This is a genomic window from Actinopolyspora mzabensis (genome assembly GCF_900101095.1).
In the GTDB taxonomy this organism is placed as follows: Bacteria; Actinomycetota; Actinomycetes; order Mycobacteriales; family Pseudonocardiaceae; genus Actinopolyspora; species Actinopolyspora mzabensis.
On record NZ_FNFM01000001.1, the window covers coordinates 1 to 115,343 of the forward strand.

The following is a 115,343-nucleotide window of genomic DNA, read 5'->3' on the forward strand; positions in this document are numbered from 1 at the left end:
GGCTTCCTCGATGAGGGTTTCCACGATCTGGTTCTCCGGCACGGTCTTGATCACCTCGCCCTTGACGAAGATCTGCCCCTTGCCGTTGCCCGAGGCCACCCCGAGGTCGGCCTCGCGGGCCTCACCGGGACCGTTGACCACGCAGCCCATCACGGCCACGCGGAGGGGAACCTCCATGCCCTCCAAACCGGCGGTGACCTCGTCGGCGAGTTTGTAGACGTCGACCTGCGCCCGGCCGCAGGACGGGCAGGAGACGATCTCCAGCTTGCGCGGCCGCAGGTTCAGCGACTCCAGAATCTGGGTGCCGACCTTGACCTCCTCGACCGGCGGGGCGGACAGCGACACGCGGATCGTGTCGCCGATGCCCTGCCGCAGCAGCGAACCGAAGGCCACGGCCGACTTGACCGTGCCCTGCATCGCCGGACCGGCCTCGGTCACACCGAGGTGCAGCGGGTAGTCGCACTGCTCGGCCAGCAGTTCGTAGGCCCGCACCATCACCACGGGATCGTTGTGCTTGACCGAGATCTTGACGTCGTGGAAGTCGTGCTCGGCGAACAGCGAGGCCTCCCACAACGCCGACTCGACGAGCGCCTCCGGTGTGGCCTTGCCGTACTTCTCCAGCAGACGCTTGTCCAGCGAGCCCGCGTTGACGCCGATGCGGATCGGCGTGCCGTGGTCCTTGGCCGCCTTGGAGATCTCCTTGACCTGATCGTCGAACTTGCGGATGTTGCCCGGATTGACCCGCACGGCGGCGCAGCCCGCCTCGATGGCCGCGAAGACGTACTTCGGCTGGAAGTGGATGTCGGCGATCACCGGGATCTTCGACTTCTGGGCGATCGCGGGCAGCGCCGCCGCGTCGTCGGCGGTCGGGCACGCCACACGCACGATGTCACAGCCCGAGGCGGTCAACTCGGCGATCTGCTGCAGCGTGCCGTTGATGTCGGTGGTGTTCGTCGTGGTCATCGACTGCACCGAGACCGGGTGATCACTACCGACACCGACGGGTCCCAGCCGCAGCTGGCGGGTTTCGCGACGTTCGGACAGCACTGGCGGGGGAGTGGTCGGCATGCCGAGCGCCACCTGTGTCAATGGGAGGTTCCTTCCAGGCGAGTCTGGTTCCGATTTCCGAGTTCGTCGTGCAGCGCTCGGGCGTGTTCGGCGATGGCATCGGCGTTGAGGCCGTTGTCGGCCAGAATCCCGCCGCGGTCGCCCTGATCCACGAAAGAACGCGGCAGCCCGAGGTTGTGCACCGGGGTGGCCACGTGCTCCTCGGTGCAGGACTGTGCGAGTGCCGCACCTACGCCCCCGTTCCGCACGCCGTCCTCGACGGTGAGAACCAGCCGGTGCCGGGAGCTGAGGTGGACCAGCGTGGGGGAGACCGGCAACAGCCAGCGCGGATCCACGACCGTCACGCCGATGCCCTGTTCCGAGAGAGCGTTCGCAGCCTCGACCACGGGTCCCGCCAGCGTTCCGGTGCTCACGAGCAGCACATCCAGCGGTTGGGACCTGCTGCGGAACAGGATGTCCAGCCCGTCCATGCGGTTGAGGGCGGGAACGTCGGCACCCACGCTCCCCTTCGGGAAGCGCAGCGCGGTCGGCCCGTCCTGGGTCGAGACCGCCTCGCGCAGCAGCTCGCGCAGCCGAGTGGCGTCCCGGGGTGCGGCCACCCGGACCTCCGGGACGGTGCCCAGCAGCGCCAGGTCCCACATGCCGTGGTGACTGGGGCCGTCCGGCCCGGTGATTCCGGCGCGGTCCAGCACGAAGGTGACCGGCAGTCGATGCAGCGCCACGTCCATCATGATCTGATCGACCGCGCGGTTGAGGAACGTGGCGTACAACGAGACCACTGGGTGCAGCCCACCCATGGCGAGCCCGGCCGCGCTGGTGACGGCGTGCTGTTCGGCGATGCCCACGTCGAACACCCGCTCCGGGAACCGCTCGGCGAACTCGAGCAGCCCCACCGGGCGCAGCATCGCCGCCGTCACCGCCACGAGCTCGGGGCGCTCCTCGGCGAGCTTCGTCAGCTCCGCGCCGTACGTCTTGGTCCAGTTCGGCGCCGAGGCGGCGAGTGGGGTGCCCGCCTCGGGATCGATGGGTCCGATGCCGTGCATGCGGTCGGCGACGTCGTTCTCCGCGTGGGAGTAACCCCGCCCCTTCTCGGTGACGCAGTGCACCACCGTGGGGCTGTGCAGCTCCGCCGCGTGTCGCAGCGCCCGTTCGGTCGCGGCGATGTCGTGCCCGTCCACCGGTCCGCTGTAGGCGAAGCCGAGGTCCTCGAACAGGTTCGGTCCGTGATGCGTGCCCGCGCGCAGCTCGGCCAGATGTTCGGCGAGCCCGCCCACCGTGGGGCCGTACGAACGGCAGTTGTCGTTGAGCACGACCACCACCCGTCCGGTATCGCTGCCCAGGTTGTTCATCGCCTCCCAGGCCAAGCCGCCGGTCAACGCGCCGTCGCCGATCACCGCGACCACGGTTTCGTCGGTTTCTCCCAGCACACGGCGGGCCTTGTCCAGACCGTCCGCGTAGGACAGCGCGGTGGAGGCGTGTGAGTTCTCCACGTGATCGTGCTCGGACTCCGCGCGGAGCGGATAACCGGAGAGCCCGCTCGCCTTGCGCAGCGAGCCGAACTCCTCCTGCCTGCCCGTGAAGAGTTTGTGGACGTATGCCTGGTGACCGATGTCGAACACGATCCGGTTCTCGGGCGAGTCGAAGATCCGGTGCAGCGCTATGGTCAACTCGACGACGCCCAGGTTCGGGCCGAGGTGCCCACCGAGGCGGGCGACCCTGTCGACGAGGAATTCCCTGATCTCGGTGGCCAGGCCGTCCAGTTGTTCCGGTTCCAGTTCCTTGAGTCGTTGCGGACTGGTGATACTGCTCAGTAAGCCGGCTGTCATATCGTGCTGCCCGTTCCTCCTGCGTGAAGAGTGTTCGATCCCTGCGGCGGGCGGGGTTTCGCCCGGTGTCGCCTCCCCCACGTCGAGTTCCGGCGGAGGTTCCGCGACCGACCACCCCGCCCGATCGGGAAGGCCCGATCAGCTGCCGTCGTTACCGGCGGGCCGTTCCGCCGCGCCTTCCCCGGTGCCGCGCAGCACCGACGGGAGCTCGAAGTGCATCGTCTCGTGGGTGAACTCGCGTTCCGCCACAGTCGCGGGTCCGAAACCGCGCAGTGCCTCGACGACCTCGTCGACCAGCTTCGGCGGTGCCGACGCACCCGCTGTTACGCCGATGGTTCGCACCCCGTCGAGCCACTCGGCGGTGATGTCCTCCGCGCCGTCGATGAGTTCCGCGGGCGTTCCCTGCCGTCGGGATATCTCGACCAGCCGTACCGAGTTGGACGAGTTCGTCGAGCCGACCACCAGGACCAGGTCGGACTCCGCGATGACCTCGTTGAGCGCGTGCTGCCGGTTGGTGGTGGCGTAGCAGATGTCCTCCGAGGCCGGTTCGCTCACGTTCGGATACTTCTCGCGCAGTTCCCGCACGAAATCGTTGGTCTCGTCCACGGCGAGCGTGGTCTGGGTCAGGTAGGAGACCCGATCCGGGTCGGGCACGGACAGGTCGGCCACCTCGTCCGCGCTCTCGACGAGCACTGTGGACTCGGGTGCCTCGCCGTAGGTGCCCTCGATCTCCTCGTGTCCGGAGTGCCCGAAGAGAACCACGGTGTCGCCGCGGGCGGCGAAGCGGCGCGCTTTCGCGTGGACCTTGCTGACCAGTGGACACGTGCCGTCGATGACGTCCAGGTTCTTGCGGTCGGCCTCCTCCCGCACGGCGGGGGAGACCCCGTGCGCGGAGAAGACCAGGGTCGCTCCGTCGGGCACCTCGTCGAGCTCCTCGACGAAAATCGCGCCCTTGCTCGCGAGGTCGTCGACGACGTAGGAATTGTGCACGATCTCTTTACGGACGTAGATCGGGGGCGTGTATGACTGCAGAGCTCGTTCGACGATCTCGATGGCTCGTTCCACTCCGGCGCAAAAGGACCTTGGACTGGCGAGCAGGATCCGACGAGTGTCGTCGTCCTGGGTGTGCTCGCCCGAACTCTTGGGTGCCATGATTCCGGACGCTAGGTAACGGCGATCGTCTCCTCAACGGCCCGTTCCGTTTTTCAGAACTCCGCTGCTCTTCGCAGTCCTGCCCGGGGACGGTGTGAAGCCGGTTACGGAACGGAGTCGTTACGTGCCAGGATCGGTGAATGCAGGGGACAGTCGTTTCGCACGGTCTTTTTCCGATTCCGTCGGCACGCTAGAAAGCGTGTGGCGGGAAGGGGAGGAAAGCAGTGGAGGTAACGCGTTGAAACTCGCGCACGCTGTCCGGGGCCCGTCCGTCTCACCCGGATTCTCGGGACGATCGAGACCATGCGCAGGGATATGACCGAGAGCCCGGGCGAACCCTTGCGGAAGGCTTTCGTCGTTCTCGAGGAAATATCGGGGTCGTCGAAGCCGCTTACCCTGTCCGAGATTTCCCAGCGAGTTGATTTCCCCAAGTCGACGCTGCATCGACTGATGCGAGTTCTGACGGATATCGGTGCGGTGGTGCGCCTGGAGACCAAGGCGTACGAGCTCGGTGACTATTTTTCCCGCTTGTCCGCGGTCCGGGGCAAATCCAGGGTGGAGGAATTCAGCGAGGCGATCACGCCCCACCTGATAGACCTGTTCCGGCAGGTCCACTGCGTCGTGAGCGTCGGGATGCTCTCCGCTGCGCGGGTGCGCTACGCGGGGACGCTGTACCACCGGGAGGACGCCCGGATCGCCCGCGCGTTTCGGCACCCCGTCCCGGTGCACCGTTCCGCCGTGGGCAGGTTGTTGCTCGCGGGGAGTTCGCGCGACTGGGTGGAGTTCCACGAGGCCGCCTCCGCCGTGTACGCGCCCGGGGCGATGACCAATCCGAGTCGGCTCAAGCGGGAGTTCGAGCTGATCGGGCGTACCGGTGTGGCCTGCCTCAGGAGCGAACACGATCCCGAACTGGTGGAGGTGGCCGCCCCGGTGTTCCTCGGTGATGACACTCCGTCGGCCGCCGTCGCCGTCGCCGGGGCGGTGAGCCGCACGAACCTCAGGACGGTGACGCGTACGCTGCTCGAAACGGTCGGAGTCATAACCGACAACCTCGCCGAAGCCGGATAGTGAAGAGTTCTCCGCTCGTTCTTCGTGGTTACTCGCTTGGCGGAACCTCCCGCACGGCTCTCGCTGCGGGGAGGCCCGACATCGGGTAGCGACCTACACAACGTCGGGCCTTCCTCGCGAGAGCCGCACCGGAGAACCCGCGGCGGTGCCGCCTGCAGGGATGGTCGGAGCTCGGCCCGCGAGGGCGGTCGGAGTGCGGCCCGCGAGGGGGTCGGTGCGCGGCTTGAGCGCTCCGCGGGCGCGGCGATTTCGCGAGAAATTTACGTCACAGTGGGAACTGTATCGGGGCGGCACTGCGCTGCGGTGATTTCGTTCGGGCATCGTCCGATGCGAAACGGGTGTTTGAACGGCATCAGTGCAGGCCGTCATGGTGTGTTCCGGGGAGGGGGTCGGTGCGTGCGGTGGTGATACCGACACCATCTCTACGGAAAGGCGACACCGATGCCCGGGACCGCGACGAGTTCGACGAACCACGTTTCCCACCACGGACGAACCCCGCGGTTACCCACTCGTCTTCTCGTGCTCGGACTGCTGTTCGTCATCACCGCGGTCATCTACGCCGGACGGGGCAGCCTGTCGATCACCGGTGACGACATGGCCGCCGACCTGGGGTTCTCCACGGTTCAACTGGGCTACGTCTTCTCCGCTTTCGGTTGGTCCTACGTGCTCGCGCAGCTGCCCGGCGGCATTCTGCTGGACCGGTTCGGGGCCCGCCGGGTCTACACCGCGAGCATCGTGCTGTGGACGCTCGCCACCGCGGCGATCAGCCTCGTGGGGCTGCTGACCACATCGGTGCTGGTGGCGTTGGCCGCGGTCTTCCTGCTGCGGCTGCTGCTCGGTGCGTTCGAGTCCCCCGCGCTGCCCGCCAACGCACGGGTGGTGACGATGTGGTTCCCCACCGCCGAGCGCGGTTGGGCCACCGCGGTGTTCACCTCCGCGCAGTACCTGGCCACCGCGATGTTCGCACCCCTCATGGGGTGGGTCACCCACGAGTTCGGCTGGCGCTGGGTGTTCGTGCTGCTCGGTGTCTGCGGGGTCGTGTTGGCGGCGAGCTGGACCCGTTGGATGCGGAGCCCCACGCGCCACCCCCGCGTATCCTCCGCCGAACTGGCCCACATGGAATCCGGTGGTGCGCTGACCGGGCTCGACGACCCACTCAGCCGGCTCGACGCCACCGTCGAGCGGTCTCGAACGGCCAATGGCAGCGGCCCGGCAGCGGTGGAATCGGCGGACCGGTCGTCGACCGGCAGCGGTGGAACGGAACCGCGACCGGCGCGGCTGGATCGGGGGACCGTCCGGCGGATCCTGTCGGCTCGTCCGCTGTGGGGTGTCTACGTCACGCAGTACGCGATCAACGCGCTGACCTATTTCTTCATCACCTGGCTGCCCGTCTACCTCGTGCGGGCCCGCGGGTTGTCCCTGCTGGAGACCGGGTTCACCGCCGCGATCCCCGCGTTGTCCGGGCTGCTCGGCGGGCTGCTCGGCGGTTGGCTCTCCGACCGGTTGATTCGCCGGGGTCACTCGCTGACCGCCGCACGCAAGACGCCCTCGGTCATCGGGATGTCGCTGGTGCTGCTGCTGGTGCTCTGCACCCTCACCGACAGCACGGGGCTGATCCTGACCATCCTGGCGATCGCGTTCTTCGGCAAGGGGCTCGGAGCGCTCGGCTGGGCCATCACCACCGACATCGCACCCCCGCGGGCCGCGAGCTTCGTCGGCGGCACGATGAACGCCGTCGGCAACGCGGCGGGCATCGTCACCCCGGTCGTCATCGGCTACACCCTCTCGGTGACCGGTTCCTTCGACGCCGCCCTGTGGTTCGTCGGTGCCCACGGGCTGCTGGCGTTGTGCGGGTTCGGAATCATGGGTGAAATCCACCGGATCCGATTGGAACCTCGCTGAGGATTCTGCCCCGTGGTGGCGGTCGCCATTGTGGTCGCGTTTCCCACGAACCGACGCGGAACTGTCGAACACGTATTCGGGAAGACATCACGCGGTCGAATGATTCGGGTTGGCCCAGGGTGTTTTCGCCGGTTCCGGATCGAAAAGTCCGTTGGGCGTTCCCCTTCGGGCCAGCGTTCACTCTTCCTAGCGACATGGAACGGGGGTCCCCATACAGTCGACGGCATGACGGAGATCGATGTCCCACAGGTTGCCGATCCCGAAATAGCCAGACTGGTCCGTGCCGAGGTCGAGTACCGCTGGCCCGAGGACGCGTCCGATCTCGACGAAGTGGTGCGCTACGGCCTGGTGCCGTTCGGCAAGATGATGGGGCCCTGGCTCCTGATCCGGTCCGGTCTCGCCGTGGGCGGCGAGCTGGCTCCGATGCTCCCCGCCGCGGTAGCGGTGGAATGCGTGCAGGTCGGGGCCATGATGCACGACGACATCGTGGACGAGGACGCCGAACGACGCAGCAAGTCCGCCGCCTACGAGACGTTCGGTCACCCCACCGCGATCGTCGGTGGTGACGGGTTGTTCTTCCAGGGATTCGCCGCGCTGTCGGACTGCGGGCGCGCGGGAGTCCCCGAATCACGCGTCGCGCGGGGACTGGACGTGCTGGCGCGAACCGGACTCCGTATCGGTGACGCCGCCGTCAAGGAAATCAGAATGGGGCGCACCGTCTGTTCCACCGCCACTTATCGGGACATGATCAAGGACAAGAGCGGCGCACTGCTGTGGATGGCTTGCGGTCTCGGCGCGACATTGAGCGGGGCGGACGAGGAATCCCTGGATGCGTTGCACAATTACAGCAATTTTCTGGGAATCGGTTATCAGATTCGGGACGATCTGATGGCCTACGACGGCACCAGAGCGGGAAAACCCAACACCTCGGACATTCGCAACGGCAGGCCCACGCTTCCGGTGTTGCTCGCGCATCGTCGAGCCTCCCGGAACGAGAAGCTACTCATCGAGGAAATCCTCGCCGACACCACTTCACCGGTCGAGCAGCGCTACGAGGCCATGCGGGACCTGGTGCGGGCCCACGGCGCGGTGGACTCGGCCCGCGAGATGTCGCGCAGGTACGCCCGGATGGCGGCACGGGCACTGGAGGCACTGCCTCCCGGCGAACACCGCGACGCCCTGGAGGAACTCACCGCCACGGGTCGTTTGGTGTAGCGCTCCGACACGCAGAGGAGATGGTTCGGGTGAGCACCGTGACCTATTCCCAGTACCTGCAACTGAAGCAGTTGTTGTCCCTACAGCAACCGCTCACTCCCGATGACGACCGCGAGATCCACGACGGCGAACGGCTGTTCATCGTGGTGCACCAGGCGTCCGAGACGCTGCTCAGCCAGGCGTTGACCGATCTGCGGCACATCGAGGCCGGACTCTGCGACAGCGAGTGCTCCGACCACCGGGCCAACCGCGCGGCACGCGTGGTGGAGACGCTGGAAAGTCACCTTGTGCTGCTGCGGAGCTCCCTGAAGCCCGAACACTTCCAGCTGTTCCGGGACAGGTTCGGGACGGCCAGCGGGCTGCAGTCCAAGCAGTTCCACGAGCTGTTCGAGATCACCCACCGGCTCGCCCAGCGGCACGCCGCCGGCGGGGTCGAATCGGGTGGGATCGAGCTCGCGGAGCGCGAACTGGTCCGGCTCCGCGCGGCGACCCGGAGCTGGCGATACACCCACCTCAAGCTCGTGGAGCACATGCTCGGTGATCAGCAAGGCACCGGGGAGACCTCCGGGGTCGAGTACCTGCGGCAGCGGATGGACGAAGCAACTACGGAAATCGCCGGGGGCGGCGACGGCAGCACCACGGAGCCACCCGGGTGTTGAGGAGAAACGGACAGTCGCGCGCACCGGCTCCGACCCGTTCGCTCGGGCACGTCGCGGTACTCGGCGGAAGCGTGGCCGGACTGCTGACCGCCCACGCTCTCGCGGGGCACGCCGAACGGGTCACCGTCCTGGAACGTGATCACTACCCGGACACCCCCGTCGCCCGAGGTGGAGTCCCGCAGTCCCCGCACACCCACGTGCTGCTCACCAGCGGTATCAGAGCGCTGGACGAGCTGCTTCCCGAACTCTCGCCGTCGCTGCGCCGGGAAGGCGCCCCGTCGCTGTCGGTTCCGGCCGACCTCGGGGTGTGGCAGGCCGGGCAGTGGGTGTCCCGGCAGCATCACTCGGAGCCGGTGGTCACCGCCTCACGACCGTTGCTGGAGCACCTGATCCGCCGCTGCGTGCTGCAGCGCCACCCCCGCATCGACGTCAGGACCTCGGCTCGGGTGACCGGCCTGCTCGGCGACTCCGAACACGTCGCGGGAGTCGCTTTCCGCGAGCGCGGGTCCGAACGCGGCGAACAGCGGGAACTCGACGCCGACCTGGTGGTCGATGCCACCGGGCGGACGAGCAGAACTCCCGAGTGGCTGGACGCTCTCGGCGTCACCGTCCCCCAGGAGGAGGTACTGGCGACCGGCCGTGCCTACGCCACGTGCTCCTTCCGCACCGACAGCAGCGAGCCGCTCGACCGCGTGAGCGGCTTCTACCTCGTGCCCGACGCGACGCAGCCGCTGGGAGCCATCATGTTGCCCGCGGAGGGCGACCGCATGATGGTGACGCTGTCCGGCCCCCGCGCGAATCCACCTCCCACCGATCCGGACGGTTTCGTGGAGTTCGCCCGCGCGCTTCCGCACCCGGAGCCCCACCGGTGGCTGCGGCAGGCCGAACCGCTCACCCGCCCGGTCGGGTACCGGCACACCGCGAACAGGCGTCGTCGCTACGACCGCGCTTCCGGACTCCCGAGCGGTTTCCTCGTCGTCGGTGACGCCCTCTGCGCGTTCAACCCCGTCTACGGGCAGGGGATCTCTGTCGCGGCCATGAACGCCGTGGCCCTGTCCCGGCAGCTGGCCGCGAGCGGGAACCGACTCACGACGCGTCGAGCCCAGCGGGCGGTGCTGGCCTCGGCACGTGGCGCCTGGGACGTCGCCACCGGCGCGGACAGTCCCATGCCCGGAGCCGAGGGGAACGCGCTGCGCGACGGCCCCGCCGATCGGGTCCTCGACCGGTACCTCGAACGGGTACGCGAACGGGTGCCCGGCGATCCGGTGGTGTGCCGCGCGTTTCGCGACGTCCTCTTCCTGCTGGCACCGCCCAGCAGTCTGCTGACCTCCCGGCGGGTACTGCGTCGTGCGCTGTTCCGCCCGACGACCCCGACTCCCGATGAGCTACCGACCCGCGATTGACGATCGTCGCAGAGAGTGAGAGCGCAACGCCATGTCACGCGACAGCTCACCGGCCCGACCCGGCGCCGAGGGGTACCGGACGGCCACCGAAGTGGACCAGCCGGCCGCTCCGTTCCGCGCTCGGTGCGGCGGAGGAACATCCCACGCCGACACGGTGGTGGTTCCATGAGTACGACGCACGCGGAACGGTCCCCCGACGCGCTCGACGCGGGCATCGCGCTGGTGCGCCCCGCGCTGCGCGCCGCGGTGCGTGACTACCTGTCCCACGAGACGGAACTGGTCGCCGGCTACCACCACGGATGGTCCGACGAACAGGGCAGGCCCACCGAGGAGTGGAGCGGCAAACTCGTACGCCCGTCCCTGGCCCTGCTGTCAGCGCGGAGCACGGGCGCCGACCCGGCGGACGGGGTGGCCGCTGCGGTGGCGGTGGAGCTGGTGCACAACTTCTCGCTGCTGCACGACGACATCATGGACAACGACTCGGCCCGGCGCGGCAGGGCGACCGCGTGGACGCTGTTCGGGGTGCCGCGGGCGATCCTGGCCGGTGACGCGCTGCTGGCCGCGGCCACCGGGGTGCTGCTCGACAGCGGGAAACCGGGTGCCGGAACCGCGGCCAACTCCCTGGCCACGGCGACGCGGCGCATGATCAGCGGTCAGGCCGCCGACGTCGAGTTCGAGCGGCGGGACGACGTGACACTGGACGAGTGCCTGCGCATGGCGGGCGACAAGACCGGTGCGCTGCTTTCCTGCGCGTGTTCGATCGGCGCTGAACTGCTCGGCGCGGAGGCGGAACTGCTACACCGCCTCGCCCGGTTCGGTGAACACATCGGAGTCGCTTTCCAACTGGTCGACGATCTGCTCGGGATCTGGGGCGAGCCGGAACGCACCGGCAAGCAGGTGCTGGCGGACATCAGGGTGCGCAAGAAGTCACTGCCGCTGGTGTTCGCGCTGAACGAGGGCGGCTCGGACGAGCTCTCGGCGCTGTACCACGGTTCCGAGCCGTTGGACGAGAAGCAGGTGCACCGCGTCGCCGAACTGGTGGAACGCGCCGGTGGTCGCGAGTGGACCCACGAGGAGCTGGCGCGCCGGGTGGCGGGCGCGCGCGAATGCCTGGAACACGACGGCCTGCCGCGGTCCGTGCGCGAGGAACTGCTGGAAATGGCCGCCTTCCTCACCGACCGGAGGTTCTGATCGAGCCCTTTCGGAGCGGGACTCCGCTCTACCCGGGAACTCGCCGGGTCGAGGCCCCGCGCTGACTTCCCCGGGCCCCGAACCCGGTGGAGACGTCCGTTGCTCACCACTTCAGCAAGAGGGAAAGACCCCATGAACGAGCCCAAACCACTACCCATCGCCGCGCGTGCGGAAGGGTGCCCCTTCACCCCAGCCGACGAGCTGTACGAGATGCAGCGGTCGGAGGAACTGCCGCGGATCATGGTGCCCAGCCCGCTGCTGGACGAGTTCGAGGCGGCCACGATCACTCGCTACGAGGACGCCAAGAACGCGCTCAGCGACACCAGGCTGCGGATGGGATTCGTCTTCGACCCCGAGGCGCCGCGGACCATGCTCAACCAGCCGGGCAACCTGCTCAACTACAACGGTGCCGACCACTCCCGGCTGCGACGCATGCTCACGGGAGCCTTCACCGTCAAGCGGGTGCGCTCGTTGCGGCCGATGATCGAGCGGATCGTCTCGGACCGGCTGGACGCGGTGGAGCAGGCAGGTGCCGGTGCCGACCTCGTGCAGCTGTTCAGCACCCCCATCCCCACGCTGGTGATCTGCGAACTGCTGGGAGTGCCCTACGCGGACCGCGCGGACTTCCAGCATCGCGCCCAGGTCGGACTGGACGTCAACACCAGCCGTGAGACCCAGATCCGGAACCTGGCCGAGATGGACGAGTACATGGCCACGCTCATCGCGTCCCACCGCGAGAGCCCCGGCGACAACCTGCTGGGGAGCGTGGTGCGGGAGCACGGCGACGAACTGACCGACGACGAGCTGGTCGGGATCGGCAACATGCTGCTGATAGCCGGGCACGAGACCACGGCCAGCATGCTCTCCGCGAGCACCACGCTGCTGCTGCGCAACCCGGATCAGCTCGCGGTGGTGCGCGACGAGCCCGACGCGGTGGACGGGGCCGTGGAGGAGCTGTTGCGCTACTGCTCCCCGGCCACCGCGATGCCACGACAGGCGGCGGCGGACATGTCCGTGCGCGACCAGGAGATCGGGGAAGGCGAACGCGTCGTGGTCTCGGTGCTGGCCGCCAACCGCGATCTGCCGGAGGCCGAGGAGCGGGACCTGGACGAGCTGGACGTGCGCAATCCCCCGAAGCACCACGTCACCTTCGGTTACGGCGCCCACCAGTGTCTCGGCCAGCAGCTGGCGCGCATGGAGCTGCGCATCGCGCTGCCCGCGCTGTTCAACAGGTTCCCCACGCTGCGGTTCGCCTGCCCGGAGGAGGACATCGAGTACCGGACCAAGGCGCTGGTCTTCGGGGTGCGCAACCTGCCGGTCACCTGGTGAGTGCCGCTTTCCGACGTCGCGGCCCCGCGGCGGAGCCGGCGGGAGGTTCCGCCGGGCGAGCGACCCGACAACCCGACCGGAGAACTTCGATGAGGAGGTCACGAGAGTGAACGTCGACGTGGACCAGCCCCGCTGCGTGGCAGCGGGCCACTGCGTCTCGGCCGCTCCCGAGGTGTTCGACCAGCGTGACGAGGACGGGGTGGTGGTCCTGCTGGACGAGACCCCCGGCGAGCACGAGCACGAGCGGGTCCGCGAGGCCGCGCTGCTGTGCCCCTCGGCCGCCATCACGGTGCGGGAGGGCGAGCGGCCGTCATGAGCGATGCGCCCGCGGTCGGGGCCTCGGCGGCCGGACCGCTCACCACGGCGGGCCGCTTCCCGCGCCACGGGCCCGCCAGTCGTTTCCCCCGAGTCCGATCGTCGCTGGAGTAACCGATGCCCGACCACGAAATCCCGGTACTCGTCGTGGGGGGAGGTGGCTGTGGTCTGTCCACATCGATCTTCCTGTCCGATCTCGGTGTCGAGCACCTTCTCGTGGAACGCCGCGAGTCGCCCTCGGCGTTGCCACGAGCCCACTACCTGAACCAGCGGACGATGGAGATCTTCCGCCAGCACGGCCTCGCGGCGGAGGTCTACCACGGCAGCGCACCGCTGGAGAACATGAGCGAGGTCGTCTGGCGCACCTCGCTGGCCGGTGACGGAGAGCTGGACGCACTGGATCTGCACCGGATGGACGCGTTCGGTGGTGGCTCGACGGCGGGACCCTACCTGGCCGACAGCCCCTGCCCTTCGACCAACTTCCCGCAGCACCGGCTCGAACCGCTGCTGCACCGGCACGCCGTGGAGCGGGCACCAGACGGCGTGCTGTTCGGCCACGTGATGGAGGAGTTCACCAGGGACGAGTCCGGCGTGACCGCCGTGGTGACCGAGAGTTCCACCGGACACCGCTTCACCGTTCGTGCCCGCTATCTCGTCGCGGCCGACGGCGGGCGCGGCATCGGTGACGAGCTCGGTGTGGAAATGACGGGGGAGGGCGGCGCGCTCGACGTGGTGTCCGTCCACTTCAGCGCGGACCTCGCCGAGTGGTGGCCCGGTGACTCGGTGCTGATGACCAACTTCGTCGGCATGGACGGCGGCCCCATCTCCCGATACGGAATGGTCGCCCTCGGGCCGGAGTGGGGACTGAAGTGCCGGGAGTGGGCGCTGCACTTCCATCCGGCCCCCGACAGCGAGTTGGACCTCGGTGAGGAGGCCATGCTCGAGCGGGTTCGGCAGCTGCTCAAGCTGCCCGACCTGGACCTGGAGATACACCGGGTGAGCAACTACCGGCCCGAGGGCGTCGTGGCCGGGACCTTCCGCGTCGGCAACGTTTTCCTCGCCGGCGATGCGGCCCACCGCCAGCCACCCGCCACCGGTCTCGGGCTGAACTCCGCGATCCAGGACGGACACAACCTCGCCTGGAAACTCGGTGCGGTGCTCGACGGCACCGCCGATCGACGACTGCTGGACACCTACGAGGCGGAGCGGCTTCCGGTGGCACGCCGCAACGTGAGCTGGGCGATGTACGCCTTCCGCAACCACGCGGTGGCCCACGCGGGACTCGGCCTGCTGCCGGGTCAGCCGCTGGAATCGGCCCGCGCCACCATTCGCGCGTTGTTCTCCGACACCCCGATGGGGCGGACGCGGCGGGCGAGGGCAGCGGAGGTCTTCGCCACGCAGCGGGTGGAGTACCAGGCGCACGACATCGAGATCGGATTCGCCTACGAGGAAGGTGCGCTGGTTCCCGACGGGACACCCCCGCCGGACAGGGACCCCATGGGGTGTGGGCACCGGCCGATGACCAGGCCGGGACACCGGCTGCCGCACGCCCGCCTCGCGCGGGGCGGGGACGTGTCCACGCACGACCTCGTCGGAGCCCACGGCGGCTTCGTGCTGTTCACCGGTGAACAGGGCGGTTCCTGGACGGCGGCGGCCGAACGCGTGGCCGAGGACTACGGCGTGTCGCTGGCCGTCGTGCCCATCGGGGAGCACGACCCCGGCGAGCAGGACGAGGACGCGACCGGGGCCAACGGGCACGTCGACGTCGACGGCACCTGGCGGGAGACGGCGGGCCTCGGCACCGGAGGCGCGGTGCTGGTGCGCCCCGACAACCACGTCGCCTGGCGCGCCACCGAGGACGGCACCGACAGCGAGGCGCGGCTGCACGACGCGTTCGGCCGAATCCTCGGCCGCACCGTCACGAGCGGGGCGGGGAGCTGATCGTGTCCGCCACAGCACATCGGAGTCTGGTTCGTGAGTTCCTGGGCCGAATGGGGCCCTCCCCGGCCGATGTCCGTTCCGCCGTGGAGAGTTTCCTGACCGAGGACTGCGTCTGGGAGAACCCCGGTTCCCCGGTCTGCCACGGCAAACGGCGGATCCTGGAGATGATGCCCGCCGACTTCGCCCAGCTGAGGGTGCGATTCCGGCACATCGTCACCACCGGCGAGACCGTGCTCGTCGAACGGGTCGAGGACATGCTCCGTGCGGACGGCAGTCCCATCGCGCTGAACCTGAAGGTCATGGCCGCGTTCGAGATCCGGGACGGTCGCATCAGCGCGTGGCGCGACTACTTCGACATCACCAACCTGATATCCGATCCGCCCGACTGGTGACTCCCGGAGGGGGGCATTCCTCGTCGCGATCACGCCACGGAGGGCCCGCGGAGCGGCCCCGAGGTGTGCGGGTAGGGCGCGAATCGACAACGACACACTCCAGGAGGCAGCCGTATGACGAGTCCGACCGAGGACACCAAGGAGCTGCGCGACGAGCTGCTGGAACGGGTCCGATCGATCGGACCGGTACTGGCGGACGGCGTTCCCGACGGGGATCGCGAGCGCAGGCTTCCGGACGCCACCGTTCGGGCGATCGAGGAGTCCCGGGTGGGCAGACTCTGGACGGCCCGCCGCTACGGCGGGCTGGAGACGGGGGTGCGCACCCTGAGCGAGGTGACCAAGGCACTCTCGCACTACTGCCCCTCCACCTCGTGGGTCGTCAACAACATCAACGGATCCAACCTGTTCGCGAGCAGGTTCCCCGTGCGCGCCCAGGACGAGGTGTTCGGTGAGGCCCCCGGGGCGAAGCTCGCCTCGATCTTCGTCGCTGCCGGCGAGCTGGTTCCGGCCGAAGGGGGGTACTCGCTGACCGGCAAGTGGCCCTACGCCTCGGGCATCCTGCACGACGACTGGGCGATACTGAGCGCTAAGGAACTCGACAGCGGCGGCGAGACCGTGCGCCCGGTGTCCGTGCTCGTTCCCGTCGGCGATCTCGGTATCGAGGACACCTGGTTCACCGTCGGCATGCGGGCCACCGGAAGTCACACCGTCGTGGCCGAGGACGTCCACGTCCCCGAGCACCGGGTGATTCCCGCCGAGATACAGCTGGGGCGGCAGCACAGCACCGACCTCGAGCTGAACCCGCTGTTCCGGTCCCCGGCGGTGGCGGCCATGGCGGTCATCTGCGCCTCCGTCGTGCTCGGCATCGGGCAGGCCGCGCTCTCCTGCGTGGTCGAGAAGGCGCCGTCGCGCAAGATCCCGCCGAGCACCTACGCCAGCCAGCCCGAATCCCCGACGTTCGTCTCGGAACTGGGACGCACGGCACTGAACATCGACGCCGCCGAGATGCATGTGCGTCGGTCGGCCGACGCGATCGACGCGGCCGCCGAGCGGGCGGTCTCGGTCCCCGAGAACGAACTGCGCAGGATTCGCGGCGACGCGGCGCACTCGGTGAAGCTGATAACCGGGGCGCTGGACGAGTTGATGTGGGCCTACGGCGCCTCGGCCTTCGCCGAGGCGAGCCCGATGCAGCAGTACTGGCGCGATGCCAACACCGCGGCCAGGCACGCCATGCTCAACGTGCAGGTGGGCCACGAGCTCTACGGTGGTTCGTTCTTCGGGCTGGATTCGATCGTTCCCGGGCTTTAGTGAGGTGTGGGGGCTCGGTTCTCGTGGGGTCGGGCGGGCCGAACCCCCGTGACGGCTGCTCAGGAGGTGTTCGTGGTGCTGTCGGGTTCGTCGTTCGCGCCGTTCGAGAGAGGTACGGAATCGAGTTGAGCTGGTTACCACCGTTCCTGGTCCCGATGTCGGACGTCGCTCCGGTCACGATCGAGGCCGTCGACATCCCGGGGTGGCTCTTCTGGTCGGTCGCGGGGCCGACCGTGGTGGGTTGGCTGCTGACCTACCTGCTGTCCATCCGGCAGACGGCCCTGGACGGCAGGATCGCCATTCCCGCCTACATGGTGGCGGTGAACTTCTCCTGGGAGTTCAGCCTCGGGTTCATCCTGGAGCAGACACCGAGCCAGCGGCAGATCAACACGGTCTGGGCGGTGATCAACGTGTTCCTGCTCTACCAGGCGTTCCGCTACGGCCCGCGGGACTATCCTCACCTGCCCCGGTTCACGTTCCGAGTGCTGCTCGGCGGGCTCGCGGTGTGGTCCTCGCTGGTGGTGATGGCCGGTGCCAACGAGTTCCACGACCGGGACGGCATGTACATCGGCATGATCATCAACGTGTTCCTCAGCGCCGCGTTCATCCTGATGCTGCGTAGACGGAACTCCTCGGTGGGGCAGTCCCTCCACATCGCAGTGGCGAAGTTCCTCGGTACGTTCTCCGCCGGGCTGACCGGCTTCCTGCTCTATCCCTCCCGGATACTCTTCCTGGTGCTGATACCGACGATGGTGGTGCTCGACGTGGTCTACATCGTGCTGCTGTACCGCAGGATGCGGCTGGATGGCAGAGACCCGTGGAGCTTCCACGGGTACCGGAGTCCGGTGCCCGGGTGAAGCGCTGCCGGCTCCTCCGAAGTACTCCGAAGTCGCGACGGCTCCCGCGAAGGCGACCGCATCTCCGGGAACCGTCGTGGTGGTGGGCGTCTCGGGGAGCGTTGCCGGGCACATCGAACGGTTGTCGGAACTGTGCGGCGGGGAGACGTATCGCTCCGCCGTTGATCTCCGGTCAACCGTTGATTCGTCTCGAGCTCCTGACGTGTTCGCCTCCCGGCGTGGGGGTGGCGGAGCGCCGGAGGTCGACTGTCACGCTTCGTGGTCGAAGCGCTTCGCGTCATGTTGCCGGAAAGCACAGTGCAGCGGCTTTTCGAGGTATTGATTAGAATTATGTTCATATTTTGATCGCGTTCCGTTGTTGTTCGCGGTTGCGGGCGTACGTGTCGAGATTTTCCTTTCTCGTCGATTCGGCTTTACCCGCGGGGCGGGACGAGAGGTCGTCATCCGTGTTTCGCGACGCCGTGAGTGTCTCGTATGTCGATATTCCGATGTTTTTATGCGTGTCGCGTCGAAATTTATCACAGATCGTCCGGAGTGAGACTTTCTTAACACCTCGGTGCTGTCGTGCGGAGGGTTCCCGCCATCGCCGCGCCGTGCGTCTGATCGATGCGCAACGAGTATTCGTTACCTCGGGATTGCTGGTTCCCGCCCTGTGGCCTGCGCGTCGGCGAGTTTCGGGGGCGTCGATGCGCTCTGCGCGCCGGTGGAGTTACTCCCGTTTACCTTGACCGGTCACGAAATCGGTGTATACCTTTATGTCGTACCGCAGAACTAGTTGACCCAATCGGTCGAAGCCCGATTGATACGGGCGCGCCCGACGAAACCGCTGCTCGATCGGAGGATCCCGGAACAGGAGTAGAGATTGTGATTCCGTCGGTAAAGATTGATTGTTGTCCGTTTCACACTTTGCTCGTTTTTGCTCGGTTCCGGCGGAGGTTCCGGTTCGAGTCGCTGTCCGCGCCCGTGCTGACGATCCGTGCTGAGCACTGCTGAATTTGCCGTTCACACACTTCATCCCAGACGATTGCTCGCGGTGCTAGGAGGCTCCGGTGAACTCGATTCGAGTGTTCGTGCGGACCGTGGACCCGTTGACCAGCATGGCTGTCAGCCATTACCTGGACAGTCGGCCGAACATCGAGGTGGTGCCCGCCGAGGAGCACACGCCGGTGGACGTGGTCCTCGTGGTGGCCGAGCGGCTGACCGTCGACGTGGCCTCGACGCTGCGCAAGATCAAGGCGACCCTGAACGCACCCGTCATCATGATTCTCTGCGAGATCACGCGCAACGACCTGGTTCCGGCCGTCGAGTGCAACGTGGCCGCGGTGCTGCCTCGGGAGGCCGCTTCCCGGGAGCGAATCGAGGAGGCCGTTCGCACCGCCGCGGCGGGGGGCGGACTGCTGCCCTCGCCGATGCTCGGCGAGCTGTTGCGGCACTTCGAACAGCTGCAGCGCGAGGTTCTCGCGCCGAACGGGCTGCACGCCTCCGGCCTGACTCCCAGGGAAATCGACGTGCTGCGGCTGATGTCGCACGGTTTCGACACTTCCGAGATCGCCGAGGAGTTGAATTTCTCCGAACGGGCGGTCAAGCGAGTGGTTTCCGAGATCACCGGTCGTCTTCAGCTGCGGAACAGACCGCACGCGGTGGCCTACGCGTTACGGATGGGGGTGATCTGAGAGCCGGTGCGACCGACCGGCCGTCTCCGCTCGGCACGGAGTCACGTACGGGGTTCCCCGTGCCGGTCAGGAAGTGGTGCTCAGTAGCGGGCGTGCTCCGTCTCGAATGTTCCCGTCCAGCCGCTCGTGTCGTTCCGTGGTGCCGGTGTACCGAGCCGGCACCACAAGTTTAATTCAAAGTACGAGGCCAGGCGGCTGGTCAACGCCGAAGTTCCTGTTATGTATTCCGTGTGTCTACTGTTGACGTCAATATGTAATTAAACTTAGCCTTGTCGAGTTATCCGGCGTCGACCGATGGGAGTCCGTGGGGTGATCGGTCGGGGGATCACCGCACGGGCCGGTTGGGTCGAGCCGGGGCGCGAAGGGCGGAACCCCGCCATGCCGGAGCGACCCGCTCCCGGGAGGTGGCACGTGTCCGAAATCGACACCACGGTAGTGATCGTCGGAGCCGGCCCGGCGGGCCTGACCACGGCGAACCTGCTGCTGGCGCGCGGAATCGAGACCGTCGTACTCGACCATTGCGACCGTGAGCGGTTGGTCGGCCGCTCGCGCGCCGGACTGCTGGAACGTCGCACGGTCGAACTGCTCGCCGAGAACGGACTCGCGGGCGGACTGCACGCGGCGGGCGCGGTGCACCGGGGCTGTGAGTTCCGCTCCGAGGGCACCGCCTTTTTCACGGACTGCTCCGCGCACTACGACGGAATCCCGCAGTGGGTCTACCCCCAGCAGGAGATCGTCGCTGATCTGCTCGACGCGTACGAGCGGGCCGGTGGGACCGTGCGGTACGCGACGGCGGTCGATTCGGTGCGCGGGTACTCCGAACACGCCACGGTTCGCTGTGCCGACGGCACCGTGATCCGAGCACGTTATCTGGCGGGAGCGGACGGTCAGCACGGTGCCTGCAGGGACGGCGTCCCCGATGACGCGGTGTCCGACCACACCATGCGGCACGAGTTCCGCTGGCTGACCCTGCTCGCCCACGCGCCGCCCTCCGCCGAGCACACGATCTACGCGCAGCACCGGAACGGATTCGCCGGGCACCTGCTGCGTTCGGACACCGTGACCCGATTTCACCTGCAGGTTCCCCTCGGCGCGACACTCGAGGAGTGGCCGGATCGGCGGATCTGGTCGGAGCTGCGTACCCGACTGGCCAAGCCCGGTTGGACGCTGCACGAGGGCGAGATCTTCAGCAAGAACCTCCTGGAGATGCACAGCCGGGTCACCGAACCGATGCGCCACGGGCGTGTCTTCCTGCTCGGCGACGCCGCGCACCTCATCACACCGTCCGGCGGCAAGGGGATGAACCTCGCCATCGCCGACGCGGCCGAATTCACCCACACGGTCACCGAGCACCTGGACACCGGGGACGAGAGCGTGCTGGACCGCTATTCCCAGCGGCGGATACCCGACGTCTGGAAGGCGCAGGAGTTCAGCCACGCACTGCTGCACACGACGCACACCTACTATCCCTCCGAGTCCCCGGACGCCGCCTTCCGCCAGCGGCTCCAGCAGTCGCGGTTGTGGCAGCTGCGGAACTCACCCGCCTACGCGCGGAACTTCGCGGAAAGCTACATCGGGCCACCGCTCGCCGGTCTCCCCGGTGCCGCCGTCGAGGTGTGACCCTTCCGGGGTGGCCCCGGCGGACTCGTTTCGCCGGGGAGACCGGCCGCTCCGGCGAGTTCCCGGAGAGCGTTTCCGCGGTGGCACACTGGCCCGGTGCGCTGCCGCAGGAGGAACCGCAGGTGACCCCGACCGACGAGCCCGCCGACACCAGGACCGACGTCGTCGCCGACCAGATCCGCCAGGGCATCGTGCTCGGCAGTTATCCCCCGGGGACGAGGTTGCGCCTGGCGGGACTGGCCGATGAACTCGACGTCAGCCGGGTCCCGTTGCGCGAGGCGTTCCGGGAACTGGTGGCCGAGGGGCTGGTCGAGGTGTATCCGCACCGGGGAGCGGTGGTCAGTCCGCTGCGCGAGCAGGAGGCCGAGGACTGCTTCCGGCTGCTGGAAACCTTCGAGGTCATGGCGGCCGAACGTGCGGTGCGCTCCGACCACGCCGGTGTCGCCGCCGCGATGCGTGCCGAGCTGGACCGGATGGACGACCTCGATCCCGAGGTGGATCGGGCCGAGATGCTGCGTGCGCACCGCGCCTTCCACTTCGTCACCTTCGACGCGTTGGGGGAAGGAACGATGCGGCGCCACGTGAGAATGCTCTGGCACACCTGCGAGCGCTACATCAACCTCGCCAACACCGGGGCGCGCCACGAGGAGGCCCGGCAGGAGCACCACCAGCTGGTCGCGGCTTTCGCGGCGGGCGACGCCGCCGTGGCAGCGGCCGTCGCCCGTGTCCACGTGCAACACGCCGCGGACGCCGCGCTGCGCCGCCTGTCCACCGAAACCGGTGCCGACCGGTAGTCCCGGTCCGGTAGTCCCAGTCCGGTAGTCCCGGTGCCGAACGGGCCAGGGCCGCGCGGGGTGAGTCGGACTCACCGGTCCATCGTCTCGTCGTGGTGCTCGCCGTTGATCTCCACGTCGTCGAGCCGCAGGTTCGAGACGTGCTCCGGGCGCATCGGCTCCCGCACCTCGTGGAAGCTGGACTCCGAGATCGTCACGTCGCTGATCGGCGAGAACCTGTGCGGCGTGCGCCGGTTCCGGGACGCGTTGGCGCGCGAGATCCGTGACGTGGTCCAACCCAACGTGGTCGGGGTCGGCGGCATAACCCCGCTCCTGCGCATCGCCGAACTCGCCGACACGTACGACGTGCCGGTGGCGGCCCACCGCCGCCCGGCTCCGTAGGAGATTCCGGAAATCACCGGAAACGGGTGGGTTTCACCGGGAAAATTCGGATATGTCCGAAACACGACCGTTGTCTTTCGGATGGTTTTCGTCGTTTCCCGGTTGCTCCTTTTGGGGACGATTTCGTGGATCCGGTTGTTCGTTTTCGGTGGTCCGTGGAATCACGTGGATTGTTCGGGTTGTTTTTGTATGATGTGTTTCATTGCTGGTGAACCGTTTTCGGGGATGGGCGTCCTACGGGATGAAAGTCGATCGGTTCGATCGTTCTGTCACGCCGCAGCAAGGAGAATTCCGCCATGAAGCGTTCGACGATTGCCTCCGGCATCGCCGCCACCTTCCTCGCCGCCGGAACGGTTGTGGGCACTGCTTTCGGCGCCACCCCCGGCACACAGCACGAGCGGTCCGCCTCGGTGGAGACGGCTTCGCAGTCGGCTTCTTCGCAGGTTTCCTCCTGCACCGCCAACGATCTCTCGATCAACATCACCAAGGATCCGCACGGGGGTGCCGGGCAGCAGGCTTTCGCGGTGCACTACACCGCCGCCGACGCCGACACCCACTGCCTGATGCAGGGATTCCCCACCCATCTGAGGTTCTTCCAGCCCGACGGTGAGACCGCGCCGGGTATCTCGGCCCGCGCGGAGCACACCGTGGCCGAGCCGGTCACCATCGATGCCGATCACTCGGGAGTGTCCTACTTCATCCAGCCCACCATCGGGCAGCACAACGAGCTCGGCTCGGTCTCGTTCCAGGCGCCCACCGGTGTGCAGCGCAAGCAGATCGAGGTTGCCTGGCCCGACGAGCCCGTCATCGGTGCCGAGCTGAAGGTCACCCCGGTCCGCCAGGCGTGACACCTTCCGCGGCCACTCGATGACCGCACGGATCGCGTCACCGTCGCAGCGCCCCGAGACCCGGTTTCCGGGTCGCGGGGCGCTCTGCTCTGTTCGTTCCGCCCGCCTCGGCGCGGCGATTTCGCGGGAAATCGCCGCCGCTGGAAATCGCCGCCGCGCCAGGGGGCGGACACTTCGTGCCCGAGCTTTCCGTGAACCTCTCGGTCTCGAGCGGCTCAGTGCGAGTTCACCGATTTCCGGGAATCGCCGGTATCCGCGGTCTCGCGCTCGTTTTGTCGTCCTCTGAAAGGCGCCGCGAGAGTGGGCAGGATGTGGTGGCGATTGGCCACCAGCGCGCCTGTCGCCAGGACCGCGTACACGAGGACGAGCACGTAGCGGGCCGTCTGCCCTGGGAACACGAACTGGGCGGCGAACAGGGTCAGCAGTGTCCAGGCTGCCCAGCGGGGGAAGCGCAGGGCCAGCAGGGCCGCCACTCCCAGCACGGTCTGCGTGGCGGTGAGCAGGAACTCCTCGATCTGTCGTGCGTCCAGCGACAGGGCAGTGGAGCCACCGCCGATCAGGTAGGCCAGCGGCAGACTGCCGACGAGCAGGGTCCATTGGTTGACCTTGCTGGAGATCAGGGTTCCGATCGCGTCGGCACCCTTGCCACGGGTGGCGAACAGGATCGCGACGATGAATTCCGGCGCCTCGGAGGAGAGCGGTGCCAGCCACTGCACGAGCAGGAACTGGTCGATGCCCAGCCTGGTGCCGGTTTCGATCAGCGCGTCGGCGAAGGGTTCCGCGCTGGCGAGGATGACCGCGGCGGAGAGCACGAACAGCGTTACCACCAGCGCTCGGCGGGAACGCCGCGGCAGTCCTCCGAGTGTGGCCGCGGGGCCGACCAGGTCGGGTTCCCCCGGCTCCGCGCGGGAGACTTTCCACAGGTAGAACACGAAGAACCCGATGAGCGCGAATCCCAGCCACAGTGAGAGCTCCCCCGTCACGGGGATGACGAAGGCCGCCAGCGAGGCGACGGCCAGGAAGCCGAGTTCCACCCGGTAGCCGGAATCCAGCACCAGCTCCCGCACCGTCCGTCCGCTGCGGTGGCGGGCCAGGGCCAGCGTCACCAGCACCACCACCGACCAGCCGAGTCCCAGTAGCAGGCGGTTGGAGCCGGTCATGTTCGCCGCCGCGTACGAGACGTACTCGGGTTCCTCGCCCGCCGTGTAGGCGAGGTAGAGGTCCACTGCGTACTCGGGGAGCACGGCGATCACGGCCAGCACCGCGATGGCCAGCCCGCCCGAGATGTCGACCTGGGCGGCCTCGGCCGCCCAGGCCAGCACGAAGGAGGAGGCGACCACCGCGGCCCCGAACAGCACCAGTCCGACGGGCGGGATCACGGAGTACCCGGTCAGCCGCAGGACGAGCGCCGGGAGGGCCAGCACCGCGCACAGCCCCAGTGGGCGCAGCAACCTCGTAGGCATCTACGTCTCTTCTCCGAACGGTCGGGTGCCCCGGCAGGGCGAGCGCCGCTGGGGTGCTCGGTCGGGACACGGGGGTCGGAGGCTCACTCACCCACCCGCCTCGTGACCGGGGCCCGGCGAGCCGGGCGCGTGGGCGTTTTCCTCCGGAACGTTCGGGAACCGTCACATTTACTTCGTTGTTTTCGCAATCGACGAAACATTTGCGGGGTGGCGAACCGACTCGTTTCGGCATGGGGAAAAATCGGACCGGCCATGGCGAACCAGCACTTTCCTCCCGACGCACACCGGTCCGTGCCCTGCGGCTCGGCGGAACCGACCGAGGCCCAGCTGTCCGAAGCGGCGGGCACCTTCGCCCTGCTGGGCAGTCCGGTCCGGCTGCACCTGGTGTGGTTGATCGCACAAGGATCGGCCGACGTGAGCACGTTGGCGGCAAAGGTGGGTGTAAGCGTCGCCACGGCCAGCCAGCACCTGAGCAAGCTGCGGCTGGCCGGGGTGATCAGCATGCGCCGCGACGGACGCAGACACCTCTACGCCGTCGACGATCCGCACGTTCGCACCCTGATCGAGCAGATCTTCGACCACATCGCCCCGGACGGGAGCCTCGCCCCCGATCCGTCCCCGGAGGGCGACACGAGCTGAGAGGCTGATCAGTGTCCACTGCCCCGGATAGCGGCCCCGAGCCGCTCAGGGGCAGTCCCGGGGTCGTCCCGGATGTTCAGTGGTGCTGCCTGTGCTGCCATGTCGGCATGGCTGGTCTGGGCGAGCGGTTGGCGGAGAGGGGATTCGCGCATCCGCGCGGCCTGTTCGGGAGGCTGGGCGGACGTCTGATGAGCCGTGGCAACGCCGCCACCGAACGAGAGGTGGTGGCTCTGGCCGAGCCGAACGGGCGGGACGAAGTGCTGGTCGTCGGGCCCGGTCCCGGGGTGGGGGTGCAGACCGCCGCGCGGTGCGCTCGACGGGTCGTCGGTGTCGACCCCTCGGACTTGATGCTCGAAGCGTGCCGCCTGCGTTGCGCCGATCAGGTTAAGCGGGGGCGGGTGCGGCTGGTCCGGGCGACTGCCGAGCGCACCGGGCAGCCGGACGGCTCGTTCGACGTGGTGCTCTCCGTCAACAACGTCCAGCTCTGGCCCGACCGGCACGAGGCACTGGTCGAACTCGCCCGCGTGCTGCGCCCAGGCGGCCGCCTGGTGCTCTCGGCGCACGAGCGGTGGCTCGCCGGGGGACTGCGCTCGTTGCACGAGAGCGTCGTGGTGACGGGATTCACCGACGTCAGTACCCGGACCTGGCAACCGCCGAGTCGTGGGACTCCACCGGCCGCGCAGCTGTGCGCGAGGCTCCCCTGAAGGGCGTCCTGGCGGCCCCCAACCTGACGCACGATGCTCCGGGGAAGCCGGCACGACGGTTCAGGCCGGCTCGCCCGTCGCGCTGAGTTCGTTGCCGAGGTCGGTGGCCAGCCGCCGCATCAGCGGCACCACGTCGTTGACGGCGATCCGTTTCATCCGCGCCTCGGGGCCACTGATCGAGATCGCCGAAGCCGCGGGTGCGTCCGGGATGGCCACCGCGTAGCAGCGCACCCCGACCTCCTGCTCCCCGTCGTCGAGGGCGTAGCCGAGCTCGCGGATGCGGGCGAGCTCCTCGCGCATGCCGTTGACGCTGGTGATGGTCCGCTCGGTCTGCGGGTGCATTCCGGTGCGGTTGAGTACCTGGGTGACGCTCTCCTCGGGCATGGTGGCCATCACGGCCTTGCCCACGGCCGTGGCGTGCGCGTCCACGCGTCTGCCGACCTCGGTGAACATCCGCATCGAGTGCTGCGAGGGGACCTGCGAGACGTAGACGATCTGCGCCCCGTCGAGCACCGCCATGTTCGAGGTCTCCCCGGTCGCCTCGGTCAGCTCGGCCAGGTAGGGCCGGGCCCAGGAACCCAGGGTGCGGCTGGCGGTCTCGCCGAGCCGGATCAGGCTCGGGCCCAGCGCGTAACGGCGGGACGGCTGTTGCCGGGCATAGCCCGTGCGGACGAGCGTGCGCATGATGCGGTGAATGGTCGGCAGCGGCAGCGCCGAAGCCTCCGCCAGGTCGCTGAGGGCGACTTCGCCTCCCGCGTCGGCCATCAGCTCCAGCAGCTCGAAGGTGCGTTCGACCGACTGAACGCCGCCCTGCGTGGGTTTGGCGCGATCGGATCCGTTCCCGCCCGCGTCCTGTCCAGCCGCCATCCAGTGTTCCTCTTCCCGTGTGTCGCTCGACCCCGTCAGCGGTCGGTTTCCGTCTCCACCGTACGGCGATGGGCCAGTGTATCCGCCCGATCAGCCGGGAGCTCCCGATGTGGGCGAACTCGTCACTCCCGTGCGGAGCCGGCGAACGGGGCCCGTCACCTCTTCTTCGGGGTGGGCTCCCGCTCGGACGGCCCCGGCCCGAGCGGGGTGGGTGGTCCACTTCATCTTGCCTGTAACGGTATGCGGAAACTAACCTCCACGATGCAAAAAACATAACGGGCGTACCGCGAGCCGGTGACGGGCTCGGTCGAGTCTTTCGGCTTTCGAACCCGTCCTTGTCGTTCCGACCGCCCGGCCGGACGAGCACGGCGGGTGGGTTCCGAAGGGGTGCGAGGGCGCCACCGGCGCGGCAAGCTGTGTCACCAGCCACCGTCTGTAACCCGGCATCAGAAAGAGGTGGACTCATGTCCCGATCGACCCCGGCACAGGGCGTTGAGGTCCTCGGCGCTCCCGTGGAGCGCGGCAACGAGATCCTCACCCCCGAGGCACTGGACTTCGTCGCCCGGCTGCAGCGCTCCTTCGGCGCGCGACGTGACGAGCTGCTCGCCCGCAGGCAGCAGCGCCGTGACGAGGCAGCCAGGACCGGCAAGCTGGACTTCCTGGCGGAGACCCGCCACATCCGCGAGTCCGACTGGCAGGTGGCCGAGGCCCCGCCCGCGCTGCGCGACCGCCGCGTCGAGATCACCGGCCCGACCGACCGCAAGATGGCCATCAACGCGCTCAACTCCGGCGCCAAGGTCTGGCTGGCCGACCTGGAGGACGCCAACACGCCGCACTGGAGCAACGTCGTCTCCGGCCAGGTCAACCTCCACGACGCGATCCGCAAGCAGGTCGAGCTGCACTCCAACGGCAAGCAGTACAAGCTGCGCGACGACGTCGAGCACGCCGTCCCGCTGGTCCGTCCCCGCGGTTGGCACTTCGACGAGCGGCACATCCTCGTCGACGGTCAGCCGGTCGTGGGCGCGCTGGTGGACTTCGGGCTGTACTTCTTCCACAACGCGCAGGAGGGGCTGCGCCGCGGCACCGGGCCGTACTTCTACCTCCCCAAGATGGAGAGCCACCTCGAGGCCAGGCTGTGGAACGACGTCTTCGTGCAGGCCCAGCAGGAGCTCGGCGTGCCGCAGGGTTCGGTGCGCGCCACCGTGCTCATCGAGACGATCCCCGCCGCCTTCGAGATGGAGGAGATCCTCTACGAGCTGCGTGAACACAGCGCCGGCCTCAACGCCGGGCGCTGGGACTACCTGTTCAGCGTGATCAAGACGTTCCGCTCGGCCGGATCGGACTTCGTGCTGCCCGACCGCAACAGCGTGACCATGACCGCTCCCTTCATGCGCGCCTACACCGAACTGCTGGTGCGCACCTGCCACAAGCGCGGTGCCTTCGCGATCGGTGGCATGGCCGCGTTCATCCCGAACCGGCGTGACCCGGAGGTCACCGAGCGCGCGCTGGCCAAGATCCACGACGACAAGCGCCGCGAGGCCAACGACGGGTTCGACGGATCCTGGGTGGCCCACCCGGACACCGTGTCGGTGTGCAAGGAGGAGTTCGACGCGGTGCTGGGCGACAAGCCCAACCAGCTGGACCGCAAGCGCGAGGACGTCTCCGTCGCCGCGGCCGACCTGCTCAACACCGCCGAGACCGCCGGTGACAAGACCCTCGCGGGGCTGCGCTCGGCCGTGGACGTCGGGGTGCGCTACATCGTGTCCTGGCTCGGCGGCAACGGTGCGGCCGGTATCCACAACATGATGGAGGATGCCGCCACCGCCGAGATCTCGCGGTCGCAGATCTGGCAGTGGCTGCACAACGGCATCGTGCTCAACGACGGGCAGCAGGTCACCAAGGACCTGGTCCGCCAGGTGCTCGCCGACACCGAGAAGGAACTCCGCGCCGAGGAGGGCTTCCCGGTCGAGAACCTGGACCGGGCCGTGGAGCTGTTCGAGCGGGTCGCGGTGGCCGACGAGTTCGTCGACTTCCTGACGCTGCCCGCCTACGAGCAGATCGACTGATCGACCGCCACGGTGGCCGTCCGGAAGCGTTCGGGCGGCCACTGCGGGTGCCTGTTCGAGGCCGAACCGCCGCGGGTTCTCTCGTGGTGCTCTCGCGAGGACGGTTCCGACGTTGTGCAGAACCGCTATCCGATGTCGGGGCACCCGCAGCGAGAGCCCGCGAGAGGCTCCGCCAAGCAACCGCCCACGCGAACCGAGTCGCGGACGCTCCTAAAAATTCGGAGGAGGACAAGTGCCCAGTACTTCGTTGAACCGGGCCGATGTGGACGTTCGGCTGGCCCCGCTGGCCGATGTCGACGCGCGGATCGCCGCCAGGTTCCGCAGGACCGCGACCGCGCGCCAGCCGGTGCACACCTGCTACGTCCCGGCGGGCAGGGTGGACGCCGGTACCCTTCGGAACTGGGGAGACGAGGCGCTGGCGGCGCTCGACGAGCACGCCCCGAGCGCGGCGGACCTCGCCGGGGTCATCGACGTTTCCGAGCGCCGCGCCACCGAGGTACTGCCGCGAGTGCGGGCCAAGCTCCAGCGGTCCCCCGTGGAGGACCTCCGCATCGACTTCGAGGACGGCTACGGTGCGCCCGGCGACGAGGTGGAGGACGCCGACGCCGAGCGCACCGCCGGTGTGGTGGCCGAGTGGCTGCGGCAGGGCACGGCTCCCGACAACTTCGGGCTGCGCGTCAAGTCATTCGACGATCCCGAGCTGCGTGCCCGTTCGGTGCGCACGCTGGACGTCTTCCTCACCGAGCTGCTCGCCAGGCACGGTGAGCTGCCCGGAGGCTTCCTGCTGACCTTCCCCAAGGTCGTCGACGTGCGGCAGGTGGAGGCGTTCGTCGAGGTGTTGGAGCTGGTGGAGCGCACCCTGGGACTCGCCTCCGGTTCGCTGCGGTTCGAGATCCAGGTGGAAACCACCCAGTCCATCGTGGACACCGAGGGCAGGTTGGCGCTGCCGAGGTTCATCGGAGCGGGACGTGACCGGATCAGCGGGCTGCACTTCGGAACCTACGACTACACGGCGGGCTGCGGACTCACCGCCGCGCACCAGCACCTGGCGCACCGGGCCTGCGACTTCGCCAGACACGTGATGCAGGTGTCGGCGGCGGGGACCGGGATCTTCCTGTCCGACGGGTCGACCAACGTGCTGCCGGTGGGCGGGGCCGAACAGGTTCGGCACGGCTGGCGGACCCACTACGGGCTGGTGCGGCGTTCGTTGGAGCACGGCTTCTACCAGGGGTGGGACCTGCACCCGGCGCAGTTGGTCACGCGCTACGCGGCCGTGTTCGCCGAGTTCCGGGACTCCGCCGAGTCCGAGGCCGCTCGACTGGCCGCCTACGTCTCCGCCACCGGCGGAGCGGTACTGGACGAGCCCGCCACCGCCAGGGCGCTTGCGGCGTCGTTCGTGCGGGCGCTGGACAACGGCGCCACCGACGCCGAGGAGGTCGCCCGGATGACCGGTGTTCCCGAGCCCGAGCTGCGCGAGCTCGGTCGGGTGTAGTTTTCTCCGGAAACGCCGCATCCGGGCGGGAGCGGCGATTCCGCGAGAAATCGACGGCCCTTCCGGAGTTTTCGTGGTTCTCCGGAAGGGCCGTCATCCTGCTGAGGGACTGCCGTCGAGAACGCCGTGCCGAGGGTTCGATGCTCAGGACCGCCCTTCCAGTAGGAATCGGCTGCGGTTCCGGAGTGCCTCGGTGATCTCGGTGGGCGCCTTGTCCGGGGAACCCGAGCCGTAGGGCGGTAGCGGGTCGTATTCGATGCCGAGCTGAATACGGCGCGCGGTGTCCTCGTCCGCCAGTTCCCCGGCGAGTCCCAGTCCCATGTCGATACCGGCGGAAACCCCGGCAGCGGTGACGTACTTGCCGTCACGGACCACACGCTCGCTGCTCGGGGTCACCCCCAGTGGAGACAGCTGTTCCAGAGCGAGCCAGTGCGAGGTGGCGGTGCGCCCGGCGAGAATCCCTGCCGCGGCGAGAATCAGCGATCCGGTGCACACCGAAGTCGTACGGGTGGTGTTCTCGTCGGCGGTGCGCAACCACTCGTGGACGGGGCCGTCGGACATGTGGTCCGTCTGCCCTGGGCCGCCCGGCACGACCACGATGTCCGGCCGGGACACTTCGTGAAGAGCGGCATCGGCGACCAGGCTGAGACTTCCCACCTCGTTGCGCACCGCTCCGCGGTCTTCGCCGACGAACACGACCTCGGTATCGGGCAGCCTGCTGAGAACTTCGTAGGGACCGACCGCGTCCAGCGCGGTGAACCGGTCGAACAGCAGGATGGCGATCCGCATTCTTCTCCTAGACAAGGCTTGATTCACAGCGCAGGCGGTCGCGGTACTCCGAAGGACTGACACCGAGATCCCGCAGGAAGACGCGCCGCATCGTCTCCGTCGTGCCGAACCCGCAGTGCCGCGCGATCTCAGCGATTTCCGCGCCGGTGTCCCCGAGTGCGCGTCGCGCGGCGTCCAGCCGCACGCGGTCCACGTATCGTCCGGGTGGGATACCCACCTCGCTGCTGAACGAGCGCGCGAACTGGCGCGGCGAGAGGTTGGCCCGCCGTGCGAGTGCCGCTACCGAGAGGTCCGAAGCGGGGTGCTCGACGATCCACTGCTGCAGGTCCCGCAGCGGCTCGCGCCGCGCCGTCTGATTGGCGAGCGGTGCGCTGAACTGTGGTTGATTGCCGGGACGTCGTAGAAAGACCACCAAGTATCGTGCGATCAACAGAGCGGTATCGCGGTTCAGGTCCTCCTCGACCAGTGCCAGCGCGAGGTCGATACCCGTGGTTACTCCCGCCGAGGTGGCTACGCCGCCGTCCCGAACGAAGATCGGCTCCGCCACGACCTCGATATCCGGGAAACGGTTCGCCAGGGATTCGCAGTGGGCCCAGTGCGTGGTGGCTCTGCGTCCGGACAGCACGCCTGCCTCCGCGAGCAGGAAGGCTCCCGTGCAAACCGATACGATCCGTTCGATTCTCGGAGCTGCCCAACGGATCCAATCCACGAGTTCGGGACACGGTGTGCGGGTACCTACGCCGCCCGGAACGAGCAGCAGGTCCGGTGCCGACACCTCGCGAAGATCCCGGTCGGGAGTGAGCAGCAGCCCGCTGGAGGTGCGGACCGGTCGAGCGTCGAGAGCGGCGGTGTGCACGACGTACTCCGGTTCGCCACCACCGGAGGTCTGCCGCTCGTTGGCACCGGCGAACACCTCCAGCGGCCCGGTGACGTCGAGACTCTGTACTCCCTCGAAGAGAACCACGAGCACGTTGCGGGAGCGCATGGGAATCATGTTGGCCGTCGCGCGCGGGCGGCCACAATGTCGATTCTCCCAACTTTTCTGCCACCACCGGACGGGAGCGGCCCGTTTTCACCGGGCGCGGCGTCGATTTCTCGCGAAATCGCGGGGCGGATGGTGCGACGGCGAAGCGGGAAGGCACCGTTCCGGCCGTGGATCGCTCGGCGCGGCCATCGGGACAACCGCCCTCAGAACATCCGTCGTCCGGTGCCCGAAGCCCGAGTATCGCGAGGATCGCCGGAGCGTAGCGCCGTGGCCAGCAGCAGCACTCCGCCGAGTACCCAGTAGGGGTCCCAGAGCAGCACGTAGTACCAGTACCAGTGGCTGACGCCGCCCTCGACCGGTACGACTCCGGCCAGCACCAGGCTGTTGCCCACCACTCCGAACAGGCCGTAGACCGCGCAGACCACCCCGGAGGTCCAGAGCACCAGCGCGAGCAGTCCGCGCACCGCCCGGCTTCGCCACTGCCGGGTGGCCAGCCAGGCGGCGAGGCCGATACCGGCCTTGAGCAGGGCCGCCCCGAGGTTCAGCAGCGTGAACAGCGGCGTCGGATCGTCGGTTTCCAGCGGATGCGCGCCGGTGCGGCCGCCGAACGCCCAGAACACGCTCAGCGCGGCGAACAGCAGCGCCCACACGACGCTCGCGTAGTGCGGCAGGTACCGGCCGTGCCGTTCGGTGCGGGTCACGTCACGCACACTATCGGTGTGCGGCCGAACCGACGACCGTGCCGTACCGGTTGCCCGGTACGGCACGGTCGTGTCGAAGCGTTTCGCACGGCTCGTTGTGGTTTGCAGCCGTGCCGACGATCGAAGCGGTACCTGCTGCGCGGCAGAGCCGAAAAACCCGACCCGAGTAGTCGGCCCCGCGGAAAACCACTTACGCAGCCCGACCACCCGCGGGTTCTCCCGCGTCGCGCTCTCGTGAGGACGGCCCGACGTTGTGTAGGTCGCTACCCGATGTCGGGCCCCCGGAGCGAGAGCCGGCGGGAGGTTCCGCCAAGCGAGCATCCCGGCACTCCGGCCGGAAAATTTCGATCAGAAGCAGTTCGGGGCGTTCCAGTACCTGCCGGAGCGGGTGTCGAGGTGGGTGTGGTCGTTGTGCCCGGCAGCGCCGGGTCCGATGATGCCGTTGAAGCCGGAACTCCTGGCCGCGCGGGCGAGGTCGCACAGCGAGTGAGCACCGGTCAGGTCCGCCGCCAGGCCGTAGGTGTGCTTGCTGTTCGGGGCGCCGCCCACGGCGTCGTTGTGCGAGACGCTGCGGAACCCGGAGCTGACGTAGAGCGGGCTGTCGCCCATCTTGTGCCGCATCGCCTCCAGCTTCCACATGTTGCGCAGCACGTTGCTGCGCACGTTCGAGGTGCTGGTGTTTCCGCCGGAGAAGCCGCTGCCGTCACCGGAGGTGAACTCGGAGTACGCGAAGTGCGCCGGGGTGCAGTCGGCGTCCTGCAGCGAGTAGATCTGGCTGTAGGTCTCCGGCCCGGCGACTCCGTCCACGGTCAGCCCGTAGCCGCTCTGGAACCGCTCCACCGCGTTGGCGGTCTCCGGGCCGTAGACACCGTCGATGTTGACCGGGTCGCCGTAGGCAGCCCAGCCCGCCACGCGAACCTGCAACCTGCGGACATCGCTGCCGCTGTCACCCTGGGACAGCGTCTCTCCCCAGGTGTAGCAGGAGTCCGCGGCGGCGGGCGCCGGGTCGAGCACGCTCGTCCCGCCCAACAGGCCCAGGCTCAGCGTGAACGCGCCGAGAAGACCCAGCATCGAACGACCTGTTCGTTTCATTTCCTACCTCCCTCGTAGGGGTTCGGACGGCGCGCTCTGGTGGTGCGCACCGCCGTAACGGAAAACCGGTGTGCTCGAAGGATCAACCGAGCAGCTCGTCCCAGGTGCGGGCGTCGACCACACCGTCGACACGCAGCCCGCGACCGTCCTGGAAGTTCCGCACCGCCGACTCGGTGACCGGGCCGAAGATGCCGTCCACCGTCGTGCCGAGCCGGTGCTGCACCGCCCGCACCGCCGGGCCGCTGTCACCGTTCTCGCGGTCACGGACCGCCTGGTTCCACGTCTGGGTGCCCGCCAGACCGTCCACGATGGCGCCGGTGGAGCGCTGGAAGTCGCTCACCGCGGTCTCGGTGGCGGGACCGTAGATTCCGTCGATGCTCAGCGTGGCGCCGTGCTCGTTGAGCAGGTGCTGCAGTGTCCGTACCCGCTCGCCCTCGTCACCGGGGCGCAGCAGCGGCCAGCTCACCCCGGTGGGATCCCCGCCGACCGAGGCGGCCACGTCGGCGCGCAGCTGTCCCAACAGGGCGTAGAGCCGGTCGCCAGGGCAGCCGGTGGCGTTGAAGTCACGGTGCCCGTAGATCTCGTAGGACTCGATACCGTAGGAGTCGCACAGCGCCACGCAGAGTTCGACCAGCTTGTCGTACTGGGTACCTGGGAACGCCACGCTGTTGTAGGTGCCCTCGTTCTCGATCCCCACGGCCAACCTGTTCTGCCCGCTGGTGTGCGCGCTGACCACGTGGTTGCCACCGCTGTCGAAGGCGGCGAGGCTGTGGTGCCTGCCTTCGGTGAGGTGGCCGCCCCGGCTGAGGGTGAAGTGCTGGCCGGTGTCGATCCAGCCGTTGTGGTCCATGTGGTAGTCCTGAATGGACCGTGCCAGCTCGAACGCGTGCGCGCGGGAGTAGTCCGTGCTGTTGGGGGTGGCGGTGTGGTGCACGATGATCTTGCGGGCCGGGCGCGCCAGTACCACCGGCTCGCTCCGGGGCGGGCGTGCTCCCCAGGAGTCGGTACCCGCGATGCTCAACGCACGCGTGCTCGGCGGTGAGGTCGTGGCCGCTGCCGTTCCGCCCAGTAACAGGCCCGTGGTTCCCAGCAGGGTGCCGCCGAGCAGCGCTCGCCGGGTGGTCTCGTTCGGTTTCGCGTCCCGCCGTCTGTCGGGCATCTGTTCGCTCCCGCCGTGGGAATCGGTGGTCGATGATTTTCGGTTCGCGAACGGGCGGAGCGAATTTTTCCCACCGATGGGGGAGGTGGCAAGAAGCTGTTCGGAGTTTCGGCCGGATTGCCGCCTTCCGGTCGAGTATCCTGCTCCGGAAGGGTGAGAGCGGTGCGCCGTAACGGCCGCATTCCGGGTTTCGTCCGTTTTTGGCAGGATTTACGCGTCATTCGTGTTTTCCCCCGATTGTCCGCTCGATTGGTTTCCTTTTCGGGGGCTCCGGGAAGCAACGGGCCGCGGCGGAGCGAACGACGAGCTGCCCGGAGTGATTAATCCGGGATTTTCCCGAAACCGGTGGGAAGATGATCACGGGCTCCCGTGCCGGGTGAGGCGGTACGGGAAACGGTGCGAAAAACGGGAACAAGAAGCACAGTGGCTCCGGATCCCCGGGTGAGTCCCGATGAGTGTCGCGGCCGAAACGCGCGAAGCGGGGACCCGGCCGCACGGACCGGGTCCCCGCTTTTCGGGATCCCCGCTTTTCGGGAGACTCGCTCTTCGGGTGTCGCTCGGGTGGGCGGTGTTCCGAAGCGCCACCGATCACCCGGCCGTCGAGGCCACCTGACCGGGCGGTCGCGAACCGCTGTCAGTTGGTGCGTTCGGTGTCCTGCGCGAGGCTGTTCGGTTTGGGAGGGGGAACCGGCCCTGCCTGCGTTCCGCCCGCACCCACCTCCTCGGGCTCGGCGGTGTCGACCGAGAGCGCCGCTGCTGCCGCCCCTTCCGGGGTCTCGTCCACTCCGGAAGCCGGGTGCTCGCCCTGCCCGGAGCCTCGTACCCCGTTGAACAGCAGGTTCAGCGCCAGCGCTGCCAGGCAGCCGGTGCTGATGCCGGAGTCCAGCACGGTACGCAGCGCGGCGGGGAAGTGCTCGTAGAAGTTCGGCGACACGATCGGGATCATGCCGACCCCCACCGCCCCCGCGACCACCAGCGAGTTCAGCGGGTCACCGAGATCCGCCTTGCCCAGCGTGCGCATCCCGCTGGAGGCGACCGAGCCGAACAGCACCAGCGCCGCACCACCCAGCACCGGCTGCGGTACCAGCGAGACCACGGCGCCGACGATCGGGAACAACCCGAGCATGATCAGCACGCCACCCGCGGCCGCCACGACGAACCGGCTCTTGACCCTGGTCAGCGCGACCAGCCCCACGTTCTGCGCGAACGCGCTGCAGGTGAATCCGCCGAACACCGCGCTCAGCGCGCTGCCCGCTCCGTCGGCGCGCAGCCCGGCGGCGATCGTCTGCTCATCGGCGGGGCGATCCACGATCTCGCCCAGCGCGATCATGTCCGCGGTGCTCTCCATCATCGCGACGAGCATCACGATGCAGATGGAGATCGTCGCCGTCAGGCTGAACGCCGGAGTGGCGAGTTCGAACGGCATGGGGACGTCGAAAATCGGGGCCTGCTCGAAGGTGGAGCTGTCCACCGCGCCCAGCGGCCACGCCACGAGGGTTCCGATGACCAGGCCGATCAGCAGGGCGATCCGGTTCCAGAATCCCTTGAGGAATCTGTTGAGCAGCAGTACCAGTACGAACGTTCCCGCACCGAGTCCGATCCGCAGCGGAGAGGCGAAGTCGGCGGCCTCGCTGTCGTTACCGGCTATCCAACCGATCGCGACGGGGAACAGCGACAGTCCGATCAGCGTGATCACGGTGCCGTTGACCAGCGGCGGGAAGAAGCGCACCAACCGGGAGAAGTATGGTGCGGCGATGAAGGCGAGGATCCCGGCGATCAACACCGAGCCGTACACTATGGACAGTGCTTGTTGCTGGTCGTGCTGCGCGACGATGGCCAGGATCGGGGCCACGGAGCCGAAGGTGACGCCGTTGACGAACGGCATGCGCGCACCGACCCGCCAGACACCGACCGCCTGCAGCAGGGTCGCGATTCCCGCCGTCAGCAAGCTCGCGCCGATCAGCAGCGTCATTCGGAGCGGGTCCAGCCCCAATGCCTGGCCGATGATCAGTGGAGGCGCCACCACACCCGCGTACATCGCGGCGATGTGCTGCACACCGTAGGCCAGCAATTTGCCCGGCGGAAGTACCTCGTCCACCGGATGGGAGTCCTGTCTTCCGTTTCTCGTGCCGCGATTGCGCCTACTGATGAACAGGGGCATTGGGTACTCCTGGGCCACGGAGGAAATATGGGTTAGCTAAATCAATTCTCTGCGAAATCTCGAATCAGGCGTTGCCGTCGAGTAACGGTGTGGTTTCCGGAGAAAAAGGTGAGAGTTGAGACAACGGGGTCGCCGGTTCTGCTTCCGGCGACCCCGGCGGCGGAATCAGAATTCCGGCAGGCTGTACCAGGCTCGCGGTGCCTCGTCGACGTCGTCCCGGGTCACGGTGCCCTCGATGAGTCCGTATGGGCGGTCGGCGGCGAAGAAAACCTCGTTCTCGTTCTGCATGCCGAACGGTTCCATGTCCACCAGGAAGTGATGTTTGTTGGGCAGCGACATTCGCACTTCGGCGACCTCGGGGTGCTTTTCCAGCACTGCCTTGCCCATTTCGTGCAAACTCTGCTGCAACGCGTAGCTGTGGGTGGTGGCGAATGTTTCGAGCATGGTTTCCCGGATCGAGCCGAAGCTCTTCGCCCAGTCCACATCGGTGTGCAGATAACGCCACCGTGCCGTGACCGCCGTCGCGAGAATCCGGTCCTCGGTCTCCCCCAGCGTGGTGAACCGGTCCTTGGGGTATCCCCAGAACTCCGAACCCGTGGACTTCAGCACGACCAGGTCCTTGAGTCCGGAGACCACGTGCGTCTCCGAACCGTCGATGGTCACCGCGGTGGTGCGCTTCTCGTCGCTGGACCTGGCGAACGAGTGGTCGTGCCCGGTTCCCGCGACCGGGATGCGTTCCCAGGCGTACTCCTCGACGAGGATGCGCGCGCCCTTGACCGGCTCCTGGGTGTCGATGAAGTGCCGTCCGAGCCGTACCGCGAAGTCCTCGATCTCACCGACCGGCTGCTCCTTCGCCAAGCCGTAGACCGTGTTCTTCTGGGTGTCGGTCGGCAGCACCTTGGCGTTGTCACCGGTGTAGTGCGTGTCGTCGAAGTCGCCGCGCAGCGCGGTGCTGACGTTGAGGTCCTTGATGGTGTGCCTGCTGCTGCCCCGGTTGATCGTGACGATGCGGCACTCGGACTTGCCGTACTGGTTGGGGCCCATGACGATGCCCATGAGCTGATCAGCTCCCTCGGTATGTGGAATAGGCGAACGGGCTCAACAACAGCGGAACGTGGTAGTGCTGCTCCGCGTCCGCGAGGCGGAAGGTGATCTGCACCTGCGGATAGAAGGAGTCGACGCCCAGGCGTTGGAAATATGCTCCTGTTTCGAAGGTCAGCCGGTAGGTGCCTTCGGTCAGGCGGCTCGGTCCGAGCTGTTTGGCCCTGCCGTCGTCGTTGGTCACGGCTTCGCCGAGGGAGGTCCACCCGTCCCGCGTGGCCTGCTCCAGCGCGACCTCGATCCCCGCGGCGGGCAGCCCCCGGGAGGAGTCCAGGACGTGTGTGGTGACGGCACTCGTGGTTGTCTCGCTCACGCTTCGATCACTCTCGCCAGCCGTAGTCTCGCGATCTTGCGCAGTTCGTCGGCGACGACGCGCAGTTCGGTCTCGGGGTCGTTGTCCAGTCGGGAACGCAGGATCTCCAGCAGCTCCGGTCCGCTGCGTCCGCTCGCGCACACCAGGTAGACGTGCCCGAAGCGGCGTTCGTACTCCTCGTTGGCCTCCGCCAGCTCCACGGCCAGCTTGGTGTCGTCCGCGTCGACGCCGGACTGCTCCCGGCGCGACCACGAGGCCGAGGTGTCGTTGCCCGTGGATCGCTGGCCGATCCTCGGATGAGCGGCCAGCGCGGAGTGGATCTCCGACTCGGTGAGCTCGTTCGCCGCGCGGTCGGCCGTTTCGTAGAGCTGGTTGTCGGACTCGTAGGGCCGGTTGTCGGCCAGCTCGTTCGCCCAGCGCTGCACATCGAGGCAGGCCAGCAGTTTCTTGACGAGCTCGGGCCGGGGCAGGCTGTTGAGCCTGGCCAGTCCCGGGCCGGCGCCGGTGGAAGATGGTGCTGACATCGGTGTTCCCCACGGATTCGCGTGGTTGTTCTCCTCGGGTTCACCCGCATGTTCCCTCGGAGCGGCTGGTGGCAAAAGTTAAGGCCGCTCAACCGAGGGTGTCAACACTTTGTTGAAAGTTGCTGGTCCACGCTGTGCGTTCGCACAATGATCGCGGTTTTGGGGAGAGGTGTTCGGCCGAAACGCCCGATCCGGGACCACTGCGCGTGTCGGTGGCGCGCTACTGCGTTCGGAGCAGCGCGCCGACCGGGGCTGTGCGGCGTGTCCCCGTTCGGCGCGGTATCGATTTCTCGCGAAATCGCCGCGCCGGTCGAGAGGGGAAACCGGGGAGCGCGGGTCCGGCGGGGGAGTGCGGCGCGGCCGGGCCGCTGGGGAGGCGTAGGCGGGGGCCGTCGAAGAGGCGGACGGCGGTTGTTCAGGAGCGTTCGCGGTTGAGGTAGTTGTAGACGGTGAAGCGGCTGACCCCGAGTTTCTTGGCCACCGATTCCACCGATTTGCGCAGCGTGAAGGCGCCGCGTTCCTCGAGTAGGCGCACGGCGCGCTGCTTGTCGGCCCGAGACAGGTCGGCCAGGCCCGCGCCGAGCTCGGTCTCGACCTGCGCTATCAATCGATCCAGTGCGCTGGTGAGCTCCTCGTTCGGCATCCGTACCGCGACGGCGGGCACGCCGTCCCAGTAGAGCAGTACGTCATCGGATCTCCGTTCCTCGACCGGCACCGTGCTGGCGCCGATCCGGCTGAGCAGCGGCTGGATCGCGGAAGTCAGCGGATGCACGTGAAACCTCAACCGTCCCGGGGGGGTGTCGTCGATGCTGACCTGCAGGGTGATTCGGTCCGCCCCCGCGTCCAGGGTTCGCTCCAGCACCGCCGACAGGGCCGGAAGTAACACTGCCCGCTCCCCGCTGATGGCCGTACCGAGCGGCCCGAACTCCGGCTCCAGCCCGGACTCGCGCAGCGCGTCCCGAGCCACGGCCGCGTGCGCGGGGGGATCGCCCTCGCCCTCGAACGGTTCCGTCGTGAACTCGGCTCTGAGTCGCATCGAGCACCTCCGCTGCCGTCCGTCCCCGTCGTACGCCTCATCACGGTAGCCCGCCGGTGCGACGGGTGTTGACCCTGTCGTGGACACTCAGTATTCTATCGCTGTACGAAATAAAAATTTCACTATGTGAAATACGGGTGAATCAAGGGGGCACACGGATGCATCGCTTCCCGTACGCAGTCAACACGTCGATCCTGTTCACCGAGCTCGACGTGTTGTCCCGGCCCGCAGCCGCCAAGGCAGCCGGTTTCGACGCCATCGAGTTCTGGTGGCCGTTCTCCGAGGCCGTTCCGGGCGACGGTGAGGTCGACAAGTTCGTCCGCGCCGTCGAGGACGCCGGTGTCTCCCTGGTCGGGTTGAACTTCTTCGCCGGCGACATGCCCGCCGGGGACCGTGGCGTGCTCTCGCACCCCGCCAGGTCCGCCGAGTTCCGCGACAACGTCGACGTGGCGGTGGGAATCGGCGCACGGCTGGGCTGCACCGCCTTCAACGCCCTCTACGGCAACCGGATCGAGGGCGTACAGCCCGCCGAGCAGGACGCCGCGGCCGTGGAGAACCTCACCGCCGCGGCGAAGGGAGCCGCGCGCGTCGACGGCACCGTGCTGATCGAGCCGGTCAGCGGCACCCCCAGCTATCCGCTCAAGAAGGCCGACGACGCGGTCGCCGTCATCGACCGGGTACGTGAATCGGGCGGTGTGGACAATCTGCGGCTGCTGTTCGACCTGTACCACCTGATCGCCAACGGTGACGATCCGGCAGCCGCCATCGACAACCACGCCGCTCGGATCGGGCACGTCCAGATCGCCGACGCCCCCGGTCGAAACGAGCCCGGCACCGGCCAGGTGGACTTCGACCACTACTTCGCCAAGCTGCAGCGGGCCGGCTATCGCGGGCACGTGGCGCTGGAGTACAAGCCCAGCGGCACCAGCGCCGACAGCTTCGGCTGGATCTATTGAGCGTGACTACGTCGGCTCTGGCGCGGTGGTCGGGTAGCCGTCACGTGAGTCGGCGCCTTGCCGCGTTGGGCCGGCTCTTGAGTAGCGACCTACGCGGCGAGCGGCCCTGCCTCGCAATGCATCCGACTCACGCACCGGGGACACCCGCGCTGCGACCCGCACGGCCGCGTCCCGACAGCGGCCCCGGCGCGGCGATTTCGCGAGAAATCGACGCCGCACGGGAGAACCCGCTGCGGTGCGGGCTGCGAGGGTGGTCGGAGTTCGGCTTCGCACCGCCGAGGGCGCGGCGATTTCGCGAGAAATTGACGGAGAGAGTGAACTCGAGGACTTCAGTGACGAGAGGGGAAACGCGATGACCAAGGTAGGGTTCGTCGGACTCGGCATCATGGGTGGCCCGATGGCCGCCAACCTCGTCGAGGCCGGGTACGAGGTAACCGGTTACAACCGCAGCAGCGCCAAGGTGGAGAAACTGGTCGACGCGGGCGGCAAGGGAGCGAGCACCATCGCCGAGGCCGTCTCCGACGCCGAGGTGATCGTGACCATGCTGCCCGACTCCCCGGACGTCGAGACGGCGGTGCTCGGCGACGACGGCGTGCTGGCGCACGCCCCGGCCGGTGCGCTGCTGATCGACTGCAGCACCATCCGTCCCGAGGTCTCGCGCAAGGTCGCCGAACAGGCGGACAAGCAGGGGGTCCGCGCGCTGGACGCCCCCGTCAGCGGTGGGGAGCAGGGCGCCATCGACGGTGCACTGTCCATCATGGTCGGAGGCGAGAGCGAGACGTTCCGGGCGGCGTCCGGGGTGTTCGACGTGGTCGGCAAAACCGTGGTGCACGTCGGCCCGGCCGGGTCCGGTCAGACGGTCAAGGCCGCCAACCAGCTCATCGTGGCGGGCAACATCGCGCTCGTCGGCGAGGCGCTGACCTTCCTGGAGGCGCAGGGAGTCGACACCGAGTCGGCGTTCCAGGTGCTCGGCGGCGGACTAGCGGGCAGCAAGGTGCTCGACGCCAAGAACAAGGGCATGCGCGAACGCAGCTTCAAGCCGGGATTCCGCATCGAACTGCACCACAAGGACCTGGGCATTCTGCAGAGCGCGGCCCGCGAGTCCGGCGTCGCCACCCCCGTGGGCAGCCTCGTCGCGCAGCTCATGGCCGCGGCCGTGGCCCAGGGGGACGGCTCGCTGGATCACTCCGGGCTGTTCCGGCAGATCGCCCGCCTCAGCGGCAGGGAATGACCAGCGGGCGAACCCCAGCGGGCGAACCACTGTCGCACGATTTCCGAGGGAAGGGTGGCACCAACGCCGCCAAGCATCCGGGCCACCCACCCGTCGGAACAACCCCGGTGCGTGCGTACGGACTCCGGACCGTCGCCGCGTACCGCGCGGAGCGGAGACCTCCGCATCCCACACGGCTCGGACGGCCGCCGTCGTCCCGGCCCCACACCGAGTGTCACCACGGCAGGTTCGCACTCCGCGGCACCGTCGAGCAACCGTGCCGCCGCGAACCCGCCGCATCGGAGAGGTCGTGCATACCATGCCGAAGGTTCCCGTCATGCAGGCTGTCGTCGACGTCCTCGAATCCGAGGGAGTCGACGTCGCGTTCGGCTGCCCCGGGGCGGCCATCCTGCCGCTGTACGCGGCGCTGGAGCACCGCGACATCGAGCACCTGACCGTGCGCCACGAGGAGGGCGCCACCCACATGGCAGACGGGTGGTCCCGCACCAACGGCAACGTGGGTGTCGCCATCGGGACCTCCGGTCCTGCGGGCACCAACATGATCACCGGTCTCTACACCGCCCAGGCCGATTCCGTGCCGATCCTGTGCATCACAGGTCAGGCGGTTTCCGACAAGCTGCACCAGGAGGCCTTCCAGGCGGTCGACATCGTCGACATCGCCAAACCCGTCACCAAATGGGCGGTGCAGGTGAAGGAAGCCGCCCAGGCGCCGTGGATCTTCCGGGAGGCTTTCCGCGTCGCCCGCTCCGGCAGGCAGGGGCCGGTGCTGATCGACCTGCCCCTCGACGTGCAGCGGCAGGAGATCGAATGGGACCCGAGCATCGACGCGCCGCTGCCGATTCACCGGGTGGAGCCGCACCAACCCCGGGTGGAACGCGCGCTGGACATGCTGCAGCGGGCCGAACGTCCGCTGATCCTCTCCGGGGGCGGCGTGGTGCTGGGCGAGGCGCACGAGCGGTTGCGCGAACTCGCCGAACTGCTGGGCATCCCGGTGCAGGTCACCCTGATGGGCAAGGGGTCCTTCCCCGAGGATCACGAACTCTGGGCGGGTATGACCGGTATCCAGACCAGCCAGCGCTACGGGAACCAGTCCTTCATGGAGTCCGACCTGGTGCTGGCGCTGGGTGCGCGCTTCGGTGACCGGCACACCGGAGCGTTGGACGTCTACCGCGGGGATCGCCGGTTCATCCACGTCGACATCGAGCCCACTCAGCTGGGCAAGGTGTTCGGTCCCGATCTGGGCATCGTCTCCGACACCGGGCCGTTCCTGAACGCGCTGCTGGAAACCGCTCGACGCCGTTCGGCCGCACCCCGGTTCCACTCCTGGGTGGACCGGGTCAACGAGCTCAAGAAGACCCACACCAGGCCGGACGACTACGACAGCGTGCCGATCAAGGCCCCCAGGGTGTTCCGGGAGATCAACGAGATCTTCGGGCCGGACACCTACTTCACCACCGCGATCGGGCTGTACCAGATCTGGTCCGGGCAGTTCCAACGTACCCACAAACCCAGGCACTACCAGGTGTGCGGCCAGGCCGGTCCGCTCGGCTGGGAGATTCCCGCCGCGATCGGGGTCAAGTCGGCCGAGCCCTCGGCCGAGGTCGTCTCGGTGGTGGGGGACTACTCCTTCCAGTTCCTCGTGGAGGAGCTGGCCGTGGCCGCGCAGTACGACGTCGGTTTCGTGATCATCATGCTCAACAACGAGTACCTCGGGCTGATTCGCATGGCCGAACAGGGCTACGACATGAACACCGAGGTCGACCTGCACTACGACGAGCACGGCACGGACAACGTGAAGGTGATGGAGGCCTACGGCTGTTCCGGGCGTCGCGTGCTCGATCCCGCCGAACTCGGCGAGACCATCGAGTGGGCGCGCAAGGAAGCGGTGGCCACCAGCAGGCCGGTGCTTGTCGAGGTGATGATCGAGCGCGAGGCCAACACCGCCAACGGGGTCCGTATCGACGCGATGAACGAGCCGGAACCGGTCGGCTGATCGGTTCCCCGCTTCGGGTCGGGCCACTCCGTCCGGCCGTGACTACCCGTACCGCCCGCCGCCCCGGGCCACCTCCGATCGGCCCGCGGCGCGGCACGGGTTCCGAGACCGGGGTCGACCGGACGGTCGACGCCAGGGGTGCCCTCTGCCTCGGTGCCGGGCTTAACTGGCAGGGGGCACCCTCTCTTCGAAGATGCGGAGCGTGTTGTGACTGGTCATGTTCTCGTGGCACCGGACAAGTTCAAGGGGTCGCTGACCGCGGCCGAGGTCGCCGAGGCGGTCACCGCGGGGCTGCGCGGCAGGATGCCCGCGGTCGCGGTCCGCGGCAGCCCGGTCGCAGACGGGGGCGACGGCACCGTGCGGGCAGCGCTGGCCACCGGGCGGTTCGAACGTTCGCTCGTGCGGGTGACCGGGCCGACCGGTAGGAGAGTGGACGCGGAGATCGCGGTCGGCGAGACGACCGCGGTCGTCGAGCTCGCCTCGGCCTCCGGGCTCGCGCTGCTCGCGCCCGGCGAGTTCGATCCGCTGCGGGCCTCCAGCCACGGGACCGGGGAGCTGATCGTCGCCGCGCTGGACGCCGGGGTGAGCGGGATCGTGCTCGGTGTCGGCGGCAGTGCCTGCACCGACGGTGGGGCGGGAATGCTCACCGCGTTGGGAGCCCGGCTCAGCGATGCGGCCGGGAATCCGCTCTCCCCCGGAGGTGGGGGACTCGAACGGATCGCCGAGGCCGATCTGTCCGGTTTGGACCCGCGTCTGGCAGACGTGGACCTGGTGTTGGCATCCGATGTGGACAACCCGCTGTGTGGTTCCTCCGGCGCCGCGCATGTCTACGGCCCCCAGAAGGGCGCGAGTGCGGAGCAGGTGCGGCGGCTCGATGGCGCACTGGAGCGGTTCGCCGAGGTGATCGGCCGCGCCACCGGGGAGTCGGCCGCCGACCGTCCCGGCGCCGGTGCGGCGGGTGGCGTGGGGTACGGAGCCATGACCGCGCTGTCCGCGAGGTTCCGCTCCGGCAGCGACGTGGTGCTCGAACTCGTCGACTTCGACCGCGATCTGGCTGGTGCGGCGCTGGTGGTGACCGGGGAGGGCGCGCTGGACGAACAGACGCTGCACGGCAAGGTTCCCGCGGCCGTGGCCGCGCGTGCCGCCGAGGCGGGTGTGCCCACCGTGGCCGTGGCGGGCAAGTGCTCGTTGTCCCGGCAACGTCTGCGGGACGGCGGTTTCACGGCGGTCTACGCCTTGGCGCACCTGCAGCCCGACCCCGCCCGCTCCATCGAGGGGGCCGCCCACCTCCTCCAGCGAGTGGGCGAGCACATCGCCGACGACTTTCTGTGATGTTCCCCGCTCGGGCAGCGTGGTTGCGTAGCGGTCACGTGAGTGGGCGCCTTGGGAGCGTCGGGCCGGCTTTTGAGTAGCGACCTACGTGGCGAGCGGCCTGGCCTCGCGATGCATCCGCCTCACGCGCTCGAGACACTCACGCTGCGACACTCACGGTGACTTCCCGACGGCGCTCTCCGGGGCGGAAATTTCGCGAGAAATCGACGCCCACGAGCAGCGGTGGGGCACCGGCTCCGTCGATTTCTCGCGAAATCGCCGTGCGGGGGGACGGCGCGGTGCCGCACTCCGACCACTCCCGCAGGCCACACTCCTACCACCCTCCCGGTCGGCACCGCTGCGAGAGGTCCCGCCACCTGCACCGCCACGCGGATCGAGCGGCTCACGGTCATCCGCCAGGGGTTGACCGAACAGGGGATAGGGTTCAACATTTTGTTGAAAATTTAGTTGGGAGGTAGTCGCGGTGGTCGAACCCGTCAACTCCTCGGCTCCGGAATTCGACGTCGTGTTCCGCGCGCGGAGGTTGATCGGCCCTAACGGGGAGGTATCCGGCAGTGTGGGCGTCCGGGAGGGACGCATCGCGGCCGTCGAAGCCCTCGACGCCCCGATGCGGGGTGCCCGCACCGTCGAGCTCGCCGAGGACGAGGTCCTGCTCCCCGGCATGGTGGACAGCCACGTGCACGTCAACGATCCCGGCCGCTCCGAGTGGGAGGGGTTCCCCACCGCGACCCGCGCGGCCGCCGAGGGCGGCATCACCACGATCGTCGACATGCCGCTGAACTGCCTGCCGCCGACCATCGACGCGGAATCACTGGAGGTCAAGCGCAAGGTCGCCGAGAACAACGTGCACGTCGACGTCGGCTTCTGGGGCGGCGCCGTGCACGGCAACCTCGACGAACTGCGCGGGCTGCACGAGAGCGGTGTCTACGGGTTCAAGTGCTTCCTGCTCCACTCGGGGGTGGACGAGTTCCCGCCGCTGGACTCCACCGAGCTGGAGCGGGCGCTGCGCATCGTCGCGGAGCTGGACGCGACGATGATCGTGCACGCGGAGGACTCCGACGCCATCGAGCACGCCCCGAGCGCGCACGGTGAGAACTACCGCGACTTCCTGCACTCCCGGCCGCGCGGCGCCGAGAACATGGCCATCGCCCAGGTGCTCGAACTCGCCCGGCGAACCGGGGCCCGCGTGCACATCCTGCACCTGTCCTCCTCCGACGCGCTCCCGATGATCGCCTCGGCACGTGCCGACGGGGTGCGGGTGACCGTGGAGACCTGTCCGCACTACCTGTCCTTCACCTCCGAGGAGATCCCGGACGGCGCCACCCAGTTCAAGTGCTGCCCGCCGGTGCGGGAGGCCGCCAACCGCGAGCTGCTGTGGCGAGGACTGGCCGACGGGCTCATCGACTGCGTGGTCAGTGACCACTCGCCGTGCACTCCGGAGCTCAAGCGGCTGGACATCGGCGACTTCGGCGTCGCCTGGGGAGGGGTCTCCAGCCTGCAACTCGGACTGTCGGCGGTGTGGAGCCAGGCCAGGATCCGGGGCTTCGAGCTGAGCGACGTCGTGTCCTGGATGTCGTCCGGCCCGGCCCGGGTCTCCGGGCTGCGCGACAAGGGAGCCCTCGCGGTCGGTTCCCACGCCGATCTGTGCGTTTTCGCGCCGGACGAGGCCTACGTGGTCGACGCGGAGAAGCTCCAGCACCGCAACGCGGTGAGCGCCTACCACGGCCGAGCTCTGGCCGGAGTGGTGCGCTCGACCTGGCTGCGCGGTACACCGATCGCCGGTCCGGAAGCCGGGGACGCCCCCACGGGCAAGTTGCTCAACCGAGGAGAAGCATGAGCCGGAACCAGGACACCACGAGCGAGGATGCGTACCGCTCGTCGTTGCCCGATCTCGCCTCCCGGGTCTACGGCGGCTCGGCCGAGTACGCCAACGACGAGTTCTTCGCCGAGCGGGAGAACCTCCTCAAACCCGAGGAGCCCACCTACCAGCCCTACAGCTTCGGCCACAAGGGACAGATCTACGACGGCTGGGAGACCCGCAGGCGCCGGGAGCCGGGTTTCGACCACGCGCTCGTCCGACTCGGCCTGCCCGGCTTGATCCGCAGGCTCGTCGTCGACACCTCGTTCTTCAAGGGCAACTATCCACCGGAGGTCTCGGTGCAGGCCTGCGCGGTGGAGGGGTACCCCGATCCGGCGGAGCTCGAACACGCGGAGTGGGAGGAGATCCTGCCGCCCAGCCCGGTCGAGGGCCACACCCGCAACGTCTTCGACGTGGATCCGCCGCACCGCTACACCCACGTTCGGCTGTGCATGCATCCGGACGGCGGTATCGCTCGGCTGCGGGTGCACGGTGAGCCGGTGGCGGATCCGCGCTGGGTCTCCGACCGCTTCGATCTGGGCGCGTTGGAGAACGGCGGCCGGGTCACCGGTTGCAGCAACATGTTCTTCTCCTCGCCGTCGAACCTGTTCGCTCCCGGACTGGCCCGGGTGATGGGAGAGGGCTGGGAGACCGCGCGCCGTAGGGACGACGGCAACGACTGGGTCTCGGTGCGGCTGGCCGCGGCCGGGACCGTGGAGCGCGCCGAGGTGGACACCAGCCACTTCAAGGGCAACGCGCCGGGTTGGGCATCGCTCTCCGGTTGCGACGCCCGCGAGGCCGACCCGGAGGATCCGGCCTCCTGGAGCGAGTTGCTGCCGCGCACCGGGTTGCGGCCCGACACCTGCCACCGGTTCCGCCTGCCGGTACGTGCCGAGGTCACCCACGTGCGGCTGGACGTGTTCCCGGACGGTGGGATGGCCCGGTTGCGGCTGCACGGCCGGGCGGCCGAGGACGGACTGCGGCACCTGGTGGCCCGGTGGTTCAATCAGCTGCCTCCGAGGCAGGCCCGGGAGGTGTTGACCGGCACGGCCGGGCTGGACGAGGTCGCGGCGGAGGCACTGCTCGCGCGCGGGCCGATACCCGAGGACGCGGAGCTCCCGCCCGAGCTCACGGGCCTGCTCTGAAATCGTTCGAGTAGCTGCCCCACGGAAGCCGCGGGCGCCGGGTACGGATGTCAATTTCTCGCGAAATCGCTGTGCCGCCGGTGTCCGTGTCCCGCCGGTACTGCCCTGTTCGGGCGGTACCGGCGGGATGAATCTTGACCCCGTCCGACGAATCGGACAAGATCCCTCAGCAACAACACAGTGACAAACACGAAAAAACAAGATCACACACTGTGTTGTTGCTGAGGGAGGTGCTCATGAGCGCGAGACGTGGATTACGTCCCGCGGGCTGGTTGGCCTCGGCAACGGCGATGGCCGTCATGGTCGTGCTGGCGCCCGCCACGGCGCAGGCACGGCAGTCGGACGGTCCCACCGATCCCGCCACGGTCGAGTCCTACTTGGAGGACCCGAGCAGGGTCGGGGAGAACCAGCAGCCACATCACGCTTACCTACGCCCCTACGACAACGCGGAACAGGCGTTGCGCGCCGCACGCCAGGACACCGCGGCGAAACAGGACCGCCCCACCCGTTGGACCAAGTCGTTGGACGGGCAGTGGCGGTTCCGCTACACCGATCACTACCGCGAACTCCCCGAAGGCTGGCAGCGCGGAAGCCGCACCAGGCAGTGGGACGACATCTCGGTGCCGGGAGTCTGGCAACAGCAGGGATACGGTCATCCCGTCTACCGCAACGTCTCCTCCGAGGTGTCCCCGTACGATCCGCCGAAGGTTCCCGACGACGTGAACCCGACCGGTGCCTACGTCCGGGAGTTCCATCTCCCGAAGGACTGGGACGGCAGGCGCCAGCTGCTTCGGTTCGAGGGCGCCACCAGCGGCAACTTCGTGTGGATCAACGGCAACTACGTCGGCTACGACCAGGGTGGCTACACCCCGGCGGAGTACGACATCAGCCAGTACCTGCATCCGGGTAAGAACACCATCGCCGTGCGGGTCCACCGCTGGAGCGCGGGCAGCTACCTGGAGAACATGGACTTCTGGCACTTCTCCGGGATCTTCCGCAGCGTCCGGCTCTACAGCGTGCCGCGCACCCACATGTCCGACGTCACCGTCCGTACCGATCTGGACGACTCCTACACCGACGCGACACTCGGCATCGGGGTGGATCTGAGTTCGGTCCGGGGCGGCACCACCGGACGGCACCGCGTGCGGGCCGAGCTATACGGCCCCGGCGGTGACCGGGTGGCCGGGCTCGACGGGACCGCGAAGGTCGAGGGGGGAAGCTCCCGCATCGACCTCAGCCGGAAGATCGAGGACCCCGAGCTGTGGAGCGACGAGAACCCCGCGCTCTACACCGTGGTGCTGCGGCTGCTCGGACCCGACGGCGAGGTGGTGCAGACCACCCAGCAGCCGGTCGGTTTCCGCGAGGTCACCACGAAGGACAGGCAGATCCTGCTCAACGGCAAGCCAGTGAACCTGCGCGGCGTCAACCGACACGAGCACGATCCCGAGACCGGTCGCACGGTCAGCCGCGAACGCCAGCGGCAGGACGTCGCCCTGATGCGGCGCAACAACATCAACGCGGTACGGACCTCGCACTACCCGAACGATCCGTACTGGTACCGGTTGGCCGACCGCAACGGTCTGCTGCTGGCCGACGAGGTCGACACCGAGACCCACTACCGGGAGAACTGCTCCGCGGCCCCCGAACAGGACTGTCTCGCCGACCGCCCGGCATGGCAGGCCGCCTTCGCGGATCGGTTCGACGCGATGATGGAGCGCGACAAGAACCACCCGAGCGTGATCATCTGGGATACCGGGAACGAGGCGGGACTCGGCAAGGCCCACTACGACATGGCCGAGCACGCCCGCACGGTCGATCCGACCAGGCTGCTCTACCACCAGGCCAACAACCACGGTGGTGACGCGCCCTACGCGGACGTGGCCGGGCCGCGCTATCCCTCGCCCGGTGCGCTGAAGGAGATCGCCCGCACCGAGACCAAACCGGTCGTCATGGGCGAGTGGCTGCACGCCATGGGCAACAGCCTCGGGCACTACGAGGACATGTGGAAAACCATCCGCAGCGAGCCCGCCCTGCAGGGCGGATTCGTGTGGGACTGGGTCGATCAGGGCCTCTCGCGGCAACGCCGGATGCTGCCCGACTCCTCGGGCAACGACATCCCGGTACACGTCAACGGCAACCCCTCGCTGGTCGAGGGCGTGACGGGCAAGGCGCTGCAGCTGTCCGGAATGGACGACTGGGCGCAGGCCTACCGCGACCCGAAGCTCGGCATAACGGGCGAGGAGGTCACGCTCGACGTCCGCGTCAAGCCGTTGTCCTGGGACGGTTCCAACACCTTCCTGGCCAAGGGCGACAAGCAGTGGGCACTGCAGATGCCCGATCGCGACCACATCGAGTTCTTCGTCTACGGCGAGGGCGGCTGGCACACCGCCAGGGTGGAGATCCCCGACGACTGGTGGGGCAACTGGCACCGCATCACCGGCACCTACGACGGTTCGCAGGTGCGGCTCTTCCTCGACGGTGAGCAGGTGGCTGCCGAGGCCTACGACGGGACGATCGCGCACAACACCATGTACACCGTCACCGTCGGCCGGAACCAGGAGAAGCACCGGGACAGCTTCGCCGGGCGGACCGCGCACGCCGTGGTCGACAACGCCCGCGTCTACGACAGTGCGCTGGCACCGGGCGACATCTCCTCCGGTGCCGACCCGGCCCAGCGGGCGGTTCTCGCGCTGAACTTCGACGAGCAGCGACGCGCGGGAGAGTACGAGACGTACGGCTCCTCGCAGTTCGTGGTGAACGGTCTGGTCAACGCCGACCGCACGCCGCAGCCGGAGCTGAAGCAGCTTGCCTACAGCCACGCTCCGATCCGGTTCGACACGGTCGACGGGGCCACCGAGGCCGCCGACGGCCGGTTCGTGGTGCGCAACCTCAACCACACCCTGAGCACCGACGCCTACGACCTGCGGTGGAAGCTGATGTCCAACGGTCGCGAGCTGGCAGCCGGTCCGGTGAACGTGACCGTGGGGCCGGGCGAGAGCCGACAGGTCGACCTGGACCTGCCGAGCGCGGGTGAAACGGAGCGCTTCCTGGTGCTCACCGCCAAGCTGCGGGAGGCCTCCCGCAGCATCCCCGCGGGGCACACCATCGCCACCGAACAGCTCGCGGCGGGTGGTGAGCAGGCCCCTGCCGCTCCCGGTAGCGACGACCGGAAGCGGAACCGGAGCACGGAGTCCCTCTCGGTGCAGCGTGCCGCCGAGGACGTCCAGGTGCGGGGTGCCGGTTTCCGGTACACCTTCGATCGCGACCAGGGGACGTTGAGCTCGCTGTCCACCGACGGAACCGAGCGGTTGCTCGGCGGCCCCGAGCTCGACGTGTTCCGGCCGCCGACCGGTAACGAGTGGAGCAACTGGAGCGGGGTCAACCCCGAGGCGCAGTTCCGGGAGCTGGGACTGGATCGGCTGGAGACCGAGGTTCGCTCGGTTCGGGTGAGCCGTTCCGACTCCGGGAAGGCGAAGGTGGTCGTGCGCACCCGCTCCTCGGCCCCCGACGTTTCCGGTGACGGCTTCGACAGCCGCTGGACGTATCGGATCGACTCCGCCGGAGGCATCGAACTGCAGCACCGGGTCGAGGCGTACGGCGAACGGATGCGTTCGCTGCCGTGGCTGCCCAAGGTCGGGATGTCGCTGCGGGTGCCCGAGTCGTTCGGCGACATGACCTGGTACGGCCGCGGCCCCGGCGAGTCCTATCCCGATCGCAAGGACTCGCAGCACATCGGGCGCTGGTCCTCGACGGTCGACGAGCAGTGGTTCGACTTCCTGCCGCCGCAGGACAACGGCGTCAAGGTCGACACCGAGTGGGTGAAGCTCTCCGGTGAGCACGCGGGGCTGTCGGTCTCCGGGGACTCGCTGGCGGTCTCCGCCGACCGGTACTCCAACGCCGAGCGCACGGATTTCGCCTACCAGCTGCGCGAGGACCCGTTCATCACGCTGCACGTCTCCGATGCCGTCACCGGCCTCGGTGACACGCCGAATCCGGTGCGGGACGAGTACCGGGTGCGTGCCGACCGCCCGCACACCTACTCGGTGGTGCTGCGCCCCACCGGAAGGTGAGGCGCGCGGGCGCTGCTCTCCCGACGGGGCCGTCGAGCCGGAATCCCACCGGCCCGGCGGCCCCGCCGCACGTCGGGGAGGTGTGCGGGAGGCCCGACCCGTTGAGGGCGATGACCTGGGGCTGAAGTATTCTGAGCCATTGTGCTCGTCATCGCGTTGGATACCTCGACTCCCGCGGTAACCGCTGGGCTGGTCGAGCTCGCGGACTCTCGGCCGCACTCGCTGGCCGAGCGCGTAACGGTCAATCCTCGCGCCCACGGTGAACTACTCACGCCGCAGTTGCTCGACGTCCTCTCGGAAGGCGGTCATCAGCTGGGTGAGGTGGACGCGATCGTCGTCGGAGCCGGCCCGGGGCCGTTCACCGGACTGCGGGTGGGGATGGTCACGGCCGCGGCGCTCGGTCACGCCTCCGGAACCCGGGTGTATCCCGTCAGCAGTCTGGACGCCATAGCGGCGCGGACCGAGGGGAACTCACCGCTGTTGGTGCTCACCGACGCCCGCCGCAGCGAAGTGTACTGGGCCGCCTACGGCTCCAGGAAACCGTACGGCGTGCGCGAGCGGCTGACCGAGCCCGCCGTGGACCGGCCCGAGGAACTTCCCACGCTCCTGGAGGGGCTGCACGTCCGGGCCGCGGCGGGCGAGTCGGCCGCGCGGCACGCCCCCGAGCTGGGCCTCGAGGTGGTCGACCCCGCCTACCCGAGCCCCGAGGGCATCGTGGCGGTGGCGGGAGCGGAGGTGCTCGCCGGGGCCGACCCCCACCCCTTGGTGCCGATGTACCTGCGCAGGCCGGACGCTGCCGCGCCGGGAGCACCGAAGTCGGTGACGGCCGAGCGGGGGAGGACGTGACCGAGAACCAGTGCCCCGGGAGCCAGCACCCCGGGAGCCAGCACCCTGGTGAGGCCGGTACGACGGCGGGAACGTCCGAACCGTTCGTCGCGAAGCTTCGCAGCCGCGATCTCCCGCGCTGCGCCGAACTGGAGGAACTGCTCTTCCCCGACGACGATCCGTGGTCGGAGCACGCTTTCGCCGCCGCGCTGGACGCTGGGGACTACTACGTGGGCGCCTACGACGCCGCGGACCGGTTGATCGGATACGCCGGACTCGCGCTCGTGGCTCGACCGCCGGGTGCCGAGGCGGAGGTGCACACCATCGCCGTGGACCCGGATTACCAGCGGAGGGGAGTCGGCAGGACACTGTTGCGCAAGCTGCTGGTTCGCGCGGACGAACAGCGGGCTCAGGTGTTCCTGGAAGTGCGGACCGACAACGATTCCGCGATCGCGCTTTACCGGGAGCACGGTTTCGAGGTGGTCGGCAAGCGCGAGCGCTACTACCGGCCGTCCGGCGCCGACGCCTACACCATGTGGCGCGGGGCGCGCACGGCCGAGCAGGAAGGTGGAGCGGTATGAGTACCGATGGTGGCCCCGGCCGGATCGTGCTCGGTATCGAGACCTCGTGTGACGAGACCGGCGTCGGCCTGGTCCGACTCGAACCGGACGGCTCGGTGCGGTTGCTTGCCGACGCGGTGGCTTCCAGCGTGGAGCAGCACGCGCGGTTCGGCGGTGTGGTGCCCGAGATCGCCAGCAGGGCGCATCTGGAGGCGATGGAGCCCACTGCGCGCCGGGCGCTGGACGAAGCGGGCATCAAGTTGTCCGATGTGGACGCGATCGCGGTGACGGCGGGGCCGGGACTGGCCGGTGCGCTGATGGTCGGAGTGTCCGCGGCGAAGGCGTACGCGGCGGCGCTGGGGGTTCCGCTCTACGGCGTGAACCATCTGCTCGGCCACGTCGCGGTGGACACCCTGGAGCACGGGCCGCTGCCCTCCCGCTGCCTGGCCATGCTCGTTTCCGGCGGGCACACCCAGTTGTTGTCGGTGGCCGGTGTCGCCGACCAGGTGACCGAGATCGGCTCGACCATCGACGACGCCGCGGGGGAGGCGTACGACAAGGTGGCACGCATCCTGGAGCTGCCGTATCCCGGCGGCCCGCCGATCGATCGGATGGCTCGTGAGGGGGACCCGAACGCGATCGCTTTCCCGCGCGGCCTGACCGGACCACGGGACGCGAAGTTCGACTTCTCGTTCTCCGGGCTGAAAACCGCTGTCGCGCGTTGGGTGGAGCAGGCACGCGAAGCGGGCAAGCAGTTGCCGATCGCCGACATCGCCGCGTCGTTCCAGGAAGCGGTGGCCGACGTGCTCACCGAGAAAGCGGTGCGAGCCGCCGTGGAGCTGGGGATGGAAACCATGGTGCTCTCCGGTGGGGTGGCGGCGAACTCCCGGCTCTCCGGGCTGGCGCGGGAACGCTGCGCCGAGGCCGGGATCACGCTGCGGGTGCCACGCCCCCGGTTGTGCACCGACAACGGCGCGATGATCGCCGCGGTGGGCGCGCACGTGCTGGCCAACCGCGCCGAACCCTCCCCGCTGGGACTGTCGGCCAACCCGGGAATGTCGGTGGAGACCGTGGTGCTGCGCTGACCTGGTACCGCACGGTTGGGACGCGGCTCCCGCGGAGCACACGTCCCAACCCCGGACCCGGGCCGGTACTCCGCACCGACTCTCGACCACGCGGTCGCGGCAGCGGAATCAGCTCCTGCGGTGCAGCCTCGGCTCCCCGTCGTTGACGACGAAGGTGGCCGCTGTCTTCGCCGGGGCGCCGCGCTCGGTGACGTAGTCCAGCGTCCGGTGGTCCACCCGCAGCTCGTCCCGGCTGAACCTGGTGCGGACGTAGCCGCGCCGGTCCTTGTGAAACTTCACGTGCGGGTTGTCGTCGAGCACGCCCTGCTGGGTGTCCTCGCTGCCGTCCCCGCCACTGGTGACCGAGGTGGTGATGAACTCGGTGCCCGCGGGCGGTGAGTCCGGGTGATCGTGCGAGTCACGGATCTCGGCGGCCCAGTGCCGGTGCACATCGCCGGTGAACACCACCCCGTTGCGCACGTTGCTGTTGGCCATCCCGTGCGCGATCCGGTCCCGATTGGCGACGTAGCCGTCCCAGGCGTCCATGTTGTATCCCTCGCCGGATCCGCCGTCGAGGTCCAACTTGGAGAAGAACACCTGCTGCCCCAGCACGTCCCAGCGGGCACGGGTGTTCCGGAAACCGTTCATGATCCAGCGTTCCTGCTCTTCGCCGGTGATGCTCCGGTTCGGGTCGAAGCGGTCCTCGCAACCGACGCCGTATCCGTCACCGCAGGCCTGGTCGTCGCGGTACTGCCTGGTGTCGAGCATGTGGAAGTTGGCGAGCCCGCCCCACCGGATGCGCCGGTAGAGCCGCATGTCGATCCCCCGCGGCCGGGAGCTCCGCCGCAGCGGCATGTTCTCGTAGTAGGCCCGGAACGCCGCCGCGCGCCGATCGAGGAAGTCGGGGTCCGGTTGTTCCGGTACCTCGTCGGCCCAGTTGTTCTCGGTCTCGTGGTCGTCCCAGACCACCAGCCACGGCGCCACCGAGTGGGCCCGTTGCAGGTCCTCGTCGGTCTTGTACTGCGCGTGCCGCTGCCGGTAGTTGGCCAGCGTCCGGGTCTCCGGGCCGAGCACCTTGCGCACGTCCTGGTCCGAGGCGGGGTACTCGTACTGGTAATCACCCAGGTGCAGGATCAGTCCCGGCTCTTCCTCGGCCATCCTGCGGTAGGCGGTGAAGTATCCGTCACCGAAGTGGGAACAGGACGCGAAGCACAGCGTCAGATCGCTCATGTCCCCCGGGGCGGGCGCGGTGCGAGTACGTCCGGCGGGTGAGACGTCGTTGCCCACGCGGAAGCGGTAGAAGTACTCGGCGCCGGGGCGCAGCCCGTCGACTTCCACGTGGACACTGTGGGCTTCCTCCGGCCTGGCCCAGGCCAAGCCGCGTTGCACCGGTCGAGCGAACCGCTCGTCCTCGGAGATCTCCCATCGCACCGGGTAGGGGCGGTTCGGCATCCCGCCTTTGCCGTCCGCCGCGGTCGGTTTCGGCGCCAGCCGGGTCCACAGCACCACACCGGTCGGGAGTGGATCCCCGGAGGCCACTCCGAGGCTGAAGGGCTCGTGCAGCCTGCCGCTGCCGACACCGGGCAGCCCCCGGACATCGGCGTAGGCGGATCCCGCGACCGTGCCCGCCAGGGCGGCACCGCCGACCGCGGCGGCTCCTCCCAGCAGCACCGAACGGCGGCCCACCGAGTTGTCGGGCCCGGACGTAGTGGAGTCGGACATCCCGCTCCTCCAGACAGTTGTTCGAGGACTATCCGGGGAACCACCATCGCCCGTGCTCGTTGTTCGAGCCACCCGTGTTCGGTTGGAATCGGGTGAACTCTCGGCTACGAGATCCCTACACTCCGGTCTTTCGCACTTCGAGCGGGTTTCGCGGCGCGTGGGGCGCTGGCGGGGAGAACTCCGGCCGAGCGTGGGACTCGCCGCCCGAAGCCGGGGAACCGGCGCGGGATTCCACTCCGGATTTGCCGCTGGGGATTTGGCGCTGGGGAGCGTGCTGCTGGGATTGCCGCTGGGGAGCGTGGAAATCTTTCGAGGAAGCTTTTTCGGGGAACTGTCGCCCGTGCTCTTCGGCGGGAATCGTCGAGGCCTCGTCCGCTGGCGGAGCGGTCGGGAAATCGGTTCAGTTACGTCGGTTCGTGGGGCGCCGGGGTGGGCCGAGTGGTCCGGGTGGCCGGGACGGGCGGGGACGACGTTTCCAGGGCTGGTTCGTCGGCCTGCTCGGTGCTGGCATACCCGGCAACCTAGAGCACACAGTCGATCACGGTGTACGCACCCGCCTCTTCGATGGCATCTCTCTCATGTCGATCTGGTTGACCGCGATCCACTTCGTACCCCGCAACCGCCGGGCGGGTGACCGGGTGCCTACGATGTGTACAGTCGATCGGGTGACGCTCCGTCGCGACATCCGTCCGTGGTCCGGTGCTTTTCCGCACGGGTGTTTCCCGCGAGTGGACACTGCACGATCGGCGAGCTCGAATCCCGTCGGCCGACCGATCCCGCCGGTCCGCACAGTGCCCTTCTCGACAGCGCCCTTCCCGACAGCGCCATTCCGGTCCGCGTCGACCCGGGCCATCCCGACAGCGGACTTCACTCAGCCCGGTGTGATCTCGCGCGGTCCGGCCACACCGTCGGCTATCTCGAAGGACGCCTTGGTCGAGGCTTCGGCGCCGCGCCGCGAGACGTAGGGCAGCACCCGGAAGTCCGCCCGCAGTCGTTCGGCGTCGATCCTGGTGCGCAGGTAACCGCGCATCCCGCTGCGGAACCGGATGTGCGGATTGTCCGGATCACCGGTGAACTCGCCGTCCTCGGCGTCGCCGCCCGAGGTGACCGAGGTGGTGACCAGCTCCGAACCGACCGTCGGCGAATCCGGATCCGAGTAGTCGCGCTTCAGTTCGGCCGCGTAGTGCTCGTGGATGTCACCGGTCAGTACCACCGGGTTACGCACGCCAGCTGCCAGCCAACCCTCGGTGATCCGCCGGCGTGCGGCGGTGTAGCCGTCCCAGCTATCCATATTGGTCATGGTCAGCGGGCCGTCCAGCGTGTCGTGGTGGGCGAACATCACTTGCTGGCCCAGCAGGTCCCACCTGGCCCGGGAGCCGCGCAGTCCGTCGAGCAGCCACTTCTCCTGCTGCTCGCCGGTGATGCTGCGTTCCGGGTCGGACTCGCCGCCGCAGGGGCCGATCAGTCCGCCGCACGCCTGGTCGTCGCGGTACTGCCTGGTGTCGAGCATGTGGAAGTTGGCCAGGCCACCCCAGCCGATCCTGCGGTAGAGCCGCATGTCCGCGCCCCTGGGACGGTTGCTCGCGCGCAGTGGCATGTTCTCGTAGTAGGCCCGGAAGGAGTCGGCTCGCCGTCGCTCGAAATCCACCTGGGGCAGTTCCGGGTCGTCGCCCGCCCAGTTGTTGTCCAGTTCGTGGTCGTCCCAGATCACCACCCACGGCGCCGTCCGGTGCGCGAGTCGCAGGTCCGGGTCGGTTTTGTACTCCGCGTAGCGCCTGCGGTACTCGGCCAGGTTGGCGGCCTGGAATCCGGTGACCGAGCGGGCTGTGCCGGACAACAGCGGGTACTGCAGGTGCCCCAGCTCGTAGATGTAATCCCCCAGGTGCAGCACCAGGTCCGGTTCCTCCTCGGCGATCCTGCGGTAGGCGGTGAAGTAGCCGTGTTCCCACGCGGCGCAGGAGGCGGTGCACACGGTCAGCGGCCGGCGCAGCGAACCCGCGGCCGGTGCGGTGCGGGTGCGTCCGGTGGGAGTCAGATGCCCGCCGGTGCGGAACCGGTAGAAGTACTCTCGCCCCGGGCGTAGTCCGTCGAGTTCCACGTGGACCGAATGGCCCCACTCCGGCACGGCACGCGCGGTGCCGCGTCGCACGATGCGGTGAAATCGTTCGTCCTCGGCGAGCTCCCATTCCACGTCGATCGTCCGGTCGGGCATCCCGCCGCGCCCGTCGTCGGCGAGCGGGTCGTGGGCGAGTCGGGTCCACAGCACGAAGCCCTGCGGGTCGGGATCCCCGGAGGCGATGCCGAGGGTGAACGGGTCGCCGCGGTTCCGGGGCGAGCTCGTGCGGGCCGTGGCCGCGCCGCTTCCCACCCCCAGCGTCGTGGCCGCGGTTGCCGACGCGAGCAGCAGTTTCCGTCGATTCCAGTTCGGTGATCCGGCCGGCCGGTTCATGGTGTCCTCTCGTCGAACGGATTCGTGCGGGGAGAGCGTGCCGCATAAAAGTGAGCTTTATTCGTATATTTCGCGGGCAAAGTCTGCACGGCAGGTGAGTGGAGGGCGACCGGTATCCGGGTGAGATGCTCGTTCCGCGGTGTGTCGAACGAGGAGCACGGGGTTTTCGGCAGGGTCGTGTTGAAGGTTGGCACTCGGCCCGGTAGAGTGCTAGACGAACGGCGCCGGAGCGCCCCGGCACCCGCGACGGCGGGGAGTCACGGAGCCGTCAGGAATCCAGCCAACGCTTCGAAGACCCCAGAAGGCGGAGGTCACACCGTGGCGAGCATCAAGCCGCTTGAGGACAAGCTTGTTGTCCAGGCAAGTGAGGCCGAGACGACGACGGCGTCCGGCATCGTGATCCCGGACACTGCCAAGGAAAAGCCGCAGGAGGGCAAGGTCCTCGCTGTGGGGCCCGGCCGTGTGGACGACAAGGGCAACCGCATCCCGCTCGACGTCAACGAAGGCGACGTCGTCATCTACTCCAAGTACGGCGGTACCGAGGTCAAGTACAACGGCGAGGAGTACCTGGTGCTCTCCGCCCGCGACGTGCTGGCCGTCGTCAACTGACGACTGACTCGTCCCGCTGGCGAGTGAGTCTCGTCAACCGACTGGGGACAAGAACGTCCCCGTGGGCGATAAACCGCCCCGGCGGTCCCCGACGCGGACTTCCGGGGCGGTTCGCCTGCGAGCGCTGTCTCGCCGAACGCAGGCAGGCGGCCGCGGGAACGGCCGCGCGCTCGTATACGACTGCGCGCCCGTTCGGCGAACAAGGACATCCCGGCACGCACGCTGAAGGGCTGTTGAAACATGGCTAAGCAAATCAGCTTCGAGGAGGAGGCGCGCCGCTCGCTGGAACGCGGCGTGAACCAGCTCGCCGACTCCGTGAAGGTCACCCTCGGGCCGCGCGGTCGGCACGTCGTACTGGACAAGCAGTTCGGCGGGCCGCAGATCACCAACGACGGTGTGACGATCGCCCGTGAGATCGATCTGGAGGACCCGTACGAGAACCTGGGTGCCCAGCTCGTCAAGAACGTCGCCACCAAGACCAACGACGTCGCCGGCGACGGCACCACCACCGCGACAGTGCTGGCGCAGGCGCTCGTCAGCGGCGGTCTGCGCAACCTCGCCGCAGGTGCCAACCCCTCCTCGCTGGGCAATGGCATCCAGCAGGCCTCCGAAGCGGTGATCGAGTCCCTCAAGGAGCAGTCCACTCCGGTCAAGGGGCGCGACAACATCGCCCAGATCGCGACCGTGTCCTCGCGCGACGAGAACATCGGTTCGCTGGTCGGCGAGGCGATGGAGCGGGTCGGTGACGACGGTGTGATCACCGTCGAGGAGTCCTCGACACTGGCCACCGAGCTGGAGGTCACCGAGGGCGTCCAGTTCGACAAGGGCTACGTCTCGCCGTACTTCGTCACCGACTCCGAGCGGCAGGAAGCCGTGCTGGAGGACGCCCAGGTCCTGCTGCACCAGGACAAGATCTCCAACATGCAGGAGCTGCTGCCCCTGCTGGAGCGGGTGGCCAACGACGGCAAGCCGCTGCTGATCGTCGCCGAGGACGTCGAGGGCGAGGCGCTGTCCACGCTGGTGGTCAACGCCGTGCGCAAGACGTTCAAGGTCGTCGCGGTCAAGGCCCCCTACTTCGGTGACCGCCGCAAGGCGTTCCTGCAGGACCTGGCCGCCGTGACCGGTGCGCAGCTGATCTCGCCGGACGTCGGCCTCAAGCTCTCCGAGGTCGGCCCCGAGGTGCTGGGCTCCGTGCGCCGCGTGACCGTCACCAAGGACAACACCACGGTTGTCGACGGTGGTGGCAGCAAGGACGACGTGCAGGCCCGGGTCAAGCAGATCCGCAACGAGATCGAGGCCAGCGACTCGGACTGGGACCGCGAGAAGCTGCAGGAGCGGCTGGCCAAGCTCGCGGGCGGTGTGGCCGTCCTCAAGGTCGGTGCTGCCACCGAGACCGAGATGAAGGAACGCAAGTCCCGCATCGAGGACGCCGTGGCCGCGGCCAAGGCCGCCGCCGAGGAAGGCAGCATCCCGGGCGGTGGCTCCAGCCTGGTGCACGCCACCAAGTCGCTGGAGAACAACATCGGCCTGTCGGGTGACGAGGCCACCGGTGTCCAGCTGGTGCGCAGTGCCCTCGAGGCCCCGCTGTTCTGGATCGCCAACAACGCGGGCGAGGAAGGCGCGGTCGTGGTCTCCAAGGTTCGCGACATGAAGTGGGGCGAGGGCTTCAACGCCGCCGACCTCACCTTCGGCGACCTCACCGGCCCCGGCGTGGTCGATCCGCTGAAGGTGACCCGTTCCGCGGTCTTCAACGCGGCGTCCATCGCGCGCATGGTCCTCACGACCGAGAGTGCCGTGGTCGACAAGCCCGAGGAGGAGGAAGACTCCTCCGGCGGGCACAGCCACTGACACTCCCCGGCACGGCCCCACCACCTCGGGTGGGGGCACAGCCGATGGAATCGGGGCGGCACCGGACGGTGCCGCCCCGATTTCGTGTCGCGGCCCCGCGAGCCGTCGCCGTGCTCCCCCTGTGGCTCCGACACGTCGGCGGTCTCCCCACTCGCCGCGACACGGGCTTCACTGCATCGGACGGGTGCGCCGATGCCGCTGTGCTCCGATTCCGCTCCCCCGCGAACCGGAGATCCGCTCCGTGACCGGTTCACCGACCGAGTACCTCGCCGGTGCGCGGTCGTGGTGCGGTGCGACCGGTCCACCTCGTCGCTCTCCTCGCTCGGGGCCGCCCGTCACCCCGGGCCGGCCGACCCGCGCGGAGCCGGATATCCGTCCGCACGAGCGGATTCCGGCGTGGTTTCCGGGCCGGTCACTCGTAGGGCTCGAAGTGAGGTGCCCGGCCGCCCTCGTGATGTCCTTTCCCGCTCCTCCCGGAACCTGTCGGTTCGTTCGAATCGTCGCCCGGTGTGTGGCTTTCCGGGCGATCTCCCGCCGGTGTGTCACACCGCCAGCGGTTCGTCAGTCTTTCGACTGTTCTTGATCATTACCTCGCGCTCCGACTCCGAGAGCCCGCCCCAGATGCCGTAGGGCTCCTGCACGGTCAGTGCGTGCTTCCGGCACTGCTCCAGAACCGGACAGCGGTGGCACACTTCCTTGGCCTTGGCCTCTCGTCTGGCTCTGGCCGGGCCACGCTCTCCGTCCGGATGAAAGAAGTACGCGCTGTCCATGCCCCGGCACAGGCCTTGTATCTGCCAATCCCAGATATCGGCGTTCGGCCCGGGAAGACGTCGTGTGTCCGCCATTGCGACGACCACCTCCAATTCGGTGGGTCCCCTCCCTGCCACGGTGTGTTACCGCAGCCTCGCACGGATCACACTAAAACCGAGTCAAAGCTTGTTCAACCCTTTTGGCTGGTAAAGATGGTTCACGTTGGAGTGACATTGCGATGACCATGCCGGGTTGCCTCGACGCATGCGCTACCACGAACATGTCCGATGATGATGTGGTCGAGGTGACGAGGTGGTCGGCTGTGGACGCCGAATCGGCCGGATGTGGAGCTCTGTCCGCCACCGCGAACGGCTCGGCGGGCGACGAGTGCGAGTCCGACGAGGGGGAGGCGCTCGATGTTCCCGTCACCCCGAAGTTGTCGGTCGCGGCCGTCGCGCGCAGGCTGGGCATCGCTCCCGCTACGTTGCGTACCTGGGACCGTCGGTACGGGCTCGGGCCCACTGAGCACTCCTCCGGGCGGCACCGCCGTTACGGGCCGGAGGACATCGCCCGGCTGGAGTTGATGCAGCACGCCCTGCTCCGTGGGGCTTCTCCCGCGGAGGCGGCCCGCTACGCGCACGCGACCGCCGTGCGGCACGGTGGTGCCACGGCGGCGATGGATGCGAGCGGCGGTGAGGCCCCCTCACCGGTGGGTGATCCCTCCCGGCGCGACTCGAGACCTGAATCCGAGTCACGTTCCGTGGCCGAGGTGAACGAGGACGGCTCGGTGCTGCTGAGCGGTGTGCTCGGCGACGAGGAGGCGTCGCACGCCGAGCGGCTCGACACGGCCAACACCGGTGGGCGGGGGCTGCGACTCGGTGGGGCCAGCCCGAACGCCCGTGGGCTGGGTCGGGCCGTGCTGGCGCTGGACGCGTTCGCCGCGCACCGCATTCTGCGCCGAAGCGTGGAGCAGGACGGGGTTCGAGCGACGCTCTGCGACGTGCTGTGGCCGGTGCTGCGTGCGCTCTCCGAACTGCGGGAGCGCACCGGGAGTGGGTCGGAGCTGCCCAAGCTGCTGGAGGACTCGGCGGCAACCGCCTTGCGTTCGGTGATCGCCGATGCCCCCGAACCGCACACCCCGCGTCCGGTGCTGCTCGCGCCGGCGGTGGGTGAACAGCAGTCGGTGGAACTGTTGGGGCTCGCCGCCGCGCTGGCCCACGCGGGCATCGGGCACCGGCTGTTCGCCGCCGCGCTGCCCAAGGAGGGACTGGAGGCCGCCATTCGGCGGACGGCGCCAGCCGCGGTGCTCGTCTGGTCCGAGTACTCGGCTTTCGCGGATCCACGGCTGGTCACGGGGCTGCCCAAACCGCGCCAGCGGGTTCGTCTCTTCGTGGCGGGTGGCGGTTGGTCACCCGAGGCGTTGCCCGAACAGGTGGAGCACCTTGCTTCCTGGGACGGGGCGTTGCGGCGGATCGACGAATTGGTGCGGGACACCGGGGAGAGTCAATGGTGATATAGATCACTCAATGATCCTCGTGTCGCACTCCCGCGGTCTCAACTGTCCAAATGGGACCCTCTGCGGAGTACGTTCGAGTGAATATCGCAGGTAGTGGGCGCGCCACGGAATATACCCCGGAACGGGTGAAACTCTTACGGTTTGAATGCTCCGTTCCGGTGAGATGTGCCCGGCGTGTTTATCACTCGAAAGTGGTTGATCGGCGCGACGCGCGGGTCAAGCTCTGTCCGGATGTTTCCGATGAAGGAGGTGGAACGTTCACTCGCCTGTAGGAAGGGAGTTCCCGTGACGACGGTCTTGATTTGTGATGACCGGCGGAGCGTCCGGGAGGGGCTCACCCGTGTGATGTCGGCTGTACCGGGTGTGAGCCGAATCGACTGTGTGGCGCACGGCGACGAGTTGCTCTCCCGATTCGCCCGGCAGGCGGTCGACGTTGTTCTGGTGGGTACCCAGCGCGCGGTACCCAACGGTGTGGAGGCCACCCGCAGGTTGGTCTCCGCGCATCCGCAGGCCAACGTGATCGTCTTCGGAGCACCGGACGACGCCGGAAGTATCGCGGCCGCCATCGCGGGTGGCGCACGTGGTTACCTGCGCTGGGATGCTTCCAGGCCGGAACTCGTGGCCGCGTTGGCGCACACCCTGGCGAGTACTTCGGTTCCCGCCCCTCGGCAACCGTCCGACCCGGGTGTGCAGCTCACCGATCGCGAACTGCAAGTGCTGCGCGGCATGGCGCAGGGCAAGAGCAACGGTCAGATCGGCCGTGAACTCTATCTCTCCGAGGACACCGTCAAGACACACGCGCGACGGCTGTTCCGCAAGCTCGGAGTCCGGGACCGGGCCCAGGCGGTCGCCCACGGTTTTCGGCGTGGCCTCGTGGCTTGAAGCGGCACCCGATCGGTACTTCCGATCGCTCGGCCGCCTCCCGACCGCTCCGGCGTTCCGCTGGGGAGCCGGCGTCAGGCCAGACTCCGTCCGGCACGGTTCTCCTCACTCGTTCCGGCGGGTGCCCGGACTAGCTGAGTCGGGTTCCCGGGACGGTCGCGCGGTCACCCGGTAGAAGCTCGTTCGGATGCGGACGGAGTCCGACCGGGTTGCCGGTCGTGGTCGACTGAGGCGGGGATACTAACCGCCTCGGCCGCCGCGCTCGGCGAGCGATGTTCCCGTGCTCCTCCCGGCCGCTCGTGCCTCGGTGCGTGCCACTCGGAGCCCGGCGTGGTGGCGGTCGCGGTGGCCGTGTCCGATATCACGGTTCCTCGTCCAGGGGGTCACTTGGCCGGGGCGTTTCACGACGAGGCGTCCCGCTGGGGTGTGATACGGCGTCCTCCTCGGACCCATTCCTTCGGCTGCGCTGTGACGGTATCCCGTTGACCGGGAAAAAGTTCCCGGTGTCGTTTTCGTGGCGCCCCGTGGTGCCCGAGGTGGGGCTCGGCTCGCCGGGCTCGCTTCGCCGTCGTGGCTCGCTGCTCATCCGGTCCACTCGGTGTACAGAGCGCTACACCGAAACGGTAGTGTGACCACGGGATCAGCGCGCTTGGCGCGTATCCGGGCAACTTCGATTCAAGTCAACGCGTAACACCGAGGCTGGCGTCTGCGATGAGCAACGTGGGGGACGGGCTGGACGCTCTTGTCAGCGCCTCCATCGACGGTGACCGCCAGTCGATCGAGCGCTTACTGGCCGAAATCCGTCCTTTGGTGGTGCGGTACTGCCGCGCCAGGGTTGGTCGGAACGAACGTACGTTCGCTTCGGCGGACGATGTCGCCCAGGAGGTGTGTCTCGCTGTGCTGACGGCGTTACCCACTTACCGGGACCAGGGACGGCCGTTTCTGGCGTTCGTGTACGGCATCGCCGCGCACAAGGTGGCCGATGCGCACCGTGCATCGGCTCGCAACCGGTCGGAGCCGGTCGCGGATCCTCCGGAGGCCCCGGAGGACCAGGCCGGACCCGAGCAGCGAGCCATACAGGGTGAGCTTTCGGGCAGGATGGCGCAGTTGCTGCGCGTGCTGCCCGCGAAGCAGCGGGAGATCCTGCTGCTTCGGGTGGTCGTCGGGTTGTCCGCGGAGGAAACCGCCGAAGCGGTCGGTTCGACGCCGGGAGCGGTGCGTGTGGCACAGCACCGTGCGCTCGCCCGGCTGCGAAAGACGCTGTCCGCGGAGGAGGTGGTCTGATTGGCGGAACGAAGAGGCTCCGGAAGTGACGACGACGGGCGTGACTCCGTCGAGCCCGACCGGCAGGACGACCGGTTCAGTGCCCAGGAGGAGACCGGACCCGGCTCCGACTCGTCCGGTGACGATTCCGGAACGAGCGTCGAGTCTCGGTCCGAAGAACAGTCCTCGGGTGATCACGATGTCGGTGTGACGGGTGAGCCGGGACACTCCGGCGAGGGCGGCGCCACAGCGGCGGAGATCGTGGATTTCCCCTCGGGCGGGCGGCGGTTCGGTTCGGAGTCCGACGAGGTCACGGTTCCGGATGACACGCTGCTCTCCGACGAAATGCTGCTGTCCGAGGAGGAACGGGCCTCGGAGGAGGATCTCGCCCTGGCGGACGAGCTCACCCGGACCGATGGCGAGGTGGACGAGGAGCCCGTCGACCTCGCGCGCCTGCGGGCCGACGACGAGTTGTTGGACATGCTCGGTCAGTCGGGAGGCCATAGCGACTCCGCCGGTGCCGGGACCGACGTCGAGGATCTGCTGGTCGCTTGGCGACGGGACGTCGACGCGACGCCGATGGGGGAACTCGTCGGCGTCGAGCGCGCCGCCGCCGCGGTGGAGGAGGGCAGGCCCAAACGTCGTTCCCGCGTTCCCAGGCTGCGTCATCTGGTGCCCGTGGCCAGTGCCGCGGCTGTGCTGATGATCGGCTTCACCGGAGTCGGCCTCGCCGCTCGTGACGCCGCGCCCGGAGACGCGTTGTGGGGGGTCACGCAGGTTCTCTACAGTGACCGTGCCGCTTCGGCCGCGGCCGCTTCCCGTGCGCAGAGCCAGTTGGACGTGGCCAGCCAAGCCTGGCAGAACGGCCGCGAGGAGGCGGCCGAGACCGCCCTGCACCGCGCGGAGGAGCAGTTCGACACCATCGACCCGGGAGAACGGCGTTCCGACCTGCGTGCCGCGCACGCCTCGTTGAGGGCGAAGTTCGACCGTCCGGCCGAAACGCCGGGCATTTCCTCCACCGAGGAGAGCGGCTCCGAGGACCCCGGGAGCTCCGCGCCGGACGAGAGCGGCTCCGAGAAGCCCGGAGACTCCGTCAGCGAATCCCCGGGCAACTCCGGTGAGAGCAATCCACCCTCTTCGGGGACCACGCCCAGTCCGACGGACGGATCCGAACCTAGTGAGACCTCGGATCAGGAACGGCCGCCGTCCCCGAGTGAAACCGACCCCAGTGAGACGGGAGCGTCCAGTAGCGAGGATGAAACCGCTCCGGGGTCGGGAAGTGGCCAGGCCCGCAGTTCCCAGTCCGACTGATCGAAGTTTTCCGGTCGGTTCGGTAGGGGCTTTCCGGCGTTTCCGACGCCGGTAAGGCCCATGCCGATCGGTCGACACGCCGGGAGAACGTCAGCCAGCGGGTGGGGCCGGTTCGAGTTCCTCCACTGTTCCGGATGTGGCGCCGTTGCCCGAGTGGCAGCGGCGCCGGAGCGCGTAGGAGCCGCTCGTAGCAGCGGCACCGCTCCCGGTGGAACCTCTCGAGGTGCCCGACGGTCGCCGTCGGAGGCGCGGGATGCGAAACGAATTCGTCACGTAGCCGGTGGTGGGCCGAACGTGCCCGGACTCGCCGGCCGGGCGGGTTCGCCGCCCGGCCGGTACGAGCATTCCAGCGGCTGCGCCGCTCCGCAGCGCCTGTGCTGATCCGCAGCGGCTGCGTCGATCCTCAGCGGCTGCGCTGATCCTCGGTCTCGATCACACCGTCGGCGAATCCACGACAGTACTCCCAGCTCACGTAGTGGCCCGGATTCGGTTCGTACGCCGGTTCGTGCGGGCGCATCCGGCCGTCGTTGAGCAACTGCTCCAGGCTCGACCGCAACAGCTCCCAGTCGTGGTAGTGCGGTTCGCCGCAGTCCGAGCAGTCCACGACGATCCCGCGGATACCGCGCGGCTCCAGCAACGCCTGGTACACGGCGAGGTCGGCCAGGTCGGACAGCAGTTCGGCACGTTCCTCGTCGCCGAGCTGTTGGTCCTGCTCGAATTCCTGGTCGCCGAGGGCCATGCTCGGGTCTTCCGGATCGCCCGCGAACGGGTCTGGGGGCAATGGGTCATGCGGCACGACCCGCACGGTACCGGTAGCGTCCAACTCCGATGAGCCGTGGCCGGGCAGCCGCTGGTAATGGGCTCTGGATACCATGTGGGGACACCGCCCGTGAGTCGTGTCGAAGGCGTTTTCCGGTGGTGGGTACGTCGTACCTTCCGGCCGCCTCCGCCGGAACGGCTCGCCGGGTCCGCTTCGCCGCGAGGCACCGGCTCGATCGCCGATTCCACCGGCCCCGTTCGAGTCGCGAGAAGGCCCCGTTCGAGTCGCGGAACGGGCTCCGGGAGTGTCTCGCGGTTCCGGATGCTCACCGAGTGAGCCGGCCACTCCCGGACGGGGATCCACACGACGCACTTCATACAGACACCAGGAAGGCACTCCTTCGCGCTATGACCAGCGAGCTGACCGCCCCGGGGTTCCCGACCAAGTTCGCGACGCTCGGGCTGACCTTCGACGACGTACTGTTGCTGCCCGGTGAGTCCGACATCGTTCCCGGTGCCGTGGACACCAGCACCCGGTTCTCCCGCAACATCCAACTGCGCGCCCCGCTGAGTTCGGCGGCCATGGACACGGTCACCGAGGCGAGGATGGCCATCGCCATGGCCCGGCTCGGCGGTGTGGGAATCCTGCAGCGCAACCTTCCGACCGACGAGCAGGCCGCCCAGGTCGAGATGGTCAAGCGCTCCGAGGCGGGAATGGTCACCGATCCGGTGACCTGCTCTCCCGAGGACTCGTTGTCCGATGTGGATGCGTTGTGCGCGCGTTACCGCATCTCCGGTGTTCCGGTTGCCGACCCGGACGGCACGCTGGTGGGCATCATCACCAACCGTGACATGCGGTTCGAGACCGACCACACCAAGCGGGTGCGCGAGATCATGACCTCGGCACCCCTGGTCACCGCCCTGGTCGGGGTCACCGCCGAGGATGCGCTCGACCTGCTGCGCAGGAACAAGGTCGAGAAGCTCCCGATCGTGGACAACGCGGGCAAGCTGCGTGGGCTGATCACGGTCAAGGACTTCGTCAAGACCGAGCAGTACCCGGATGCCACCAAGGACACGGACGGCAGGCTGTTGTGCGGTGCGGCCGTCGGAGTCGGCGCCGACTCGCACGAACGGGCGATGGCGCTGGTGGACGCGGGAGTGGACGTACTGGTGGTCGACACCGCTCACGGTCACTCCAAGGCCGTGGCCGAGACCGTCGCCACCCTCAAGAGCGAGCTGGGCGACTCCGTCGACGTGGTCGGCGGCAACGTGGCGACCAAGAACGGAGCGCAGTCCCTCGTCGACGCCGGGGCCGACGGGGTCAAGGTGGGGGTCGGACCGGGCTCCATCTGCACCACCAGGGTGGTGGCGGGTGTCGGTGTGCCGCAGATCACCGCCATCTACGAGGCGGACCAGGCCTGCCGTCCGGCCGGGGTTCCGTTGGTGGCCGACGGCGGTATCCAGTACTCAGGTGACATCGCCAAGGCGATCGCCAGCGGCGCCAGCAGCGTGATGCTCGGCAGTCTGTTCGCGGGCACGGCCGAGGCTCCCGGCGAGCTCGTGCTGGTCAACGGCAAGCAGTTCAAGGTCTACCGGGGCATGGGCTCGCTCGGCGCGATGTCCTCGCGTGAGAACGGCAAGTCCTACTCCAAGGACCGCTACTTCCAGGACGACGTGCTTTCCGAGGACAAGCTGGTGCCGGAGGGCATCGAGGGCCGGGTGCCCTATCGCGGTCCGCTCGGGCAGGTGGTGCACCAGCTGATCGGCGGAGTTCGCTCAGGGATGGGATTCACCGGTTCCGAAACCATCCCGGAACTGCAGCAGGCCCACCTGGTCCGGGTCACGGCGGCGGGACTCAAGGAGAGTCACCCGCACGACATCACCATGACCGCCGAGGCGCCCAACTACACCACGCGGTAGCCTGCCCCGCCGGGCGAGCCCGGTGGGAACTCGCCCCTCTTCGACTCACAGCGGCACCGCGGGAAGGAAACACGTGCGGGATCTTGTGGAAATCGGGATGGGCCGGACGGCCATGCGCGGCTACGACCTGGACGACGTCGAGATCGTTCCGTCGCGCCGTACGCGCTCTTCCAAGGACGTATCCCTGTCCTGGCAGATCGATGCCTATCGCCTCGACATTCCGCTGGTGACGCATCCCACCGACGCGGTGGTGTCACCGGCCACGGCGATCCGGATCGGTGAGCTGGGCGGTCTGGGAGTGCTCAACGCCGAGGGCCTCTGGGCCCGGCACGAGAACGTCGAGGGAGAACTCGCCCAGGTCGTGCGCACGGCTGAGGAGGGTGAGGGGCCGGACGCCGCGATCGCGATGCTGCAGCAGCTGCACGCCGCGCCGATCCGTACCGACCTGTTGACCGAGGCCATCAGGCAGATCAAGGACTCCGGTGTCACGGTCGCCGCGCGCGTCAGCCCGCAGCACGCGGAGGAGCTCACTCCCACGTTGCTCGCCGCCGGTGTCGAGGTGCTGATGGTGCAGGGCACCATCGTCTCCGCGGAGCACGTCTCCCAGGAGGGGGAGCCGCTGAACCTCAAGCGGTTCATCGGCGAGCTCGACGTGCCGGTGATCGCGGGCGGGGTCGGTGACTACCGCACCGCGATGCACCTGATGCGCACCGGAGCCGCCGGAGTGATCGTCGGTTTCGGGCAGTCCCGTTCCGCGACCACCACCCAGACGCTGGGCATCGGGGTGCCGATGGCCACCGCGGTGGCCGACGCCGCCGCGGCCCGGCGGGACTACCTGGACGAGACCGGCGGGCGCTACGTGCACGTGATCGCCGACGGTGGGCTCTCCTACTCCGGTGACATCGCCAAGTCGATCGCCTGCGGCGCCGACGCGGTGATGCTGGGGGAGGCGCTCACCGAGACCTCGGAGGCACCCGCGCAGGGCTACTACTGGACGGCCGCCGCGGCGCACCCCAACCTGCCGCGCAGCGAGATCGTGGGCTTCAACAGCGCCGGGGTGGATCTGAACACCCTGCTGTTCGGGCCGAGCAGTGATCCCTACGGGACGCTCAACCTGTTCGGTGCGCTGCGTCGTGCCATGGCCAAGACCGGATACTCCGAACTCAAGGAGTTCCAGAAGGTCGGTCTGATGCTTTGTCGCTGAGCGGGCGCTTTGCTCGTTCGGTCGGGTAGCCGGTGGCCGAGTCGGCGTCTTGGGAGCGTTGGGTCGGCTCTTGAGTGGCCACCTACGTGACGAGCGGCCCTGCCTCGCGATCGAACCGGTTCACCGATCGGAGAGACCGCGTCCCCCGCCCGGGGCTCCGTTGCGGGGGAGCGCCGGCGGAGCCGGCTCTACTGCGAAATCAGTTCGGAGTGTTTTCCACTCCGCGGGAACGGTTCCGGCGTTTCGGGCGGGTGGTGTTCTGGACCGGTTGAGTCGTGGGGCTGTGGGTGTCCCCGGTGTGTGCCGTTGTCCTGCCGCGTTGTCCCGGCCCCCTCCGGTCGGCCGAAAAATGTTCGTCGAAGGGCCGTTCAGCTATGGCTACTGGCGAGTAATTTGTTCTACTCTCACGTCCATGAGTGATCGGGGACACCTTCGGCGCGAGAACTCCGAGGAGCACGACTACGACGTGGTCGTGATCGGTTCCGGCTTCGGCGGCAGCGTGGCCGCACTGCGGTTGACCGAGAAGGGGTACCGCGTGGCCGTGCTGGAAGCGGGCAGAAGATTCGCCGACGAGTTCCCCAAGACCTCCTGGGACCTGCGCCGTTTCCTGTGGGCACCCCGGCTCGGCTGCTTCGGGATCCAGCGCATCCACATGCTGCAGAACGTGCTGATCCTCGCCGGTGCGGGAGTCGGCGGCGGCTCCCTGGTCTACGCCAACACGCTCTACCGGCCGATGAAGCCGTTCTTCGAGGACTCCCAGTGGGCCCACATCACCGACTGGGAGGACGAGCTCGACCCGCACTACGAGCAGGCGAGCCGGATGCTCGGCGTGGTCACCAATCCCACCGAGACCCCCTCCGACCGCGTCATCCGGCGGGTGGCCGACCGCATGGGCGCGGGCGAGAGCTATCACCCCACCCCGGTGGGGGTGTACTTCGGCAAGCCGGGGGAGAACAACGCGGACCCCTACTTCGGGGGCGCGGGACCGGAACGCACCGGCTGCACCGAGTGCGGTGCCTGCATGACCGGCTGCCGGGTCGGCGCGAAGAACACCCTGATGAAGAACTACCTCTACCTGGCCGAGTCCAAGGGCGCCGAGGTGTGGCCGCTGACCACGGTCGGCGGGATGCGGAAGGACGCGGCCGGCCGCTGGCGGATCCGCACCGAACGAACCGGCGCCCTGTTGGGCGGCCGGGGCCGAACCTTCACCGCCGACCAAGTGGTGATCGCCGCCGGAACCTGGGGCACCCAGAACCTGCTGCACCGCTGCGGGCAGCGCGGCGAACTACCCGGGCTCTCCGGCAAGCTCGGTGAGCTGACCAGGACCAACTCCGAGGCGATCATCGGTGCGCAGCGGCGCTCGGTGGACGCGGAACGCGACTTCTCCACCGGTACCGCGATCACGTCCTCGTTCCACCCGGACAACTACACCCACATCGAACCGGTGCGCTACGGCAGGGGCAGCAACGTCATGGGGCTGTTGCAGACGCTGCCCACCAGTGGCGGCATCGACAAGCCGCGCTGGCGGCAGTGGCTGCGCACCGTGCTGACGCGCCCGCTGACCACGCTGCGACTGCTCTCGGTGCGGCGCTGGAGCGAGCGCACGGTGATCCTGCTCGTGATGCAGAGCCTGGACAACTCGCTGCGCACCAAGCTCGGCAAGGGCTTCTTCGGCCGCCGCAAGCTCGTTTCGCAGCAGGGCCACGGCGCCCCCAACCCGACCTGGATCCCGGCGGGCGAACGGGCCAACGAACTGGCCGCCGAGGAGATCGACGGTATCGCGGGCGGCACCTGGGGTGAACTGTTCGACATCCCGATGACCGCGCACTTCATCGGTGGTTGCCCGATCGGTGCGGACCCGGAGCACGGTGTGATCGATCCCTACCACCGAGCCTGGGGATACCCGGATATGTCCATCGTGGATGGTTCGGCGATAACGGCCAACCTCGGGGTCAACCCCTCGCTGACGATCACCGCGCAGGCGGAGCGGGCCTTCTCGATGTGGCCGAACAAGGGCGAGCCCGACCCGCGCCCCACCCAGGCGGAGGGGTACCGGCGGGTGGAACCCGTGGCTCCCGCCGACCCGGCAGTGCCCTCGCACGCTCCGGGGGCCCTGCGGCGCTGAGTGGGACGGAGGCGGTCACCTCCGCGGTGCTCGGACCATCCTCTCGTGGCGGGGTCGGTCACAGCTGTGTGACGCCCTCGTCGAGCCTCGGACCGGGGACGATACGCTGACCGGCGTAGTGTTCTCACCTGGAGGTTCGACGTCGTGTCCGACACCGCAGGCGGTATCGACCCCGCCGGGCAGACTGCTGAGCGAGGACGGCCCGGTAGCGGCCCCGTCCTGGTGGTCGACTTCGGTGCGCAGTACGCGCAGCTGATCGCCCGCAGGGTACGCGAGGCGCAGGTCTATTCCGAGGTGGTCCCGTACGACACGCCCGTCGAGGAGATGCTGCGCCGCGACCCCGCGGCCATCGTGCTTTCCGGCGGTCCCGCCAGTGTCTACGCGGCCGAGGCGCCGCAGGTGGACGCGGAACTGTTCCGTTCCGGGGTTCCCGTGCTGGGGATCTGCTACGGCTTCCAGGTGATGACCAGGGCACTCGGCGGCACCGTCGAGCACACCGGCACCAGGGAGTTCGGCCGTACCGAGCTCTCCGTGTGCTCCGCGGGCGGGACGTTGCACCAGGAGCTCCCGGCCCACCACCCGGTCTGGATGAGTCACGGTGACTCGGTGAGCAAGGCACCCGAGGGATTCCGGGTGATTGCCGAGACCGCCGACACACCGGTCGCCGCCTTCGAGAAACCGGAGAGCGGTCTCGCCGGGGTGCAGTACCACCCCGAGGTGGCGCACTCGCCGCACGGCCAGGAGGTGCTGCGCCGCTTCCTGCACGACATCGCCGGTATCCGGCCGAAGTGGACCACCACCTCGATCGTGGACGAGACCGTCGCGGCGGTACGGGAGCGCATCGGGAACGCCCGCGCCATCTGCGGGCTCTCCGGCGGGGTGGACTCGGCCGTGGCCGGTGCGCTGGTCAACAAGGCGGTCGGTGATCAGCTGACCTGCGTGTTCGTCGACCACGGGCTGCTGCGCTCCGGGGAGCGCACCCAGGTCGAGCGTGACTTCGTCGCCGCCACCGGAGCTCGGCTGGTCGTGATCGACGCGGTGGAGCAGTTCACCGAAGCGCTGGCGGGTGTCACCGACCCCGAGGAGAAGCGCAAGATCATCGGGCGCGAGTTCATCCGGACCTTCGAGCGTGCCGCGCGGGACCTGCAGCAGGAGGCAGGTCAGGCCGGTGAGCAGGTCGAGTACCTGGTGCAGGGGACGCTCTACCCGGACGTCGTGGAGTCCGGGGGAGGCAGCGGCACGGCCAACATCAAGAGCCACCACAACGTCGGCGGGCTGCCCGAGGACCTGCAGTTCGACCTGGTCGAGCCGCTGCGTTCGCTGTTCAAGGACGAGGTGCGCCGGGTCGGGCTGGAGATGGGATTGCCCGAGACCATCGTGCACCGGCAGCCGTTCCCCGGCCCGGGGCTGGCCATCCGCATCATCGGCGAGGTCACGCCGCGACGGCTGGAGACGCTGCGTGCGGCGGACGCGATCGCACGCGAGGAGCTGACCGCCTCCGGCGTCGACCGCGACATCTGGCAGTGCCCGGTGGTGCTGCTCGCCGACGTGCAGTCGGTCGGTGTGCAGGGCGACGGGCGTACCTACGGTCATCCGGTGGTGCTGCGTCCGGTGTCCAGTGAGGACGCCATGACGGCGGACTGGACCAGGCTGCCCTACGAGGCGCTGGAGCGTATCTCGACCCGGATCACCAACGAGGTCGCCGACGTCAACCGGGTGACGCTGGACGTGACGTCCAAGCCGCCGGGGACCATCGAGTGGGAGTGAGGCCGGGCAGTTCACCAGCCTGAACCGGTTTCCTGGTGGAGACACATTTCTCGGCGGGCACGCGCGTGCCCGCCGAGCTCGCCCTCGCGCTGCTCGGCTCAGCGCCTGCGCAGCTACTCGGGTCAGCGCCTGCGCAGCGCCGCCACCAGCATGATCACACCGATGGCCGCCGCGGCGAAGGCCAGTACGCGCTGCGTGGACCAGCCCCCGCCGACGAGGAAGTAGATCGACGCCGCCACGGTCATGATTCCAGCGGTCAGGGTGACCGGATCCGGATTGAACCGGCGTGCTCCGTCCCCCGCGCTCTCGCTCACGTGTTCCGGCTCGGGTTGGTGCTGCTCAGTAGCCACGGACAACCTCCACGCTTCCCGTCTCCGTCATCAGGTTCAGCCGGACGGAACCGCCCCCGGGGCCGTCGGTGCCGAGGTCGTTCTCGGTGATCCGGAGGTTCCTGCCCGAGCTCTCGTTGCCGAGGCAGTCCACCCGCCCCATATCGCTGGCGCAGGTGACCCGCGCGTCGGTCTCCGGCGGGAGGTGGACGGTCACCGTACCCATACCCAGGGCCACATCGGTGGCCACCTCCTTGTCGGCGGGAAACCGCATGTTCTCCAGATGCAGGGTGACGTTCCCCAGCGAGCCGGAGTACTCCGAGGCCAGTTCCGTGGCGTTCTCCGGGGCCTCGATCGCGTTGGTGTAGCCCTCCCACGGCCGCTCCGGAAGCACCGTGGACAGCATCGCCGCCAGCGCCACCGGAACCGCGAACAGGATGAGCCAGCGCCCCCGGCGCAGGAAGGAGCCCGCCAGCATTCCGCAGCCGAGCACTCCGAGCATCAGCGCCCAGATCTTCACCGCCGCCAGCCCGAGGGCTATCCCGAAGCCGCCCACCAGCAGCGTGATTCCCAACGTCGCCAGGGTGATCGAGTAACGCGGCCCGCGGTTTCCGGTCGATCCCCGTGCCGGAGGTCGTGGTTCGCCGGTCGGGGACGTCCAACCGGTCGGTGGTGGTTGGTTCGGCGGCCGGCCGAACTGTTCGGTCGAGTACCGGGGCGGTTCCGGTGCGGGTGGCCCGTACGGTGGCGACTCGACTCGGGTGGTCGTCTCCGAGGACGCCGGCGCGTCGATGGGTACTGTCGCAGCGGAGGAGACGGTCGTGTGCCGTTCTGTTTCCACCCCTGTCGTTTCCACCCCCGTCGATTCGGATCCTCTCGATTCGGAGAACGGCGTTTCGTGCGTTCCGGTTCCGTGGGACGCGGTAGCCGGGGATTGCTCGGGTTCGGCCGTCCCGTACCGACTCGGCTCGTAACCGGTCGGTCCGGCGGCCTCGGGCGGCTCGGCCGATCGTTCCGGGGGGTGTGTCGGTCGTACCGGGGAGTGCGAGCCCTCCGACTCTCCGCTCGGGGGCATCCCCGGTTGCGGCGCCACGTTGGTCGTCGTACCCGAGGGTCCGTACGGCCCCGCGGATCCGTACGGCCGCCTCGCGGGGAGGCGGCCGCCGAAATGCCGGTGGAGCAGGTACAGCGCCAGTACCCCCAGCGCCAGCCCGAACACGCCCGGCATGTCGAACGCGGCCAGTGAGGCCGGGACGAACACCACCGTTATCAGGGCGAGTACCGCCAGTCGAACGGCGGTGTTGCCCGGTGCGTCGCTCGACTTCGGCAACGTGGCCCAGCCGAGCAGGTAGAACAGCAGCCCGGCGCCGCCGTAGAAGGTGCCGATCACGAACACGACCCGCAGCAGCACCGGATCCACGCCGTAGCGATTGCCGAGCGCGGCGGCCACACCCGCGATCTTGCGCCCCTCGGAGGGGCGCGCGGGCCTGGTGTCCCAGAAATCGCGGAAGGTTCCCTTGATCTCCGCCCACGTTCCCCGCGCACCGTTGGAGCCGCCGGTCCGAGCGGTACCCCCCGAACCGGTACCGCTCGGACCGGTGTGTGCGCGGGCGTCGGCGTACTGCCCGCCACTCTCGTGCTGTCCGCCGTCGGTCGTTCCGCCGTTCATGTCGCTCACTCTGCCGGTACTGCGAGTCCCGGTCGTCAGGGTGTTCCCCTGAACGCACCCGGACAATCCGTTGCCGTTCCCCGATGCCGCTGTCGGTGCCCGCGTGTGATTATCGATGCCGTGGAGGTCCGTTCCAGGCAGTTTTCCAACCAGGGCGTTACGGGGGAGGACTCGCGCGCGATGTCCGAGCGACGGACCCGGCCGATGTACGTCACCGGGACCGCCATCCCGCGGCTCTACCGGCGCCGCTCCGGCCGGGTGGTTGCCGGTGTGGCGATCGGGATCTCGGACCACCTGGGGTTTCCGGTGGTGTGGGTGCGTGCCGTGTTCGCGATGCTGGCAGCGCTCGGCGGTGCGGGCATTCTCGGCTACGGGCTGTTGTGGATCTTCGTGCGGCAGCGTTCCGACATCGTGGGTACCGAGTCGGAACGCGAGCGCAGGCAGGGAGTGGGGCTGCTGCTGCTCGGTGTCGGATTGGCGGCGGTAGTGGCTTCGGTCAGTGCCGTACCGCCGTGGCTGGTCGGTGCGCTGGGGGCGACGCTGGTCGGTGGTGCGGTCATCTGGCGGGAGGCCGACGAGTCGCAGCGCGGCCAGTGGCGTGCGGGAGCTCGTTCCAGCATCGTGGGCCTGCTCGGCGGCGGTGGGCGTGCCGGGGCGCTGCGGCTGTTGGCGGGCGTGGCACTGGTCTTCCTCGGCTTGTGCGCCTTCGTGCTCGCCACCATCGGCAGCGAGGTGCCCGTGGTGCTCGCCGCGGTGGTGGCGACGTTGGTCGGCGTGGCGCTGCTGACCGTGCCGTGGTGGATGCGGTTGAGCGGGGACCTCGACGTGGAGCGCTCCACCCGGATTCGCTCCCAGGAGCGCGCCGAGCTCGCGGCGCATCTGCACGATTCGGTGCTGCAGACCCTGGCGTTGATCCAGAAGCAGGCCGGGGCGGAGCGGGAGGTCCGTCGGCTGGCGCGGAGTCAGGAGCGCGAGCTGCGCCGTTGGCTGTACGGCCCCGGTGGTTACAGTGGTTCCTCGCGGCCCATGAGCCACGCCCCCACCGCCTCGCCGGGAACCTCGGGCGAGGAAGCCACGACCGGTGAGTTCGAACGGGTCCCGGAGGAGACGCTGGCCGCCGAACTGGCGCGGATCTGCGGTGAGGTCGAGGACGCCTTCGCGATCACGGTGCAGCACGTCGTCGTGGGCGACGGGCCGCTGGACGAGCCGCTGCGAGCGGTACTGGCCGCCGCGCGGGAGGCTATCGTCAACGCCGCCAAGCACGCGGGGGTGGACGAGGTCAGCGTCTACGCCGAGTCGCAGCCCGACCGGGTGGAGTTGTTCGTCCGGGACAGGGGGGTGGGATTCGACCCCGACGAGGTGGATCCCGATCGGCACGGACTGACCGAGTCGATCCGGGGCAGGATGGAACGCAACGGCGGACGGGTGCGGTTGCGCACTTCGCCCGGGGCGGGGACCGAGATACATCTGGACCTGCCGCGAGAAGAGCAGTGAACACCGGTTGAGGAGCCCGTTATGGCAGAGCGAGCGGACGAGTGGCGGGACCCGGCAGCGCGTGCCGACGGCCCGCCGGGTGGCAGTCCAGGGGATGGCAGCCCAGGGGACGACAGCGGTGCGGCGACCGGCGAGCAGGGGCCGGTCGGGGTCTACCTCGTCGACGATCACGCGTTGTTCCGGGCAGGTGTCCGCGCCGAGCTCGCCGCGTTCGAGGACCAGGTCCGGGTGCTGGGCGAGGCGGGATCGGTGGCCGAGGCCGTGGCGGGCATCGAGCACCTGCGTCCCGCCGTGGTGCTGCTCGACGTGCACATGCCGGACGGCGGGGGGGCCGAGGTGCTGCGCCGGGTGCGCGAGCGGGGAGCGGGCGTCGTTTTTCTCGCCCTCTCGGTTTCCGACGCCGCCGAGGACGTCATCACGGTGATCCGCGGCGGGGCGCGCGGCTACGTCACCAAGACGATCTCGGGGCGCGAGCTCGCCGACGCCGTTCGTCGTGTCGCGGCGGGCGACGCGGTCTTCTCACCACGGTTGGCGGGATTCGTGCTGGACGCCTTCTCGCAGGGCGCCAGCTCGGCGGAGGTGAGTGACCCGGAGCTGGACCAGCTCACCCGCCGGGAGCGGGACGTGCTGCGGTTGCTGGCGAGGGGTTATTCCTACCGCGAGATCGGTTCCGAGCTGTTCATCTCGGTCAAGACGGTCGAGACCCACGTTTCCAGCGTGCTGCGCAAGACCCAGCTGTCCAACCGCTACGAGCTGTCCAAGTGGGCCTCCGATCGGCGGCTGGTCTGAGGGGGAGCGAACGGGGCTATGTTTGGCCACGTCCGATACCGGCAATCCAGGTGACCCGAGCGATTCAACGCTCACCGCGAGAGCGGTGAGCACGCCGCGCATGTGAAAGCAGCGTCACCTCACAGGTGTCGACCGGAAAGGACGGTCAACGCAACGATGCAGTATCACGAGTTTCTCGCCGCCGTGGAAAAGCACGGCGGGCCGACCGACCGGGACCACGCCGATCAGGCGAGCAAGATCGTGCTCGCCACCATCGGGCAACGTCTGGCCGGGCAGGAGCCCCGGGACCTGGCCAGTCAGTTGCCTCCCGAACTGCAGGAGCCCCTGCTGCAGCACACGGGGGAGGACGAGATCGGAGACGACCTGGACGACTTCCTGCGGCGGGTCGCCGATCGTGAGGGGCGCGGCTGTGACCCCGAGACGGCGTTGACCCACTCCCAGGCGGTGCTGGGCACGATCGCCGAGTTCGTCTCCGCCGGTGAGATAGCCGACCTGCGGTCCCAGCTGCCCGCGGGTTACGCTCCGCTGTTCCAGCAGCCGCGGTAGAACGTTGGAACCCGCCGCCCAGGCGGGACGATGAGTCTTGTTCCGCGGCGGGCGAGCCGACTCCGGGAGGCAGAGGATGGACTACGAGGAGATGGTCACCGCGCTGCGGCGACGCCTGGAGCCCGGCGTCCCGAACCCCGAAACGGTGCTGGCCGCCACGGTTCAGGCCCTCGGTGAAAGTGCCTGGAACGTGGCCGCCGAGCTGCGGGCGCATCTTCCCCGGCAGTTGGGGGAGGTTCAGCCCGCCGGGCCCGGCGAGCCGCTCTCGGTGGACGCCTTCCTCGACCGCATCGGCCAGTTGAGTGGTGCCCAGGACTCCGAGCAGGCCCAGGAGTACGGCCGGGCGGGGGTGGCCGTGGTCAGCCAAGCGCTTCCGGCGGTACAGCTGCGCCGACTGCTGCACGAGCTGCCCGAGGACTACGCGACGCTGCTTCCCAGCGACAGCGGCCTGAGCGCCACGGCGGACACGTTGTTGGCCGAGGTGCGTCGTCGCGTCGCGTTCGACGATACGGAGCAGGCTCGGCAGCTGATCCAGGCGGTGCTGGGGGTGACGGCGCAGGCCGTCAGTCAGGGTGAGGTCGACCGGCTCACCGGTGCTCTGCCCCCGGAGATCGGGGCTCTCCTCGACACGCAGGAATTCGCCCAGCACACCGACACCGATCGCTTCCTGGCGGAGATCGCCCGACGCAGTGACGTGACCGAGCCGGACCTCGTTCGGGACCACACCGCGGCCGTGTTCAACGTGCTGGGCGAGTGGGCTCCCGAGGAGATGGCCGACACTCTCGATCAACTTCCCAAGCCGGTGGCCGCTCTCGCGAGAGGTCGGTGACGGGGTCACACGGGGGTGCGGTCTCCCGTGACTCCTCGCCACCGCTGAGGTCTCGCCACCGCGCGACGATCTCGCGCGAAATCGAGGCGGCGGGTGGTGTGGTCCGGCCCGGGGAGAGGTGGATCCCGCGCGATATCCGTGAGCGGGTGGGGGAGTTCAGTCGCGCGCCGGTTCCGGGGTTTTCCGCTCGGCGTCGTTCCGGGGCTTCCGGCCGCCGCGCACGTTCGTGCGGCTCAGGGCCACCCCCACCAGCACGATCAGCATCCCGAGCAGTACGCGCGGGCCGAAACTCTCGTCGAGCACCATCCAGCCCAGCAGTACCGAGACGATGGGCATCAGGTACGTGACGGTCGAGGCGGTGGTCGCCCCCTCGTCGGAGACGATCCGCAGTTGCAGCGCGAACGCGAATCCGGTACCGAACACTCCCAGCACACCCACCGCCAGCAGCGGAACCGGTGAGAGCTCGATCGGTCCCAGACCGCCCAGCGGCAGGGTCAGCACCGCGATGCCGCTCGCCGCCGACATCTGCATCGCACCAACCGTCAGCGGCGACAGTCGCTTGCCGTCGGCGCCGGAGCCGCTCAGGCTGCGTCCGATGTAGACGAATCCGATGCCGTAGCTCATCCCGGCACCCAGGCAGGCGAGCGCGCCCCATCCCAGCAGGCCGCTCGAACCGTTCCAGGGCGCCAGGATCACCACCACTCCCGAGAAGCCGAGCAGCAACCCCAGCAGCCGCGAAGGCGGCAGGGAACGCTGCGTCCCGAACGCGAGGCCGAACACCACGGTCCACAACGGTGTGGTCGCGTTGAGCACCCCCGCCAGGCCGGAGTCGACGGTGCGCTCGCCCAGGCCGAACAGCACCCACGGCAGTACGTTGCTGAACACCGCGGCACCGGCGATGGCGCCCCACAGCCGTCGCCCCTCGGGCGACGTGGGGCTGACGAGGCGAAGACCGTTCAGCAGACACAGCCCCACCAGCACGACCGCGCCGAGCGCGATCCGGGAGAACGCCACCTGGGTGGGTGACATCGCCTCCAACCCCAGTTTGATGAACAGGAAGCTCGCTCCCCACAGCAGCGCGAGCGTCAGCAGCCGCACGTAGTTGGCGCGGTTGTACACGGAACTCCTCCACAACAGGCCGGTCCTCGCGGTGAACCAGTCACCACCAACACGATGGGCGCCGAATCGGATAAGCACAAGTAGGTTTTTCTACACTCACCTTTCAGTCCTGCTGTACTATTCGTGGCATGTTGGATGTCCGGCGGATGCAGGTGCTGCGGGCCGTGGTCAACAGCGGTTCGGTGAGCGCTGCCGCGAACAACCTGGGGTACACCCCTTCGGCCATCAGCCAGCAACTCAGCACGCTGGAACGCGAGGCGGGACTGTCGTTGCTGGAGAAAGCCGGAAGGGGAGTCCGGCCGACCGCGGCCGGAACGATGCTGGCCGAACGGGCCGGGGACGTCGCCGAGCTGCTGTCCAGGACGGAGAGCGAGCTGGCGGGAATGCGCGCCGGGAATTCCGGTGTGCTGCGCCTGCGGTTCTTCCAGAGCGCCAGTGTCGCACTGATCCCGCCCGCCGTGGCCGCCTTCCGGGAAAGGTACCCGCGGGTCCGGTTGGACCTGGGGATGCAGGAGGAGGGAATGCTGGACCGGGTCGCCGAGGGCGACGCGGATCTGGCCGTGATCGTGGTGGGACGCGAGACCCCCTCGATCCCCGGTGTTCGCCTGCTGCCCCTGGTCGACGAGCCCTACCGCGTGGTGCTGCCCGTGGGGCACCCGCTCTGCTCGGAGGAGCACATCGACCTGGCCAGGCTCTCCGAGGAGTCCTGGATCCAGGACTCCGTGGGGTCGGGGCCGTGCGCGGAGTCGCTCTACGACGCGTTCGCCGCCGCCGGATTCACTCCGCACCTGGCGCTCGAATCGGACAGTCCACAGTCCTCGCAGGGATTCGTCGCGGCGGGGATGGGAGTATCACTGGTTCCACGGCTGGGACTGGATCCGGTGCACCCGGGTGTGGAGGTACGGCCACTGCGCAATCCCGAACCGGTCCGTCGGATCCACGTGGCCGTGCGGGAGTCGGTGATGCACGCACCCAACACGGCTGCGTTGTTGCAGGTCCTCAGCGAGACCGCGCGGGCTTAGAGCACACGGCGGGCGAGCGGGTCAGGTGGCGCCGCTGTCGGTGTTGACCAGTGCTTTTCCATCCCTGACGATCATGCCGAAGACGTGCCGCTCGGTGCTGCTGCCACCGTCCTCCTTCTGGTAGCGCAGCACCGCCTCCACCTGGTCGTCGCCGATCGCCCGTGGGCCACTGACGATCTTCACGTCCTCTATCGAGTCCCAGAAGTCCTCGTAGGTTTCCTTCCCCACCGACTTCAGCTCCGGCCCCAGCATCCGCCACGCGTCGTCGGTGTCCTCGGTGACCGTGTCGAAGTATGTCCGGACCGTGGCGACCAGCTCCTCGTCACCGACCGAGCCCGGTGCGGACTCGTCCGCCGAGGAATCATCGGATGACGACGGCGTCGTGGAGCTCGGGGTGGTCGTCGACTCGCTCGACCGGGCGGAACTCGGCGGGTCGGAGGAGCCGCCCCGGGAGCGCGGAAGTTCGTCCGCCGAGGTGCTCGTGACAGCCGCGGCGGCGCCCGAGGTGTCGGAGCCACCGCCGTTGCCTCCGGTGAAAGCGTTCGCCGCCAGTATCCCCAGCAGGATCGCCGCGATCACCGCCACCGTCCAGCCCGCCACGCGCTTGGCCGTGCCGGTGTTGACCGCCCCGGCCGCGGCACCGACCCTGGTGGGTGGATTGGCCGCCGCGGAGGGAGCCCCTCCCACACGCGTGGGGTTCGGCTGATTGCCCGGAGCAGCGGCGGCTGCCGGTGTTCCGCCGGGTGGCATGCCCTGATTCGGCGGTCTCACGGGCACGCTCGGCGCCGCCGGTGCGGCCGGAGCCCCCTGACTCACCTGGCCCGCCGGCGCGACGGGGCCCTGCGCCTGCTGCTGGACGCCCACCCCACCGGGTAGGGGCCTGCCGTCCCGTACCGCCTGCAGGATGTCCCTGGCCTGCGCCATGGTCGGCCGTTCCACCGGATCGGCCCGCAGCAGTTCCAGCAGGGCGGGTGTCATCGGTCCGGCGTTGCGCGGGTGGTCGACCTGCCCGCGTGAAACGCGGTGCAGCAGACTGATCGCGTTGTCGTCCACCCCGAACGGAGGATGGCCCTCGATGGCGGCGTAGAGGGTCGAGCCCAGCGAGAACACGTCCGAAGCCGGAGCCGGATCCCTGCCCAGAGCCACCTCGGGGGAGAGATAGGCGGGCGTGCCCGCGAGGATGCCGCTCTTGGTGACCGCGACGTCGCCGACCGCACGGGATATGCCGAAGTCGGTGATCTTGGCGGTACCGTCGCCGCCGAGCAGAATGTTGCCAGGCTTCAGGTCCCGGTGCACGATCCCGGCCAGGTGGGCCGCCGCCAGCGCCGCCGCGACCTGCGCCCCGATTCCCGCGACCTCGACCGGCGAGAGCAGTCCCCGCTCGGAGATCCGCGAGGCGAGGCTCTCGGAGGGCAGGTACTCCATCACCAGCACCGGCTGGCCGTCCTCCTCGGCCACGTCGAACACCGCGATGGCGTTCTGGTGCTGCAACCGAGCCGCGATCCGACCCTCGCGCATCGAGCGTTCGCGAGCCTCCCTGGTCTCGGCCTCGGTGTGTCCCTGCTGCAGCAGCAACTGCTTGACCGCCACCGTGCGCTGCAGCCGCTCGTCGACCGCGCGCCAAACGACTCCCATCGCACCGCTGCCGATGCTCTCGTGCAGCCGGTAGCGTCCGGCGATCAGACGACCTTCGGCGCTCACAGTTCTCCCAGATCCTGGCGATGTCGGTGACCGGACGTGCCGACCGAACCCCTGCCGGAACGGCATCACGCGACGGGCACAACAGTACTGCGTCCCGACCGCCGCGCTGCGGGCCGGTCGGGATCACCGGGGCCGAGCGACCGGGTACTGAGCCACTCGGCGGAACCACCTGTTACCCGCCGGCAGCGACGTTCTCACTCTCCGAATCGCCACCGGACGCTTCGTCGTTACTCGATTCGCTACCGGAGTCGCTGCCGCTGCCGCTGTCGGACCCGCTGTCCGATCCGCTGCCGCCGTCGGACCCGCTACCACTGCCGGACCCGTCCCCGGATCCACTGCCGCTGTCACCGCCGGACCCGTCCCCGGATCCACTGCCGCTGTCACCGCCGGACCCGTCCCCGGATCCACTGCCGCTGTCACCGCCGGACCCGCCGTCGGAGCCGCTGCCGTCGCTGTTGGTGCCGGATTCGGGAGCGCTGCTCTGCGAGGAACTCGGTGTCTCCCCGGAACTCTCCGTCGCCGAGGTGTCCGTCTCGGAGCTCTCCTGTTCGGTATCCCGGTTCCAGTCGGGCTCCTGGTCCCGGTACCCGTCGTCCTCCGGATACTCCGGCTCGGTGGTCTCGGTGGTGCTCGATTCGCCCGCGGCGGGCGGCACCACCGGTTGGCTGGTCTCCCCGCCGCTCGGGGGTCCGCCGTCGGAATCGTTGCTCAACAGCGAAGTGGCCAGCAGGATCCCGGCGACCGCGGCGACCACCAGCAGCACCCCGGACACCACCAGCGGAGCCCTGCTTCGCCCTCCCCGCGCTGCCGTTTCGGGCGGAGGGCCCGATCCTGGGTGGCCGGTGGCCTCGGCGCGCGCGGTGCCGCCGAAACGGTCTTCCGCCTCCGAAGCGCCGCCGACCATCGTTCCGCCGTTACGCGGGTTGGAGGGAGGGTCGGCCGCGGCGGCCGTGCCCGGAGCCATCGCGGACGGAATGGGAGCGGCCTTGGTCGGGACGGAGGTCACCGCCTGCCCGTTGGCCACGCCCTGCAGCATCTCGTGGACCTGCGCCATGTCCGGCCGCTCGACCTCGTCGGGCTGCAGCATCGCCAGCAGCGGATCGGTCATGGGGCCCGCGTGCTGCGGTGGTTGCACCTTGCCCGCCGCCACGGAGTGCAGCAGTGCCAGCGTGTTCTCGCTCTGTCCGAACGGCGGCCTGCCCTCCACGGCGGCGTAGAGCGTCGCTCCCAGCGAGAACACGTCGGAGGCGGGGCTCGGCTCCTTGCCGCAGGCCACGTCCGGGGACAGGTAGGCGGGGGTGCCCGCCAGCATTCCGGTCTTGGTGACGGCGACATCGCCCTGCGCGCGGGATATGCCGAAGTCGGTGATCTTGACCGTGCCGTTGTCCCCGAGCAGCACGTTGCCCGGTTTGATGTCGCGATGCACCACTCCGGCGGAATGCGCCGCACCGAGCGCCGCGGCCACCTGGGCTCCTATCCGTGCCACCTCGCGCGGCGGCAGGGGGCCGTGTTCGGACATCATCGCCGCGAGGCTGGTGGACGGCAGGTACTCCATCACCAGTACCGGGTCGCCGTTCTCCTCGACAACGTCGTAGACCGAGACGGCGTGCGGATGTTGCAGTCGTGCCGCGATACGTCCCTCGCGCATCGCCCGTTGTCGCGCTTCCTCTGCCTCGGTCGGATCCAGACCGGGCTGGGTCAGCAATTGCTTGACCGCGACCGTGCGGTGCAGGCGCTCGTCGACGCATTCCCACACCACGCCCATTGCGCCGCTTCCGATGCGCCGCTGCACTCGGTAGCGTCCGGCGACCAGGCGACCTTCGTCGCTCACCGACGTCTCCCCGTACTGCTCTCGATCCCGGTCGACCTCGTCGCCGGAAACACCGGTTCACCGGGTCTTCGGGATCGGTGGATTGTTGCGGGCCCCGCGTGGCCCTCCGACATGTACACGTTCACTGTGCGACCGCGTTCGGTCACGAAAACCGAACGACCGTGACACGGCAGCCTAGCCCACCGAGGAACCGGCGGAGCGGAGAAGTCTTCGACCGCTTCGATGCCGCGTGACCGGCACTGCGCTCGTGCCGTCGGCGAAGCGGTTCGCCCCGAACCGTCCCCGGGATTCCGGCGACGTGGCAGTTCGTTGCCGCATCGTTGTGAGAATACCGGCCCGGGGGAGTCACCGGTACGGCCGTCCCGCGATCGCCGGTGTTCTTGCTCACGAAGTGGCGATCGTTCGGGTGCCCTAGCGTTGCGGCTCCCGGAAGCGCGCCGCCTCCAACCGGACACGCAGAATGAGCGGATCCGCGCCGTCGTCGACGGCGAAGGAGTAGCGGAGTGCGATTCCCGCCCCCGTGGCGTCGCGTGCCGCGACCGTCGACACCACTCGGCCGCTCGTGGTCACGCTGATCTCGTCCGAGCGAATCGATCGCAGCGTGCGCCAGCTCCGCACGATGTTCGTTCGTTGCTTCTCGGTCATGCTCATCGAGAGCAGCCGCACGGCGCTCGCGGGTTCTGTTCCCAGCAGCCTGCAGAACTCGCGCACCACCCGCACCGACGGAACCGACGTCTCTCCGGAGGGGCCGGGGCGCGGACCGTCGGTGCGGCCGTCGGCCGAGTCCGGCACCGCCGACTCCCCGGGGAGGCCCGCCCGTGCTTCCGGACCTCCCGGCAGTTCCCTCGACCTACCCGCTCGTTCCAGCAGCAGATCCACCCGCAGCGCCGTGGCACCAGTTATCGGCCTCCCCGCGCGGTTCGGCGTCTTCCGTTCCGAACGCGGCGGCGTCGAGTCCGACAACACCACGCCGAGAGCCGCGGTGGCGCCCGTCGCCAACAGCGCCCCCAACGCTCCCATCGTCAACAGCACCGAACGCCCACCGAGCTGGACCGCTCCCGTCCCGCTCCCGGTGGGTGGGTGCCCGGAGTTCTCCGCGCTGTCGACGAGCCGGGGTGCCGTCGTTTCGCCGTGGCGGGCCACCGGCCACGCCTCTTCCAGCGGGTCCCCGCCTTGTCCCGATTCCGACATGTCGTTCCTCCCGACCTGTCAGCGGTTCCCGGGCGGAGCGTCCACGGGCTCGTCGGTGACGACTCTCCGAAGCCGCTCGTCGAACTCCAGTCGCCGGTAACGCGTGGTCGGCCCACCGAAGTCCGACTCCACGCGCAGCTCGTTCACCGTGCCGTCGCCAAGTACGGTGCTGCGGACGAGCTCGACCGACCCGAGATCCGCGTAACCTCCTGGTAGACCGAGGCGATGCAGCGATCCGGCCGTCAGCTCGTGCGCCGGGTACGGCTTCCCGGAATCGAGCGCGCGGAAGTAGCGCTTCGTGAGGTCGAGCATCACGGCGGGCGGCATCGTCGTGCCCTGCTGCGTCGGCTTCTGCTGTGCCGGCTTCTGCTGTGCTGGCTTCTGTGGGGTCGGGCGCTGTGGAGCCGGGTGTTTCGTGGGTGCGGGCGCGGTCGTGTGCCAGGGGGTCGCGTGCTGCTGGAGGGTTCCGGGGGGCTCGGTGCTCGCCGGGCTTCCACTCGCCGGGATACCGCTCGAAGGAGTGGTGTCCTGCGAACTGCTCTCCAGCGCGAGGTTGTCCACCGTGGCATCGCCAGTTGGGAGGCCGGGCGTGGGAGCCGTGCTCCGCCGCGACGTCGACGGCGCGGCTGTCGAACTCCGCTCTCGCGTACCGGTGAGGGCTTCGTGCGAGGACGGAACGCTCCCGGCGGACCGCCCGCTCACGGCAGGCTCTCGTGCGACTTCGGAGGAGCTCGGTTCCGGTGCGCCGCTGTCGCCGGCGGCGGCTTCGTCGCCCGGGCCGGGGACGCTCTCGTCCGCTCGGGAGAGCGGTGGGTACTCCCCCGCTCGTGGTGGGTTCCGGGGGTCGGTGGCCAACCGGGTGGGTTCGTTGCTCATCACCACCGCCGTGACCAGCACGATTCCCCCCAACGCCGCTGCCGCCGAGACCACCACGAACCATGCCGCCCGCCGCCAGGTGCGCGGCGGAGTGATCGAAGCGGGGATCATGCCGAGTCCGAACTCACCCAGCCCGCCCCTCGATTCCGCCGGTGCCTCCGCGTGCGGGGAACGTGTCGGTGTCTCGGGTGTGGCCGGGTCGCCCGTTCCGATGACGCGGCTCGTTCCGGTGACGCGACCCCTTCCAACGACACAGCGGCGCTCCGGCCCACTGTGGCCCGCTCGTGCGGCCGCGGCCTCGCCGGCTTCGTCCGGGTAACGGTTCGGCCCGCCACCGTCCATCGCGACTCGCCCTCCTGCCATACCGTCCGGGACTCCCCACACCGACTCACGCGGTGTCGACCACCTGGAACACTTCGGCCATCCGCCCCTCCGCCAGTCCGTGTCGTCGGGCGTTTTCGCCCAAGTGCTCGCGCATCATCGCGGTGAGATCACGTGCATCCGCCACTTGCGAGGCGTGCTCCGAAAGCGCCGCGATCTTGTCCGTGAATCGGTCGGTCACGTCGACCGCGTGGTTGGCGCGTTCTTCCGGCGACTCGGTGATCCAGAGCTGTCGCACCGTCCACGGCCGCAGTCCCTCCCGATCGAGCAGCTCCGGGTGTGCGAAGGGATTCCGCGCGTCCGGATACACCGCCGCCAGAGTGGCCTCGCCCACGGCACGGTGGTCCGGATGGGCCAGCGCGATGCGGGACCAGTTGATCTCGGGAGAGTGCGTGACGACGATCTCCGGGCACACGGAACGGATCATTCGGGTGATCCGGCGGCGCAACGTCAGGTCCGGAGCCAGTCTGCCGTCCTCGTGATCGAGGAAACGCACGTCGTCCACCCCGACCCGTGCGGCGGCACGTCGCTGCTCCGCGACACGCAGCTGCCGGACCCACTCCCTGCTGGCGTCCTCCGGTGCCCCTGCCTCACCCGCGGTGCAGACGCAGTAGGTGACCGAGGTGCCGCCCACCGTCCAACCGGCGACAGTTCCCGCACTGCCGAAGTCGACGTCGTCGGGATGGGCCGTCACCACGAGAGCGCGTTCCGGGACGCCGGTGGAGGGATTCGGTGAGTCGATCACGGGGACAGCCTAGGCAGCCCCGTGTCGATTACGGAAACGGGTTGGAAAGATACGTTGCGTTATCGGGTCGGCTCGTTCGATGTTCACTTCCGAGTGAGAGTGGGCAGGTGAGGGGAATGGCTTCCTCCCGGACGCGGGCGGGAGTTCACCCCCCCCCGCACGGGATGCGAGGAGCTCCGATCAGTACCTGCCACCGCGAAAGTTCTGCTGGGTGCTCCGCAACGCGTGCGTCGAACCGACTCCCACGCCACCACCGAGCAGGATGGCGAACACGTCCGGGACCACGCCACCCGTGGACAACAGCACGGCCAGCAGTCCCAGACCGAGCGCGGTCCCCGCTACGGGAGCCCGTTTCCGGGCGAACCCGACAGCCGGTTGCCCGCCGGGACGTTTCCGTGCCGCGGTCGCCAACAACGTCAGATACCCCGCGTGGCCCAGCGCCGCCAGCAAAGCGAGCAGGGTGACCACGAAAGCGATCACGTCGATAATCGTGCCCATGTGTTCACCTTCCCCCAATCGTGGCCGGTTCGGCCACTCCGGTCGACAGCGTAGTCCCCGAAAAGCCCGACGACCCTCGGATTCGGCAGCGAATTGCCCTGTACGGACGTTGGATGGCGACCGTAACCACCTTTAAGTTGCCGGTATGGCTGACAGTTCGGCTGCCGCGGCGGGGCCATCCGCCGAAGTCGCGGTGGATCTGACGGGCAAACGGGCGCTCGTCACCGGAGCGGGGAGCGGAATCGGGGCGGCGGTCGCGCGGAAGCTGGCGGTCTGCGGGGCCCGGTTGCTGCTCGTCGACCGCGTCGCGGAGTCGGTGGAAAGGGTCGCCGAGACGACGGGGGCGCGGTACACCGTCGCGGACCTGTCTGAACCGGATGCCGTCGCAGAGCTGGGCGAGGACACCGACATAGTGGTCAACAACGCGGGGCTGCAGTACGTGGCTCCGGTGCACCAGTACCCACCGGAGATGTTCCAACTGCTGTTGGCGGTCATGGTGCAGGCTCCGTTCCGGATCATCCGTTCGGCGCTACCCGGTATGTACCGCAACGGATGGGGCCGGATCGTCAACATATCCTCGGTGCACGGTATCCGTGCCGCACCCCTGAAGAGCGCGTACGTTACCGCCAAACACGGTCTGGAGGGCCTGTCCAAGACCGTGGCCGTCGAAGCGGCGGGTTACGGGGTCACCTCGAACTGCATCTGCCCGGGATACGTGCGCACCCCGCTTCTCGAACACCGGATCGCCGAGCACACCGTGCTGCACCGCGTTCCCAGGGAGCAGGTGGTGGAGGACGTGCTGCTGGCTCGCACCCCGGTCAAACGGTTGGTGGAGCCGGTGGAGGTGGCGGAGCTGACCGCGTGGTTGTGCGGTGTGTCCGCCCTCTCGGTCACCGGGTCCTCGTTCTCGATGGACGGTGGTTGGTCGGCCCACTGAGGTTCGGCCGGCCCGCTCGGTCACCCGCGAACTCGCACCGAGCGGCCGTTCGGCCGAACCCGTTCGGGAACCCCGGTCAGTGCCCCAGTTTGCCGCGGCCGAGCCTGAGCAGGATCATCGCCAGTTCCCGTCCCTCGGAGCCCAGCTCACGGTAGCGCGCCAGCACGTCCATTTCCCGGTTGTAGACGATGCGCGTGCCACCCTCGGCCATGCGCGCCGCGCCCACTTGGCGGGACACTTCCGCTCGACGTTTGATCAGACGCAGGATTTCCTCGTCGAGGTAGTCGATCTCGTCCCTGAGCTCCTCGACCGAACCGTTCTCGGCGGGCCACTCGGGGTCGGGGCTTTCGGCACCGGTTTGATCGCTGTCCACGGTCGCGCTCAACTCTTCCTCCGGGTCGTCGGTCCCGGAATCCGCCCCGGATGCGCCACCGCCCCGGTTCGGAACTCCGGGGCATCGTTCTTGGAGCTTACACAGCTACGGACGCCGGAGTTCCGGGCCCGTAGAAAAACTGACGGTTACGTGTAAGCACACGGTCAGTCTGCCACAACGAACCAGGTCGCACCACCATTCGGGCCCTGGTTCGAACGAGGGATACCGGTGTGGCGTTCGGTCTCGGCTGCCCGTGGTAAGCCGGTTCCGGAACGGTACTCTGAATTACCGATGAGCACCCTGTTCGACGCCGCAGCCGACGGTCCCGTCCGATCCGACGGGGCGCCCCCTCCCGATGGCCGGGACGGCCCGGCGAGGACCGCGCCGCTGCCCTCCGCTGAACAGCTGGTCTCGGAGCTCAATCCGCAGCAGTGCCGTGCGGTGCTGCACAGTGGCACACCACTGCTGGTGGTGGCCGGGGCCGGTTCGGGCAAGACCAAGGTGCTCACCCACCGCATCGCGCACCTGCTGGACCAGCGTGGTGTGCATCCGGGCCAGATCATGGCGATCACCTTCACCAACAAGGCCGCCACCGAGATGAAGGAGCGAGTGGCCGAGCTGGTGGGGCGGCGCGCCAACGCGATGTGGGTCTCCACCTTCCACTCGATGTGCGTGCGCATCCTCCGCCGCGAGGCGAGAACCCTGGGGCTTTCCACCAATTTCTCGATCTACGACGCGGACGACGCCAGGCGGCTCGTGACGCTGGTCGCCAGGGACCTGGAACTGGACTCCAAGCGTTATCCGGTGCGCACGCTCGCGGCGCAGATCTCGAACCTGAAGAACGAACTCGTCGACCCGGACACGGCCGCCGAACGCGTCGGCAGTGACCTGGAGCGCAAGGTCGCCGATGTCTACGCCGCCTACCAGCGGCGGCTGGCGGACTCCAACGCGCTGGACTTCGACGACCTGATCATGCGCACCGTCTCGTTGCTGCGTGATCACCCGGCCGTGGCAGAGCACTACCGCCGTCGGTTCCGGCACATCATGGTCGACGAGTACCAGGACACCAACCACGCGCAGTACGCGTTGGTGCGTGAGCTGGTGGGTACCGAGTCCGACGCGAGCGAGATCCCGCCCGCCGAGCTGTGCGTGGTCGGTGACGCCGATCAGTCGATCTACGCCTTCCGCGGCGCCACGATCCGCAACATCGAGGAGTTCGAGCGGGACTACCCCGAGGCGGAGACGATCGTGCTGGAGCAGAACTACCGCTCCACCCAGACGATCCTGTCGGCGGCCAACTCCGTGATCCGTTCCAACACCGGTCGCAGGGAGAAGCGGCTCTGGAGCGAGGCGGGCGAGGGAGAACCGCTCGTCGGTTACGTGGGCGACAACGAGCACGACGAGGCCGCGTTCGTGGCCGCCGAGATCGATCGGCTGGTGGACTCGGGGGAGGCCACCTTCAACGACATCGCCGTTTTCTACCGCACCAACAACCAGTCCCGGGTGTTCGAGGAAGTGTTCATCAGGCTGGGACTGCCGTACCGCGTCATCGGCGGGGTGCGGTTCTACGAGCGCCGCGAGGTCCGGGACGCGTTGGCCTACCTGCGGGTGCTGGACAATCCAGACGACACCGTGAGCCTGCGCCGGATCCTCAACGTTCCCAAGCGGGGGATAGGGCAGCGTGCCGAGACGGTGCTCGCCGAGTACGCCGAGCAGGAGCGCATCTCGTTCGGTGCCGCGCTCCGGCACGGGGCGCGGGGTGAGATCGGGCAGCTCAACTCGCGTTCGGCCCGCGCCGTCGCCGGTTTCACCGAACTGCTCGACGAGCTGCGCGAGGTGGCCGCGAACAACGACGTGGCCGAGGTGCTGCGTACGCTGCTCGAGCGCACCGGCTACCGGGGCGAGCTGGAGAGCAGTGACGATCCGCAGGACGCCTCCCGGGTGGAGAACCTCGACGAGCTGATCAGCGTGGCTCGGGAGTTCGGCGACACGCGCCCGGCCGGGCAAGCGGAGTCCACATCGGACGAGGATTCGGGCGGCGACGGTTCCGGGGGCGAGGGTTCCGGCGACGACGCCGTTGCCGCGGCACAGGACGACAACCCGCTGCCCGACGACTCGATCGGCGCCTTCCTGGAGCGCGTCTCGCTGGTGGCCGACGCCGACGCGTTGCCGGAGAACAGCGACGGTCTGGTCACGCTCATGACGCTGCACACCGCGAAGGGGCTGGAGTTCCCGGTCGTGTTCGCCACCGGCTGGGAGGACGGCGTCTTCCCGCACATGCGGGCGTTGGGGGACTCGCAGGAGCTGTCCGAGGAGCGCAGGCTGGCTTACGTCGGCATCACCCGTGCCCGGCGACGGTTGTACCTCTCCCGTGCGCTGATGCGCTCGGCCTGGGGGCAGCCGGTCACCAATCCCGCCTCGCGGTTCATCACCGAGATCCCGCAGCATCTCGTGGAGTGGCGCAAGTTGGAGCCGGAGCGTTCCGCACCACGCGAGCGCGGCGGTTGGGGCGGTCGCGGTGGCTCGGAGGTGGCACCGGGAGGTCCCTCCGGTTCGGGAGACCGCGGTTCCCGCGGTGGTGGCGCCTCGAGTTGGAAGAACTCCGTTCCGATCAAGCTCGAGGCCGGTGACCGGGTCAACCACGACAAGTACGGGCTCGGCACGGTACTCGCCACCGACGGTGAGGGCGCCCGTGCCACGGCCAACATCGATTTCGGCGACTCGGGCACCATCCGACTCATGCTCATCGGCAGCGTGCCGCTGGTGAAGCTCTAGCACGCCCCGGACCTCGCGGCCGAACCGCGAGGTCCGGGTGCCGCGAGATCCGGGTGACGAAACGGTTCACGCCGTGTCCCGACGCCGGTAGCCGGCGACCCCCACCGCCGTCAGCAGTACCGCCGTGGCGGCCAGGGCGAGCAGCGGTACCGGGGTGAACTCCTCGGTGGGCAGCGTCGGCACGTGCGCGAACGGGGAGAGGTCCGAGATCCGGTCCGGCACTCGCAGCAGCGGCCCGAACATTCCCACGAAGACGATCCCGGTCAGCACGAGCCAACTCAGACCGGTGGCTCCGGGCAGCACTCCGAACAGCAGGATCGCGAGTCCGGCCAGTACCCAGATGGCGGGCAGGTAGGCCAGTGCCGCGCCCAGTATCCGGGCGACGTCGCCCGGATCACCGCTGGTGCCGGCGTAGACCAGCCCCGCACCGAGCCCGGCCCCGCCCATCACCAGCACGCTGCCGCACAGCGTGGCCGCCAGGCCGGACAGTGCCCAACGCGACCTGCTCAGCGGGGTGCCGCCCAGCAGGGGCTCCGTCCTCCCGGCCGCCTCCTCGGCACGCAGCAGTCCGGCCGACTGCAGCGCGAAGCCACCGGCCACCATGCCCATCAGCGAGAGGTAGGTGGCGATCATCGTCTCGGCCGAGTCGGCTCCGCCCGCCTGCTCGAAGTAGCGCCGGGCCATCTCGTTCTCCCGGACGAACACCGCGGCCTGCTCACCTATCGCGCCCACGAACGCGCCGAACAGCACGAAACCGACCGTCCAGCCCGTCAGCACCCCGCGCTGCAGCCGCAGCGCCAGCGTGAACGGGCCGGACAGCAGCGCCGTGGCGGCCGCACGACCGGATCGGCCCCGCACCATCCCCGCCCCCTCGTCGCGCCGGGAACGCAGCAGAAACGCCGCGACGAGCAGTAGCACCGTCAACGCCACCCCGAGCAGCAGCGGCCAGCCGGTGCCGTCGACGTAGGCACGGGTGCGCTGCGCCCAGCCGACCGGGGAGAGCCAGGAGAGCGTGCCGTCGCCCAGATCTCCCGCACCGCGCAGCGCGTAGCTCAGGGCGAGGAGCGCGGCCGCCGCCCCGACCGCCGCCCGGCCGTGCTCCATGAGTTGTGCGGTCACCGCCGCCACGGCGGTGAAAACCGTGCCCACCATGCCCAACCCCGCGGCGAACAGCAGCGAGCCCGCCGTGCTCAGCTGCGGCAGCACCACGGGTAGCGCGAAACCGAGCAGGGCGCCCAGGAGCAGGTTCACGCCGAGGACGGTGACCAGCGCGGCCGTGAGTGGGGCGTGCCTGCCGACCACTCCCGCGCGCAACAGCTCGACCCGGCCGCTTTCCTCCTCGTGACGGCTGTGCCGCACCAGCAGCAGGATGCTCATCAGCGCGACGAGCACCGCCGTCATACCGCCCATCTCGTTGGCGACCATCGCGCCGAAGGTGTAGTTCTGTTGGCCGAAACCGGGGCCGGTCAACACCACCGTGGCCGGGTTGTTCATCAGGGCGGCCCGTGCCTGTCGGTCGGCGGCGGACTCGAAGGCCACCGGGAAGGTGGCCACGCTGCCCAGCAGGAAGACCGCCACCCCGAGGATCCATGCCGGGATGCGTAACCGGTCCCTGCGAAGAATCAGCCGGATGAGCGTTCCCGTTCCGCGCAACGTGCTCATCGGTTCGCTCCTTCGGTGTCGGAGGGCTCCGGCTGCTGCTCGTAGTGCCGCAGGAACAGCTCCTCCAGAGTGGGAGGCTGACTCGTCAGGCTGCGCACCCCGACCGTGGTGAGTTCGCGCAGCACCCCGTCCAGGTGTGGGGTGTCCACCTCGCAGCGGATGTGAGTGCCGTTGACCTCCAGGTCGTGCACGCCGCACAGCTCGGCCAGCCCCTCCGGCGGCGCCGAGAGCTCCGCCGTGACCGAGGTGCGGGTAAGGTGCCGCAGCTCGGGGAGGGTGCCGGACTCCACGGTCCGTCCGGAGCGGACGATGGTCACCCGGTCGCAGAGCGCCTCCACCTCGGAGAGGATGTGGCTGGACAGCAGCACGGTGCGTCCCTCGCGCTGCTGCTGCCGGACGCACTCCCGGAAGGTCTCCTCCATCAGCGGGTCCAGTCCCGAGGTCGGCTCGTCCAGCACGAGCAGCTCGGGCTCGGAGGCGAGTGCGGCCACCAGGCCGACCTTCTGCCGGTTCCCCTTGGAGTAGGTGCGTGACTTCTTGCGCGGATCGAGGTCGAACCGGCGCAGCAGGTCCTCCTTGCGGCGCTGGTCGATACCGCCGCGCAACCGGCCCAGCAGGTCGATGACCTCTCCGCCGGAGAGGTTCGGCCACAGCGTCACGTCGCCCGGAACGTAGGCGATTCGGCGGTGCAGCTCAGTGGCGTCGTGCCACGGGTCGCCGTCGAGCAGTCTCGCCTCGCCGGACTCGGGGCGCAGCAGCCCGAGCAGGATCCGGATTGTGGTGGTTTTCCCGGCGCCGTTCGGGCCGAGGAAACCGTGCACCTCGCCGGTGCGCACGTTCAGGTCCAGCCCGTCCAGTGCGCGGGTCGGACCGAAGTCCTTGGTCAGGCCGGAGATCGTCACGGCCGTGGGGTCGGAGTTCAACGCGACTCCTTCGGAACGGATTCGGGCGGTTCGGCTGCCTTTCACAGCCGCGGCGGATCGGAGTCCGCCGTACGTTCCCCCGCGCGGGAGGAGTACAACCGCTTCACGCGGCGGTCCGCCCTGTCGGATCCGGTGCTGGCGATCGTGCGTACCACGTTTTACACGGTACACAACATTCATAAATTTGTGAACAGAATGAACCGTGCGAGCGGGTCCGTGCCGCCGCACCGGGCAGCACGCTGGCTTCCCAGGGGGCGGAGTTGTTGCGATAGACTGTTTTCACGAAGCTGTGAAATTAAGCAAATGTGTGAATCAGTGCTCCGACTGATGCTGGTACGAGTGCGGGAGGTCCCGGATGTCCGAGACAGCACCCGATCCCGCACCGGAGCCGGTGGAGGCGGCGGGCCGTGACGAGCGGGAAGTGGCGCGGTTCGTCGAGCGGTTCGCGCTCAATCTGACCGAGGCGGGGTTTCCCCGCATGGCCGCTCGTGTGTTCGCGCGGATGCTCGTCGATGACGACGGCTCGTGCACGGCGGCCGAACTGGCCAACTCCTTGCAGGTGAGTGCGGCCGCCGTTTCCGGCGCGGTGCGTTACCTGATCCGCGTGGGGTTGCTCTCCCGCGAGCGCGAGCCGGGCAAGCGCCACGATCACTACCGGGTGCGCGACGACATGTGGTACGAGGCGTTCGCGCAGCGCGACGACCAGTTCCTCGAGTGGGAGGAGACGCTCCGGATGGGCACCGACACGCTCGGGTCGCACACCGGGGCGGGCGCCCGGCTCGACGAGACCCGCAGGTTCTTCGAGTTCCTCCGTGCCGAGCTGCCTCGAATCATGACGAAGTGGCGCCAGCAGAAGTACGGCGAGAACGGCGAGTAACGTTTCGTCCCCACGGGGCGCGTAGCTGCTCGGACGGCGTAACCTCGACGCTGCGTCGAAACGGTGCTGCGTCGAAACGGCGCGGCGATTTCGCGGGAAATTGATGGCGATTTCGCGAGAAATCGACGCCGCGCGGGCGGGGAACAAGCCCCCGCCGGGGCGTGCGCGGAGCCGCGCCGCGGCCTACCGGCGAGGGCACCACACGTTCGCGAGGAGCGACGCCGCTCCCCACGAACGGCTCGCCGTGGTCCGTCCACAGCGGACGAGAATTCGGTCAGCTGACGTAGACGCCACGCTCGTTGAGCCAGGGCAACGGATTGATCTTCGTGCCGTAGGAGTTCCAGATCTCGAAGTGCAGATGGGTGCCGGTGGAGAAGCCCCGGTTGCCCATCGTGGCGATCTGTTCGCCGGCCTCGACGTGCTCGCCCACGTTCGCGGTGATGCTGTTGACGTGCCCGTACACGCTGATCGTGCCGTCGGTGTGCTGCACGCGCACCCACAGGCCGAAGCCGCTGGCGGGCCCCGCCTCGATCACGGTTCCCTCGGCCACGGAGACGATCTGGGTGCCCTTGCTGTTGGCGATGTCGATGCCGTAGTGGGTGGTACCCCAGCGACCACCGAAGCCGGAGGTGAACGTGCCCGCGGCCGGCGCGAAGTAATCGGGTTGCCGAGCCTCGCGCAGTGCTTCCTCGCGGGCCTGCTCCACCCGCTGGCTCTTGGCGAGCTTGCGTACCTCGTCGTTGGTGTCGGTGGTCCGCGCCACCGGCAGGATCTCGGGCGCCGGTGCGACACCGCCGACGCTGGCACCGTCGGAGCCCTTAGCCGTGCCACCGCCCTCGGCCGTTCCGGTCTTGGAGCCGTCCGTGACCGAGCCCAACGAGGCCGCCGCGTTCTGCCCGGAGGCCAGCGGGGTCTGGTCCTCCTGCGGGGTGTCGGACTGGTCCTGATCGGCCGCCATGGCCTGACCCGCGGCGGCGAAGGCGCCTGCCGCGACGGCGGCGACCACGATTCGGCCCCGCAGTACCGACGGCGGAGTCGGGGTGCGTTGTCGGCGCGGTTTATCCGATGTGGACTCTTCGTCCGAGGCGTGCTGTTGAACCGGGGTGTTGTGCTGACCGCCGGGGGAGCGGTGTCGAGTCAATGCTTGACCTTCCGTCTCGGGGAGCCGGATCACTGGGCCGGGCGGGGGACCCGGACCGGTCGGGGTTAACCGGGAAGTGTCCCTGTTCGTGATCTGACTGTGACAACGGACGTCGGGACATTAACCAAGGAATGCCCCTAGGGGCAAATCCCGATCTTTGTATCGATTCCGTCCCGTTTCGCGGCGTCGTGGAGCGGGTAGCCGTGGAACTCCCGCGACGTCGGCCTCGTTTTTCGACGTGCTTGTTGCCGTTGCCTGCGGTTTCGACGCCCGTATCGGTGTCCGCCGAGTAGCTCGTTTCTGGACACAGTGGAGTTTCGGGGGTTGCCTCTCCGAAGCTTTCGGTGTCATAAGTCACATCGAATCATGTCCGTGATGGGCACTTGAAACCAGGTCCTACGAGTGAGGACTGCGCAGAAATAACACTTTAGGTATTCAAGCGACCTCACTGTGTCGCTCGTTCCGGCGAGTTGGCGTGTTTCGGGTGTCGCCTTTTCGGGTTGTCCGTGTTCGTAACGTTATTCGGGGTATGCCCTGGCTCCGCGGCGGCGAGTTGCTAGCGTCGCGACGTGAACGCCCGTCCCGGCAGTGAAACCGGAGTCGAGTCCGGCGCCACCCCAGATCCCGAACGTGCGGACCGGTCGTCCCCGACGGCCACATCGGACGATTTCGTCCTCGGTACGAACCCGCTTCCCCGGCTGCGAGTCGCCGGTCTGCTCGTGTTTCTCGGCGCGATCGCCTCCGGTACGGCACCGCTGTTCGGCGTCGTGAACCCCGCCGCGCCCCCCGCCTATCCCGCAGTCGCCCCCCTGCTCGTACTCGGCGTCCTACCCGCCCTTGCCGCGTTCGGCTTCCTGCGGGCGCGCAGGTCGGGCGCCGCACGCGCGGTGCTGCTGGTCACGGCCGCCGTGGCCCTGGCCAGGGGAATCGGAGCGGCACAGCTACTCGTCGAACCCGGGCTGATGGCCCGCCCCGAACTGCTGCTGCGGGAGAGCCTGCGACCGCTGGAGCCCGCGACCGGAACCTGGCTGCTGCTCGCCGGCTACGCAGTGGTGTTCCTCGCCGGAGTGCTGGCCCTCTGCACGCCCACCGGTGAGACATCGCGCGCCGCGAGCGGCACGAGTGGTGGCAGGCAGCCGTTGTTCGTGCTCGTACTGTGCTTCGCCCTCCTCGGAGTTGCCGGGGCGCTGCCCGCCGGGTTCCGTTCGCTCGACCCGTTCGTGGTCGCCCACGGGTTGTTGAGCGCCCCACCTCTGGTGTTCGGGGGAGCTCTGCTGCTCGCCGTGGTGATCCCGGTCGCCGCCGGACTCGCGGTGAGCTCGGCGGAGCCCGAGGTCGGCCGTGGCGGCCTCGTCGGCCTGGCCGTGAACCTGGCGGGCACCACGGTGCCGGTGCTGTTGGCAGTGCTGGCTGACTCCGAGCTGCTGTTCGGATGGGGTCTCGGATTCGGTCTGGTCGCGCTGCTCGGGTTCGGCGCGCTGTCGGTTCCGGTGGGCCGCACCGGTACACGCTCGGTGGAGACCCCTTCCGAGATCTCGTTACCCGCCCACACTCGCCTCGCCGTGCTGACCGGAGCCCTGGGCGCGCTCGGCGGAGCACTCGCGGTCGTCGCCGCTCTGGTGCCGCAGTTACGCACTCCGGAACGCGTGATCGGTTTCGAGGAGAACTACAACCTGTTGCCGCTGCTGCTGGCCGGGATCGTGCAACTGTCGCTCAGCCTTCCGCTGCTGCGCCCCGGCCTGGTCGCCCCGCGCCCGGTGCTCGGTACCGCCTGGGCGATCCTCCCGCTGACCGCCGCCGCGGACCTGGACACCGTGCTGCGGTTCGCCGGTGGCACCCGCCTGGAACTCGTGCCCTCGGGAGTGTGGTGCACCGTCGTCGCCGTGGTGCTCACCTGCTGCGCGGCGGTGTGCGGTGCTGTCGCGGGCGCGATCGAGCGCGACGAGGTGGATCTCAGCGACATCACCCCCAGTCGTTCGCTGCTGCCGCCCACCGTGCTCACTGGTCTACTGGTCGTGGCGGCCTTCGGCTTCCCGGTGTTCCGCACCCCCGAGCACGTCTCACCTGGGTTGTTCAACGGATTCGGCATCGCTTCGTGGGGATTGCTCACCGCGCTGCTCGTGGTACTGATCGCCCTGGTGCTGGTACCGGTCTCCCGGGGAAACCGGGCCGCGGCGCTGCTCGCGGGATGCGCCGTGGTGCTCTCCTTCCGCGCGCTGCTGGCGCCGCTCGCCGCACCCGCGATGACCGAGGGTTTCTCGTTCGGTCTCGGATTCTGGAGCGCGCTGGGGGCCGTGGTGGCCGCCGCGGTCACGGCCGTGCTGGCCGCCCGCCCCACCGGATGATGTGAGTTTGACCGCTCTCGCGAGGCTGTCGGGTGGTGAATCCGGCGGAAATCGCCGGTTTCGGGACCGTTCCGCGTGAGCGAGTTCACCGGATGCGCCGCCCTGATCGTTCTCGCAGGTCGATATGGTTACCGGAGTCCGACACCGACGTCGCAGGAGAGTCGCGTGGACCTGTACGAGTACCAGGCGAAGGAGATCTTCGCCGCCCACGGAATACCGACACTGCCCGGTTCCGTGGCCACCGATCCCAACGGGGCCAAGGCAGTGGCGGAAGAACTCGGCGGACCTGTGGTCGTCAAGGCGCAGGTCAAGGCCGGGGGTCGGGGTAAGGCCGGCGGTGTCAAGCTGGCCGAGAACCCCGATGAGGCCCGAACCAAGGCGGAAGCGATTCTCGGGCTCGACATCAAGGGCCACACCACCCGCCGAGTGCTGGTCACCGAGGCCTCCGACATAGCCGACGAGTACTACCTCTCGTTCCTGCTGGACCGTGCCAATCGCAATTTCCTGGCGATGGCCTCGGTCGAGGGCGGCATGGAGATCGAGGAAGTAGCGGCTACCAAGCCCGAGGCACTGGCCAGGATCCCCATCGACCCGATCGAGGGCGTGAACGAGGCCAAGGCACGGGAGATCGTCGAAGCCGCGAAGTTCCCGGCCGAGATCGCCGACCAGGTCAGCGACATCGTGGTCCAGCTCTGGGAGGCGTTCGTCGCCGAGGACGCCACGCTGTTCGAGATCAACCCGCTGGTCAAGGACCCGCAGGGCAAGGTCATCGCGCTCGACGGCAAGGTCGCGCTCGACGACAACGCCTCGTTCCGGCAGTCCAAGCAGGCGGAGTACGTCGACGAGGGCGCCGAGGACCCGCTGGAGGCCAAGGCCAAGGCCAAGGACCTCAACTACGTCAAGCTCGACGGACAGGTCGGCATCATCGGTAACGGTGCCGGCCTCGTGATGTCCACCTTGGACGTGGTTGCCTACGCGGGCGCCGATCACGACAACGTCAAGCCCGCCAACTTCCTCGACATCGGCGGTGGAGCCTCCGCCGAGGTCATGGCGGCCGGGCTGGACGTCATCCTGGGCGACCCGGACGTGAAGTCCGTCTTCGTCAACGTCTTCGGCGGTATCACCGCCTGTGACGCTGTCGCCAACGGAATCGTCCAGGCGCTGAAGATGCTCGGCGACGAGGCGACCAAGCCGCTGGTGGTCCGACTCGACGGCAACAACGTCGAGGAGGGCAGGCGGATTCTCGCCGAGGCCGACCACCCGCTGGTCACGTTGGTCGACACCATGGACGGCGCGGCTGACAAGGCCGCCGAGCTGGCTGCGGGCAAATAAGGGGCGATCCGCTGTGTCAATTTTCCTCAACGAGAACAGTAAGGTCATCGTCCAGGGCATCACCGGTTCGGAGGGCACCAAGCACACCGCTCGGATGCTGCGTTCCGGGACGAACATCGTCGGCGGCGTCAACGCCCGCAAGGCCGGGCAGTCCGTCGAGATCGAGGGCAACCAGCTGCCGGTGTTCGGAAGCGTCGAAGAGGCGATGAAGGAGACCGGCGCCGACGTGTCGGTGGTGTTCGTGCCGCCGAAGTTCGCCAAGGACGCCGTGATCGAGGCGATCGACGCCGAGATCGGGCTGGCGGTGGTCATCACCGAGGGAATCCCGGTGCACGACTCCGCCTACTTCTGGGCGCACGCCAATGCCACCGGCAACCGGACCCGCATCGTCGGGCCGAACTGCCCGGGGGTGATCTCGCCGGGCAAGTCCAACTCGGGAATCATCCCCGCGGACATCACCGCGGGCGGCAAGATCGGGCTGGTGTCGAAGTCCGGCACGCTGACCTACCAGATGATGTACGAGCTGCGTGACATCGGTTTCTCCACCTGTGTCGGCATCGGCGGCGACCCCGTCATCGGGACCACCCACATCGACGCGCTGCGTGCGTTCGAGGAGGATCCCGAGACCGAGGCCGTGGTGATGATCGGCGAGATCGGTGGTGACGCCGAGGAACGTGCGGCCGAGTACATCAAGGCCAACATCAGCAAGCCGGTCGTCGGCTACGTCGCGGGCTTCACCGCCCCCGAGGGCAAGACGATGGGCCACGCCGGTGCGATCGTGTCCGGTTCCTCCGGCACGGCACAGGCCAAGAAGGAGGCCCTCGAGGCCGCCGGGGTCAAGGTCGGCAAGACGCCGAGCGAGACCGCCAAGCTCATGCGTTCGATCATCAACGACTGATCGACACGTACAGCGGCAGGCTGCTTCCGCCCGGTTCCCGTTCCAGGGGACCGGGCGGAAGTCTTTCCGGCCCCGCCGCTTCCCGGCGGTGTGCCGCGCTCGTGACGGTCAGGATGCGATTCGGTAACGTCGAACTCCCGCGCTCCGCCGCCGTCTCTTCGCGACGGGCGATTCGCAAGCGGAGCGGGTTCGTACGATTCCCGGCCAGGATGGAGTCCCCATGTCCGCGCCCTATCCGCCGTCCCAGCACCCGGCGCCGCCGGGTGGAGCCGGTGGCTCCCAGCTGGACGCGAAGTCGGTTCTCGCCCTCGCGGCGGCAGGTATCGGAGCGCTCGGCTGGATTCTCGGTTTCTTCGCGCCCGCGATGAACTCGATGCTCGGCGGGCTTCCCGGTCTCGGTTTCATGCTGGTTGCGGTGCTGGCCGCCATGCGTTTCTTACCCAAGGCGCCGAACACGTTGTTCGTCGCGGCCCCGCTGGCGGTGTACACGGCACTGTCGATGCTGCAGAACGCGATCGTCTCCGGAGTATGGAGTTCCGGGAGCACCCTGAACGGGTGGGGCATCGTGTTCATGCTGCTGACCCTGCTGCAAGCGGCGGCCGTGATCGCGCTGCTGCTGCTGGAGCAGGAGATCGTCACCGCGCCCGCACTGGGCAGGGGAGCGAAGCAGGCCGCCACGCAGCAGGTGCAGCCGCCGTACCCGGGACAGCAACCCGGGCCCTATGGGACAGGACACCCCCAACCGGGCCAGCCGCAGCACGGGCAGCCCCACCCCGGCCAACCGCAGGCGGGGGGCTGGAACCCGCAGAGCGGCCCGCAGCCGAGCTACCCGGCGCAGCCGTACACCGGTCCGCAACCCCAACAGGGCCAACCCCCACAGGGGCAACCGCAGCCCGGTCAGTCACAGCCCGGTCAGTCACAACCCGGCTGGAATTCGCAGCAGGCGGGTGGCTTCGTTCCGGGACAGCAGCCCCAGCAGCCCGCACAACCCTATTCCCCGCCGCAGGCCGGCCCCGCTCCGCAGGAGAACCCGGCCCAGCCGGGTGCGTTCGCGCCGAACAATCCCTACGAGCAGCCCTCCCAGCCTGGCCCGGAGCACTCCGGTCAGGCTCAGCAGGAACAGCAGAGTGACACCAACGGTGGGCCGCAGGGCACGCAGCAGATGCCGCACCCCAACCAGAACCCACCTGCGTGAGCAGCGGTCGTTCCGCACCGCCCGCCGGTAGGGTTCCGGCGGGCGGTGCCTCGCGGGTGTCCGCGACTCGCGACAGTCGTCCGAAAGAGTGAGTAAGCGGCGCGTCGTGATTTCGAGAAGCCCGGACCGCTGTCACATTCGGCCGCGTGACGGCACTCGATTTCCCCACGGTCGAAACCGCCGAGGCCCCCACTCGGCAGTGGTGCCGCGCGATCGGCGGGGCACTCCTCTCCACGCTTTCGGTGATACTGACCTGCTACCTGCTCGTCGCCGCGCTGCTGGCGTTCGTGGTTGCCACCGCCACCGACGCCGAGTTCGTTCCGGCCGGTGTGCTGCTCGCGGCGATTCCCGGTTGGTTGGCCGCGTTCCAGGTGCCGCTGCTGATCACCGGAGCTCCGCTCAGCGCGTTACCGCTGTTACCGACCCTGCTCTGCGTGCTGCTCGTCTCCCGCGCATCGCGTCGGGTGGCGCGGCGCAACCGGCTGCGCAAACCGGAGCAGGCGTTGCCGGTGGTGTTGGTCATGTCGCTGAGCCACGCGGTGCTCGGCATGGTGCTGGCGATCGCGCTGGCCGGGACGCAGGCTCCGGTGCAGGCCCGGCCCTGGCAGGCGTTCTGCTGCTGCGGTCTGGTAGCCGCCTGTGCCGCGACCGTGGGGCTGGCCGACCGTTGTGGCGTGCTCTACCAACTCTGGCAGCACGTCCCGTCCGAGGCCTGGCGTGCCGTGCGCAAGGGACTGCTGGGTACCGCAGCTGTGATCGGAACCGGAGCGGCGGTGTGCGGGGTGGCCGTGCTGCTCGCCCTGCCGCGGTTGTACGAGCGGTCGGTCGAGCTGGCAGGCATCGGTGACGCCGCGGGGGCCGTGCTGCTCGCGTTGCTGTACCTGCCGAACGCGATCCTGGGGTGCTGGGCGTTCGTGACCGGAACCGGTGTCTCGTTCGGTGCCTCGGTGAGCACACCGTTCCGCACGACAACGGAGGCGTTGCCCCCCGAACTGCCGGTGTTCGCCGTCGTGCCCCCGTCCGGGCTCCCGAGCTGGATGCCCGCGGTGTTCGTCCTCCCGGTGGCACTGGGCGTGCTGCTCGGGTACAGCTGCAGGAACCTGGCCGAACGGAGTCGGGACAGGCAGCACGTGGTGTTGTTGGCCGTACTGGTCACCACACTGGTGGTCTCGGTGCCCGCCGTGCTCTCCGGAGGCCGATTCGGTGGTGAGTACGGTCCGGTTTCGCTGCGTCCACTGTGGTTGGCCATCGTCACTTTCGCCTGGCTGGCGGTCCCGGCCCTGGTGACCTCCGGGTTGCTCGGACGGCGCGCCACCGGCCCCGTCGACGAGGCGGAACTCTCGTTCGACTCCGAAACCGACACTCGGCTCGTCGAGCCGGACCCGGAGACCGTCGAGGACTCGGCCGTCGAGGACCCCGCTGCCGAGACCCCGGCTGCCGAAACCCCGGCTGCCGAGGACGAACGGTTCCCGGACGGCGAGCGAACCGACGACGATGCGCAACCGGACGACGAGGAGATCGCCGAATCCGCCGTTGATGACCCCGCGGCTTCGTCCGACGAACCGCTGGTACCGGAACAGCGGGAGGACCAGTGGCAGGGCTTCCCGCAACAGGAAGGGGAGCTGCTCGAAGCCGAAGAAGAGGGGGAACGGGAGTTTTCCGCGCTGTCCTCCCAGTAGTCGGGATGACCGGGTCTCCGGCTCGCTCCCGGCCGGGCGGCGACGAAACCCCAGCTCGAGGCAGGGTGGGGCTCGTTCCGAACTGCCGACGGTTTCGCTGCTCGTACGGTCGTGCACGATTCGTGCTCGAATCCTGAGTGTTGCGCCACTCGTATCGGGACCTGCCGGTCGTGATCGTGGGCGGGGCGCCTAGTCTGCGGGTGACATTTCGTCAGCGCGACATCCACCAGGCCGTCATCAGGAGTGCACACTGAGCGCCCCACTCCCAACCGCCGCGGAACACGACAGTTCGACGGAAACGCAATCCTCGGTCAGAAGTTTCCGACCGTCCCGGCCAGTGCGCGTGGTCGTGCTGGTCTCCGGATCCGGCAGTCTGCTGCAGGCGTTGCTGGAGGCCACCGCCGATCCGGACTACCCCGTTCGGATCGTGGCGGTGGGCGCGGACCGTTCCGGCATCACGGGACCGCAGCGTGCCGAGCGGGCCGGAATTCCCACCTTCACCTGCCGACTCCCGGAGTTTTCGAGTCGCCAGGACTGGGACCGGGCACTGACCGAGGAGTGCGCCGCTCACGAGCCGGATCTCGTGGTCTCCGCGGGATTCATGAAGCTCGTCGGCCCCGAGTTCCTGGCCCGGTTCAGCGGGCGCTATCTCAACAGCCATCCGGCGCTGCTGCCCTCTTTCCCGGGTATGCACGGGGTGCGGGACGCGCTGGACTACGGCGTCCGGGTGACCGGCTGCACCCTCTTCGTCGTCGACGAGGGGGTGGACACCGGTCCGATCCTGGCCCAACAGGCGGTCGAGGTGTCGCCCGACGACGACGAGGAGAGCCTGCACGAGCGGATCAAGGCCGTGGAGCGGCGAACGCTGGTGGAAACGCTGGAACGGCTGGCAGTGCACGGTTGGACCGTGCGAGGACGAAAGGTGAGTATCGGGGTGAGCGCTGACTCGCGGCAACAACGGCGACCCGTGCATCGCGCGTTGATCGGGGTTTCGGACAAGGCAGGTCTGCTTGAGCTGGCCACGGGGCTGCACGCGGCCGGTGTGGAGATCGTTTCCACCGGGGGCACCGCGCGGACCATTTCGGCCGCCGGAGTTCCGGTTACGCCGGTGGAGGAGCTCACCGGTTTTCCGGAGGCCCTGGACGGTCGGGTGAAAACGCTGCATCCCAGGGTGCACGCCGGGTTGTTGGCCGATCAGCGCAAGCAGGAGCACGTCGAACAGCTCGCCGAGCTCGACATCGCCGCCTTCGAGCTGCTGGTCGTCAACCTCTATCCGTTCAATCGCACGGTCGCCTCCGGCGCGGAGCCGGAGGAGGTCGTGGAGAACATCGACATCGGTGGCCCCGCCATGGTGCGGGCGGCGGCCAAGAACCACGCGAACACGACCGTGGTGGTGGATCCGAACAACTACGAGTGGGTGGTCGAGCGGGTTCGCGCGGGCGGTTTCGACGATACGGAGCGCGCCGAGCTCGCGGCCGCCGCGTTCCGGCACACCGCCTCCTACGACGTGGCCGTCGCGGGCTGGATGACCGGCCGCACCGCGCCCGAGGACGAGACCTTCCCGGGCTGGGCCGGTGAGACCTGGGAGCGCCGCAGCGCGTTGCGTTACGGCGAGAACCCGCACCAGCCCGCCGCGCTGTACGTCTCGGGCGGTGAGGCGGTGGGGCTCGCCGCCGCCGCGCAGCTGCACGGCAAGGAGATGTCCTACAACAACTACGTGGACGCCGACGCGGCGTGGCGCGCCGCCCACGATCATCGGCGGACCTGCGTGGCGGTGGTCAAGCACGCCAATCCGTGCGGTATCGCGGTCTCCGACGCGGGCGACGTGGCCGAGGCGCACCGCAAGGCGCACCAGTGCGACCCGGTCAGCGCCTTCGGTGGTGTGATCGCCAGCAACCGGGAGGTCTCGGTGGGGATGGCCGAGCAGATCGCCGAGGTCTTCACCGAGGTGGTGGTCGCCCCCGGCTACGCCGAGGGGGCCCTCGAAGTGCTGCAGCGCAAGAAGAACGTGCGCATCCTGACCGCGCAGCCACCGCACTCGGGGCGGGTCGAGATGCGGGCCATCTCGGGTGGCCTGCTGATGCAGGGAGCCGACGAGATCGACGCCGACGGCGACGACCCGTCGAACTGGACACTCGCCTGCGGTGACCCCGTCGACGAGGCCACGCTGCGGGATCTGGAGTTCGCCTGGCGCACCTGCCGGGCGGTGAAGTCGAACGCCATCCTGCTGGCCGATGACGAGGCCACGGTCGGGGTCGGGATGGGGCAGGTCAATCGGGTGGACTCGGCTCGGCTGGCGGTTTCCCGCTCCGGGGAACGCGCCGCCGGTTCGGTGGCGGCTTCGGACGCGTTCTTCCCGTTCCCCGACGGGCTGCAGGTGCTGCTGGACGCGGGGGTCCGCGCCGTCGTGCAGCCGGGTGGTTCGGTGCGCGACGAGGAGGTCACCGAGGCGGCCAGGGCCGCGGGTGTTCCGCTCTACCTGACCGGGACGAGGCACTTCGCGCACTGATCGAAGTTGTCCCCGTTCTCTCGGGAGGGCGATTCGTTCCGGGACTCCGTCGGCGGTTCGGTGCGGAACCGCCGACGGGCTCGGCGGGGAGAGCGCACGGTCGCCGGAGCGGGACTCGCCCGCGATTACCCCTCCCGCCGAGGTCGTGTTCGCCGTTGTCAGGCGGTGTCGGTCTCGTCGAGCCAGCTGTGCCAGGGTTGCGCGGCGACCCACCGCGCGATCGGTGTGGTGCTGATCCCGAGCGTTCGACGCGGGAGGTCGTGGTCGGCGACGAACAGTTCCGGATCCGGTTTCTCGGCCAGCCAGTGGTAGATACCGCCCACGCCGGAAGCGGCCGCCGGGCCGATAACCCTGCCGAGCCGGCTCACGAACTCGCCGACCTCCTGCGGCCGGAAGACGATCGGACGGCCCATTCCCCGGGAGAACCGCTCGGCGAGTTCGGCGCCGGTGACCGCCTCCGGTCCGCCGATGCGCAGCGTGGTGTGCTCCAGTCCCTCGCGATGCAGCGCGGCCACCGTGGCCGCTGCCAGGTCGTCGTGGCACAGCCAGGAGACCCGCAGGTCGGCCGGTAGCGGGTAGGACAGTACGCCTTCCCCGGCCAGTTCGGGACCGTTCCACGGGCTGAATATGTTGTCCAGGTACACCGGTGGGCGCAGGGTGACCACGGGTAGGCCGCTGTCGCGGAGAATCGCCTCCGCGATTCGCCTGGTGTCGTAGGCGGCGTACGAGGTGGCGGTGTCCGGCACCGGAGTGTTGGTGTTGTAGACCAGCCGGCGGACGTTCGCCTCGCGGGCGGCTGTTACGACGTTGTGGGCGTAGGTCTCGATCAGTCGTGCGTCGAAGTGCAGCGGAAGTTGCACCGCCGCGTGGGTGACGCCGCGGAAGGCCTCGCGGACACTGTCCGGATCGGCCAGATCACCTTGGACGGTGGTGAGTTCGGGGGCTCGTGGAGCCGGAGTGCCCTTGCCCCGTGCGAACCCGCGAACCCGGTAGCCCTCCGCCAGCAGTGCCCGTGCCACGGCGGCTCCCTGGAAGCCGCTGGAGCCGATCACCAGGTAATCGTCCGATTCGGACATGTTTCTCCCGTCTTCCGGAGTCCTGTTCCGCCGATGGTGTGGCGTGACGCGTCTCGTGCCGTACTCCATACCTGTTTTCGGTACGGATAACCAGGCTTCCCGCGCGGTGGCTTCGACGCTCGCACGTTCGAACGGATCGTTCGATCACCTGTTCGAATGAATGTATTGACGTGGCGCTTCGGGCGCGGTTTACTTGAGTCGTTCGAACAGGGGTTCGACTACGGGGTGATTCCAACGTGGTCGGTTCGAACGCGGTGACTGGTGGCCGGCGTCGGGGGTCGGCCACCGCCACGACGCGGTGTCGTGTTTCGACACCAGGCGAGCGGAACGCCTCCCTCGCGTGACCGCCGTACCGGGTAGCGGGAGCCCGGTACGTGCACGCGAGAGCTCGTCTCCGTCGCGGCGTCGCCGTTCCGTGGGGCGGATCGCCACGATCGCCGGGGTGTTCGTGGTGATCCGTCCACAACGGAGGCACGCTGCTTGCTTCGCTCCGCACGGAACCCGTGCGGAGCTCGGCTCACCTATGGCGAGCACATCGGTGTTGGCCCTCCCACACCAAATCGAATGTGTTTTTCCCCACTCGCTCGGCCGCCGTGTCGTCTTCCTCGTTCGCGCGACGGGGGTCCCACGGCGTGACTCCGGATGCTTCGCGCGATCCGTCGGTGCCATTCCCAGCTTCCGACGACCACTCGGTCCGCACTCCCGGAGCACGCGGGAGCACCGCGATCGCGCTTCCCCGGCCAGGTACCAGTCCCCTGCGCTGCGGCTACCGTGCGGTTCGCGTGCTTCTCCCGCTCTCGGGCCCGTCGCTCGTCCCGACCGTCCGGGGGCGGTGCCCGCGGTGGGCCGTTCCACCGCGCGAGTGTGTCGCACCGCGCCGAACCGGACGCGTCCGGCAATTACCATCCAAGCGTGGCCGAAGGCGACTCCAAGGAATATCCGGAGCCGAGTTTCGAGATCGGCAAGGACGGGCTGGGCGGCATAGTCGTGGGACTCGACGGCAGCCCGGCGAGTTTTCACGCCGCCGCCTGGGCGGCCGGGCTGGCACGGCGGGAGCGAGCTCGTCTGGTGCTCGTCTACGTCGAGGCGGTCGGCGGAGTCGCCTACTGGTCACCGATGGGGGTGGCGGTGGCCAGCGAAGCCGCCGAGGGGCTCGTGGAGGATCTCAAGCAGGAGATCGTCAATCATCTGAAGTGGGTCGACATCGACTGGGACTTCGTGCACCACCGCGGCGATCCCGCCGTGGGCCTGGAGCAGGTGGCCGAGCAGTACCGGGCCGACCTCATCGTGGTGGGCCGTTCCCGCAGACGCGGTGGTCTGTTGGGCACCGTGCCCGCCACGTTGGTCGTGGAGGCCGTGCGACCTGTGGTCGTCGTTCCCTGAGCGGAGTTCCCGGCCGGGTCGGTTGGGCCTCTCCGGAACCTCCAGTGCCGGAAAGGCCCACGTCGAGCAGGCGACACGACAGGAAAACGTCGGTGAGTCTTCCGGCCGGGTGGCCCGGCCCCACGGGCTCCGTGGGGCCGGGCCACCCGAACGCGCTGTCGCAGCGCCGTGAACCGCGGTGTCAGCCTTCCATCGGGGGGCGCGCGGCCTCGTTGCCCTGCAGCGTTACCAGGGTTCCGTCGCCGAGCAGCTCGTTGACCGAGACGGGCAGCACGTAGGCCGTTCCACCACCCGGCTGCTCGAACCAGGGCACAGCGGTGCCGGACAGCACCTGCACGGGCCGCTGCACCCGGTAGGCGAAGTAGCTCCGGGTCGCCCACTGCGGCGGCAGCGAACGCTGGTTGTAGGGCGTGCGGATCGCGTACGTGACATTGCCGTCCGGATCGCCGAACCGGTCCAGTTCGGTGCCCGGCTGCAGCACCGTGTGCTGCCTGCTCCGGTAAAGGGTCAGCGGTGGCTCACCCCGCAACGGCTGGATCGGCTGATCCGTTCCGGGACGCCCCTGCTGTGCCGCACCCGCGGCACCCGCCTGGGACTGCCCCCCGGGTATCTGCCCGTTCGGCGGGCCCTGCGGTTGTCCGGCCTGCGGTTGTCCGGCCGGCGGTTGGCCACCGGGGATCTGCCCGTTGGGCGGTGGGCCTTGCCCGCCCGCGGCGGGTTGGCCCATGGGTCCACCCGGGACACCGGGTTGTTGCGGTCGGGGAGGGGTCGGAGCCCCCGGTGGTGGTGGCGCTCCTCCCGGCGGCACAGGGCCCGGACGCTGCCCTTCCTGGCCGGGTGCACCCTGGTTCGGCGGCGGGGCCGACGGTGGGCCAGCGGGATGCTGCGGTGGCTCGGTTTGTCCGGAGTGGCCTTCCTGCCCCGGGGCGCCGGGTTGCGGAACCGGGCCGGGTTGCTCGGAACGAGGCGGACGCTTCGGCAACGGTGGGGGCATCTGCCCCGGTGGTGGGGTCGCTCCGGGATCCCCCTCGCCCGCGGGGGCCTCCGTGATGTGACTGGAGGATTCCTCCGGTGCCGGTTCGGCCGGTGCCTCCTCGGCCGAGTCCACGGCGGAGTCTTGCGGTTCGTCCTGCCACTGCTCGGTGGCGGTGAACAGGAAGTTGCCCTCCGGTGCCGCCGAACTCCCACTCTCCGTGGTGGGGGTGCGCCTTGGGAGATCGCCGAGTGGCCCGGACTCCGCCTGCCTCGGCTCGTCCGCCATCGCGTGATCGGCCACGGCTGGTTCGGCGGAGGTCACATCGGTGAAAAGCGAAGCGTCGGAGTCGACCTCCGGCGCCGTAGCCGGCGGCTGTTCAGCGGTACCCGGCTCCGTCACCTCAGGATTCGGCTCTCCAGGTCCTGTTTCCCCGGCCCCTGCTTCCTCCGGAGTCGCAGGCGCCGTCTCCACGGGTGCGGCCGGAGCCTCGGCTTCCGGCACCGCATTCGTGGGCTCTTCGGTTTCGTTGAGCAGCAGACTTCCCAGCAGATAGGCGCAGGCCTGTTCCGGGCGCGCGAACCGCATCGGCTCCTCGCTCGTCCCGGGCGGTGTCACCACCCAGTCGGCGCCCTCGTCGCACAGCGACCACACCGACTCGGAACGCTGCCCCAACCGGTACTCGTTCGTGTCCAGCCCGAGTTCGTCGAGTCGTTGCCGAAGCTGACCGAAGATGATCTCGGGGTTCTCCTCGGACTCCCCGGTCATGCCGTGCCGGGAAGTGGTGACCTCCTCGCCGAACGGGTCCGGCTCCGGCTGTTGCTCGGTGCCGTGCTCGCCGGTGAATTCGTCCCCGGTGAGGTTCCCACTCTCGAGATCGCCGCCCTCGAGATCCCCGCCGTGGGAGTCCTCGGTTGCGAAGTCGGTCACGTGCTCCCGTGCTTCGGGGGAACCGTGGTGTTCGTACGGTGTCGCGGTGGCCGGATCCGGCATCGGGGGCGCGTTGGTCCCGGCGGACTCCCCCGGCACCGGGTAGTCGTACAGCCCCGCGCCCTCGCCGTGCACCGGGTGTTCACCGAAGGACGCCTCCGGCGGGGGTGGGTCCTCGACCGGCATCGCCGTCACGGCCTCGGTGGAGCCGGTCGGGCGATCGTCGGCTTCCTCCCGGAGCCGTTCGTCGTAACCGAGGTCCTGCTCCGCCGGGGCGAACTCTTCCGCGGTGTCGAAGTCCGCCGCCTGCTCGGCCTCTTCGGCGGCGCGGGCGGCTTCCTCGGCCGCTTCCATCACGCCGGGACCCAGCTCCCCGAACCGAAAACCGTTGGAGCGGATGTGCTGCAGCAGCTCGGGTTGTGGCGGCACGCCGTACTGCGCCAGGTAGTAGGGCACCTCGGTGGGCCACACCCAGGAACCGTCACTGTGCCAGCTGTCCGGGATCGCTTCCGGTCGGTTCGGGTCCAACCGGTCGGCGATGTTGTACTCGGCCGCCAGCACGATCGGGGCGTTCTCCAGGTAACGCCGCAGTGGCTCGCTCTCCTGCGGCGCGAGCGGCGGCCTGTCGTGCACCAGCGGCCGTCCCTGCTCGTCGAGATCGTCGAACACCCGGGCGACGGTCAGGCGGGGGTGCTCGGCCGGCTCGCCCCCGGCCCCGGTGTTTTCCTCGCCCGGTGGTGGTGTGGGGAACTCCGACGCGTTCGGTGGTGCCTGCTGCTCGCCTGTCGCGGCGACCGCGTTCGCGGGGCGCCCCAACCTGGCGTTCATCCAGTCGGGGATGTTGTCCTCGGAACGCGGGTAGCGGTTCAGTTCGTCGACATAGGCCTCGGCGGGCAGCGGCTGTTGCCACTGGGGTTCCTCGTCGAAGTTGATGTCGATGCGGTAGCTCGACGGACGCTCCACTGTGTACAGCGCACTGAGCCAGGTGCCCACGTCGGGCCGGTACATGCCCTCGCGGAGATGCCCGAAGATCCCGTTGAGTTCCTCCGGCGGTTCCCACGCTCGGCTATCGCCGTCCTGCAGGGTCACTTCCGCGAGCAGGTCGTGGTACTCACCCGTGGCGCGGTATTCCACGGTTATCTGCTGCCAGTCCTCGGGGGCCTCCTGTAGCAGCAGGACCCCGATCCTGCGTGCTATTTGTTCCTGCTCTTCCGGGCTGATCGCTGTCGGGCGCGACATGGGTGTCATCCTCCCCCTCTCAACCGGGCCCTCCGACTCCACCCCACCTCGACGTTACTCGATCGGCCCCCGGCGATGTCCCCCGGTTCCGGGGTTTCGCCTGGTCGGGTCGAGCGGTGTGCCGTTCGGTGCCGGGGCGGATTTCCGTCTCCCGTGTCCGTTGCCCCGCGACGCATCCTGTCCGGGGCGAGCTCGGTGAACGGCTAGGCGTATCCGGTCGTTGGTGGACACTCCGCCCGGTGGGACCTCCGGGCGTCCCCTGCCCGGGAATTCCCGAGGCGTTCCGAGCCGGGGTGCGATACTCCCGAGGTTCGATACCTCGAGGGCCGAATCAGTCACAGCCGCGGGTACCCCGCCCGGTGGCCGGATACGGTCGTTTCCGTGCCTACCGAAACAGCCGCCGGTTCCCCCGCTCGTATGAGGCGGGTGCTGCCCCGCGTGTTGGGTCTGCTCGGTGCGGCCGGGGTGGGCTTCCTACTCGCTTCGCAGTCCCGGGTCAACGGGGTTCTCGGCACCCGCTTGGAGCACGCGCTGGCGGCCTCGGTGATCTCGTTCGGCGGCGGGCTGGTGCTGTTGCTGGTGGTCACGCTCGTCAACTCGAACGCGCGACGCGGTATGAGGCGGCTGGCGCGTGCGGTGCGCGGGGACACCGGACTGCGGCCCTGGCAGTGCCTCGGCGGTGTCTGCGGTGCGTTCCTGGTGTTCAGCCAGAGCGTGGCCGCGAACCTGCTCGGCGTCGCGCTGTTCACCGTCGGAGCCGTCGGCGGGCAGATCGCCAGCGGCCTGATCGTGGACCGGCTCGGGCTCGGAGCCGGAGTGGTGCGTTACTTCACGGCCCGCCGGGTCGCCGGTGCCGTGCTGGCGCTGACCGCCGTGATCGTCG

The 115,343-nt window shown here is 68.8% G+C and carries 92 protein-coding genes and 1 pseudogene (1 of these 93 running past the window's edge); 58 read left to right on the forward strand and 35 right to left on the reverse strand.

The annotated features are described in order from the left end of the window. From ispG to BLR41_RS00015, 3 genes are all read right to left on the reverse strand, one after another. Positions 1-1,068: flavodoxin-dependent (E)-4-hydroxy-3-methylbut-2-enyl-diphosphate synthase (gene ispG, locus BLR41_RS00005; RefSeq protein ID WP_092625928.1), on the reverse strand; the 1,068-nt coding region annotated here is incomplete at its 3' end. Between the two features lie 17 nt (positions 1,069-1,085). After that, a complete protein-coding gene (locus tag BLR41_RS00010; RefSeq protein ID WP_092625107.1) occupies positions 1,086-2,894 on the reverse strand; it encodes a 1-deoxy-D-xylulose-5-phosphate synthase in 1,809 nt (602 codons plus the stop codon). Positions 2,895-3,032: 138 nt separating this feature from the next. Continuing rightward, complete coding sequence (locus BLR41_RS00015) at positions 3,033-4,046, reverse strand: 4-hydroxy-3-methylbut-2-enyl diphosphate reductase (protein WP_092625109.1); 1,014 nt, start codon at positions 4,044-4,046, stop codon at positions 3,033-3,035. Between the two features lie 315 nt (positions 4,047-4,361). On the opposite strand from BLR41_RS00015, the gene BLR41_RS00020 reads away from it, so the two are divergent. From BLR41_RS00020 to BLR41_RS00090, 15 genes are all read left to right on the forward strand, one after another. Then, positions 4,362-5,114, forward strand: coding sequence for an IclR family transcriptional regulator (locus BLR41_RS00020; protein ID WP_281240921.1), 753 nt, complete (start codon positions 4,362-4,364; stop codon positions 5,112-5,114). A 441-nt stretch (positions 5,115-5,555) separates the two neighbouring features. Beyond that, positions 5,556-7,016, forward strand: a complete 1,461-nt coding sequence (locus BLR41_RS00025) for an MFS transporter (protein WP_092625113.1) — start codon at positions 5,556-5,558, stop codon at positions 7,014-7,016. A gap of 225 nt (positions 7,017-7,241) precedes the next feature. Beyond that, positions 7,242-8,231, forward strand: a complete 990-nt coding sequence (locus BLR41_RS00030) for a polyprenyl synthetase family protein (protein WP_092625115.1) — start codon at positions 7,242-7,244, stop codon at positions 8,229-8,231. Positions 8,232-8,260: 29 nt separating this feature from the next. Further along, a complete protein-coding gene (locus BLR41_RS00035) occupies positions 8,261-8,890 on the forward strand; it encodes a tryptophan 2,3-dioxygenase family protein (protein WP_176797742.1) in 630 nt (209 codons plus the stop codon). Next, positions 8,884-10,293 (forward strand): FAD-dependent oxidoreductase, encoded by a 1,410-nt coding sequence (locus tag BLR41_RS00040; RefSeq protein WP_218119823.1) that lies wholly within the window; start codon positions 8,884-8,886, stop codon positions 10,291-10,293. The genes BLR41_RS00035 and BLR41_RS00040 overlap by 7 nt, the downstream gene beginning before the upstream one ends. Before the next feature lie 165 nt (positions 10,294-10,458). Further along, complete coding sequence (locus BLR41_RS00045; RefSeq protein ID WP_092625119.1) at positions 10,459-11,484, forward strand: polyprenyl synthetase family protein; 1,026 nt, start codon at positions 10,459-10,461, stop codon at positions 11,482-11,484. A 132-nt stretch (positions 11,485-11,616) separates the two neighbouring features. Continuing rightward, a complete protein-coding gene (locus BLR41_RS00050; RefSeq protein WP_092625121.1) occupies positions 11,617-12,813 on the forward strand; it encodes a cytochrome P450 in 1,197 nt (398 codons plus the stop codon). 106 nt (positions 12,814-12,919) lie between these two features. Then, the gene (locus BLR41_RS00055) at positions 12,920-13,129 is read left to right on the forward strand and encodes a ferredoxin (protein ID WP_092625123.1); all 210 of its coding nucleotides are present in this window, start codon (positions 12,920-12,922) and stop codon (positions 13,127-13,129) included. Between the two features lie 116 nt (positions 13,130-13,245). Next, positions 13,246-15,069: an FAD-dependent monooxygenase gene (locus BLR41_RS00060; protein ID WP_092625125.1), complete on the forward strand. Its 1,824-nt coding sequence runs from the start codon at positions 13,246-13,248 to the stop codon at positions 15,067-15,069. A gap of 2 nt (positions 15,070-15,071) precedes the next feature. After that, positions 15,072-15,461, forward strand: a complete 390-nt coding sequence (locus tag BLR41_RS00065; RefSeq protein ID WP_092625127.1) for a limonene-1,2-epoxide hydrolase family protein — start codon at positions 15,072-15,074, stop codon at positions 15,459-15,461. A 114-nt stretch (positions 15,462-15,575) separates the two neighbouring features. Next, entirely contained in the window at positions 15,576-16,769 is a 1,194-nt protein-coding gene (locus BLR41_RS00070; RefSeq protein ID WP_092625129.1) for an acyl-CoA dehydrogenase family protein, read from the forward strand. Positions 16,770-16,894: 125 nt separating this feature from the next. Then, on the forward strand, positions 16,895-17,626 hold the full coding sequence (locus tag BLR41_RS00075) for a transmembrane-type terpene cyclase (RefSeq protein ID WP_092625131.1): 732 nt from the start codon (positions 16,895-16,897) through the stop codon (positions 17,624-17,626). A 1,049-nt stretch (positions 17,627-18,675) separates the two neighbouring features. Continuing rightward, entirely contained in the window at positions 18,676-19,299 is a 624-nt protein-coding gene (locus BLR41_RS00080; RefSeq protein ID WP_092625133.1) for a helix-turn-helix transcriptional regulator, read from the forward strand. Between the two features lie 411 nt (positions 19,300-19,710). After that, on the forward strand, positions 19,711-20,919 hold the full coding sequence (locus BLR41_RS00085; protein ID WP_092625932.1) for a 4-hydroxybenzoate 3-monooxygenase: 1,209 nt from the start codon (positions 19,711-19,713) through the stop codon (positions 20,917-20,919). Then, positions 20,916-21,713 carry a GntR family transcriptional regulator gene (locus BLR41_RS00090; protein WP_245693671.1) on the forward strand — a complete coding sequence of 266 codons (798 nt, stop codon included), beginning with the start codon at positions 20,916-20,918 and terminating at the stop codon, positions 21,711-21,713. The genes BLR41_RS00085 and BLR41_RS00090 overlap by 4 nt, the downstream gene beginning before the upstream one ends. Before the next feature lie 71 nt (positions 21,714-21,784). Here the strand turns inward: BLR41_RS00090 and BLR41_RS23585 are convergent, their stop codons facing one another. Further along, the gene (locus BLR41_RS23585; RefSeq protein WP_281240917.1) at positions 21,785-21,910 is read right to left on the reverse strand and encodes a hypothetical protein; all 126 of its coding nucleotides are present in this window, start codon (positions 21,908-21,910) and stop codon (positions 21,785-21,787) included. A gap of 28 nt (positions 21,911-21,938) precedes the next feature. Between BLR41_RS23585 and BLR41_RS23245 the strand changes: the two genes are divergently transcribed. Continuing rightward, positions 21,939-22,094: an enolase C-terminal domain-like protein gene (locus BLR41_RS23245; protein ID WP_245693672.1), complete on the forward strand. Its 156-nt coding sequence runs from the start codon at positions 21,939-21,941 to the stop codon at positions 22,092-22,094. A 296-nt stretch (positions 22,095-22,390) separates the two neighbouring features. Continuing rightward, a complete protein-coding gene (locus BLR41_RS00100; RefSeq protein ID WP_092625137.1) occupies positions 22,391-22,942 on the forward strand; it encodes a hypothetical protein in 552 nt (183 codons plus the stop codon). Positions 22,943-23,157: 215 nt separating this feature from the next. On the opposite strand, the gene BLR41_RS00105 is transcribed toward BLR41_RS00100, so the two are convergent. Continuing rightward, positions 23,158-24,405 carry a sodium:proton exchanger gene (locus BLR41_RS00105; protein ID WP_092625139.1) on the reverse strand — a complete coding sequence of 416 codons (1,248 nt, stop codon included), beginning with the start codon at positions 24,403-24,405 and terminating at the stop codon, positions 23,158-23,160. Positions 24,406-24,657: 252 nt separating this feature from the next. On the opposite strand from BLR41_RS00105, the gene BLR41_RS00110 reads away from it, so the two are divergent. Both BLR41_RS00110 and BLR41_RS00115 read left to right on the forward strand, forming a co-directional pair. Next, the gene (locus tag BLR41_RS00110; protein ID WP_092625141.1) at positions 24,658-25,044 is read left to right on the forward strand and encodes an ArsR/SmtB family transcription factor; all 387 of its coding nucleotides are present in this window, start codon (positions 24,658-24,660) and stop codon (positions 25,042-25,044) included. Between the two features lie 107 nt (positions 25,045-25,151). Then, a complete protein-coding gene (locus BLR41_RS00115) occupies positions 25,152-25,748 on the forward strand; it encodes a class I SAM-dependent methyltransferase (protein ID WP_092625143.1) in 597 nt (198 codons plus the stop codon). Between the two features lie 60 nt (positions 25,749-25,808). Here the strand turns inward: BLR41_RS00115 and BLR41_RS00120 are convergent, their stop codons facing one another. Then, a complete protein-coding gene (locus BLR41_RS00120) occupies positions 25,809-26,615 on the reverse strand; it encodes an IclR family transcriptional regulator (RefSeq protein ID WP_092625145.1) in 807 nt (268 codons plus the stop codon). Between the two features lie 464 nt (positions 26,616-27,079). Here BLR41_RS00120 and aceB point away from each other — a divergent pair, with 464 nt between their 5' ends. Continuing rightward, on the forward strand, positions 27,080-28,681 hold the full coding sequence (gene aceB / locus BLR41_RS00125) for a malate synthase A (RefSeq protein ID WP_092625147.1): 1,602 nt from the start codon (positions 27,080-27,082) through the stop codon (positions 28,679-28,681). 232 nt (positions 28,682-28,913) lie between these two features. Continuing rightward, complete coding sequence (locus BLR41_RS00130; protein WP_092625149.1) at positions 28,914-30,173, forward strand: DUF6986 family protein; 1,260 nt, start codon at positions 28,914-28,916, stop codon at positions 30,171-30,173. A 144-nt stretch (positions 30,174-30,317) separates the two neighbouring features. Here the strand turns inward: BLR41_RS00130 and BLR41_RS00135 are convergent, their stop codons facing one another. The 10 genes from BLR41_RS00135 to BLR41_RS23265 form a co-directional block, all read right to left on the reverse strand. Next, positions 30,318-30,962, reverse strand: a complete 645-nt coding sequence (locus BLR41_RS00135) for a DJ-1/PfpI family protein (protein WP_092625151.1) — start codon at positions 30,960-30,962, stop codon at positions 30,318-30,320. Between the two features lie 7 nt (positions 30,963-30,969). After that, positions 30,970-31,947: a DJ-1/PfpI family protein gene (locus BLR41_RS00140; protein ID WP_092625936.1), complete on the reverse strand. Its 978-nt coding sequence runs from the start codon at positions 31,945-31,947 to the stop codon at positions 30,970-30,972. Between the two features lie 203 nt (positions 31,948-32,150). Further along, positions 32,151-32,648, reverse strand: coding sequence for a DUF3995 domain-containing protein (locus BLR41_RS23250; RefSeq protein ID WP_245693673.1), 498 nt, complete (start codon positions 32,646-32,648; stop codon positions 32,151-32,153). A 348-nt stretch (positions 32,649-32,996) separates the two neighbouring features. Next, entirely contained in the window at positions 32,997-33,740 is a 744-nt protein-coding gene (locus BLR41_RS23590; RefSeq protein ID WP_281240918.1) for a D-Ala-D-Ala carboxypeptidase family metallohydrolase, read from the reverse strand. Between the two features lie 82 nt (positions 33,741-33,822). Then, the gene (locus tag BLR41_RS00155) at positions 33,823-34,899 is read right to left on the reverse strand and encodes a peptidoglycan recognition protein family protein (protein ID WP_092625157.1); all 1,077 of its coding nucleotides are present in this window, start codon (positions 34,897-34,899) and stop codon (positions 33,823-33,825) included. A gap of 634 nt (positions 34,900-35,533) precedes the next feature. Next, positions 35,534-37,060: a nucleobase:cation symporter-2 family protein gene (locus BLR41_RS00160; protein ID WP_092625159.1), complete on the reverse strand. Its 1,527-nt coding sequence runs from the start codon at positions 37,058-37,060 to the stop codon at positions 35,534-35,536. Positions 37,061-37,225: 165 nt separating this feature from the next. Then, positions 37,226-38,116, reverse strand: coding sequence for a factor-independent urate hydroxylase (gene pucL, locus BLR41_RS00165; protein WP_092625161.1), 891 nt, complete (start codon positions 38,114-38,116; stop codon positions 37,226-37,228). Between the two features lie 7 nt (positions 38,117-38,123). Further along, a complete protein-coding gene (uraH, locus tag BLR41_RS00170) occupies positions 38,124-38,474 on the reverse strand; it encodes a hydroxyisourate hydrolase (RefSeq protein ID WP_092625163.1) in 351 nt (116 codons plus the stop codon). Further along, positions 38,471-38,998 carry a 2-oxo-4-hydroxy-4-carboxy-5-ureidoimidazoline decarboxylase gene (uraD, locus tag BLR41_RS00175; RefSeq protein WP_092625165.1) on the reverse strand — a complete coding sequence of 176 codons (528 nt, stop codon included), beginning with the start codon at positions 38,996-38,998 and terminating at the stop codon, positions 38,471-38,473. The genes uraH and uraD overlap by 4 nt, the downstream gene beginning before the upstream one ends. Before the next feature lie 415 nt (positions 38,999-39,413). Next, positions 39,414-40,034 (reverse strand): helix-turn-helix domain-containing protein, encoded by a 621-nt coding sequence (locus tag BLR41_RS23265; protein ID WP_245693674.1) that lies wholly within the window; start codon positions 40,032-40,034, stop codon positions 39,414-39,416. Between the two features lie 158 nt (positions 40,035-40,192). Between BLR41_RS23265 and BLR41_RS00190 the strand changes: the two genes are divergently transcribed. The 10 genes from BLR41_RS00190 (at position 40,193) to tsaD (ending at position 55,089) form a co-directional block, all read left to right on the forward strand. Beyond that, positions 40,193-40,990: a hydroxypyruvate isomerase family protein gene (locus BLR41_RS00190; protein WP_092625167.1), complete on the forward strand. Its 798-nt coding sequence runs from the start codon at positions 40,193-40,195 to the stop codon at positions 40,988-40,990. Between the two features lie 352 nt (positions 40,991-41,342). Further along, entirely contained in the window at positions 41,343-42,221 is an 879-nt protein-coding gene (locus BLR41_RS00195; RefSeq protein WP_092625940.1) for a 2-hydroxy-3-oxopropionate reductase, read from the forward strand. Positions 42,222-42,519: 298 nt separating this feature from the next. Beyond that, a complete protein-coding gene (gene gcl / locus BLR41_RS00200) occupies positions 42,520-44,214 on the forward strand; it encodes a glyoxylate carboligase (protein ID WP_092625169.1) in 1,695 nt (564 codons plus the stop codon). Positions 44,215-44,421: 207 nt separating this feature from the next. Next, positions 44,422-45,546: a glycerate kinase gene (locus tag BLR41_RS00205; RefSeq protein ID WP_092625171.1), complete on the forward strand. Its 1,125-nt coding sequence runs from the start codon at positions 44,422-44,424 to the stop codon at positions 45,544-45,546. A 463-nt stretch (positions 45,547-46,009) separates the two neighbouring features. Beyond that, the gene (allB, locus tag BLR41_RS00210; protein WP_092625173.1) at positions 46,010-47,383 is read left to right on the forward strand and encodes an allantoinase AllB; all 1,374 of its coding nucleotides are present in this window, start codon (positions 46,010-46,012) and stop codon (positions 47,381-47,383) included. Beyond that, positions 47,380-48,549, forward strand: coding sequence for an allantoicase (gene alc / locus BLR41_RS00215; protein WP_092625175.1), 1,170 nt, complete (start codon positions 47,380-47,382; stop codon positions 48,547-48,549). The genes allB and alc overlap by 4 nt, the downstream gene beginning before the upstream one ends. A gap of 236 nt (positions 48,550-48,785) precedes the next feature. Beyond that, a complete protein-coding gene (locus tag BLR41_RS00220) occupies positions 48,786-52,619 on the forward strand; it encodes a glycoside hydrolase family 2 TIM barrel-domain containing protein (protein WP_092625942.1) in 3,834 nt (1,277 codons plus the stop codon). Positions 52,620-52,760: 141 nt separating this feature from the next. Further along, complete coding sequence (gene tsaB, locus BLR41_RS00225; protein WP_092625177.1) at positions 52,761-53,465, forward strand: tRNA (adenosine(37)-N6)-threonylcarbamoyltransferase complex dimerization subunit type 1 TsaB; 705 nt, start codon at positions 52,761-52,763, stop codon at positions 53,463-53,465. Continuing rightward, positions 53,462-54,025, forward strand: a complete 564-nt coding sequence (gene rimI, locus BLR41_RS00230) for a ribosomal protein S18-alanine N-acetyltransferase (RefSeq protein WP_092625179.1) — start codon at positions 53,462-53,464, stop codon at positions 54,023-54,025. The genes tsaB and rimI overlap by 4 nt, the downstream gene beginning before the upstream one ends. Next, a complete protein-coding gene (tsaD, locus tag BLR41_RS00235) occupies positions 54,022-55,089 on the forward strand; it encodes a tRNA (adenosine(37)-N6)-threonylcarbamoyltransferase complex transferase subunit TsaD (protein WP_092625181.1) in 1,068 nt (355 codons plus the stop codon). The genes rimI and tsaD overlap by 4 nt, the downstream gene beginning before the upstream one ends. A gap of 108 nt (positions 55,090-55,197) precedes the next feature. Here the strand turns inward: tsaD and BLR41_RS00240 are convergent, their stop codons facing one another. Both BLR41_RS00240 and BLR41_RS00245 read right to left on the reverse strand, forming a co-directional pair. Continuing rightward, positions 55,198-56,790 carry an alkaline phosphatase D family protein gene (locus tag BLR41_RS00240; protein ID WP_092625183.1) on the reverse strand — a complete coding sequence of 531 codons (1,593 nt, stop codon included), beginning with the start codon at positions 56,788-56,790 and terminating at the stop codon, positions 55,198-55,200. An 871-nt stretch (positions 56,791-57,661) separates the two neighbouring features. Then, positions 57,662-59,239, reverse strand: coding sequence for an alkaline phosphatase D family protein (locus BLR41_RS00245; RefSeq protein ID WP_092625185.1), 1,578 nt, complete (start codon positions 59,237-59,239; stop codon positions 57,662-57,664). A 318-nt stretch (positions 59,240-59,557) separates the two neighbouring features. Here BLR41_RS00245 and groES point away from each other — a divergent pair, with 318 nt between their 5' ends. Both groES and groL read left to right on the forward strand, forming a co-directional pair. Then, positions 59,558-59,848, forward strand: a complete 291-nt coding sequence (gene groES / locus BLR41_RS00250) for a co-chaperone GroES (protein ID WP_092625188.1) — start codon at positions 59,558-59,560, stop codon at positions 59,846-59,848. A 240-nt stretch (positions 59,849-60,088) separates the two neighbouring features. Next, a complete protein-coding gene (gene groL / locus BLR41_RS00255; RefSeq protein ID WP_092625190.1) occupies positions 60,089-61,696 on the forward strand; it encodes a chaperonin GroEL in 1,608 nt (535 codons plus the stop codon). A gap of 542 nt (positions 61,697-62,238) precedes the next feature. On the opposite strand, the gene BLR41_RS00265 is transcribed toward groL, so the two are convergent. Then, the gene (locus BLR41_RS00265) at positions 62,239-62,541 is read right to left on the reverse strand and encodes a WhiB family transcriptional regulator (RefSeq protein WP_092625944.1); all 303 of its coding nucleotides are present in this window, start codon (positions 62,539-62,541) and stop codon (positions 62,239-62,241) included. Positions 62,542-62,684: 143 nt separating this feature from the next. Between BLR41_RS00265 and BLR41_RS00270 the strand changes: the two genes are divergently transcribed. From BLR41_RS00270 to BLR41_RS00285, 4 genes are all read left to right on the forward strand, one after another. Next, a complete protein-coding gene (locus BLR41_RS00270) occupies positions 62,685-63,959 on the forward strand; it encodes a MerR family transcriptional regulator (RefSeq protein WP_245693676.1) in 1,275 nt (424 codons plus the stop codon). A 288-nt stretch (positions 63,960-64,247) separates the two neighbouring features. Further along, positions 64,248-64,844: a response regulator transcription factor gene (locus tag BLR41_RS00275; RefSeq protein WP_026152733.1), complete on the forward strand. Its 597-nt coding sequence runs from the start codon at positions 64,248-64,250 to the stop codon at positions 64,842-64,844. Between the two features lie 711 nt (positions 64,845-65,555). Then, a complete protein-coding gene (locus BLR41_RS00280; protein WP_092625194.1) occupies positions 65,556-66,128 on the forward strand; it encodes a sigma-70 family RNA polymerase sigma factor in 573 nt (190 codons plus the stop codon). Beyond that, positions 66,129-67,418, forward strand: coding sequence for a carboxymuconolactone decarboxylase family protein (locus BLR41_RS00285; RefSeq protein ID WP_092625196.1), 1,290 nt, complete (start codon positions 66,129-66,131; stop codon positions 67,416-67,418). It begins immediately after the preceding gene. 403 nt (positions 67,419-67,821) lie between these two features. On the opposite strand, the gene BLR41_RS00290 is transcribed toward BLR41_RS00285, so the two are convergent. After that, positions 67,822-68,223: a DUF5319 family protein gene (locus tag BLR41_RS00290; protein ID WP_092625948.1), complete on the reverse strand. Its 402-nt coding sequence runs from the start codon at positions 68,221-68,223 to the stop codon at positions 67,822-67,824. A gap of 362 nt (positions 68,224-68,585) precedes the next feature. Between BLR41_RS00290 and guaB the strand changes: the two genes are divergently transcribed. The 4 genes from guaB to guaA all read left to right on the forward strand — a co-directional run bounded on the left by guaB (position 68,586) and on the right by guaA (position 75,193). After that, complete coding sequence (gene guaB / locus BLR41_RS00295; protein ID WP_092625198.1) at positions 68,586-70,097, forward strand: IMP dehydrogenase; 1,512 nt, start codon at positions 68,586-68,588, stop codon at positions 70,095-70,097. Positions 70,098-70,170: 73 nt separating this feature from the next. Next, positions 70,171-71,301: a GuaB3 family IMP dehydrogenase-related protein gene (locus BLR41_RS00300; protein WP_092625200.1), complete on the forward strand. Its 1,131-nt coding sequence runs from the start codon at positions 70,171-70,173 to the stop codon at positions 71,299-71,301. 412 nt (positions 71,302-71,713) lie between these two features. Next, a complete protein-coding gene (locus tag BLR41_RS00305) occupies positions 71,714-73,426 on the forward strand; it encodes an FAD-dependent oxidoreductase (RefSeq protein ID WP_092625202.1) in 1,713 nt (570 codons plus the stop codon). 165 nt (positions 73,427-73,591) lie between these two features. Then, a complete protein-coding gene (gene guaA, locus BLR41_RS00310; RefSeq protein WP_342745314.1) occupies positions 73,592-75,193 on the forward strand; it encodes a glutamine-hydrolyzing GMP synthase in 1,602 nt (533 codons plus the stop codon). Positions 75,194-75,315: 122 nt separating this feature from the next. Here guaA and BLR41_RS00315 read toward each other — a convergent pair whose 3' ends face one another. Continuing rightward, complete coding sequence (locus tag BLR41_RS00315) at positions 75,316-75,543, reverse strand: hypothetical protein (protein WP_245693677.1); 228 nt, start codon at positions 75,541-75,543, stop codon at positions 75,316-75,318. After that, entirely contained in the window at positions 75,533-77,191 is a 1,659-nt protein-coding gene (locus BLR41_RS22985) for a PspC domain-containing protein (RefSeq protein WP_092625952.1), read from the reverse strand. The genes BLR41_RS00315 and BLR41_RS22985 overlap by 11 nt, the downstream gene beginning before the upstream one ends. Before the next feature lie 180 nt (positions 77,192-77,371). On the opposite strand from BLR41_RS22985, the gene BLR41_RS00325 reads away from it, so the two are divergent. The 4 genes from BLR41_RS00325 to BLR41_RS00340 all read left to right on the forward strand — a co-directional run bounded on the left by BLR41_RS00325 (position 77,372) and on the right by BLR41_RS00340 (position 80,849). Next, complete coding sequence (locus tag BLR41_RS00325; RefSeq protein WP_092625206.1) at positions 77,372-78,685, forward strand: ATP-binding protein; 1,314 nt, start codon at positions 77,372-77,374, stop codon at positions 78,683-78,685. A gap of 21 nt (positions 78,686-78,706) precedes the next feature. Then, positions 78,707-79,474, forward strand: a complete 768-nt coding sequence (locus BLR41_RS00330; RefSeq protein ID WP_092625208.1) for a response regulator — start codon at positions 78,707-78,709, stop codon at positions 79,472-79,474. 156 nt (positions 79,475-79,630) lie between these two features. Further along, positions 79,631-80,020 carry a DUF2267 domain-containing protein gene (locus BLR41_RS00335; protein ID WP_092625211.1) on the forward strand — a complete coding sequence of 130 codons (390 nt, stop codon included), beginning with the start codon at positions 79,631-79,633 and terminating at the stop codon, positions 80,018-80,020. A 76-nt stretch (positions 80,021-80,096) separates the two neighbouring features. Beyond that, complete coding sequence (locus tag BLR41_RS00340) at positions 80,097-80,849, forward strand: DUF2267 domain-containing protein (protein WP_092625213.1); 753 nt, start codon at positions 80,097-80,099, stop codon at positions 80,847-80,849. A gap of 156 nt (positions 80,850-81,005) precedes the next feature. Here the strand turns inward: BLR41_RS00340 and BLR41_RS00345 are convergent, their stop codons facing one another. Then, complete coding sequence (locus BLR41_RS00345) at positions 81,006-81,968, reverse strand: DMT family transporter (protein WP_092625215.1); 963 nt, start codon at positions 81,966-81,968, stop codon at positions 81,006-81,008. Positions 81,969-82,096: 128 nt separating this feature from the next. On the opposite strand from BLR41_RS00345, the gene BLR41_RS00350 reads away from it, so the two are divergent. Beyond that, positions 82,097-82,990 carry a LysR family transcriptional regulator gene (locus tag BLR41_RS00350; protein WP_092625218.1) on the forward strand — a complete coding sequence of 298 codons (894 nt, stop codon included), beginning with the start codon at positions 82,097-82,099 and terminating at the stop codon, positions 82,988-82,990. 21 nt (positions 82,991-83,011) lie between these two features. On the opposite strand, the gene BLR41_RS00355 is transcribed toward BLR41_RS00350, so the two are convergent. From BLR41_RS00355 to BLR41_RS00380, 6 genes are all read right to left on the reverse strand, one after another. After that, positions 83,012-84,691, reverse strand: a complete 1,680-nt coding sequence (locus BLR41_RS00355; RefSeq protein ID WP_092625220.1) for a serine/threonine-protein kinase — start codon at positions 84,689-84,691, stop codon at positions 83,012-83,014. 172 nt (positions 84,692-84,863) lie between these two features. Further along, a complete protein-coding gene (locus tag BLR41_RS00360; RefSeq protein ID WP_092625222.1) occupies positions 84,864-86,522 on the reverse strand; it encodes a serine/threonine-protein kinase in 1,659 nt (552 codons plus the stop codon). A gap of 411 nt (positions 86,523-86,933) precedes the next feature. Next, the gene (locus tag BLR41_RS00365; RefSeq protein ID WP_092625224.1) at positions 86,934-87,713 is read right to left on the reverse strand and encodes a hypothetical protein; all 780 of its coding nucleotides are present in this window, start codon (positions 87,711-87,713) and stop codon (positions 86,934-86,936) included. 18 nt (positions 87,714-87,731) lie between these two features. Then, positions 87,732-88,700 carry a hypothetical protein gene (locus BLR41_RS00370; protein WP_143012961.1) on the reverse strand — a complete coding sequence of 323 codons (969 nt, stop codon included), beginning with the start codon at positions 88,698-88,700 and terminating at the stop codon, positions 87,732-87,734. Positions 88,701-88,977: 277 nt separating this feature from the next. After that, on the reverse strand, positions 88,978-89,715 hold the full coding sequence (locus BLR41_RS00375) for a PIG-L deacetylase family protein (RefSeq protein WP_092625228.1): 738 nt from the start codon (positions 89,713-89,715) through the stop codon (positions 88,978-88,980). A 180-nt stretch (positions 89,716-89,895) separates the two neighbouring features. Continuing rightward, positions 89,896-90,213: a hypothetical protein gene (locus tag BLR41_RS00380; protein WP_092625230.1), complete on the reverse strand. Its 318-nt coding sequence runs from the start codon at positions 90,211-90,213 to the stop codon at positions 89,896-89,898. A gap of 145 nt (positions 90,214-90,358) precedes the next feature. Here BLR41_RS00380 and BLR41_RS00385 point away from each other — a divergent pair, with 145 nt between their 5' ends. Beyond that, positions 90,359-91,150, forward strand: a complete 792-nt coding sequence (locus BLR41_RS00385; RefSeq protein WP_092625232.1) for an SDR family oxidoreductase — start codon at positions 90,359-90,361, stop codon at positions 91,148-91,150. A 76-nt stretch (positions 91,151-91,226) separates the two neighbouring features. Here BLR41_RS00385 and BLR41_RS00390 read toward each other — a convergent pair whose 3' ends face one another. After that, positions 91,227-91,535, reverse strand: a complete 309-nt coding sequence (locus BLR41_RS00390; RefSeq protein ID WP_092625234.1) for a chorismate mutase — start codon at positions 91,533-91,535, stop codon at positions 91,227-91,229. Between the two features lie 279 nt (positions 91,536-91,814). Between BLR41_RS00390 and BLR41_RS00395 the strand changes: the two genes are divergently transcribed. Continuing rightward, positions 91,815-94,298: a UvrD-helicase domain-containing protein gene (locus tag BLR41_RS00395; protein ID WP_092625236.1), complete on the forward strand. Its 2,484-nt coding sequence runs from the start codon at positions 91,815-91,817 to the stop codon at positions 94,296-94,298. Positions 94,299-94,364: 66 nt separating this feature from the next. Here BLR41_RS00395 and BLR41_RS00400 read toward each other — a convergent pair whose 3' ends face one another. Beyond that, positions 94,365-95,960 (reverse strand): ABC transporter permease, encoded by a 1,596-nt coding sequence (locus BLR41_RS00400; RefSeq protein ID WP_092625238.1) that lies wholly within the window; start codon positions 95,958-95,960, stop codon positions 94,365-94,367. Further along, positions 95,957-96,883 (reverse strand): ABC transporter ATP-binding protein, encoded by a 927-nt coding sequence (locus BLR41_RS00405; protein WP_092625954.1) that lies wholly within the window; start codon positions 96,881-96,883, stop codon positions 95,957-95,959. The genes BLR41_RS00400 and BLR41_RS00405 overlap by 4 nt, the downstream gene beginning before the upstream one ends. Positions 96,884-97,238: 355 nt before the next feature. Between BLR41_RS00405 and BLR41_RS00410 the strand changes: the two genes are divergently transcribed. After that, complete coding sequence (locus BLR41_RS00410) at positions 97,239-97,760, forward strand: GbsR/MarR family transcriptional regulator (protein ID WP_092625240.1); 522 nt, start codon at positions 97,239-97,241, stop codon at positions 97,758-97,760. Between the two features lie 274 nt (positions 97,761-98,034). Here BLR41_RS00410 and BLR41_RS00415 read toward each other — a convergent pair whose 3' ends face one another. Then, positions 98,035-98,901, reverse strand: coding sequence for a M23 family metallopeptidase (locus BLR41_RS00415; protein ID WP_245693679.1), 867 nt, complete (start codon positions 98,899-98,901; stop codon positions 98,035-98,037). Positions 98,902-99,470: 569 nt separating this feature from the next. Between BLR41_RS00415 and BLR41_RS00420 the strand changes: the two genes are divergently transcribed. The 7 genes and pseudogenes from BLR41_RS00420 to purH all read left to right on the forward strand — a co-directional run bounded on the left by BLR41_RS00420 (position 99,471) and on the right by purH (position 108,859). Then, a complete protein-coding gene (locus BLR41_RS00420; protein ID WP_092625241.1) occupies positions 99,471-101,246 on the forward strand; it encodes a hypothetical protein in 1,776 nt (591 codons plus the stop codon). A 165-nt stretch (positions 101,247-101,411) separates the two neighbouring features. Further along, positions 101,412-102,578 carry an ADP-forming succinate--CoA ligase subunit beta gene (gene sucC, locus BLR41_RS00425; protein WP_092625243.1) on the forward strand — a complete coding sequence of 389 codons (1,167 nt, stop codon included), beginning with the start codon at positions 101,412-101,414 and terminating at the stop codon, positions 102,576-102,578. A gap of 13 nt (positions 102,579-102,591) precedes the next feature. Beyond that, positions 102,592-103,476: a succinate--CoA ligase subunit alpha gene (gene sucD / locus BLR41_RS00430; RefSeq protein ID WP_092625245.1), complete on the forward strand. Its 885-nt coding sequence runs from the start codon at positions 102,592-102,594 to the stop codon at positions 103,474-103,476. A 220-nt stretch (positions 103,477-103,696) separates the two neighbouring features. Beyond that, positions 103,697-104,671 carry a DUF5336 domain-containing protein gene (locus BLR41_RS00435; RefSeq protein WP_092625247.1) on the forward strand — a complete coding sequence of 325 codons (975 nt, stop codon included), beginning with the start codon at positions 103,697-103,699 and terminating at the stop codon, positions 104,669-104,671. A gap of 146 nt (positions 104,672-104,817) precedes the next feature. Further along, positions 104,818-106,350: a cell division protein PerM gene (locus BLR41_RS00440; RefSeq protein ID WP_092625249.1), complete on the forward strand. Its 1,533-nt coding sequence runs from the start codon at positions 104,818-104,820 to the stop codon at positions 106,348-106,350. Between the two features lie 349 nt (positions 106,351-106,699). Then, positions 106,700-107,236: pseudogene (purN, locus tag BLR41_RS23755) on the forward strand (phosphoribosylglycinamide formyltransferase); the annotation flags it as partial. A 48-nt stretch (positions 107,237-107,284) separates the two neighbouring features. After that, positions 107,285-108,859, forward strand: a complete 1,575-nt coding sequence (gene purH / locus BLR41_RS00445; protein ID WP_218119862.1) for a bifunctional phosphoribosylaminoimidazolecarboxamide formyltransferase/IMP cyclohydrolase — start codon at positions 107,285-107,287, stop codon at positions 108,857-108,859. A gap of 158 nt (positions 108,860-109,017) precedes the next feature. Here the strand turns inward: purH and BLR41_RS00450 are convergent, their stop codons facing one another. Beyond that, complete coding sequence (locus BLR41_RS00450) at positions 109,018-109,935, reverse strand: SDR family oxidoreductase (RefSeq protein ID WP_092625253.1); 918 nt, start codon at positions 109,933-109,935, stop codon at positions 109,018-109,020. A 912-nt stretch (positions 109,936-110,847) separates the two neighbouring features. Between BLR41_RS00450 and BLR41_RS00460 the strand changes: the two genes are divergently transcribed. After that, positions 110,848-111,318, forward strand: coding sequence for a universal stress protein (locus tag BLR41_RS00460; protein WP_245693680.1), 471 nt, complete (start codon positions 110,848-110,850; stop codon positions 111,316-111,318). Positions 111,319-111,499: 181 nt separating this feature from the next. Here the strand turns inward: BLR41_RS00460 and BLR41_RS00465 are convergent, their stop codons facing one another. Continuing rightward, complete coding sequence (locus BLR41_RS00465) at positions 111,500-114,460, reverse strand: TNT domain-containing protein (RefSeq protein ID WP_092625259.1); 2,961 nt, start codon at positions 114,458-114,460, stop codon at positions 111,500-111,502. A 417-nt stretch (positions 114,461-114,877) separates the two neighbouring features. Here BLR41_RS00465 and BLR41_RS00470 point away from each other — a divergent pair, with 417 nt between their 5' ends. Beyond that, positions 114,878-115,343 carry the 5' end (the start) of a DMT family transporter gene (locus tag BLR41_RS00470; RefSeq protein ID WP_176797773.1) on the forward strand. Its footprint extends 524 nt past the window's final position, so the window shows 466 of its 990 coding nt (coding positions 1-466); it begins with the start codon at positions 114,878-114,880; its stop codon lies off the right edge, out of view.

Coding starts and splice junctions, on each gene's coding strand:
- BLR41_RS00010 (WP_092625107.1), bottom strand. CDS start 2,894: ATGACAGCCGGCTTACTGAGCAGTATCACCAGTCCGCAACGACTCAAG.
- BLR41_RS00015 (WP_092625109.1), bottom strand. CDS start 4,046: ATGGCACCCAAGAGTTCGGGCGAGCACACCCAGGACGACGACACTCGT.
- BLR41_RS00020 (WP_281240921.1), top strand. CDS start 4,362: ATGACCGAGAGCCCGGGCGAACCCTTGCGGAAGGCTTTCGTCGTTCTC.
- BLR41_RS00025 (WP_092625113.1), top strand. CDS start 5,556: ATGCCCGGGACCGCGACGAGTTCGACGAACCACGTTTCCCACCACGGA.
- BLR41_RS00030 (WP_092625115.1), top strand. CDS start 7,242: ATGACGGAGATCGATGTCCCACAGGTTGCCGATCCCGAAATAGCCAGA.
- BLR41_RS00045 (WP_092625119.1), top strand. CDS start 10,459: ATGAGTACGACGCACGCGGAACGGTCCCCCGACGCGCTCGACGCGGGC.
- BLR41_RS00050 (WP_092625121.1), top strand. CDS start 11,617: ATGAACGAGCCCAAACCACTACCCATCGCCGCGCGTGCGGAAGGGTGC.
- BLR41_RS00060 (WP_092625125.1), top strand. CDS start 13,246: ATGCCCGACCACGAAATCCCGGTACTCGTCGTGGGGGGAGGTGGCTGT.
- BLR41_RS00070 (WP_092625129.1), top strand. CDS start 15,576: ATGACGAGTCCGACCGAGGACACCAAGGAGCTGCGCGACGAGCTGCTG.
- BLR41_RS00100 (WP_092625137.1), top strand. CDS start 22,391: ATGAAGCGTTCGACGATTGCCTCCGGCATCGCCGCCACCTTCCTCGCC.
- BLR41_RS00105 (WP_092625139.1), bottom strand. CDS start 24,405: ATGCCTACGAGGTTGCTGCGCCCACTGGGGCTGTGCGCGGTGCTGGCC.
- BLR41_RS00110 (WP_092625141.1), top strand. CDS start 24,658: ATGGCGAACCAGCACTTTCCTCCCGACGCACACCGGTCCGTGCCCTGC.
- BLR41_RS00115 (WP_092625143.1), top strand. CDS start 25,152: ATGGCTGGTCTGGGCGAGCGGTTGGCGGAGAGGGGATTCGCGCATCCG.
- BLR41_RS00120 (WP_092625145.1), bottom strand. CDS start 26,615: ATGGCGGCTGGACAGGACGCGGGCGGGAACGGATCCGATCGCGCCAAA.
- aceB (WP_092625147.1), top strand. CDS start 27,080: ATGTCCCGATCGACCCCGGCACAGGGCGTTGAGGTCCTCGGCGCTCCC.
- BLR41_RS00135 (WP_092625151.1), bottom strand. CDS start 30,962: ATGCGGATCGCCATCCTGCTGTTCGACCGGTTCACCGCGCTGGACGCG.
- BLR41_RS00140 (WP_092625936.1), bottom strand. CDS start 31,947: ATGCGCTCCCGCAACGTGCTCGTGGTTCTCTTCGAGGGAGTACAGAGT.
- BLR41_RS23590 (WP_281240918.1), bottom strand. CDS start 33,740: ATGAAACGAACAGGTCGTTCGATGCTGGGTCTTCTCGGCGCGTTCACG.
- BLR41_RS00155 (WP_092625157.1), bottom strand. CDS start 34,899: ATGCCCGACAGACGGCGGGACGCGAAACCGAACGAGACCACCCGGCGA.
- BLR41_RS00160 (WP_092625159.1), bottom strand. CDS start 37,060: ATGCCCCTGTTCATCAGTAGGCGCAATCGCGGCACGAGAAACGGAAGA.
- pucL (WP_092625161.1), bottom strand. CDS start 38,116: ATGGGCATCGTCATGGGCCCCAACCAGTACGGCAAGTCCGAGTGCCGC.
- uraD (WP_092625165.1), bottom strand. CDS start 38,998: ATGTCAGCACCATCTTCCACCGGCGCCGGCCCGGGACTGGCCAGGCTC.
- BLR41_RS23265 (WP_245693674.1), bottom strand. CDS start 40,034: ATGCGACTCAGAGCCGAGTTCACGACGGAACCGTTCGAGGGCGAGGGC.
- BLR41_RS00190 (WP_092625167.1), top strand. CDS start 40,193: ATGCATCGCTTCCCGTACGCAGTCAACACGTCGATCCTGTTCACCGAG.
- BLR41_RS00195 (WP_092625940.1), top strand. CDS start 41,343: ATGACCAAGGTAGGGTTCGTCGGACTCGGCATCATGGGTGGCCCGATG.
- gcl (WP_092625169.1), top strand. CDS start 42,520: ATGCCGAAGGTTCCCGTCATGCAGGCTGTCGTCGACGTCCTCGAATCC.
- alc (WP_092625175.1), top strand. CDS start 47,380: ATGAGCCGGAACCAGGACACCACGAGCGAGGATGCGTACCGCTCGTCG.
- BLR41_RS00220 (WP_092625942.1), top strand. CDS start 48,786: ATGAGCGCGAGACGTGGATTACGTCCCGCGGGCTGGTTGGCCTCGGCA.
- tsaD (WP_092625181.1), top strand. CDS start 54,022: ATGAGTACCGATGGTGGCCCCGGCCGGATCGTGCTCGGTATCGAGACC.
- BLR41_RS00240 (WP_092625183.1), bottom strand. CDS start 56,790: ATGTCCGACTCCACTACGTCCGGGCCCGACAACTCGGTGGGCCGCCGT.
- BLR41_RS00245 (WP_092625185.1), bottom strand. CDS start 59,239: ATGAACCGGCCGGCCGGATCACCGAACTGGAATCGACGGAAACTGCTG.
- groL (WP_092625190.1), top strand. CDS start 60,089: ATGGCTAAGCAAATCAGCTTCGAGGAGGAGGCGCGCCGCTCGCTGGAA.
- BLR41_RS00265 (WP_092625944.1), bottom strand. CDS start 62,541: ATGGCGGACACACGACGTCTTCCCGGGCCGAACGCCGATATCTGGGAT.
- BLR41_RS00270 (WP_245693676.1), top strand. CDS start 62,685: ATGACCATGCCGGGTTGCCTCGACGCATGCGCTACCACGAACATGTCC.
- BLR41_RS00280 (WP_092625194.1), top strand. CDS start 65,556: ATGAGCAACGTGGGGGACGGGCTGGACGCTCTTGTCAGCGCCTCCATC.
- guaB (WP_092625198.1), top strand. CDS start 68,586: ATGACCAGCGAGCTGACCGCCCCGGGGTTCCCGACCAAGTTCGCGACG.
- BLR41_RS00305 (WP_092625202.1), top strand. CDS start 71,714: ATGAGTGATCGGGGACACCTTCGGCGCGAGAACTCCGAGGAGCACGAC.
- BLR41_RS22985 (WP_092625952.1), bottom strand. CDS start 77,191: ATGAACGGCGGAACGACCGACGGCGGACAGCACGAGAGTGGCGGGCAG.
- BLR41_RS00325 (WP_092625206.1), top strand. CDS start 77,372: ATGTCCGAGCGACGGACCCGGCCGATGTACGTCACCGGGACCGCCATC.
- BLR41_RS00330 (WP_092625208.1), top strand. CDS start 78,707: ATGGCAGAGCGAGCGGACGAGTGGCGGGACCCGGCAGCGCGTGCCGAC.
- BLR41_RS00335 (WP_092625211.1), top strand. CDS start 79,631: ATGCAGTATCACGAGTTTCTCGCCGCCGTGGAAAAGCACGGCGGGCCG.
- BLR41_RS00340 (WP_092625213.1), top strand. CDS start 80,097: ATGGACTACGAGGAGATGGTCACCGCGCTGCGGCGACGCCTGGAGCCC.
- BLR41_RS00350 (WP_092625218.1), top strand. CDS start 82,097: ATGTTGGATGTCCGGCGGATGCAGGTGCTGCGGGCCGTGGTCAACAGC.
- BLR41_RS00365 (WP_092625224.1), bottom strand. CDS start 87,713: ATGTCGGAATCGGGACAAGGCGGGGACCCGCTGGAAGAGGCGTGGCCG.
- BLR41_RS00370 (WP_143012961.1), bottom strand. CDS start 88,700: ATGATCCCCGCTTCGATCACTCCGCCGCGCACCTGGCGGCGGGCGGCA.
- BLR41_RS00380 (WP_092625230.1), bottom strand. CDS start 90,213: ATGGGCACGATTATCGACGTGATCGCTTTCGTGGTCACCCTGCTCGCT.
- BLR41_RS00385 (WP_092625232.1), top strand. CDS start 90,359: ATGGCTGACAGTTCGGCTGCCGCGGCGGGGCCATCCGCCGAAGTCGCG.
- BLR41_RS00395 (WP_092625236.1), top strand. CDS start 91,815: ATGAGCACCCTGTTCGACGCCGCAGCCGACGGTCCCGTCCGATCCGAC.
- BLR41_RS00400 (WP_092625238.1), bottom strand. CDS start 95,960: ATGAGCACGTTGCGCGGAACGGGAACGCTCATCCGGCTGATTCTTCGC.
- BLR41_RS00410 (WP_092625240.1), top strand. CDS start 97,239: ATGTCCGAGACAGCACCCGATCCCGCACCGGAGCCGGTGGAGGCGGCG.
- BLR41_RS00435 (WP_092625247.1), top strand. CDS start 103,697: ATGTCCGCGCCCTATCCGCCGTCCCAGCACCCGGCGCCGCCGGGTGGA.
- BLR41_RS00450 (WP_092625253.1), bottom strand. CDS start 109,935: ATGTCCGAATCGGACGATTACCTGGTGATCGGCTCCAGCGGCTTCCAG.
- BLR41_RS00465 (WP_092625259.1), bottom strand. CDS start 114,460: ATGTCGCGCCCGACAGCGATCAGCCCGGAAGAGCAGGAACAAATAGCA.